This window comes from Pantoea sp. Taur, assembly GCF_009830025.1.
Lineage (GTDB): Bacteria > Pseudomonadota > Gammaproteobacteria > Enterobacterales > Enterobacteriaceae > Pantoea > Pantoea communis.
This window is the reverse complement of record NZ_SZZZ01000014.1, coordinates 1-115,343: the sequence shown is the minus strand read 5'-3', so window position 1 is coordinate 115,343 and position 115,343 is coordinate 1. Positions and strand designations below refer to the sequence as shown.

The 115,343-nt window shown below is 54.6% G+C and carries 111 protein-coding genes (1 of these 111 running past the window's edge); 43 read left to right on the top strand and 68 right to left on the bottom strand.

Going from position 1 to position 115,343, the window contains the following annotated elements:
• The 16 genes from rplB to fkpA all read right to left on the bottom strand — a co-directional run.
• A protein-coding gene (gene rplB, locus FD744_RS18230; protein ID WP_034830746.1) for a 50S ribosomal protein L2 crosses the window boundary here: on the bottom strand, positions 1-446 show its 5' portion. Its footprint begins 376 nt before the window's first position; the window shows 446 of its 822 coding nt (coding positions 1-446); the start codon lies at positions 444-446; the stop codon falls past the left edge of the window.
• Positions 447-463: 17 nt separating this feature from the next.
• A complete protein-coding gene (gene rplW / locus FD744_RS18225; protein ID WP_034830749.1) occupies positions 464-766 on the bottom strand; it encodes a 50S ribosomal protein L23 in 303 nt (100 codons plus the stop codon).
• Positions 763-1,368, bottom strand: coding sequence for a 50S ribosomal protein L4 (rplD, locus tag FD744_RS18220; RefSeq protein WP_034830751.1), 606 nt, complete (start codon positions 1,366-1,368; stop codon positions 763-765). Before rplD ends, rplW begins: the two co-directional genes overlap by 4 nt.
• Before the next feature lie 10 nt (positions 1,369-1,378).
• Positions 1,379-2,005: a 50S ribosomal protein L3 gene (gene rplC, locus FD744_RS18215; RefSeq protein WP_038644330.1), complete on the bottom strand. Its 627-nt coding sequence runs from the start codon at positions 2,003-2,005 to the stop codon at positions 1,379-1,381.
• 32 nt (positions 2,006-2,037) lie between these two features.
• Positions 2,038-2,349: a 30S ribosomal protein S10 gene (gene rpsJ, locus FD744_RS18210; RefSeq protein ID WP_006120582.1), complete on the bottom strand. Its 312-nt coding sequence runs from the start codon at positions 2,347-2,349 to the stop codon at positions 2,038-2,040.
• Positions 2,350-2,672: 323 nt separating this feature from the next.
• Positions 2,673-3,155, bottom strand: coding sequence for a bacterioferritin (gene bfr, locus FD744_RS18205; protein ID WP_034830757.1), 483 nt, complete (start codon positions 3,153-3,155; stop codon positions 2,673-2,675).
• Positions 3,156-3,259: 104 nt separating this feature from the next.
• Entirely contained in the window at positions 3,260-3,454 is a 195-nt protein-coding gene (gene bfd / locus FD744_RS18200) for a bacterioferritin-associated ferredoxin (protein WP_034830760.1), read from the bottom strand.
• Positions 3,455-3,632: 178 nt separating this feature from the next.
• Positions 3,633-4,817 (bottom strand): elongation factor Tu, encoded by a 1,185-nt coding sequence (gene tuf, locus FD744_RS18195; RefSeq protein ID WP_034830763.1) that lies wholly within the window; start codon positions 4,815-4,817, stop codon positions 3,633-3,635.
• A 69-nt stretch (positions 4,818-4,886) separates the two neighbouring features.
• A complete protein-coding gene (gene fusA / locus FD744_RS18190; RefSeq protein ID WP_160868918.1) occupies positions 4,887-7,001 on the bottom strand; it encodes an elongation factor G in 2,115 nt (704 codons plus the stop codon).
• Positions 7,002-7,094: 93 nt separating this feature from the next.
• Positions 7,095-7,565 (bottom strand): 30S ribosomal protein S7, encoded by a 471-nt coding sequence (gene rpsG, locus FD744_RS18185; RefSeq protein ID WP_007886246.1) that lies wholly within the window; start codon positions 7,563-7,565, stop codon positions 7,095-7,097.
• Between the two features lie 96 nt (positions 7,566-7,661).
• A complete protein-coding gene (gene rpsL, locus FD744_RS18180) occupies positions 7,662-8,036 on the bottom strand; it encodes a 30S ribosomal protein S12 (RefSeq protein ID WP_006120575.1) in 375 nt (124 codons plus the stop codon).
• 126 nt (positions 8,037-8,162) lie between these two features.
• The gene (tusB, locus tag FD744_RS18175) at positions 8,163-8,450 is read right to left on the bottom strand and encodes a sulfurtransferase complex subunit TusB (RefSeq protein WP_034830769.1); all 288 of its coding nucleotides are present in this window, start codon (positions 8,448-8,450) and stop codon (positions 8,163-8,165) included.
• Between the two features lie 9 nt (positions 8,451-8,459).
• The gene (gene tusC / locus FD744_RS18170; protein ID WP_034830771.1) at positions 8,460-8,819 is read right to left on the bottom strand and encodes a sulfurtransferase complex subunit TusC; all 360 of its coding nucleotides are present in this window, start codon (positions 8,817-8,819) and stop codon (positions 8,460-8,462) included.
• Positions 8,819-9,205 (bottom strand): sulfurtransferase complex subunit TusD, encoded by a 387-nt coding sequence (gene tusD, locus FD744_RS18165; protein ID WP_160868917.1) that lies wholly within the window; start codon positions 9,203-9,205, stop codon positions 8,819-8,821. Before tusD ends, tusC begins: the two co-directional genes overlap by 1 nt.
• The gene (locus FD744_RS18160) at positions 9,205-9,927 is read right to left on the bottom strand and encodes a transcriptional regulator (protein WP_034830776.1); all 723 of its coding nucleotides are present in this window, start codon (positions 9,925-9,927) and stop codon (positions 9,205-9,207) included. The genes tusD and FD744_RS18160 overlap by 1 nt, the downstream gene beginning before the upstream one ends.
• Before the next feature lie 268 nt (positions 9,928-10,195).
• Positions 10,196-11,026 (bottom strand): FKBP-type peptidyl-prolyl cis-trans isomerase, encoded by an 831-nt coding sequence (gene fkpA, locus FD744_RS18155; RefSeq protein WP_045833796.1) that lies wholly within the window; start codon positions 11,024-11,026, stop codon positions 10,196-10,198.
• A 279-nt stretch (positions 11,027-11,305) separates the two neighbouring features.
• On the opposite strand from fkpA, the gene FD744_RS18150 reads away from it, so the two are divergent.
• Positions 11,306-11,524 (top strand): SlyX family protein, encoded by a 219-nt coding sequence (locus tag FD744_RS18150; protein WP_034830802.1) that lies wholly within the window; start codon positions 11,306-11,308, stop codon positions 11,522-11,524.
• Positions 11,525-11,570: 46 nt separating this feature from the next.
• Here FD744_RS18150 and slyD read toward each other — a convergent pair whose 3' ends face one another.
• From slyD to kefG, 4 genes are all read right to left on the bottom strand, one after another.
• Positions 11,571-12,125, bottom strand: coding sequence for a peptidylprolyl isomerase (gene slyD / locus FD744_RS18145; RefSeq protein ID WP_034830781.1), 555 nt, complete (start codon positions 12,123-12,125; stop codon positions 11,571-11,573).
• A 193-nt stretch (positions 12,126-12,318) separates the two neighbouring features.
• A complete protein-coding gene (locus FD744_RS18140) occupies positions 12,319-12,513 on the bottom strand; it encodes a YheV family putative zinc ribbon protein (protein WP_034830784.1) in 195 nt (64 codons plus the stop codon).
• A gap of 46 nt (positions 12,514-12,559) precedes the next feature.
• Positions 12,560-14,362, bottom strand: coding sequence for a glutathione-regulated potassium-efflux system protein KefB (gene kefB / locus FD744_RS18135; protein ID WP_160868916.1), 1,803 nt, complete (start codon positions 14,360-14,362; stop codon positions 12,560-12,562).
• The gene (gene kefG / locus FD744_RS18130) at positions 14,362-14,913 is read right to left on the bottom strand and encodes a glutathione-regulated potassium-efflux system ancillary protein KefG (RefSeq protein WP_034830789.1); all 552 of its coding nucleotides are present in this window, start codon (positions 14,911-14,913) and stop codon (positions 14,362-14,364) included. The genes kefB and kefG overlap by 1 nt, the downstream gene beginning before the upstream one ends.
• Positions 14,914-15,028: 115 nt before the next feature.
• Between kefG and FD744_RS18125 the strand changes: the two genes are divergently transcribed.
• Positions 15,029-16,933 carry an ABC transporter ATP-binding protein gene (locus FD744_RS18125; protein WP_160868915.1) on the top strand — a complete coding sequence of 635 codons (1,905 nt, stop codon included), beginning with the start codon at positions 15,029-15,031 and terminating at the stop codon, positions 16,931-16,933.
• A gap of 226 nt (positions 16,934-17,159) precedes the next feature.
• Here FD744_RS18125 and tauD read toward each other — a convergent pair whose 3' ends face one another.
• From tauD to tauA, 4 genes are read right to left on the bottom strand one after another with little or no spacing between them, the layout of a single operon-like run.
• Positions 17,160-17,999, bottom strand: coding sequence for a taurine dioxygenase (tauD, locus tag FD744_RS18120; RefSeq protein ID WP_160868914.1), 840 nt, complete (start codon positions 17,997-17,999; stop codon positions 17,160-17,162).
• Positions 17,996-18,823: a taurine ABC transporter permease TauC gene (gene tauC / locus FD744_RS18115; protein ID WP_160868913.1), complete on the bottom strand. Its 828-nt coding sequence runs from the start codon at positions 18,821-18,823 to the stop codon at positions 17,996-17,998. The genes tauD and tauC overlap by 4 nt, the downstream gene beginning before the upstream one ends.
• Complete coding sequence (gene tauB / locus FD744_RS18110) at positions 18,820-19,587, bottom strand: taurine ABC transporter ATP-binding subunit (RefSeq protein ID WP_160868912.1); 768 nt, start codon at positions 19,585-19,587, stop codon at positions 18,820-18,822. The genes tauC and tauB overlap by 4 nt, the downstream gene beginning before the upstream one ends.
• Before the next feature lie 10 nt (positions 19,588-19,597).
• The gene (gene tauA / locus FD744_RS18105; protein WP_160868911.1) at positions 19,598-20,578 is read right to left on the bottom strand and encodes a taurine ABC transporter substrate-binding protein; all 981 of its coding nucleotides are present in this window, start codon (positions 20,576-20,578) and stop codon (positions 19,598-19,600) included.
• Between the two features lie 233 nt (positions 20,579-20,811).
• Here tauA and FD744_RS18100 point away from each other — a divergent pair, with 233 nt between their 5' ends.
• Positions 20,812-21,792: a LacI family DNA-binding transcriptional regulator gene (locus FD744_RS18100; protein ID WP_097119697.1), complete on the top strand. Its 981-nt coding sequence runs from the start codon at positions 20,812-20,814 to the stop codon at positions 21,790-21,792.
• A 1-nt stretch (position 21,793) separates the two neighbouring features.
• On the opposite strand, the gene FD744_RS18095 is transcribed toward FD744_RS18100, so the two are convergent.
• A complete protein-coding gene (locus FD744_RS18095) occupies positions 21,794-22,396 on the bottom strand; it encodes a LysE family translocator (RefSeq protein WP_034819569.1) in 603 nt (200 codons plus the stop codon).
• 60 nt (positions 22,397-22,456) lie between these two features.
• Here FD744_RS18095 and FD744_RS18090 point away from each other — a divergent pair, with 60 nt between their 5' ends.
• From FD744_RS18090 to FD744_RS18080, 3 genes are all read left to right on the top strand, one after another.
• Entirely contained in the window at positions 22,457-23,473 is a 1,017-nt protein-coding gene (locus tag FD744_RS18090; RefSeq protein ID WP_034819571.1) for a hydrolase, read from the top strand.
• Between the two features lie 2 nt (positions 23,474-23,475).
• Entirely contained in the window at positions 23,476-23,694 is a 219-nt protein-coding gene (locus FD744_RS18085) for a YheU family protein (protein WP_034820041.1), read from the top strand.
• A gap of 61 nt (positions 23,695-23,755) precedes the next feature.
• Positions 23,756-24,625, top strand: a complete 870-nt coding sequence (locus tag FD744_RS18080; RefSeq protein ID WP_034819573.1) for a phosphoribulokinase — start codon at positions 23,756-23,758, stop codon at positions 24,623-24,625.
• Positions 24,626-24,668: 43 nt separating this feature from the next.
• On the opposite strand, the gene FD744_RS18075 is transcribed toward FD744_RS18080, so the two are convergent.
• Positions 24,669-25,073: an OsmC family protein gene (locus FD744_RS18075; RefSeq protein ID WP_034819576.1), complete on the bottom strand. Its 405-nt coding sequence runs from the start codon at positions 25,071-25,073 to the stop codon at positions 24,669-24,671.
• A gap of 303 nt (positions 25,074-25,376) precedes the next feature.
• On the opposite strand from FD744_RS18075, the gene crp reads away from it, so the two are divergent.
• A complete protein-coding gene (gene crp, locus FD744_RS18070) occupies positions 25,377-26,009 on the top strand; it encodes a cAMP-activated global transcriptional regulator CRP (protein ID WP_000242758.1) in 633 nt (210 codons plus the stop codon).
• Between the two features lie 58 nt (positions 26,010-26,067).
• A complete protein-coding gene (locus tag FD744_RS18065; RefSeq protein WP_034819579.1) occupies positions 26,068-28,143 on the top strand; it encodes a YccS/YhfK family putative transporter in 2,076 nt (691 codons plus the stop codon).
• On the opposite strand, the gene FD744_RS18060 is transcribed toward FD744_RS18065, so the two are convergent.
• The 5 genes from FD744_RS18060 to ppiA form a co-directional block, all read right to left on the bottom strand.
• A complete protein-coding gene (locus tag FD744_RS18060) occupies positions 28,144-29,364 on the bottom strand; it encodes an aspartate aminotransferase family protein (RefSeq protein WP_160868910.1) in 1,221 nt (406 codons plus the stop codon).
• Positions 29,365-29,451: 87 nt separating this feature from the next.
• Complete coding sequence (locus FD744_RS18055) at positions 29,452-30,027, bottom strand: aminodeoxychorismate synthase component II (RefSeq protein WP_160868909.1); 576 nt, start codon at positions 30,025-30,027, stop codon at positions 29,452-29,454.
• Positions 30,028-30,068: 41 nt separating this feature from the next.
• Complete coding sequence (locus tag FD744_RS18050; RefSeq protein ID WP_058960598.1) at positions 30,069-30,662, bottom strand: putative adenosine monophosphate-protein transferase Fic; 594 nt, start codon at positions 30,660-30,662, stop codon at positions 30,069-30,071.
• A complete protein-coding gene (locus FD744_RS18045) occupies positions 30,652-30,816 on the bottom strand; it encodes a YhfG family protein (protein WP_072016960.1) in 165 nt (54 codons plus the stop codon). The genes FD744_RS18050 and FD744_RS18045 overlap by 11 nt, the downstream gene beginning before the upstream one ends.
• A gap of 98 nt (positions 30,817-30,914) precedes the next feature.
• On the bottom strand, positions 30,915-31,487 hold the full coding sequence (gene ppiA / locus FD744_RS18040) for a peptidylprolyl isomerase A (protein ID WP_034819591.1): 573 nt from the start codon (positions 31,485-31,487) through the stop codon (positions 30,915-30,917).
• 262 nt (positions 31,488-31,749) lie between these two features.
• Here ppiA and tsgA point away from each other — a divergent pair, with 262 nt between their 5' ends.
• Entirely contained in the window at positions 31,750-32,928 is a 1,179-nt protein-coding gene (gene tsgA / locus FD744_RS18035; protein WP_160868908.1) for an MFS transporter TsgA, read from the top strand.
• A gap of 90 nt (positions 32,929-33,018) precedes the next feature.
• On the opposite strand, the gene FD744_RS18030 is transcribed toward tsgA, so the two are convergent.
• Entirely contained in the window at positions 33,019-34,302 is a 1,284-nt protein-coding gene (locus tag FD744_RS18030) for a cytosine deaminase (RefSeq protein ID WP_160868907.1), read from the bottom strand.
• Positions 34,303-34,599: 297 nt separating this feature from the next.
• Here FD744_RS18030 and nirB point away from each other — a divergent pair, with 297 nt between their 5' ends.
• From nirB to cysG, 4 genes are read left to right on the top strand one after another with little or no spacing between them, the layout of a single operon-like run.
• Entirely contained in the window at positions 34,600-37,140 is a 2,541-nt protein-coding gene (gene nirB, locus FD744_RS18025) for a nitrite reductase large subunit NirB (RefSeq protein WP_160868906.1), read from the top strand.
• On the top strand, positions 37,137-37,463 hold the full coding sequence (nirD, locus tag FD744_RS18020) for a nitrite reductase small subunit NirD (protein WP_160868905.1): 327 nt from the start codon (positions 37,137-37,139) through the stop codon (positions 37,461-37,463). Before nirB ends, nirD begins: the two co-directional genes overlap by 4 nt.
• Before the next feature lie 30 nt (positions 37,464-37,493).
• Positions 37,494-38,297: a nitrite transporter NirC gene (nirC, locus tag FD744_RS18015; protein WP_160868904.1), complete on the top strand. Its 804-nt coding sequence runs from the start codon at positions 37,494-37,496 to the stop codon at positions 38,295-38,297.
• A gap of 43 nt (positions 38,298-38,340) precedes the next feature.
• Positions 38,341-39,705: a siroheme synthase CysG gene (gene cysG, locus FD744_RS18010; protein ID WP_160868903.1), complete on the top strand. Its 1,365-nt coding sequence runs from the start codon at positions 38,341-38,343 to the stop codon at positions 39,703-39,705.
• 58 nt (positions 39,706-39,763) lie between these two features.
• Here cysG and trpS read toward each other — a convergent pair whose 3' ends face one another.
• The 12 genes from trpS to pilM form a co-directional block, all read right to left on the bottom strand.
• Positions 39,764-40,768: a tryptophan--tRNA ligase gene (trpS, locus tag FD744_RS18005; RefSeq protein ID WP_034819607.1), complete on the bottom strand. Its 1,005-nt coding sequence runs from the start codon at positions 40,766-40,768 to the stop codon at positions 39,764-39,766.
• A 15-nt stretch (positions 40,769-40,783) separates the two neighbouring features.
• Positions 40,784-41,461: a phosphoglycolate phosphatase gene (locus tag FD744_RS18000; RefSeq protein WP_034819610.1), complete on the bottom strand. Its 678-nt coding sequence runs from the start codon at positions 41,459-41,461 to the stop codon at positions 40,784-40,786.
• On the bottom strand, positions 41,445-42,128 hold the full coding sequence (gene rpe, locus FD744_RS17995; RefSeq protein ID WP_034819612.1) for a ribulose-phosphate 3-epimerase: 684 nt from the start codon (positions 42,126-42,128) through the stop codon (positions 41,445-41,447). The genes FD744_RS18000 and rpe overlap by 17 nt, the downstream gene beginning before the upstream one ends.
• 65 nt (positions 42,129-42,193) lie before the next feature.
• Positions 42,194-43,006, bottom strand: coding sequence for an adenine-specific DNA-methyltransferase (dam, locus tag FD744_RS17990; protein WP_034819614.1), 813 nt, complete (start codon positions 43,004-43,006; stop codon positions 42,194-42,196).
• Positions 43,007-43,102: 96 nt separating this feature from the next.
• On the bottom strand, positions 43,103-44,143 hold the full coding sequence (locus tag FD744_RS17985) for an SPOR domain-containing protein (RefSeq protein ID WP_160868902.1): 1,041 nt from the start codon (positions 44,141-44,143) through the stop codon (positions 43,103-43,105).
• Between the two features lie 182 nt (positions 44,144-44,325).
• Complete coding sequence (gene aroB / locus FD744_RS17980) at positions 44,326-45,414, bottom strand: 3-dehydroquinate synthase (protein ID WP_160868901.1); 1,089 nt, start codon at positions 45,412-45,414, stop codon at positions 44,326-44,328.
• A gap of 39 nt (positions 45,415-45,453) precedes the next feature.
• Complete coding sequence (aroK, locus tag FD744_RS17975; RefSeq protein ID WP_034820046.1) at positions 45,454-45,975, bottom strand: shikimate kinase AroK; 522 nt, start codon at positions 45,973-45,975, stop codon at positions 45,454-45,456.
• Positions 45,976-46,456: 481 nt separating this feature from the next.
• Positions 46,457-47,716: a DNA uptake porin HofQ gene (gene hofQ / locus FD744_RS17970; RefSeq protein WP_160834628.1), complete on the bottom strand. Its 1,260-nt coding sequence runs from the start codon at positions 47,714-47,716 to the stop codon at positions 46,457-46,459.
• Positions 47,658-48,038 carry a HofP DNA utilization family protein gene (locus FD744_RS17965; RefSeq protein ID WP_097119709.1) on the bottom strand — a complete coding sequence of 127 codons (381 nt, stop codon included), beginning with the start codon at positions 48,036-48,038 and terminating at the stop codon, positions 47,658-47,660. Before FD744_RS17965 ends, hofQ begins: the two co-directional genes overlap by 59 nt.
• Positions 48,028-48,522: a hypothetical protein gene (locus FD744_RS17960; RefSeq protein ID WP_034819623.1), complete on the bottom strand. Its 495-nt coding sequence runs from the start codon at positions 48,520-48,522 to the stop codon at positions 48,028-48,030. Before FD744_RS17960 ends, FD744_RS17965 begins: the two co-directional genes overlap by 11 nt.
• Positions 48,515-49,060, bottom strand: coding sequence for a PilN domain-containing protein (locus FD744_RS17955; protein ID WP_237449412.1), 546 nt, complete (start codon positions 49,058-49,060; stop codon positions 48,515-48,517). The genes FD744_RS17960 and FD744_RS17955 overlap by 8 nt, the downstream gene beginning before the upstream one ends.
• On the bottom strand, positions 49,057-49,866 hold the full coding sequence (gene pilM / locus FD744_RS17950; RefSeq protein ID WP_160868900.1) for a pilus assembly protein PilM: 810 nt from the start codon (positions 49,864-49,866) through the stop codon (positions 49,057-49,059). The genes FD744_RS17955 and pilM overlap by 4 nt, the downstream gene beginning before the upstream one ends.
• 242 nt (positions 49,867-50,108) lie before the next feature.
• Between pilM and mrcA the strand changes: the two genes are divergently transcribed.
• A complete protein-coding gene (gene mrcA / locus FD744_RS17945) occupies positions 50,109-52,658 on the top strand; it encodes a peptidoglycan glycosyltransferase/peptidoglycan DD-transpeptidase MrcA (protein ID WP_034819629.1) in 2,550 nt (849 codons plus the stop codon).
• 49 nt (positions 52,659-52,707) lie between these two features.
• On the opposite strand, the gene nudE is transcribed toward mrcA, so the two are convergent.
• The gene (nudE, locus tag FD744_RS17940; protein WP_034819632.1) at positions 52,708-53,274 is read right to left on the bottom strand and encodes an ADP compounds hydrolase NudE; all 567 of its coding nucleotides are present in this window, start codon (positions 53,272-53,274) and stop codon (positions 52,708-52,710) included.
• Positions 53,275-53,671: 397 nt separating this feature from the next.
• Between nudE and FD744_RS17935 the strand changes: the two genes are divergently transcribed.
• From FD744_RS17935 to pckA, 5 genes are all read left to right on the top strand, one after another.
• Entirely contained in the window at positions 53,672-55,813 is a 2,142-nt protein-coding gene (locus FD744_RS17935; RefSeq protein WP_160868899.1) for an intracellular growth attenuator family protein, read from the top strand.
• 52 nt (positions 55,814-55,865) lie between these two features.
• Positions 55,866-56,534 (top strand): GMP/IMP nucleotidase, encoded by a 669-nt coding sequence (gene yrfG / locus FD744_RS17930; protein WP_038644273.1) that lies wholly within the window; start codon positions 55,866-55,868, stop codon positions 56,532-56,534.
• Between the two features lie 13 nt (positions 56,535-56,547).
• Complete coding sequence (gene hslR, locus FD744_RS17925; protein WP_160833813.1) at positions 56,548-56,949, top strand: ribosome-associated heat shock protein Hsp15; 402 nt, start codon at positions 56,548-56,550, stop codon at positions 56,947-56,949.
• A gap of 25 nt (positions 56,950-56,974) precedes the next feature.
• Positions 56,975-57,847 carry an Hsp33 family molecular chaperone HslO gene (gene hslO, locus FD744_RS17920; protein ID WP_160868898.1) on the top strand — a complete coding sequence of 291 codons (873 nt, stop codon included), beginning with the start codon at positions 56,975-56,977 and terminating at the stop codon, positions 57,845-57,847.
• A gap of 269 nt (positions 57,848-58,116) precedes the next feature.
• The gene (gene pckA, locus FD744_RS17915; protein ID WP_160868897.1) at positions 58,117-59,736 is read left to right on the top strand and encodes a phosphoenolpyruvate carboxykinase (ATP); all 1,620 of its coding nucleotides are present in this window, start codon (positions 58,117-58,119) and stop codon (positions 59,734-59,736) included.
• Positions 59,737-59,880: 144 nt separating this feature from the next.
• On the opposite strand, the gene envZ is transcribed toward pckA, so the two are convergent.
• Positions 59,881-61,239, bottom strand: a complete 1,359-nt coding sequence (gene envZ / locus FD744_RS17910; RefSeq protein ID WP_058960579.1) for a two-component system sensor histidine kinase EnvZ — start codon at positions 61,237-61,239, stop codon at positions 59,881-59,883.
• Positions 61,236-61,955, bottom strand: coding sequence for a two-component system response regulator OmpR (gene ompR / locus FD744_RS17905; protein ID WP_001157751.1), 720 nt, complete (start codon positions 61,953-61,955; stop codon positions 61,236-61,238). The genes envZ and ompR overlap by 4 nt, the downstream gene beginning before the upstream one ends.
• Before the next feature lie 514 nt (positions 61,956-62,469).
• Here ompR and yjbE point away from each other — a divergent pair.
• Positions 62,470-62,712: an exopolysaccharide production protein YjbE gene (gene yjbE, locus FD744_RS17900; RefSeq protein ID WP_160868896.1), complete on the top strand. Its 243-nt coding sequence runs from the start codon at positions 62,470-62,472 to the stop codon at positions 62,710-62,712.
• Between the two features lie 122 nt (positions 62,713-62,834).
• On the opposite strand, the gene greB is transcribed toward yjbE, so the two are convergent.
• Positions 62,835-63,323, bottom strand: coding sequence for a transcription elongation factor GreB (gene greB, locus FD744_RS17895; protein ID WP_097119380.1), 489 nt, complete (start codon positions 63,321-63,323; stop codon positions 62,835-62,837).
• Positions 63,324-63,527: 204 nt separating this feature from the next.
• Here greB and FD744_RS17890 point away from each other — a divergent pair, with 204 nt between their 5' ends.
• Entirely contained in the window at positions 63,528-65,858 is a 2,331-nt protein-coding gene (locus FD744_RS17890) for a Tex family protein (RefSeq protein ID WP_160868926.1), read from the top strand.
• Positions 65,859-65,985: 127 nt separating this feature from the next.
• A complete protein-coding gene (locus FD744_RS17885; protein ID WP_160868895.1) occupies positions 65,986-67,674 on the top strand; it encodes an alpha-amylase family glycosyl hydrolase in 1,689 nt (562 codons plus the stop codon).
• Here the strand turns inward: FD744_RS17885 and bioH are convergent.
• Complete coding sequence (gene bioH / locus FD744_RS17880; protein ID WP_160868894.1) at positions 67,655-68,428, bottom strand: pimeloyl-ACP methyl ester esterase BioH; 774 nt, start codon at positions 68,426-68,428, stop codon at positions 67,655-67,657. The genes FD744_RS17885 and bioH overlap by 20 nt on opposite strands.
• Positions 68,429-68,462: 34 nt before the next feature.
• Between bioH and gntX the strand changes: the two genes are divergently transcribed.
• Together gntX and nfuA are read left to right on the top strand one after the other, a co-directional pair.
• A complete protein-coding gene (gene gntX, locus FD744_RS17875; protein ID WP_034819674.1) occupies positions 68,463-69,140 on the top strand; it encodes a DNA utilization protein GntX in 678 nt (225 codons plus the stop codon).
• Between the two features lie 58 nt (positions 69,141-69,198).
• A complete protein-coding gene (gene nfuA / locus FD744_RS17870) occupies positions 69,199-69,774 on the top strand; it encodes a Fe-S biogenesis protein NfuA (RefSeq protein WP_034819678.1) in 576 nt (191 codons plus the stop codon).
• 37 nt (positions 69,775-69,811) lie between these two features.
• Here nfuA and malQ read toward each other — a convergent pair whose 3' ends face one another.
• The 5 genes from malQ to glpE form a co-directional block, all read right to left on the bottom strand.
• On the bottom strand, positions 69,812-71,857 hold the full coding sequence (malQ, locus tag FD744_RS17865) for a 4-alpha-glucanotransferase (protein ID WP_160868893.1): 2,046 nt from the start codon (positions 71,855-71,857) through the stop codon (positions 69,812-69,814).
• A gap of 91 nt (positions 71,858-71,948) precedes the next feature.
• Positions 71,949-74,354, bottom strand: a complete 2,406-nt coding sequence (malP, locus tag FD744_RS17860; RefSeq protein WP_160868892.1) for a maltodextrin phosphorylase — start codon at positions 74,352-74,354, stop codon at positions 71,949-71,951.
• 187 nt (positions 74,355-74,541) lie between these two features.
• Positions 74,542-75,300, bottom strand: a complete 759-nt coding sequence (locus tag FD744_RS17855) for a DeoR/GlpR family transcriptional regulator (RefSeq protein WP_034819687.1) — start codon at positions 75,298-75,300, stop codon at positions 74,542-74,544.
• 41 nt (positions 75,301-75,341) lie between these two features.
• Positions 75,342-76,166: a rhomboid family intramembrane serine protease GlpG gene (glpG, locus tag FD744_RS17850; RefSeq protein WP_034819691.1), complete on the bottom strand. Its 825-nt coding sequence runs from the start codon at positions 76,164-76,166 to the stop codon at positions 75,342-75,344.
• Positions 76,167-76,198: 32 nt separating this feature from the next.
• Positions 76,199-76,525, bottom strand: coding sequence for a thiosulfate sulfurtransferase GlpE (gene glpE / locus FD744_RS17845; RefSeq protein ID WP_034819693.1), 327 nt, complete (start codon positions 76,523-76,525; stop codon positions 76,199-76,201).
• Between the two features lie 228 nt (positions 76,526-76,753).
• Here glpE and glpD point away from each other — a divergent pair, with 228 nt between their 5' ends.
• Positions 76,754-78,262 (top strand): glycerol-3-phosphate dehydrogenase, encoded by a 1,509-nt coding sequence (gene glpD / locus FD744_RS17840; RefSeq protein ID WP_160868891.1) that lies wholly within the window; start codon positions 76,754-76,756, stop codon positions 78,260-78,262.
• A 99-nt stretch (positions 78,263-78,361) separates the two neighbouring features.
• Here the strand turns inward: glpD and iolE are convergent, their stop codons facing one another.
• The 3 genes from iolE to iolD all read right to left on the bottom strand — a co-directional run bounded on the left by iolE (position 78,362) and on the right by iolD (position 82,402).
• Complete coding sequence (iolE, locus tag FD744_RS17835) at positions 78,362-79,258, bottom strand: myo-inosose-2 dehydratase (RefSeq protein ID WP_034819699.1); 897 nt, start codon at positions 79,256-79,258, stop codon at positions 78,362-78,364.
• 46 nt (positions 79,259-79,304) lie between these two features.
• Positions 79,305-80,318, bottom strand: coding sequence for a Gfo/Idh/MocA family protein (locus tag FD744_RS17830; protein ID WP_038644253.1), 1,014 nt, complete (start codon positions 80,316-80,318; stop codon positions 79,305-79,307).
• Between the two features lie 149 nt (positions 80,319-80,467).
• Positions 80,468-82,402, bottom strand: coding sequence for a 3D-(3,5/4)-trihydroxycyclohexane-1,2-dione acylhydrolase (decyclizing) (gene iolD / locus FD744_RS17825; RefSeq protein ID WP_160868890.1), 1,935 nt, complete (start codon positions 82,400-82,402; stop codon positions 80,468-80,470).
• Positions 82,403-82,949: 547 nt separating this feature from the next.
• Here iolD and iolC point away from each other — a divergent pair.
• Positions 82,950-84,863 (top strand): 5-dehydro-2-deoxygluconokinase, encoded by a 1,914-nt coding sequence (gene iolC, locus FD744_RS17820; RefSeq protein WP_160868889.1) that lies wholly within the window; start codon positions 82,950-82,952, stop codon positions 84,861-84,863.
• 208 nt (positions 84,864-85,071) lie between these two features.
• Positions 85,072-85,917: a MurR/RpiR family transcriptional regulator gene (locus FD744_RS17815; RefSeq protein ID WP_034819711.1), complete on the top strand. Its 846-nt coding sequence runs from the start codon at positions 85,072-85,074 to the stop codon at positions 85,915-85,917.
• 159 nt (positions 85,918-86,076) lie between these two features.
• Here the strand turns inward: FD744_RS17815 and iolB are convergent, their stop codons facing one another.
• Entirely contained in the window at positions 86,077-86,895 is an 819-nt protein-coding gene (iolB, locus tag FD744_RS17810; RefSeq protein WP_038644251.1) for a 5-deoxy-glucuronate isomerase, read from the bottom strand.
• A 25-nt stretch (positions 86,896-86,920) separates the two neighbouring features.
• Entirely contained in the window at positions 86,921-88,426 is a 1,506-nt protein-coding gene (locus FD744_RS17805) for a CoA-acylating methylmalonate-semialdehyde dehydrogenase (protein ID WP_160868888.1), read from the bottom strand.
• A gap of 413 nt (positions 88,427-88,839) precedes the next feature.
• Here FD744_RS17805 and FD744_RS17800 point away from each other — a divergent pair, with 413 nt between their 5' ends.
• Complete coding sequence (locus tag FD744_RS17800) at positions 88,840-89,655, top strand: TIM barrel protein (protein ID WP_160868887.1); 816 nt, start codon at positions 88,840-88,842, stop codon at positions 89,653-89,655.
• Between the two features lie 420 nt (positions 89,656-90,075).
• Here the strand turns inward: FD744_RS17800 and FD744_RS17795 are convergent, their stop codons facing one another.
• Positions 90,076-91,299: an MFS transporter gene (locus FD744_RS17795; protein WP_160868886.1), complete on the bottom strand. Its 1,224-nt coding sequence runs from the start codon at positions 91,297-91,299 to the stop codon at positions 90,076-90,078.
• A gap of 228 nt (positions 91,300-91,527) precedes the next feature.
• Between FD744_RS17795 and FD744_RS17790 the strand changes: the two genes are divergently transcribed.
• The 4 genes from FD744_RS17790 (at position 91,528) to FD744_RS17775 (ending at position 95,977) form a co-directional block, all read left to right on the top strand.
• Complete coding sequence (locus FD744_RS17790; protein ID WP_160868885.1) at positions 91,528-92,238, top strand: ABC transporter ATP-binding protein; 711 nt, start codon at positions 91,528-91,530, stop codon at positions 92,236-92,238.
• Positions 92,216-93,187 carry an ABC transporter substrate-binding protein gene (locus tag FD744_RS17785; RefSeq protein ID WP_182056821.1) on the top strand — a complete coding sequence of 324 codons (972 nt, stop codon included), beginning with the start codon at positions 92,216-92,218 and terminating at the stop codon, positions 93,185-93,187. Before FD744_RS17790 ends, FD744_RS17785 begins: the two co-directional genes overlap by 23 nt.
• On the top strand, positions 93,188-94,840 hold the full coding sequence (locus FD744_RS17780; RefSeq protein WP_176505806.1) for an iron ABC transporter permease: 1,653 nt from the start codon (positions 93,188-93,190) through the stop codon (positions 94,838-94,840).
• Positions 94,841-94,930: 90 nt separating this feature from the next.
• Entirely contained in the window at positions 94,931-95,977 is a 1,047-nt protein-coding gene (locus tag FD744_RS17775) for an AI-2E family transporter (RefSeq protein WP_160868884.1), read from the top strand.
• Positions 95,978-96,091: 114 nt separating this feature from the next.
• On the opposite strand, the gene FD744_RS17770 is transcribed toward FD744_RS17775, so the two are convergent.
• Both FD744_RS17770 and FD744_RS17765 read right to left on the bottom strand, forming a co-directional pair.
• Positions 96,092-97,039 (bottom strand): ABC transporter substrate-binding protein, encoded by a 948-nt coding sequence (locus FD744_RS17770; protein WP_160868883.1) that lies wholly within the window; start codon positions 97,037-97,039, stop codon positions 96,092-96,094.
• Positions 97,040-97,048: 9 nt separating this feature from the next.
• The gene (locus FD744_RS17765; protein ID WP_160868882.1) at positions 97,049-97,813 is read right to left on the bottom strand and encodes a class II aldolase/adducin family protein; all 765 of its coding nucleotides are present in this window, start codon (positions 97,811-97,813) and stop codon (positions 97,049-97,051) included.
• A 238-nt stretch (positions 97,814-98,051) separates the two neighbouring features.
• Here FD744_RS17765 and FD744_RS17760 point away from each other — a divergent pair, with 238 nt between their 5' ends.
• Positions 98,052-99,656: an EAL domain-containing protein gene (locus FD744_RS17760; protein ID WP_160868925.1), complete on the top strand. Its 1,605-nt coding sequence runs from the start codon at positions 98,052-98,054 to the stop codon at positions 99,654-99,656.
• A complete protein-coding gene (locus FD744_RS17755; protein ID WP_160868881.1) occupies positions 99,631-100,590 on the top strand; it encodes a D-2-hydroxyacid dehydrogenase family protein in 960 nt (319 codons plus the stop codon). The genes FD744_RS17760 and FD744_RS17755 overlap by 26 nt, the downstream gene beginning before the upstream one ends.
• On the opposite strand, the gene FD744_RS17750 is transcribed toward FD744_RS17755, so the two are convergent.
• On the bottom strand, positions 100,582-101,049 hold the full coding sequence (locus FD744_RS17750) for a hypothetical protein (RefSeq protein ID WP_034819738.1): 468 nt from the start codon (positions 101,047-101,049) through the stop codon (positions 100,582-100,584). The two genes, FD744_RS17755 and FD744_RS17750, sit on opposite strands and share 9 nt — an antisense overlap.
• 573 nt (positions 101,050-101,622) lie before the next feature.
• On the opposite strand from FD744_RS17750, the gene proP reads away from it, so the two are divergent.
• The 3 genes from proP (at position 101,623) to FD744_RS17735 (ending at position 105,312) form a co-directional block, all read left to right on the top strand.
• The gene (gene proP, locus FD744_RS17745) at positions 101,623-103,128 is read left to right on the top strand and encodes a glycine betaine/L-proline transporter ProP (protein WP_034819744.1); all 1,506 of its coding nucleotides are present in this window, start codon (positions 101,623-101,625) and stop codon (positions 103,126-103,128) included.
• 117 nt (positions 103,129-103,245) lie between these two features.
• Positions 103,246-104,223, top strand: a complete 978-nt coding sequence (hemB, locus tag FD744_RS17740; protein WP_034819746.1) for a porphobilinogen synthase — start codon at positions 103,246-103,248, stop codon at positions 104,221-104,223.
• 114 nt (positions 104,224-104,337) lie between these two features.
• The gene (locus FD744_RS17735; protein ID WP_160868880.1) at positions 104,338-105,312 is read left to right on the top strand and encodes a diguanylate cyclase; all 975 of its coding nucleotides are present in this window, start codon (positions 104,338-104,340) and stop codon (positions 105,310-105,312) included.
• Between the two features lie 40 nt (positions 105,313-105,352).
• Here FD744_RS17735 and FD744_RS17730 read toward each other — a convergent pair whose 3' ends face one another.
• Positions 105,353-106,378: an alpha/beta fold hydrolase gene (locus FD744_RS17730; protein WP_160868879.1), complete on the bottom strand. Its 1,026-nt coding sequence runs from the start codon at positions 106,376-106,378 to the stop codon at positions 105,353-105,355.
• Positions 106,379-106,700: 322 nt separating this feature from the next.
• Here FD744_RS17730 and FD744_RS17725 point away from each other — a divergent pair, with 322 nt between their 5' ends.
• Positions 106,701-107,189, top strand: coding sequence for a helix-turn-helix domain-containing protein (locus FD744_RS17725; RefSeq protein WP_034819752.1), 489 nt, complete (start codon positions 106,701-106,703; stop codon positions 107,187-107,189).
• Between the two features lie 197 nt (positions 107,190-107,386).
• Here FD744_RS17725 and FD744_RS17720 read toward each other — a convergent pair whose 3' ends face one another.
• The gene (locus FD744_RS17720) at positions 107,387-108,388 is read right to left on the bottom strand and encodes a GlxA family transcriptional regulator (RefSeq protein WP_160868878.1); all 1,002 of its coding nucleotides are present in this window, start codon (positions 108,386-108,388) and stop codon (positions 107,387-107,389) included.
• Between the two features lie 88 nt (positions 108,389-108,476).
• Here FD744_RS17720 and FD744_RS17715 point away from each other — a divergent pair, with 88 nt between their 5' ends.
• Complete coding sequence (locus FD744_RS17715; protein WP_034819757.1) at positions 108,477-109,172, top strand: cysteine hydrolase family protein; 696 nt, start codon at positions 108,477-108,479, stop codon at positions 109,170-109,172.
• On the opposite strand, the gene FD744_RS17710 is transcribed toward FD744_RS17715, so the two are convergent.
• Entirely contained in the window at positions 109,173-109,520 is a 348-nt protein-coding gene (locus FD744_RS17710) for a hypothetical protein (RefSeq protein WP_058960701.1), read from the bottom strand.
• A gap of 281 nt (positions 109,521-109,801) precedes the next feature.
• Here FD744_RS17710 and FD744_RS17705 point away from each other — a divergent pair, with 281 nt between their 5' ends.
• A complete protein-coding gene (locus FD744_RS17705; RefSeq protein WP_160868877.1) occupies positions 109,802-110,794 on the top strand; it encodes a glycosyltransferase family 32 protein in 993 nt (330 codons plus the stop codon).
• A 66-nt stretch (positions 110,795-110,860) separates the two neighbouring features.
• On the opposite strand, the gene FD744_RS17700 is transcribed toward FD744_RS17705, so the two are convergent.
• Positions 110,861-112,045 carry an NAD(P)/FAD-dependent oxidoreductase gene (locus tag FD744_RS17700; RefSeq protein WP_160868876.1) on the bottom strand — a complete coding sequence of 395 codons (1,185 nt, stop codon included), beginning with the start codon at positions 112,043-112,045 and terminating at the stop codon, positions 110,861-110,863.
• Between the two features lie 243 nt (positions 112,046-112,288).
• On the opposite strand from FD744_RS17700, the gene pitA reads away from it, so the two are divergent.
• Positions 112,289-113,788: an inorganic phosphate transporter PitA gene (gene pitA / locus FD744_RS17695; protein WP_160868875.1), complete on the top strand. Its 1,500-nt coding sequence runs from the start codon at positions 112,289-112,291 to the stop codon at positions 113,786-113,788.
• 63 nt (positions 113,789-113,851) lie between these two features.
• Here the strand turns inward: pitA and uspB are convergent, their stop codons facing one another.
• On the bottom strand, positions 113,852-114,187 hold the full coding sequence (uspB, locus tag FD744_RS17690) for a universal stress protein UspB (RefSeq protein ID WP_034819764.1): 336 nt from the start codon (positions 114,185-114,187) through the stop codon (positions 113,852-113,854).
• A gap of 421 nt (positions 114,188-114,608) precedes the next feature.
• Between uspB and uspA the strand changes: the two genes are divergently transcribed.
• Together uspA and FD744_RS17680 are read left to right on the top strand one after the other, a co-directional pair.
• A complete protein-coding gene (gene uspA / locus FD744_RS17685) occupies positions 114,609-115,046 on the top strand; it encodes a universal stress protein UspA (protein WP_034819767.1) in 438 nt (145 codons plus the stop codon).
• Positions 115,047-115,157: 111 nt separating this feature from the next.
• On the top strand, positions 115,158-115,343 hold a 186-nt coding region (locus tag FD744_RS17680; protein WP_202403350.1), incomplete at its 3' end, for a transposase domain-containing protein.

The following is a 115,343-nucleotide window of genomic DNA, read 5'->3' as shown; positions in this document are numbered from 1 at the left end:
CCTGGTTTCATTTCTACGTTGTGAACGGTAGAACCCACCGGGATGTTACGCATTGGCAGGGTGTTACCTGCTTTAATCGCAGCATCAACGCCAGATTGAACCTGATCACCAGCTTTCAGGCCTTTAGGGGCCAGGATGTAACGGCGCTCGCCATCTTTGTACAGAACCAGTGCGATGTTCGCAGAACGGTTCGGATCGTACTCAAGACGCTCAACAACTGCTGGGATACCATCTTTGTTGCGTTTGAAGTCAACAATACGGTAAGCCTGCTTGTGACCACCACCGATATGACGGGTAGTGATACGACCATTGTTGTTACGACCACCGGATTTGCTGTTTTTTTCTAACAGCGGAGCAAAAGGTTTGCCCTTGTGCAGCTCTGGGTTCACCACTTTAACTACGTGACGACGACCCGGAGATGTCGGTTTACATTTAACAACTGCCATTGTCTTTCTCCTCCGACTTACTCAGCGCCGCCGACGAAGTCCAGATTCTGGCCTTCCTTCAGGGTGACGTAAGCTTTTTTCCAGTCGCTACGACGACCGATACGCTGTCCGTGACGCTTAACTTTACCCTTAACAACCAGGGTGTTTACGTCTTTAACTTCAACTTCGAACAGCTTCTCAACAGCAGCAACGATCTCTGCTTTGGTCGCGTCTTTAGCAACTTTGAGAACGATGGTATTGCTTTTTTCCATCGCAGTAGATGCTTTTTCAGATACGTGCGGTGCACGTACGACTTTCAGCAGACGTTCTTCACGGATCATGCCAGCATCTCCTCAACTTGCTTAACTGCTTCCGCAGTCATAACGACTTTGTCGAAGGCGATCAGGCTAACTGGGTCGATACCTGCTGCATCACGCACGTCAACCTTGTACAGGTTACGCGCAGCCAGGAACAGATTCTCATCCAGTTCACCGGTGATGATCAGCACGTCTTCCAGCGCCATGTCTTTCAGTTTCTGTGCCAGCAGCTTAGTTTTAGGCGCTTCTACAGAGAACGTCTCGACAACGATCAGACGGTCCTGACGTACCAGTTCGGACAGGATGCTTTTCAGCGCGCCGCGGTACATCTTCTTGTTAACTTTTTGACTGTGGTCCTGTGGACGCGCAGCGAAGGTCACGCCACCTGAACGCCAGATCGGGCTCTTTACAGAACCTGAACGCGCACGGCCGGTACCTTTCTGGCGCCAAGGCTTTTTGCCTGAACCAGTTACTTCAGCACGAGTTTTCTGCGCACGAGTACCCTGACGAGCACCAGCGGCATAAGCAACAACAACCTGGTGAACCAGCGCTTCGTTGAAATCACGACCGAAGGTAGTTTCGGAAACAGTCAGCGCGCTCTGCGCGTCTTTCAGTACTAATTCCATTGCTATCCCCTTACGCCTTCACAGCTGGTTTAACAATCAGGTCGCTGCCGGTTGCACCCGGGACAGCACCTTTGACCAGCAGCAGGTTGCGCTCAGCGTCAACACGTACCACTTCCAGGCTCTGAACGGTTACGCGCTCGTTACCCAGTTGACCAGCCATTTTCTTGCCTTTGAACACTTTGCCCGGAGTCTGGTTCTGACCGATAGAACCCGGAACGCGGTGAGACAAGGAGTTACCGTGTGTAGCGTCCTGGGTACGGAAGTTCCAGCGCTTAACGGTACCTGCGAAACCTTTACCTTTAGAGGTACCGGTAACGTCTACTTTTTTAACGTCAGCGAAAATTTCAACACTGATGCTCTGGCCTACTGAGTACTCTTCACCTTCGGTGCGGAATTCCCACAGACCACGGCCAGCTTCAACGCCAGCTTTAGCAAAATGACCTGCTTCCGGCTTGCTCACACGGTTTGCTTTTTTAGCACCGGTGGTCACCTGGATAGCCTGGTAACCGTCGTTTTCCAGGCCTTTGACCTGAGTAACGCGGTTTGCTTCAACTTCGATTACGGTTACTGGGATTGAAACGCCATCTTCAGTGAAGATGCGAGTCATGCCCACTTTTTTACCGACTAAACCAATCATTGTATCAACCTCTCAATCGCTCGATGACCTGATTAACCCAGGCTGATCTGCACGTCAACACCGGCAGCCAGATCCAGACGCATCAGTGCATCAACGGTTTTTTCAGTTGGCTCAACGATGTCTACCAGACGCTTGTGAGTACGGATCTCGTACTGATCGCGCGCGTCTTTGTTAACGTGCGGAGAGATCAGAACGGTGAAACGCTCTTTGCGAGTTGGCAGCGGGATCGGACCACGTACCTGCGCACCAGTGCGCTTGGCAGTCTCAACGATTTCCGCGGTTGATTGATCGATCAGGCGATGATCAAACGCTTTAAGACGGATACGGATTCTTTGGTTCGACATGAGACCAAGGCTCCAAACATTTTATAAACGAAAAGAATTACTACCCACACCCATTACGATTGATGGAGGAGTGTAATCGTTCAGCATATAACTCCCCAATCGGGAGTATTGTCAGGTGATACATAGCTTGCTATCACCTGCGATTCTGCTCGAATCGCGCCATACCAATATCGGCAGGCCCGCGCATTATACGCAAATCAGTTCAGGAAGCAACCCGTGATGCGTTTTTAACCACATCAATTGCGGACTAAATACGAAAAAGCCTGTATGGGGCTCGATATTTCCCCCTACAGGCTCTGTGACATTGCTACAACGAAAGGGTTTTAGTCTGTGCTTTCTTCTTTTAATTGCGCCTGCAGGTAATTCTGCAAACCGAGTTTTTGAATCAGGTCGAGTTCTGTTTCCAGCCAGTCAATGTGATGCTCTTCCTCACCCAGAATCTCAATCATCATGTCGCGGCTGACGTAATCATGCACCTTGTCGGCATAGGCAATCGCTTCACGTAAATCCTTCGCCCCTTCTAACTCCAGCGTCAGATCGGATTGCAACATTTCCGGGACATCTTCACCAATACGCAACCGGCCGAGATCCTGCAAATTTGGAATCCCTTCAAGGAAAAGAATGCGCTCGATGTATTTGTCCGCATGCTTCATTTCATCGATGGATTCGTGATACTCGACATCGTTGAGGCGAATAAGCCCCCAGTTTTTGAACATACGTGCATGAAGAAAGTACTGATTAATCGCAACCAGTTCATTCCCCAGCAGTTTATTGAGATGAGTTATGATTTTACTGTCGCCCTTCATTTTGCTTCCTCCGCTTCCAGGTAAATAGATCGTAGATGCGGATAAAAAGAAGTCAAAAAAACAGGACTGTTTTTGTGGTTATTGCCAGAGGCTGTCGAGTCGACCTAAGCGATTTCTTTGTACAGCGGTACCTTCTGCAGCTCATCATCCATAATCTCGCGCGCAAAACGGATGCACTTACCACACTGTTTTCCGATAGGAACCAGTTGTCGAAGATGTTGGATCGATTTGGGTTGATAGCGACGCACAACTTCGCGGAGGGTTTTGTCACTCACGGCATTACACAGACAGACGTACATTTACTGCGGACTCCAGTACAAATTCTGATCAAAGTGTAAATGAGAATGGTTTTTACTTCAAACGTAGCTTTTGTGTGGGATTGGCTTGAACGGTGAATTTCAGGCAAAAAAAAGAGCACCGAAGTGCTCTCTTTTCGTGCTGCGGTGGCTACCTAAGCAACCACCGACATTAACGCAATTAAGCGAGAACTTCAGCAACAACGCCCGCACCAACAGTACGGCCGCCTTCACGGATTGCGAAACGCAGACCCTGGTCCATCGCGATTGGGTGGATCAGCTCAACGGTCATTTTCACGTTGTCGCCTGGCATTACCATCTCAACGCCTTCTGGCAGCTCAACGTTACCAGTCACGTCAGTAGTACGGAAGTAGAACTGTGGACGGTAGCCTTTGAAGAACGGAGTATGACGGCCGCCTTCGTCTTTAGACAGTACGTATACTTCTGATACGAACTTGGTGTGTGGCTTGATGGTGCCTGGCTTAGCCAGTACCTGACCACGCTGGATGTCTTCACGCTTGATACCGCGCAGCAGAACACCACAGTTTTCACCCGCCTGACCCTGGTCCAGCAGCTTACGGAACATTTCAACGCCGGTACAGGTAGACTTAACAGTCGCCTTGATACCAACGATTTCAACTTCGTCGCCCACTTTAACGATACCGCGCTCAACACGACCGGTTACAACAGTACCACGGCCTGAGATTGAGAATACGTCTTCGATTGGCAGCAGGAACGGCAGGTCGATTGCACGTACTGGCTCTGGGATGTAGTTATCCAGGTGACCAGCCAGCTCAATGATCTTCTCTTCCCACTCAGCAACACCGTTCAGTGCCTGCAGAGCAGAACCGCGTACGATTGGAGTATCGTCGCCTGGGAAGTCGTAAGCTGACAGCAGATCGCGAACTTCCATCTCTACCAGTTCCAGCAGCTCTTCATCATCAACCATGTCGCACTTGTTCAGGAACACGATGATGTAAGGAACGCCAACCTGACGACCCAGCAGGATGTGCTCACGGGTCTGTGGCATTGGGCCATCAGTCGCAGCAACAACCAGGATCGCGCCGTCCATCTGCGCAGCACCGGTGATCATGTTTTTCACATAGTCGGCGTGGCCTGGGCAGTCAACGTGCGCGTAGTGGCGAGTCGGGGTTTCATATTCAACGTGTGAAGTGTTGATGGTGATACCACGTGCTTTCTCTTCTGGTGCGTTATCGATCTGATCGAACGCTTTAGCAGAGCCGCCGTAGGTTTTAGCCAGAACGGTGGTGATAGCTGCAGTCAGAGTGGTTTTACCATGGTCAACGTGACCGATGGTGCCAACGTTTACGTGCAGTTTGTTACGCTGAAATTGCTCTTTCGCCATGGCGATAATTCCTTACGTTGTGCCTTCATGAGTCATGAAGGCATCAGTTCACAATTTTTAAACCGTAGCTTATTTGCTACGAGCTTCAATAACGGCCTGAGCGACGTTGTTCGGCGCATCATCGTACTTCAGGAACTCCATGGAGTAAGAAGCACGGCCTTTGGTCAGAGAACGCAGCTGGGTTGCATATCCGAACATTTCAGACAGTGGAACTTCAGCATGGATCTGAACGCCAGTAGCGTTAGATTCCTGTCCTTTGAGCATACCACGACGACGGCTAAGGTCACCGATAACGTCACCGGTGTTCTCTTCCGGAGTCTCTACTTCAACCTTCATGATCGGCTCAAGCAGAACGGGCTGTGCTTTCTTAAAGCCATCTTTGAAGGCTAAAGAAGCGGCCAGTTTAAACGCCAGCTCAGAGGAGTCAACGTCATGGTAAGAACCGAAGTGCAGACGAACACCCAGATCTACTACCGGGTAACCGGCCAGTGGACCAGACTTCAGCTGCTCCTGGATACCTTTATCAACCGCAGGGATGTATTCAGTTGGAATCACACCACCCTTGATGTCGTTGACGAATTCGTAACCTTTAGGGTTAGAACCCGGCTCCAGTGGGTACATGTCGATAACAACATGACCGTACTGACCACGACCACCAGACTGCTTAGCGTGTTTACCTTCAACATCGGTAACTTTAGAACGAATCGCTTCGCGATAAGCAACCTGTGGTTTACCGACGTTCGCTTCAACGTTGAACTCACGCTTCATACGGTCAACGATGATGTCGAGGTGCAGCTCACCCATACCCGCGATGATGGTCTGATTAGATTCTTCGTCAGTCCATACACGGAATGATGGGTCTTCTTTCGCCAGACGACCCAGAGCCAGACCCATTTTTTCCTGGTCAGCTTTGGTTTTCGGCTCAACGGCGATAGAGATTACCGGCTCTGGGAATTCCATGCGCTCAAGAATGATGACGTTTTCTGGATCACACAGGGTGTCACCAGTGGTCACATCTTTCAGGCCGATCGCTGCTGCGATGTCGCCCGCACGAACTTCTTTGATCTCTTCACGTTTGTTTGCGTGCATCTGAACGATACGGCCCAGACGCTCACGGTTTGACTTAACCGGGTTGAACACGGTGTCACCGGTGTTAACAACACCAGAGTAAACGCGGAAGAAGGTCAGGTTACCCACAAACGGGTCGGTTGCGATTTTGAACGCCAGAGCAGCAAACGGCTCGTTGTCGTCAGAATGACGCTCAGCCGGCGTGTCTTTACCGTCGTCCAGCATACCGTTGATCGCGGTAACGTCAGTCGGTGCTGGCAGGTATTCAACAACCGCATCCAGCATCGCCTGAACACCTTTGTTCTTAAATGCAGAACCACAGGTTACCAGGATGATTTCGTTTTTCAGCACGCGCTTACGCAGAGAAGTTTTGATCTCTTCTTCAGTCAGCTCTTCACCGCCGAAGAATTTCTCCATCAGCTCATCAGAACCTTCAGCAGCGGCTTCAACCAGGTTGGCACGCCACTCTTCAGCCAGTTCCTGCATATCAGCTGGGATATCTTCGTAAACGAAGGTAACGCCCTGATCTTCATCGTTCCAGTTGATGGCTTTCATTTTCACCAGGTCAACAACACCGGTGAATTTCTCTTCTGCGCCGATAGCCAGCTGAAGCGGAACCGGGTTTGCACCCAGGCGCGTTTTCATCTGGTCAACAACTTTCAGGAAGTTAGCACCCATGCGGTCCATTTTGTTAACGAACGCGATGCGTGGAACTTTATATTTGTTAGCCTGGCGCCATACGGTTTCAGACTGTGGCTGAACACCACCAACCGCACAGTAAACCATTACTGCGCCATCAAGCACACGCATAGAACGCTCAACTTCGATGGTGAAGTCAACGTGTCCCGGGGTGTCAATGATGTTGACGTGGTGTGGCTCGAACTGCTTAGCCATACCTGACCAGTAACAGGTGGTTGCAGCGGAAGTGATGGTAATACCACGTTCCTGTTCCTGCTCCATCCAGTCCATGGTTGCGGCGCCGTCATGCACTTCACCGATCTTGTGGTTTACACCGGTGTAGAACAGAACACGTTCGGTAGTGGTAGTTTTACCGGCGTCGATGTGAGCACTGATACCGATGTTACGATAGCGCTCAATGGGTGTTTTACGAGCCATTTGATTCCTCTGATTCTGAGACGTTCTAAGTTAAAAAAGCCCAGCAGGTAAGCCACTGGGACGCCCGCTGGGTTAATAACAACTACGTGGCTGTTACCAGCGGTAGTGTGCGAACGCCTTGTTGGCTTCAGCCATACGGTGAACGTCTTCACGTTTCTTAACTGCAGTACCTTTGTTCTCTGCAGCGTCAGAAAGTTCGTTCGCCAGGCGAAGAGCCATTGATTTATCACCGCGTTTACGAGCAGCTTCAACGATCCAACGCATTGCCAGAGCATTACGACGAACCGGACGGACTTCAACTGGAACCTGGTAGGTTGAACCACCAACGCGACGTGACTTAACTTCTACAGTCGGACGTACGTTTTCGAGTGCAACTTCGAAAGCTTCCAGACCATCTTTACCTGCACGTTGAGCCAGGGTATCAAGTGCGGTATAGACGATAGATTCTGCAGTAGATTTTTTACCATCTACCATCAGGATGTTTACAAATTTAGCCAGCAATTCTGATCCGAACTTAGGATCTGGCAGGATTTTACGCTGACCAATGACGCGACGACGTGGCATGGAAATACTCCGTTGTTAATTCAGGATTGTCCAAAACTCTACGAGTTTATTTTGACATTAAAGTGAAAATGTTTGGCCTTACTTAACGGAGAACCATTAAGCCTTTGGCTTCTTCACGCCGTACTTGGAGCGTGACTGCTTACGGTCTTTAACACCTGAGCAGTCAAGCGCGCCGCGAACGGTGTGGTAACGCACACCTGGCAAGTCTTTAACACGACCGCCACGGATCAGGATCACTGAGTGTTCCTGGAGGTTATGACCTTCACCGCCGATGTAGGAGGTAACTTCAAAACCGTTAGTCAAACGCACACGGCAAACTTTACGCAGTGCTGAGTTTGGTTTTTTAGGGGTAGTGGTGTACACACGAGTACAAACACCACGTTTCTGCGGGCAAGCTTCCAGCGCAGGCACGTTGCTCTTTGCAACTTTGCGTACGCGTGGTTTGCGAACCAGCTGATTAACTGTTGCCATTAAATAGCTCCTGGGATTTAGCTTTTTGCTTCGTAAACACGTAATAAATCGCCTCGTATTACTACGAGGAGGCAGAATTTTAGGGCTGTGTCAAAAGGGTGTCAAGAAATAACCAGGTTTTCCTTGCTACCAGGCCACTTGTTGTTGGTGCTTCACCGTCATCGCAACGAAACCAGTATAGTCCAAACGTGCTACTTTGGTCGAAATTTGCTCAACCAACCCACGCGCGACCACATCTTCCTCAAGAACCCAAAGCGCGGCCGGAGAGGCTTGCAGCTTGATGAACATCTGGCTGCCCTCAAGCGCGGCCGTGACGCCATCCTGCATTAGCAGCAAGTCGTCGCCCTCCTGCATCAGCAGTAACAGGCTATCGATATCGCATTGCCAGGGTGATTGCAGCAGCGTGTAGAGCATGTTGGATTCTCAGAAACGAAGGATTCGATGATAAGTGGCGAGTTTCTGGCGCAGTGTCGCGGCATCCAGCACTTCAGCCGTCATCACGCGTTCAGCCGTCAGGCTTTGCCCGCGCGCATCAAGTGACTCTCGGCAGGCGAAACACTGGTCGATGTCGTAGAGATCGAGCACGCCGAACGTCGCGATATAGTTGCGAGCCAAAATCTGCTCAGGCTGCTGTGCGCGTTGCAGTTGCAGTACGCCATCGCCAATAAAGAACAGTCCAATGTCTTCGCTGAGCGCGCCAGTGGCCAGCACCGCATCCAGCCCTTCCCTGCCCGCGCTGCTGCCGTGGGGTGCCTGAGTGAAAAGAAATGCCACGCGATTCATCAGAATTGCACCAAACGATCGCAGGTCAGCGCAGCTTCTGCCAGCGCGCCTAAGCCACTCAGTTCAAAACCGGGTTGCAGATTACTGCCTGCCAGTTGCAAGCGCGTCGCTTCCTGCTCATCCGTCACGCCACGGCGCAATGCGGCAGCCACGCAAATATTTAGCGCGGCACCACTCTCTTCGCGCAGTTGCTGCCATGCGCGCACCACATCGACTTCATCGCTGGCAGGTGAAGTGAGCTGATTGGCATTCAGCACGCCTTCTCTATAAAAGAAAACACTTTCCAACTGGTGCCCTGCTTTGAGCAACGCACGAGCAAACAGCAATGCACTGCTGGCATTCTGCGTACCGTATGCCGGCCCCGTCACCAGTAAGGTATAACGCATTAGCGATCCTGCCCCTGGAAGTCTCCACTTTTGAACTGGCGGATGTAGAGGTAAACCGTGTGTTTGGAAATATTGAGACGATCGGCGACCTGGTTAATCGCATCCTTGATATCAAAAATTCCCTTCTCGTACAGGTTGAGCACAATCTGGCGATTCTTGGCGTTGTTCGACACATTGCGGTCGTTGCTCACTTCCTCAATGGTAAATTCCAGCGTTTGCATCACCAGGTCTTCGACTGAGCTGGCAAAGTTGACGTTGGAATCTACCTGCTGCATTTCCGGCGGCATAAAGGTCGACATAATCTGCGAGAACGGCACATCAAGGTTCATGTTAATACAAAGCAGGCCAATCACGCGTTGCTGACGATTGCGAATCGCGATGGTGACCGATTTCATCAGCACGCCGCTCTTAGCGCGCGTGAAGTATGCGCGGGACACATTGCTGTCGGCACCATGCATATCGTGCAGCATGCGCAGTGCCAAATCGGTAATCGGCGAGCCCACTTTACGGCCGGTATGTTCACCGTTGGCGATGCGCACGGCGGAGCATTTCAAATCTTCCAGCGAGTGCAGCACGATTTCGCAGTGCGAGCCGATCAGCATCGCGAGGCCATCAACGACGGCTTCGTAAGATTTGAGAATATCGTAATCGGCTTGCTCGAACGGACGTTGCTCCAGTAAATCGAAGTCAGTCAGTTCACCGGGATTGAATGGATTAGACATCGAAGACATTACCCTAAATGGCTGGAGCCTGTCTCGACAGCTTTGGGGCAGACTCATATTGTGATAGTTGTGCAGGCGCTAGTCTGGCAAATGTCGGGATGTTTAGCCAGAGCTTTACTCATTCCCCTAAACAATTTGGGTTGCTGCAAGACGGCATGTTGGTTCATGCCCTGAGCATGAGTGAGGATGGCGAGCACAGCCAGCGCAGCTCAAGTCTGGCGGACAAATAAAAACGCCGCCCGGAGGCGGCGTCAGAAGCGCAAGCAGATTACTGCGCTTTCTTATCAGCAGCGGCCGGAGCCTGTGCTTTCTCATCCGCTTTTGGCGCTGGCTTGATATCCAGCAGCTCAACATCAAATACCAGCGTTGAGTTGGCCGGAATGCCCGGAACGCCATTTTTGCCGTAAGCCAGGTTCGGTGGGATCACCAGCTTGATCTTGCCGCCTTTCTTCACGTGCTTCAGACCTTCGGTCCAGCCTGGGATCACGCCGTCGAGACGGAATGACAGTGGCTCGCCACGGGTGTAAGAGTTATCGAACTCGGTACCGTCGATCAGCGTACCTTTATAGTTCACGACGACGGTGTCGCTGTCTTTAGGTGCGTCACCGGTGCCTTCTTTCTCAACCTGATACAGCAAGCCAGATTCAGTTTTCTTCACGCCTTTTTCTTTGGCGAATTTATCAGCGTAAGCGGCACCCTTGTCAGAGTTCTCTTTCGCGTCTTTTTCCATCTTCGCCTGTGCAGCGCCTTTCACGCGGCCTTCGAAGGCTTGCAGTGTCTGCTCGATCTCTTGATCAGACAGTTTGCTCTTGCCACCGAATGCATCCTGAACACCTGCGATCAACTGATCTTTGTCCAGTTTGATGCCCAGTTTCTCTTGTTCCTTCAGAGAGTTGTCCATGTAGCGACCCAAAGAAGCACCCAGCGCATAAGCTGACTGCTGGTCTTCGTTTTTGAAGGCAGCATTTTTCGGTGCCTGCGGTGCTGCCTGAGCAGCGTCAGCCGGAGCCGCAGCGGTTTCAGCTGCCATTGCCAGCGGTGCATTCAGCGCAATGGCCATGGTGGTAGCTAACAATGTGACTTTAAACAGTGATTTCATCCTTTCTCCAAAACCGAAGCATCTAAACCTCGGGAATCATTGCGGACAGTGGCCCACACTATAACTTTACGTGGCAGCGGCGAACACTCCCACAACGTAATTACCCGCTTAACATCCGACCTTTTTTGCATCAGGAAGTTTCACCAGAGATGAAGGCATTAGCGCTGATTTCAACCGCAAAGCCCCATAAAGGTTAAAAATCGGGTGATTCTGCCGCTAAAGACCGTAGAATCACGCCCGATACGCGCCAGGCGCAGCACCGTGACAGGAGAAGAAATGATGCAGCATGAAGAGTGGGAACAACGTCTTGAGGCGCTGGAGAGCAAGCTGGCTTTTCAGGAGCACACCATCGATCAGCTCAATTTGACGGTGACTCAGCACGAACTGGAGATGAGCAGGATGCGCGAACAGGTACGTCTGCTGGTAGATAAAGTGAAAGCCGCCACGCCATCACCGATTGCCTCTCAGTCAGAAGAGACGCCGCCGCCACACTATTAAAACAAAAGGCCACCCGAAGGTGGCCTTTTGAAGTTCAACGCAGAACTTAGTGGCTGCAGCCGCAACCGCCAGTTCCACAACCGCCCTGGCCGTGATCGTGACCATGGTCGTGATCGTGGTCATGATGATGGCCATCTGCGCCGTGCACGTGGCCGTGTGCGATTTCTTCTTCCGTTGCTTCACGGATCGCTACCACTTCCACGTTGAAGTTCAGGTTCTGACCCGCCAGCATGTGGTTACCATCAACCACGACGTGCTCGTCTTCCACTTCGGTGATTTCAACCGGCACTGGACCCTGATCGGTTTCTGCCAGGAAGCGCATGCCAACCTGCAGTTCGTCCACGCCCATGAACACGTCTTTTGGTACACGCTGAACCAGGTTGTCATCGTACTGACCGTAAGCGTCGTTTGCTGGGATATGCACATCAAACTTATCGCCTACCGCATGGTTTTCCAGCGCTTTTTCCAGACCAGAAATCAGGGAACCATGACCGTGCAGATAGTCCAACGGTGCACTCACCGGTGACTCGTCAACCAACACACCGTCTTCGGTACGAACCTGATACGCCAGGCTCACCACCAGGTCTTTTGCTACTTTCATGATATCTCCTAACCGTTGAGAACTGAGATCCCGTCTCATTGGTCTATTTTGCGTGCAATAACCAACCAGAAAGGTTCAAGACTGAGGATGCCAACAAATGTGTTGCTGCATACTGCTCAGCGTTAATGGCGCCGATTGTAGCGGAATTCAATCCCGCTGTAAGTTTAAGCTTAAAAAAAGCTGCGCCATTCTGCTACTCAGGATGAAAAATGCCGATCACTTGCTCATTGCTGCGCACCTTATCGCGAACTTGTTTATCCGCTTCACGCATTTGATGGCCGCACTGCACGCACTCCACCACTTCGACATTGTTTTCACGCCATAACGCCAGCGTGTCTTTTTCCTGACATTGCGGACATACCGCACCAGCAATAAAACGTTTACGCATACTCTTTCCTGCCCGCTATTAAGCAACGGATATGTTAAGTGTAGTCCTACTCGTCATCCCAACCGTCGATCTGACGTTTTTCATGCTGCATTTCGCGCTGGAAGATGTCTTCTAACTCACGACGAGCTTCACGCACACGTGAGGCCTGCGCATTATCATCGTGGCTTGGCACCAGCTCACGTAGCATGCGCATATCGAGTCGGCGGAAATGCTGTTGCGCGCGTTGCGCCTGATGCGGATGCATGCCGAGTGAAATCAGCGTCTTGCGCCCCAACTCCAGCGCACTTGAGAAGGTTTCACGCGAGAACAACGTCACCCCCGCTTGCAATAATTCATGGGCTTCCACACGGCCACGCGCACGCGCCAGAATTTCCAGCTGCGGGAAGTGCTGCTGGCAAAGGTGAACGATGGACATCGAATCTTCCGGATCATTGCAGGTAATCACAATGGATTGTGCATTCTCCGCACCGGCAGCACGCAGTAACTCAAGCTCAGTGGCATCGCCGTAGTAAACCTTATAGCCATATTTGCGCATCAGGCTGACAGCCGAGATGTCACGCTCCAGCACCGTAATACGCTTATTGTTAGCCATCAGCAAGCGGCCCACCACCTGACCAAAACGACCAAAGCCAACCACAATGACCTGCGGCTGATCATCTTCGACAAACGGCTTCTCATTGTCATCATCGGGCTCATTGAACCGACGTGCGAGAATTTTATCCACCCCCTGCATCAACAGCGGTGTGGTCATCATCGACAGCGTCACCGTCACCAGCAACAGTGGTAATTGATCGCCGCTAAACAGTTTGGCCGACGAGGCCGCTGAAAACAGCACAAAAGCAAATTCACCGCCCTGGCTAAGCACCCCGGCAAACTGCAGGCGCTCGGAACTGCGTAAACCATAGATACGGCCCAGCACATAGAGCACCAGCGTCTTGACCGCCACGAGAATTACTACGCCAAGGATAATCTCCGCGATATGGGTATAGAGCACGCCCAAATTCAGCGCCATGCCGACGGAAATAAAGAACAGCCCGAGCAGCAACCCTTTGAAGGGTTCGATCGCCACTTCCAGCTCGTGCCGATATTCACTCTCGGCCAGCAGGATCCCGGCGATAAAGGTGCCGAGGGCCATCGACAGCCCTAACATATCCATAAACAGCGCCGAACCCAGCACCAGTAATAATGAAGCCGCCGTGAACACTTCACGCACACCGGAAGCGGCGATAAAGCGGAAAATCGGACGCAGCAGATAACGGCCACCCACCAGCATGACAGCAAACGCCAGCACCTTCATGCCCACTTTCAGCCAGTCAACATGGCCACCGTCGCCACCGGCCAGCAGCGGCACGAGGGCTAATGCGGGGATGACGGCCAGATCCTGGAACAGCAGCACCGAGAAGCCGAGCTGACCCGCTTCACTGCGATTCATGCCTTTATCGCGCATCAATTGCAGTGCCATAGCCGTCGAAGACATTGCCAGGCCAATCCCGCCGATCACCGCAGCCTGCCAGCTAAAGTTGGTTAGCCACAACAGCACACCAAGAATTGCCGCAGAAACCAATACTTGCGCAGCGCCCACGCCAAAGATTGAACGTCTTAGCGCCCAGAGTTTGGCGGGATTCAACTCCAGCCCGATGATGAACATCAGGAACACCACGCCGAGTTCGGAGAAGTGCAGAATCTCATCAACGTCGCTGATAAAGCCTAGCCCCCACGGTCCGATGGCAATGCCTGCCACCAGATAACCCAGCACGGCACCAATGCCAAGTCGTGCCGCAATCGGCACCACAACCACAGCGGCCACCAGATAAATCACTCCGGCAGTGAGTAACGTTTGACCTTCCATCACATCACTCCCTGCGGCAATGGTGACGAGAGCCAGTCACGGTAGGCGCGCGCATAATTGCGCATCACTTCCGGTGTCTGGCGGCGAGCCCAATAGATCACCATCGGCGTCATCCAGTGCATACGACACATCTGCGCCGTCAGCTCAAACGGACGCATGATGTCGCTCATCGGATAACGATTCAGGCCGTTATGGTGATACGCGGTTTCCGGTTCTCCGGTGGTCACCACGCTGCGCCAGTACTTGCCCTCCAGCGCATTCCCGTCCTGGCCGCTGGCAAACCCACGCGACAACACGCGATCCAGCCACTCTTTCAGCAAAGCCGGGCAGCTATAGGTATACAACGGATGCTGGAAAACGATGATTTGGTGTTCGCGCAACAGCTGCTGCTCGTAATGAATATCAATGAAAAAATCCGGATAGTGGGCGTATAAATCGTGCACCGTGACGTGGTCCAGTTCCATAGCCGACTGCAGCAAAACCCGATTAGCAATCGAATCCTGTGTTTCCGGATGGGCGTAAAGCAGCAAAATTTTGGGTGGCTGCGACATCGTTCCCCTCCAAAGCGTCGTCACCGCAACGGAATTCCGCTACCATGCTCGACGCAACTAACCATTATTGAATTATGTTGCCGATAAATTAACATATTCTGACGATACGGCGCTTATGATTGTCTTTTCCGCATTACAAATACGCCGCGGCACTAACGTGCTGCTGGACAACGCAACAGCCACCATTAATCCCGGCCAAAAAGTCGGTTTGGTGGGTAAGAACGGCTGTGGAAAATCCACGCTGCTGTCGCTACTGAAGGGCGAAATTAGCAGTGATGCAGGCAATTTCACTTTTCCAGGTAACTGGGCGCTGGCATGGGTGAACCAGGAAACCCCGGCCCTCACTAAAGCCGCGCTGGAATATGTTATCGACGGCGACCGCGAATATCGTCAGCTTGAATCCGAATTAGCTGATGCCAACGCCAGGGATGACGGCAACGCCATCGCTCTGCTGCATGGCAAGCTGGATGCGATTCAGGCGTGGAGCATACATGCTCGCGCCTCCAGCCTGCTGCACGGATTGGGCTTTAGCCAGGAACAATTAATGCGGCCGGTGAGTGATTTCTCCGGTGGCTGGCGCATGCGCCTTAACCTTGCGCAAGCGCTGGTGTGCCGATCCGATCTGCTGCTACTGGATGAGCCGACTAACCACCTCGATCTTGACGCTGTTATCTGGCTTGAGCGCTGGTTGAAAAGCTATGAAGGCACGCTGATCCTCATCTCGCATGACCGTGACTTCCTTGATCCGGTGGTGGATAAAATCATTCATATCGAACAGCAGACGATGTTCGAATACACCGGCAACTACAGTTCGTTCGAGCGCCAGCGCGTCGCCAAACTGGCGCAGCAGCAGGCGTTGTTCCAGAGCCAGCAGGAAAAAGTACAGCACCTGCAAAAGTACATCGATCGCTTCCGCGCCCAGGCCACTAAAGCCAAACAGGCGCAGAGCCGTATCAAGATGTTGGAGCGCATGGAGTTAATTGCCCCGGCTCACGTCGATAACCCGTTCAGCTTCAGCTTCCGCGCACCAGAGAGCCTGCCCAATCCATTACTGAAAATGGAGAAAGTCACGGCGGGTTATGGCGAACGCATCATTCTTGATGCCATCAAACTGAATCTGGTACCGGGTTCACGCATCGGTCTACTCGGCCGTAACGGTGCGGGTAAATCAACGCTGATCAAACTGCTGGCCGGTGAAATTGAAGCGCTGGATGGCGAAGTTGGCCTGGCAAAAGGCATCAAGCTTGGCTACTTCGCTCAGCATCAACTTGAATACCTGCGCGCCGATGAATCGCCATTGCAGCATCTGGCCCGCATTGCGCCACAAACGCTGGAACAACAGCTGCGTGATTATCTCGGCGGCTTCGGTTTCCAGGGTGATAAAGTCAGTGAAATCACTGAACGTTTCTCAGGCGGTGAAAAAGCGCGACTGGTGCTGGCACTGATCGTCTGGCAACGTCCAAATCTGCTGCTACTCGATGAACCGACCAACCACCTTGATCTCGACATGCGTCAGGCATTGACCGAAGCGCTGATTGATTTCGAAGGCGCGCTGGTGGTGGTTTCGCATGATCGTCATTTACTACGATCCACCACCGACGATCTCTATCTGGTGCATGACCGCAAAGTCGATGTGTTTGAAGGCGATCTCGATGATTACCAGCAGTGGCTGAGCGATCTGCAAAAGCAGCAAGCCCAGCAGGATGCTGCACCGAAGCAGGATAACGCCAACAGCGCCCAGTCTCGTAAAGATCAGAAACGCCGCGATGCTGAACTGCGCGCGCAAACCCAGCCGTTGCGTAAAGAGATCGAGAAGTTAGAGAAGCAGATGGCGAAGTGGCAGAGCCAGCTCAGCGAAGCGGAAGCGATGCTGTCAGACAGTGCAATTTACGATCAGAGCCGTAAAGCGGATCTGACCTCGGCGCTGCAACGTCAGGCCGAAAGCAAGTCCGCGCTAGAAGATGTTGAAATGGCCTGGCTGGATGCCCAGGAACAGCTGGAGCAGATGCTGGCGAGTTAGCGTTCAGCATCCATGCTGCCCCTGCAGGGTGAGTGCCTGCTGTAAGATCAGCAGGCAGGATTCGCATCTCTGGAAGGCCAGCATTCTTGTTCAGCTTCTGCTGTCAGGCAAGTATGTCTGGTGCGCATTTCGTGGATGCTCAGCGTCTGTTGTAAGTCCGGTATTCTTGTTCAACTTCTGCTGACAGGTCGGTATTTAGGCCGACCGGGTTTACTACCGCACTCTTTTAAAACGGAACATCCCCTAACACCGTCGCCCGATGCATTACTCGCCGCGCCGGATAGTAATCGGCATTCGCATAATGCTGCGTCACGCGGTTATCCCAGATCGCCACATCATTCTCCTGCCAGCGCCAACGCACCTGGAACTCCGGTTTCGCCGTGTGCCAGAACAGGAAATTCAGCAGCGCCTCACTCTCCTTCTCGCTCAATCCCAGTAACCGCGTAGTGAAACCTTCATTGACAAACAGTGCCTTGCGCCCGCTCACCGGATGGGTACGAATCACCGGATGCTGCACCGGCGGATGTTTGGCGACCGCCTGCTGCCAGCGCTGATGCTCTTCTTCCGTCTTGCGGTACTTATACTCCTGGAACGACTTTTTAAAATCATGCTCCGCCTGCAAGCCGCTCAGCAGTTGCTTAAACGGTTCGGACAACGCTTCATAGGCCGCAATGCCCGTTGACCACAACGTATCGCCACCGCTCTCCGGCAGCAGCTTAGACGCTAAAATCGCAATCGCCGGCGGCGTTTCAATAAAGGTCACATCGGTGTGCCAGTTATCGTTATCCGGGGGATTATCCTGATGGGTATCCAGCACGATAATTTCTTCCACCCCTTCCGCATGCGGATACACCGGATGAATATGCAGGTCGCCAAAGCGAATCGCCAGTGCACGATGCTGTTCCGGCGTGATCACCTGATTGCGCAGGAACAACACCTGATGGCGCAGCAGACCATGATAAAGCTGCTCAAACTGCGCGTCGCTTAACGGGCGGCTGAGATCGAGATCGCTAACCTGCGCACCGATATGCGGGCCCAGCGCGGTAAAAGTGATACGTTCGTTCATTGCTGTTCTCCATTCCAGGGCGTTAATCGGCGCTGCAAAGCGCGCAGACCCAGTTCTAAGCTAAAAGCGATCAAGGCAATTACGGCGATTCCGGCCAGCACCACATCGGTGGCAAGGAACTCGCCCGCCGACTGCACCATAAATCCCAGTCCGCGCGTGGCGGCAATCAGCTCGGCAGCCACCAGCGTTGACCAGCCGACGCCTAGGCCAATGCGTAAACCGGTAAGGATTTCAGGCAATGCGCCCGGTAGGATGACAAAGCGCAGCAGTTGCCAGCGCGTAGCACCTAGTGCCTGCGCAGCGCGAATCCGCACCTGCTGAGCGTTTTTCACCCCTGCCAGCGTCGACAGCGTCACCGGCGCGAAGATCGCCAGATAGATCAGTAAGATTTTCGAGGTTTCGCCGATGCCAAACCAAATCACCATCAGCGGCAAATAGGCCAATGGCGGCACCGGACGATAGAGTTCAATCAGCGGATCGAGCAGCCCCCGAATCGCCGGACTCAGACCCATTGCAATCCCCACCGGGATGCCAATCAACGCCGCGAAGAACAGTGCCACCAGCATGCGCGTCAGGCTGGCGCCCAGGTGCTGCCATAACGTGGCATCCATAAAGCCTTGCGGGCTGGCGATCAGCAGCAGCTTTTGCAGCACCTGCTGGGGTGGCGGCAGAAACAGCGGAGCCACCAAATTGAGCGCCGTCACGCCCCACCACACCAGCAGCAGCACGGCTACACTCAGCAAGCTTAGGGAAAACTGCGGTGAAAAAGGCCAGCGCAACGTGCGTCGGCGAGTCTGGGTTTTCTCATCAATCACCGCGCTCATACAAACGCCTCCCGCTGGGAAAAGACCTGGTTCAACACGTATTCACGGCGTTCGATAAAAGCCGGATCGGATTTGATACTACGGCACGGCTCGCCGGCGGCGAAACGCTGGCCAAAATCGAGTTTGATGCGCTCCACCACGCGACCTGGCCCCGGCGAAAGCAGCACCAGTTCGCTGGCAAGAAACACCGCTTCTTCAATATCGTGGGTAATCAGCAAAATCTGTTTGCCGGTATCACGCCACAGCGTCAGCAGCAGGGTTTGCATCTGTTCGCGTGTAAAGGCATCCAGCGCACCAAACGGCTCATCTAACAGCAGCAACTGAGGATCAGCCGCCAGCGCACGCGCAATCCCCACGCGCTGACGTTGCCCCCCAGAGAGCTGCCAGACAAAACGCTTTTCTGCCCCTTCCAGTCCGACTTTGCGGATTAAACGGCGAGCAATGGTGTGGCGTTCAGACTTGTCCATTCCCGCCAGCTGCAAGCCAAACGCCACGTTATCGATCACGTTACGCCACGGCAGTAGCCCTTCGTTCTGAAACACCACGCCGCGTTCTGCGCCCGGTCCATTTACCGCTTTGCCATCCAGCGTGATACTGCCTGACTCCAGCGGCAGGAATCCGGCGATCAAGTTCAGTAAGGTGGTTTTGCCACAGCCTGACGGTCCCAGCACCACCAGCAGGTCGCGTTGATCCAGCTGCAGGTTGATATCCTGCAGCGCGGGTTGTCCGGCGTAACGTGCATTCAGATTGGTGATGCTGAGCATACGGCCTCCGTTATTTCGCTAAAGGCGCGACAAAGCGCGTGGTGACAAAGCTGCTGTAATCGTTAGCGGCATCCGGCACTTTGCCCTGCTCTTTCAGGAAGTGCGCGGTATCAACAATGGCTTTGTTCACTGGCTTGCCCAGCTGTTCCACCTGCTGCTGTGCGGTCAGGTAGGTATTGCCTTGCACCAGAACCGGCACATCGCTTTCCGGTACGCCACTCAGGCGCGCCAGTTTGCTGAGATTGTCGGGCTGCTTGAGCCACTGTTCTGGATTCGCAATGTAGGCTTGCTGTGCCTCAATCGCACTGCGCGCGAAAGCGGTGACCACTTCAGGATGCTGCTGAGCGAAATCTTTGCGTACCACCCACACATCCAGCGTTGGCGATCCCCATTTGCCCACCTGAGAAGAGTCGGTTAACACCGTGCCATCCTTTTCCAGCTCGTTTACCGCCGGTGACCAGACGTACGCGCCGTCGATATCACCGCGTTTCCACGCTGCAATAATGGCTGGCGGTTGCAGATTCACTAACTGCACCTGCGATGACTTGATGCCCCAATGTTTGAGCGCTGACAGCAGGCTGTAATGGGTGGTGGAGATGAAGGGCACGGCGATGCGTTTGCCAATCAGATCCCTGGGACTGGTGATGGATTTTTTGACCACCAGCGCTTCGGAATTGCCAAGCTGTGATGCCAGTAAGAAAGCTTCGATGGGCAACTGCTGTGTTGCCGCCACTGCCAGCGGGCTGGACCCGATATTACCGATTTGCACATCACCGGAAGCCAATGCCCGCAGCACGCTGGCACCGCTATCAAACTTGCGCCAGTCGACCGTCGCGCCACTTTCTTTGGCGAAGGTGTTATCGGCCTGCGCCACTTTGGCCGGTTCCGCCGAGGTTTGATATGCCACGGTGACGTTGACCGCTTGTGCCTGGAATGCCATCAGGGCCAATGCTGCCGCCACTGCCGTTATCTTTTTTTTTACTGCCATCATCATTCACCCCAATGTTATGTCGTGATGGCAGTTTCTCCAGCGGCTGTAATTTCATAAAGGAATTAAAAATTATCCCTAATGAAAATCTGTTCTTAGATCAACATCGGGCAACGCTATGCGAAATGCGCAAATGCAAAGAAGGCGTAAAGACGGAAATATGTCACACGCTCACATAGCGACTGTGCTATTGATAGGCTTCTGATTTTTCACCTCTACTGGCGGTACTGAAATCCATGTCGATTGAGAAAGTTGCCCGTCTTGCTGGCGTGTCTAAAGCCACGGTTTCTCGGGTGTTGAACCAGCATCCCGGCGTGCGTACAGATACGCGAGAGAAAGTATTGGCGGCCATCAATCACTGTGACTATCAGCCCAACCTGCTGGCCCGCCAGCTGCGTACTGCCCAGAGCCATATGTTGCTGGTGTTAATTTCAGACATCACCAATCCTTTCTGTTCACGTGTGGTGCAAGGCATTGAAGCTGAAGCCGAAGCGCAGGGTTATCACATCCTGTTGTGCAATTCGGCCTCACAGTTGCCACGCGAAGCCGCTTATCTGGCGTTGTTAAGCGGTAAAGTGGTTGACGGTGTGATCACCATGGATGCCGCCGCCTGCTTGCAGCAGTTAAAAGGTTTGATTGGTGACGCACCCTGGGTGCAATGCGCCGAATACGATCCGGCCATTCCCGCCTCAAGTGTCACCATTGATAATAAAGAAGCGGCGTTTGAAACCGTGCGCTATCTGGCCAGCAAAGGTCGCAGACGTATCGCACTGGTGAATTGTGATATGCGCTATCTCTATTCCCATCAGCGTGAAAGTGGCTATCGCGAAGCGCTGGAGCAGCTGGAACTGAATTGGGGTGGCGTGGCTTACGCGGAAAACATTTCGTGTGAAGCGGGCAGTGCCGCACTGCGTGAACTGCTGGCACGACCGGAGCGACCAGACGCCGTGTTTGCAGTCTCAGATGTGCTGGCGGTTGGCGTGATTCACGCCGCGCTGGAGGCCGGATTGCGCATTCCGGAAGATCTCGCTGTCGTGGGGTTTGATGGTATTCCCTTCACCAGCAGCCTCAATCCACCGCTGACCACCATCGAACAACCGATGAATCGGCTGGGTGCACGCAGTGTTCAGCTGCTACTGAACCGCATCCGCCAGCCGCACAGTGACGTGGTGCGTGAGGTGTTACCCTGGAAGCGCGTTGAACGCGCCTCCAGCTAACTCAACGCCAGATCAGCAGTACACAGGCGGCAGTGAGCGCACCCATCGCCAGGTTGAAGATTTTCCACGCGCGCGGGCTGCGCAACAGACGGCCAATCAGCGAACCAAATCCCATCCAGATAACACCGGATACCACATTGACCAGCGCCATACCGATACTGATGGCGATCACCGAATGCAGATACGCATCGCCCGCCAGGCTAAAGCTGGCTACCGCGCCCAACGCCATCAGCCAGGCTTTTGGGTTGATCAACTGTAGCAGGCCACCCTGCCAGAACGGCATCTGCTTGACGTTGGCATCTTCAGTTTCCAGCTTCTCGTACTCCGCGGTGGCAATTTTCCACGCCAGCCACAGCAGGTAGAGGCTACCGGCAATCTTCAGCACCAGATGCAGAGAGGGATAAAGCAGGATCAAACCACCGATGCCAAATGCCACCATCAGCAACATGACTTGCATACCAATCATGATACCAATGAGCAGCGGGATGGTGCGCAGGAAGCCAAAATTAGCACCTGAGGCGGTAAGTAACATATTATTGGGCCCTGGCGTGATGGCAGCGACCCAAAGAAAACCCAACATTGATAAAAAAAGACTCAGTTCCATGTATATTCGGGTGCTCCTCACCCAGTAAAGCGGACAACCCATCGAAGCTATCAGCGAGTTATGCATCAGACAAGCCTTTACCCTAGCTATTTTGATCGCCTGAACGGCGAGCGATTTACACCGCTGCGCGGATTCAGTAACGCGCATCTGCAAACCCTGCTGCCGCGCATACTGCGTCGGCGCGTAACCCTGCGTCCGCACTGGCAGCGACTTGACCTGCCGGACGGTGATTTTGTCGATCTCGCGTGGAGCGAAGATCCAGCACAGGCGCGTCACAAGCCGCGCATGGTGATGTTCCATGGCCTGGAAGGCAGCTTCCGTAGCCCGTATGCTCATGGCCTGATGCAGGCGTGTCAGGCGCGTGGCTGGCTGGCGGTGGTGATGCACTTTCGTGGATGCAGCGGCGAGCCGAATCGTCTGGAGCGCATCTATCATTCCGGTGAAACCGAAGATGCGACCTTTTTCCTGCACTGGTTGCAACGCGAATGGGGCACGGTGCCGACTGCAGCAGTGGGCGTTTCACTCGGTGGCAATATGCTGGCCTATTTATTGGGCATGCAGGGAAATGATGTGCCTGTGGATGCCGCCGTCGCCATCTCGGCACCCTTTGCGCTCGAACCCTGCAGTGAAAAGCTCGATGCTGGCTTTTCTCGTTTCTATCAGCACTATTTACTGACCAAGCTGAAACAGAACGCTACGCGTAAACTGCTGGCCTGGCCCGGCACACTACCGGTGGAACTGAGCCAGCTGCGCGCATTTCGCCGCATTCGTGAGTTTGATGATGCGATTACCGCACGGGCGCACGGTTTTCTGGATGCCAACGACTATTATCAACGTGCCAGCGCTATGCCGCTGCTCACGGGCGTGCGCAAGCCGCTGCTGATCATCCATGCCAAAGACGATCCCTTTATGACCGATGCGGTCATCCCGCAGCCGGCGCAACTGTCGCCTTCCATTGAATATCAGCTGACACAACAAGGCGGGCACGTCGGCTTTGTTGGCGGTACGTTAATGAAGCCGAAAATGTGGCTGGAACAGCGTGTGCCTGACTGGCTTTCAACCTATCTGGATGTGTGATCGTGATTATTCCCTGGCAAGAACTTGAAGTCGCAACACTGGAAAACCTGATTGAAACTTTCGTGCTGCGCGAAGGCACCGACTATGGTGAGCAGGAGCGCAGCCTGGAACAGAAAGTCGCCGACGTGCGCCGCCAGCTGGAGCGCGGAGACGTTGTGCTGGTGTGGTCGGAACTGCATGAATCCGTCAACATTATGCCGAAAGGCGAGTTTCGCGGTTAATGCACCGCGCAGTAATTCGTGGTAACAATGCTCATCGCCCGACTTCACAGGGAGTTCTGTTATGTCAGCCAGGCATCCAATCATTGCCGTGACCGGTTCCAGCGGTGCCGGTACCACGACCACCAGCCTCGCCTTCCGTAAGATTTTCCAGCAGCTGAATCTGCATGCTGCGGAAGTGGAAGGTGACAGTTTTCACCGTTATACCCGTCCAGAAATGGATATGGCGATCCGTAAGGCACGCGATCTGGGCCGTCATATTAGCTACTTCGGTCCGGAAGCCAATGACTTCGGGCTGCTGGAACAGACGTTTAAGCATTATGGAAAAACCGGGCTGGGTGAGTCGCGCAAATATCTGCACACCTACGACGAAGCGGTGCCGTGGAATCAGGTGCCGGGCACCTTTACGCCCTGGCAGCCGCTGCCGGAAAACACTGACGTGCTGTTCTATGAAGGATTACACGGTGGCGTGGTAACACAGCAGCACAACGTCGCCGAGCATGTCGATTTGCTGGTCGGCGTGGTGCCGATTGTCAATCTGGAGTGGATTCAAAAGCTGGTGCGCGACACCAGCGAGCGCGGCCATTCCCGTGAAGCGGTGATGGATTCAGTGGTGCGTTCAATGGAGGATTATATCAACTTCATCACGCCGCAGTTCTCGCGCACCCACATCAACTTCCAGCGTGTACCTACGGTGGATACGTCCAACCCATTTGCCGCACGTGAAATTCCGTCACTCGATGAAAGCTTTGTGGTGATTCACTTCCGTGGACTGGAAGGCATTGCTTACCCTTACCTGCTGGCGATGATCCAGGGCTCGTTCATTTCGCATATGAACACGCTGGTGGTGCCGGGCGGCAAAATGGGGCTGGCAATGGAGTTAATTATGACGCCACTGGTGCAGCGGCTGATTGAAGGTAAACGGATTGAATAATCCAGAAATTCTGTAGCGGCGGCCGTTTGGCCGCCCACTTATGTTATCGCTCAATCACTTCGTAACTGTGCGTCATTTTCACACTATTGCCGAGCATGATCGCCACCGAGCAATACTTCTCCGCCGACAGATCGACGGCCCGCGCCACCGCTTTATCGCTTAGCGCTGTGCCGCTAACGATAAAATGCAGGTTGATTTGCGTAAAAATACGTGGCGCTTCTTCACGGCGCTCGGACGTAAGTTTCACCTCGCAGTCAGCCACATCATTTCGGCCTTTTTGCAGGATCGATACCACGTCAATCGCGCTACAGCCGCCTGCTGCCATCAAAACCATCTCCATCGGGCTTGGCGCTTTGTCACCCGAGTTACCGTCCATTAATACCTGATGGCCTGATGAGGATTCTCCGAGAAAGGTCAGCCCTTCCACCCATTTCACTCGTGCCTGCATTATTCTTTCTCCTGAAGTGGCGGTTTTGCCGCCAGAGTACGCTTTCACTTGATAAACAGCAATCCAGACTCTTCCGCCTGTTGCTGAAGCGAGACAACAGAAGACAGCTTGCAAAAGCTGTGCTACAAACAGTGCTGAAAATATTTTCGTCATCACAGACGAAGGCGGGAAGAATCAAAAGCGTAGCTTAAGAATCACCCGGAAATAATTTTCCTTTACTGGAAACGCTCGACGATTACACCGCCTGACAGGGAAAACTGCCCCCTGTGTTTTGGGCACGATTACAACAGAGGATAATAGCGAATGGTTCTCGGCAAACCGCAAACAGACCCTACACTCGAATGGTTCCTGTCCCATTGCCATATTCACAAATATCCGTCCAAAAGCACGCTCATCCATCAGGGTGAGAAAGCGGAAACGCTGTACTACATCGTGAAAGGTTCCGTTGCGGTTCTGATCAAAGATGAAGAAGGCAAAGAGATGATCCTCTCCTATCTCAATCAGGGAGACTTCATCGGCGAACTCGGCCTGTTTGAAGAAGGCCAGGAACGTAGTGCCTGGGTACGTGCTAAGACTGCCTGCGAAGTGGCTGAAATTTCCTACAAAAAATTCCGTCAGCTGATTCAGGTAAACCCGGATATTTTAATGCGACTTTCGTCGCAAATGGCGCGTCGTCTGCAAGTCACTTCCGAGAAAGTGGGCAACCTTGCCTTCCTCGATGTGACGGGCCGTATCGCGCAAACACTGCTTAATCTGGCGAAACAACCCGATGCGATGACGCACCCCGACGGGATGCAAATCAAAATCACCCGTCAGGAGATTGGTCAGATCGTGGGTTGCTCACGCGAAACCGTGGGTCGTATCCTGAAAATGCTGGAAGATCAGAACCTGATCTCCGCACACGGTAAAACCATCGTCGTCTACGGCACCCGCTAATTTCTTATCACCCACGGCGTGATGGCAACATCGCGCCGTTTTTGTTTGCGATGAGCTGATGTGGCGCCGAATCATCTATCATCCTGAGGTCAACTACGCACTGCGGCAAACGCTGGTGCTGTGCCTGCCTGTGGCACTAGGCTGGCTGTTTGGCGATCTGCAAAAAGGCCTGCTGTTCTCCTTAGTCCCTGCCTGCTGCAACATGGCGGGTCTCGATACACCGCATAAGCGCTTCTTTAAACGCCTGATTGTTGGCGGCTCCCTGTTTGCTACCGCCAGTTTCCTGATCCAATTTCTCACCAGTGACGCCATTCCGTTACCGCTGATCCTGTTCGTGCTGCCGCTGCTGATTGGCGTGACCGGCGAAATCAGCCCGCTGCACGGTCGCTTGTTGCCCGCCACACTGATTGCCGCCATCTTTAGCCTCAGCCTGGTAGGACGCATGCCCATGTGGGTGCCGCCGCTGCTGTATATCGGCGGCACGTTATGGTACGGCCTGTTTAACTGGTTCTGGTTTTGGCTGTGGAAAGAGCAGCCGATGCGCGAAACGCTCAGCCTGCTGTATCGCGAGCTGGCGGATTACTGCGATGCCAAGTACACCTTGCTGACGCAGCTCACCGATCCCGAGAAAGCGCTGCCGCCGCTGCTGGCGCGTCAGCAAAAAGCCGTTGATCTGATCACCACCTGCTATCAGCAAATGCACATGCTCTCTGCCAGCCGTGATAACAGCCACAAACGCCTGACGCGGGCTTTCCAGGTGGCGCTTGATTTGCAGGAGCACATCTCGGTGAGCCTGCACCAGCCGGAAGAAGTGCAAAAGCTGGTCGAGCAGAGTCACGCCGAAGCGGTGATCCGCTGGAATGCCAAAACCATCTCTGCGCGTCTGCGCCTGTTGGCCGATGCCATTCTCTATCATCAATTGCCCGATCGCTTCCACATGGAAAAGCAGCTCGGCGCGCTGGAAAAAATTGCGCGCCAGCATCCCGACAATCCGGTGGGCAACTTCTGCTATTACCATTTCAGCCGCATCGCGCGTGTGCTGCGCACGCAAAAGCCGTTATACACCCGAGACCTGATGGCCGATCGCCAGCGCCGTTTGCCGTTGTTCCCGGCGCTGCGCAGCTATCTTTCGCTCAAGTCCGCTGCATTGCGCACCGCGGCTCGTATTTCGGTGATGCTGATGTTCGGAAGTGCGCTGGCGCTGTTCTTTAATATTCCCAAGCCTTACTGGATTCTGATGACCATCATGTTTGTCAGCCAGAATGGCTACAGCGCCACACGAGTGCGTATCCAGCACCGTGCGCTGGGGACCTTTGCCGGATTGCTGATCGCCGCAGGATCGCTACGGCTCGAAGTGCCCGAATCGATCACCCTGCTGTTTATGCTGGCCATCACCCTCGCCAGCTATCTGGTCACGCGCAAGTATTACGGCTGGTCGATGATTGGCTTCACCGTGACGGCGGTGTATTCGCTCCAGCTGTTGTCACTGAATGGGGCGCAGTTCCTGCTGCCGCGCATGATGGATACCCTGATGGGTTGCCTGATCGCCTTTGCCGGTATGATCTGGCTGTGGCCACAGTGGCAGAGCGGATTACTGCGCAGCAACGCGCATGATGCGCTGGAGGCTTATCAGGAAGCCTTGCGGATGTTGCTGGGGCCGGAGCAATCTCCTGAAAAGCTGGCTTACCAGCGCATGAAGGTCAATCAGGCGCACAATGCACTGTTCAACTCACTGAATCAGGCATCGAGCGAACCGGGCTTCAACGCGCAGTACCTGAAAGATATGCGCATGTGGGTCACCCACAGCCAGTTCATTGTGGAGCATATTAACGCGATGACGATCCTGGCGCGTGAGCACACCATGCTGACGCCGAAACTGGCGGAACGCTATCTGCAATCCTGTGAAATTGCGCTGCAGCGCTGTCAGCAGCGACTGGCGTATGACGGGCCAGGCAATGACAGCAATATTCTGGAAGCGCCGGAGAATATGAATGAAGGGCCGGTAACGATTGTCGAGCAGCATGTGAAGCGCATCCTGCAACACCTGAATGTGATGCACACCATCTCTTCACTGGCCTGGAGCCAGCGACCGCATCACGGCCGCTGGCTGAAAGTTTTACGTCCGAAAGGATGATTACGCCGCCAGCACTTTCTCTATCGCTTTGGCGAAACGCGCCATGCCTTCTTCGATATCGGTCGGTTCGATCACCAGCGACGGCACGAAACGAATCACATCGGTGCCGGCGGTCAGGATCATCAATCCTTCTGCGGCTGACGCGCTGAGAATGTCACGCGCCTTGCTGGCGTGCTGTGGTTTCAGCGCTGCGCCAATCAGCAAACCTTTGCCGCGAATCTCACTGAAAAGATCATATTTGCTGTCAATCGCCTGCAGTGCCTCAACGAACTGCTGACGACGGGCTTCCACGCCACCCAGCACTTCTGGGGTGTTGATGATGTCCAGAGCCGTTTCAGCGATCGCACAGGCCAGCGGGTTGCCGCCATAAGTGGTGCCGTGCACGCCCGGCGCCATCACTGAGGCGATTTCATTGGTGGTCAGCATCGCACTCACCGGGAATCCGCCGCCCAACGCTTTGGCAGTGGTGATGATGTCTGGCTTGATGCCGTAATGTTCGTAGCTGAACAGCTTACCGCTACGACCCATGCCGCTCTGCACTTCATCCAGCACCAGCAGCGCTTTATGCTCATCACACAGTGCACGCAGGCCTTGCATGAACTCTTGAGTTGCCGCCACCACGCCGCCTTCGCCCTGAATCGGTTCAACGACAATCGCGCAGGTGTGATCATCAATCACCGCTTTTACCGCATCCAAATCGTTAAACGGTACATGGACGATATCCGCTGGTTTTGGACCAAAGCCGTCGGAGTATTTAGGCTGCCCGCCAACGGAAACGGTAAACAAGGTACGACCGTGGAACGCGTTGTGGAAGGCAATGATTTTGCTTTTGAACGGGCTGTGTTTTTTGCAGGCGTAATAGCGTGCCAGCTTGAAGGCAGCTTCGTTAGCTTCCGCGCCGGAGTTGCCAAAGAAAACGCGATCGGCAAAGGTCGCGGCAATCAGTTTGCTCGCCAGACGCAGCGCCGGTTCGTTGGTAAACACGTTGCTGGTGTGCCACAGGGTTTCGCCCTGCGTTTTCAGCGTTTCCACCAGCGCCGGATGGCAATGGCCTAAAGCAGTCACCGCGATGCCGCCGGAGAAGTCGATATACTCTTTGCCCTGCTGATCCCAGACTCGGCTGCCTTTACCTTTCACCGGCACAAACTGCGCTGGTGCATAAACAGGCAAAATCACGTTATCGAACGTTTCCCGGGTTACCGTTAGTTTTTCCGCTGCCATTGCCGACCTCATTGGGTTATTTATTGAGCTGAAGTGAAATTATAATCACAAAATATGCATAAAAAATCACACGAAGGCAAACATAAGTTACGCGTTGAGGAAATTAGCCAATAGCTGATGGCCCTGCTCGCTGAGGATGCTCTCAGGATGGAACTGCACCCCTTCTAAGGGCAGCGTACGGTGGCGGAAGCCCATGATCTCATCGGGCTCGCCATCACGCAGGCTCCAGGCCGTGACTTCGAATTCTGCGGGCAGCGTATCGCGCGCCACAATCAGTGAATGATAGCGCGTGACGGTGAGCGGATTATTAAGGTTGCGAAATACGCCTTGATGGGTGTGCTGGATAACAGAGGTTTTGCCGTGCATCACCTGAAGAGCCCGCACCACCTGCGCGCCATAGGCTTGCGCAATTGCCTGATGCCCGAGGCAAACACCGAGAATCGGTAAGCGACCGGCAAAATGGCGGATGGCATCCAGAGACACACCGGACTGATCCGGCGTGCAGGGACCGGGTGAAATCACCAGATGCGTCAGCGGCAACGCATCCATCTCCGCCAGCGTGATGGCATCGTTACGCACCACGCGCACTTCTGCGCCCAGCTCACAGAAGTACTGGTAAAGATTCCAGGTGAAGGAGTCGTAGTTATCAATTAACAGCAGCATAGTGCCCTCAGGCCAGTCAAACCGCCGCTATTCTACGCATTTTACCGTGCGGGACTCACCACTTTCGCAAACTGTGTCGTCAGCGGTGCCAGATCGCCCGACACACCAGCAAACAGCGCGGTACGCCACGTTTCTCGTTCCAGCTTATCCCACGTCAACAGGTAACCGGCGTGCAGCGCCAGCTGTTCAAAGAAAATGCGCTGCGTGCGGCCATTGCCCGCGCGGAACGGGTGCAATACGAAGATCTCACAGTAATAATGCGCCAGCCGCGCGACAAACTCATCCTGCGTCAGGTTTGTCAGCTGTTGCTCATCTTCCAGCGCGCTCATCAGCGCATTGCCCTCTTTCTCGATGTATTCGCAATGGCAATAGGGTGTCTCATCACGCCAGATATCGATGCTGCGTAACTCACCTGCCCAACTGTAGAGATCCTGAAACAGCGTGCGATGAATATGGCATAACCAGGGCATACCGGTGCTGCGCGGGCCGAGTTCCAGTGTCGCCAGGCGTGCAGCGCTAAACGCCAGCTCCGCTTTACGCAACTGCGCTTCATCATGAATATCGAGACGATTTTTCAACACCGTGTCGTTGTGCCAGACATAAGGGTCGCGCACGGCCAGACTGTTATCCGCCATATTGCCTCCTTAGTGACTCAAGTCGCTCTTCATGCTGCTCAGCGCTGATATCGCTGAGTACGTAGCCGGCAAGACGGCAACTGGCCTGATAACTGGCCATGCGGCGCTGTTGCCACAGGGTGGCTTTCTGTTTTTCGGTGAGTTGGCTGGTCATTGCGCCTCCGACAAGCAATTTGCCCTAAGTATAAGAGCTAATTTTAGCTTTGCCGGAGAGCAGCAGAACGCGCCGACGAGTGCCGGCGCGTTAATTCATTAAGGCAGGACTTTCGCAGACAGGATAACAATCGGTTTTGACGGCACATTTTGGTACGGGCCGACATCTTTGGTTGGCACCTGAGCAATCTTATCGATCACATCCTGGCCTTTCACAACTTTACCAAATACCGCATAACCGAAGTCACGTTGACCGTGATCGAGGAAGGCGTTATCCGCGACGTTGAGGAAGAACTGGCTGGTCGCACTATCTTTATCTGCAGTACGCGCCATAGAGATGGTGCCACGCAGGTTACGCAAACCGTTGTCGGCTTCGTTCTTGATCGGTGCCACGGTCTGCTTCTGCTGCATATCCGTGGTGAAACCGCCGCCCTGGATCATAAAACCCGGGATCACACGGTGGAAGATAGTGTTGTTGTAGAAACCGTTGTTGACGTAGTCGACAAAGTTTTTCACCGAAACCGGGGCTTTCTGGTTGTTCAGTTCGAGTTCGATATTGCCCGCAGAGGTGGTGAGCAGCACATGGGTATCCCCTTTGGCTGCCAGAGCGGTAGCGGATACAGAAGAGAGCGCTAACAGGGCGACTGCCGCTGTCAAAGTACGTTTAAACATGAAAGATTCCTTACCATGGAGTGCAAGCTCAAAAACGAGATCGATTGTAAAGAGCAAGTTATACAAGAGCCAGCGTTTTACCGATATTTACGCTGATGTTGCGATTGTCATACTTTTTGAGGTGCGCAATCATTTGCGTGACGAAAATCACACTATTAATGAAATATTTCGCGCTCGTTACACTCGTTGTTTATTAAGATCACAGTTGCATTTACAATTCATGACACTTTTTGCCAATCCCGGCGCATCACAGGTTCAGAACATGACAAACCGTAATCGCATTGGCCTTACCTGGATCAGCTTTTTCTCCTACGCGCTCACCGGCGCGCTGGTGATCGTTACCGGTATGGTACTGGATAATATTGCCCAATACTTCCAGTTGCCCATCTCAGAAATGAGCAACACTTTCACCTTCCTGAATGCCGGTATCCTGGTCGCGGTATTCCTTAACGCCTGGCTGATGGTGATTGTGCCGTTGAAACGCCAGCTGATTTTTGGCTTTGTGCTGATGATCCTCGCGGTGGCAGGCCTGATGACCAGCCATAACCTGACCGTCTTCTCGCTGTGCATGTTTGTGCTCGGTGTGGTCAGCGGTATCACCATGTCGATCGGTACCTTCCTGATTACCCATCTGTACGATGGTCGCCAGCGTGGCTCGCGCCTGCTGTTCACCGACTCCTTCTTCAGCATGGCCGGTACCATTTTCCCGATCATCGCTGGCGTACTGCTGGCGCGCATGCTGCCGTGGTACTGGGTATACGCCTGCATCGGGGTGATTTACATCGCGATCTTTGTCCTGACGATGATGGTGGAATTCCCGGAACTGAAAAGCGAAGCAGCCGTGCAAGGCGGCGAGAAAGAGAAATGGGGCATCGGCGTGTTGTTCCTGTCGATCGCGGCGCTGTGCTACATCCTCGGTCAATTGGGCTTTATCTCCTGGGTGCCAGAGTACGCCACCAAATCGATGGGCATGGATATTGCGGCGGCTGGTCAGCTCGTCGGTAACTTCTGGACCGCGTACATGGTCGGCATGTGGGTGTTCAGCTTCCTGCTGCGCTTCTTCGATCTGCAGCGCATCCTGATGGTATTGGCGGCTCTGGCGACCGGGTTAATGTACTGGTTTGTCACCACCAACGACGCCAGCATGCTGCACTGGATCATCATGATTCTCGGCTTCAGCTCCAGCGCTATCTACACCACCATCATTACGCTGGGCTCGCTGCAAACCAAAGTCTCTTCGCCGAAGCTGGTGAACTTTATCCTCACCTGCGGCACCGTCGGCACCATGCTGACCTTTGTGGTTACCGGCCCAATTGTGGCGAAAGGCGGCGCACATGCAGCACTCTCTACCGCTAATGGCTTGTATGCCGTGGTGTTTGTGATGTGCGTGCTGCTGGGCTTTGTGACCAAACATCGCCAGCACGGCCATATTACGCACTAATCGGTGACGTGCAGGGGTGAACGTTCACCTCTGTTGCCTGGTGCAGTAGCAAGAGAGTGCGCAGTGTTGCGCACTCTTTTTATGCAGCGACTATCGTAGGAATGTCACCGCTTCCGCCTCACCCAAATAGATTTCACTGCTCGCGGGCTGCGTTGCCGCCACCACGCTTCCCTGCCGTATCGAATAGCGCACAGGCACTTGTCTGCGCACCGCATCAAAGCCACTTTCAGCCGGCAGAATAATCAGACTGGCATGGTCACCTACCGCCAGACCGTAATCCTTCAATTGCATCGTCTTCGCGCTGTTAGTGGTGATCAGGCTCAGGCCATTGTCGATCTGTTCGTAGCCCATCAACTGACAGACATGTAATCCCATATGCAGCACCTGCAGCATGCTGGCGGTGCCGAGCGGATACCAGGGATCAAACACATCATCATGGCCAAAGCAGACGTTAATATCGGCTTCCAGCAACTCCTTCACCCGTGTGATACCACGGCGTTTGGGATAGCTGTCAAAACGCCCCTGCAGGTGAATGTTCACCAGTGGGTTAGCGACAAAATTAATCTTTGAAAGCTTCAGCAAGCGGAATAAGCGCGAGGTGTAGGCGTTGTTGTAGGAGTGCATCGCCGTGGTGTGGCTGGCGGTAACACGTTCGCCATTGCCATCACGATGTGCCAGTGCCGCCACGGTTTCGACAAAGCGCGATTGCTCATCATCGATCTCATCACAGTGCACATCCACCATGCGGTCATAACGGTTGGCGAGCGCGAAGGTTTTGTGCAGCGATTCCACGCCGTACTCACGCGTAAATTCGAAATGTGGGATGGCACCGACCACATCAGCACCGAGGCGCAGCGCCTCTTCCAGCAGGGCTTCGCCGTTGGGATAGGAGAGAATCCCCTCCTGCGGAAACGCCACGATTTGGATATCGATCCATGGCGCCATTTCCGCTTTCACTTCCAGCATGGCTTTCAGCGCAGTGAGTGTGGGATCAGAAACATCGACGTGGGTGCGCACATGCTGAATGCCGTTGGCAATTTGCCACTTCAGCGTCTGCTGTGCACGCTGTTTGACATCTTCGTGACTGAGCAGCGCTTTGCGTTCGGCCCAGCGTTCAATACCTTCAAACAGCGTGCCGGATTGGTTCCAGGCGGGCTGCCCGGCGGTTTGCGTGGTGTCGAGATGGATGTGCGGTTCGATAAATGGGGCACTTGCCAGCCCTCCTTCGGCATCCAGCGCATCATCCTGCTGCGTGATTTGCGGTGGCTGGGGGCGTAATGCCGTTATTTTGCCGCCGTTGATTTCCATCTGCCACAGACCCTGCTGGCCGGCCAGACGCAGGTTGTTGATCCACTTTAGTGTGCGATTCGCCATGCCTTCCTCCCGTTTTAAGCCACAGGTTAAGCTAGCATGAAAATCTTTCCGTCTGTGCCATAGGTTTTTAGTCTGCCAAAATGACCATGCAAAAAAGCCCTCAGCTCAGTTTGTAGCAGCGACACTGATGGCAACCGATGCTGCACAATATCCAATCAAATAAGCCACTTATCATTTTCTTTCAAAATCAATTACATACCTCTAAATAGGTATATGGCCGTGCGCTTGATGTGCATCAATAAGCGGCTGATATTGCGCGCTATCGTAAGCGCAGATACCGCAATTTTTGAGGCAAGCATGAGCAAGCACAGTGTCGTGATTATTGGCAACGGCATGGTCGGCCACCGCTTTATAGAAGAACTGATCGATAAAGCCGAGCCCGGCCAATTCGCCATTACCGTCTTTTGTGAAGAACCGCGCGTCGCCTATGACCGTGTCCACCTTTCCGCCTACTTCTCCCATCACACCGCTGAAGAGCTGTCACTGGTTCGCCCCGGCTATTACGAAAAACATCAGGTCAACCTGCTGATCGGTGAACGGGCGATTACCATCAACCGCGATGAAAAACTGATTCACTCCAATACCGGTCGCGCGGTGCATTACGACACGCTGATTTTTGCCACCGGCTCTTATCCGTGGATACCGCCGATAAGAGGCGCCGAAGGCAGTGACTGCTTTGTCTATCGCACCATCGAAGATCTCAACGCCATAGAAGCCTGTGCCCGCCGCAGCCAACGCGGTGCCGTGATTGGCGGCGGTCTGCTAGGTCTCGAAGCGGCAGGCGCACTGAAAAACCTCGGCATCGAAACCCATGTCATTGAGTTCGCGCCCGGATTAATGGCGGAACAGCTGGATGCGCAAGGTGGCGAGCAACTGCGTCGTAAGATCGAACAAATGGGTGTGCGCGTGCACACCGGCAAAAATACCCAGCAAATTGTGCACCACGCTAAAGGCGGTAAGACGCTGGAATTCGCCGATGGCAGCGCGTTGGATGTCGATTTCATCGTGTTCTCCACTGGCATTCGTCCGCAAGACAAGCTGGCAAAACAGTGTGGGCTGGAAATCGGCCAGCGTGGCGGCATCGCCATCAACGACCGCTGCCAGACGCGCGATCCGGCAATTTATGCCGTCGGCGAATGCGCAGCCTGGCAGAACCGGCTGTTCGGCTTAGTCGCGCCGGGCTACAAAATGGCACAGGTCGCCAGCGATGCGTTGCTGGGACGCGACAGTGCCTTTTCCGGTGCCGATATGAGCGCCAAACTTAAGTTGCTGGGCGTGGATGTCGGTGGTATCGGCGATGCGCATGGCCGCACGCCGGGCGCGCGCAGCTATATGTGGCTCGACGAACAGAAACACATTTACAAACGCCTGATCGTCAGTGAAGACAATCGCACGCTGCTCGGCGCGGTATTGGTCGGTGACACCAGTGATTACGGCAATCTGCTGCAGCTGGCACTCAACAACATCGCACTGCCCGACAATCCCGAAGGTTTGATTCTGCCCGCAGGCAGCGGCGAGAAACCGGTATTGGGAGTCGATTCCCTGCCGGATAGCGCGCAAATCTGCTCCTGCTTCGATGTCAGCAAAGGCGATATCGTCAACGCGGTGCAAGGCGGTTGCCATACCGTGGCGATGCTGAAAAGCGAAACCCGTGCCGGCACCGGCTGCGGCGGCTGCATTCCGCTGATCACTCAGGTGCTCAACGCGGAACTGAGCCGTCAGGGTATCGAAGTCAACAATCACCTGTGCGAGCACTTCCCCTATTCACGCCAGGAGCTGTATCACCTGATTCGTGTCGAAGAGATCACCTCCTTCGATGCGCTGCTGGCGAAATACGGCCAGGGTTATGGCTGTGAAGTGTGTAAACCCACCGTCGGTTCGCTGCTGGCCTCGTGCTGGAACGATTATGTGCTCAAACCACAACTCGCGCCGCTACAAGACAGCAACGATCTGTTCCTCGGCAATATTCAGAAAGATGGCACCTACTCGGTGATCCCACGCTCGCCCGGCGGTGAAATCACGCCAGAAGGGTTGATGGCGATCGGTGCGGTGGCGCGCCAGTACAACCTTTACACCAAGATCACTGGCTCGCAGCGTATCGGCCTGTTCGGTGCTCAGCGCGACGATCTGCCCGCCATCTGGTCGCAGCTGATTGATGCCGGATTTGAGACCGGACAGGCGTATGCCAAAGCGTTGCGCATGGCAAAAACCTGCGTGGGCAGCACCTGGTGTCGCTATGGCGTCGGCGATAGCCTCGGTTTCGGTATCGAGCTCGAGAACCGCTACAAAGGCATTCGTACACCGCACAAAATGAAGTTTGGCGTCTCGGGCTGCACGCGCGAATGTGCGGAGGCGCAGGGCAAAGATGTCGGCATTATCGCGACGGAAAAAGGCTGGAATCTGTATGTGTGCGGCAATGGTGGCATGAAGCCACGCCACGCCGATTTGCTGGCCGCGGACCTGGATCGCGATACCCTGCTGACTTATCTCGACCGCTTTATGATGTTCTATATTCGCACCGGTGACCGCCTGCAACGTACCTCGTTGTGGCTGGAAAGCATGGAAGGCGGTATCAACTATCTGCGCAGCGTGATTATCGATGACAAACTCAGCCTGAATACGCAACTGGAAGCTGAACTGGCGCGACTGCGGGCTGAAGTCGAGTGTGAATGGGCTGCGACGGTGAACGATCCCCGGCAGCACATCCACTTCAGCACCTTCATCAACAGCGATCAGCGCGATCCGCTGGTGCAGCACGTCGCTCAGCGCGATCAGCACCGTCCGGCAAGCCCTGCCGAGCGTATTGCCATCACCCAGATTGAGGAGATAGACGCATGAGCCAGTGGCATTCCGTATGTGAACTCGAACAAATCCTGCCGGCCACCGGCGTCTGTGCGCTGGTGAAAGGTCAACAGATTGCCATCTTCCGTCCGCACGATGATGAGCAACTCTATGCACTGAGTAACATCGATCCCTTCTCCGCCGCCAGCGTGCTGTCACGGGGTTTGATTGCCGAACATCAGCACACACTGTGGGTCGCCAGCCCACTGAAAAAACAGCGCTTCCGTTTGAGCGACGGCGTCTGCCTGGAAGATGCCACCCGTTCCGTGGCGAGCTATTCGGTGCGCGTCACGGCGGGCCAGGTCGAAGTGTGTGCCTGACAGAATTCCTTCACTTTATGAGACGTCACTATGTTTACTGACACCCTGAACACCTGCGCCAACAACGCAGCACGCATTGTGCGTACGGCGCAACACAGCCCACTGGCCTTCTGGATCAGCTCGGCGATGGCAGGCGCTTACGTCGGCCTCGCTATCATCCTGATTTTCACTCTCGGCAATCTGGCCGATCCAGCCTGGCGGCCGCTAATAATGGGCGCGACCTTTGGTATCGCCCTGACGCTAGTGATCATTGCGGGGTCGGAGCTGTTTACCGGCCATACCATGTTCCTCACCGTCGGCGTTAAAGCCGGGACCATCAGACAGGGCCAGATGTGGTGCGTACTGCCGCAAACCTGGCTGGGTAACCTGATTGGCTCGGTGTTTGTCGCCCTGCTCTACTACTACGCAGCCGGTGCAATGCTGCCCAATTCAGGCGCACTGATTCACAGCGCGGCGCTGGCGAAAACCACGCAGCCCGCCATGGCGCTGTTCTTTAAGGGTGCGCTGTGTAACTGGCTGGTGTGCCTGGCGATCTGGATGGCGGTGCGCACCGAAGGCACGGCAAAATTCATTGCCATCTGGTGGTGCCTGCTGGCCTTTATCGCCTCCGGCTATGAACACTCTGTCGCGAATATGACGGTCTTTGCACTGTCGTGGTTTGGTCAGCATAATGCCGACCTGACCTTGAGCGGCATCGGTCATAACCTGCTGTGGGTGACGCTGGGTAACATGTTCTCTGGCATGGTATTGATGGGCCTTGGATACTGGTACGCCACGCCACAGGCTCAGCGGCCGCAAGTGGCGCCACAAGCCACTGCGCTCAAATCGGTTTAACGTTTCTAAGCCCGCACATTGCGGGCTTTTTTGAGGATGAGCGATGGACTATTTTCCGCTGTTTTGCCGTCTGCGAGGCAAGCGTTGTTTATTGGTCGGCGGCGGCGATGTCGCCGAGCGCAAAGCGCGCCTGCTGCTGGATGCCGGTGCCGATCTGCACGTTGGCGCAGTGCAATTCTCTCCTGCGTTTCAGCAGTGGGCTGAACAGGGAAAGTTGCACCTATTGCCCGGCACATTTGAAGAGCAGTGGCTGGAGGGCTGCTGGCTGGTCATTGCCGCCACCGACGATGACGCTGTGAATCAGCAAGTGGGCGATGCTGCCGAACTGCGCCGCATCTTCTGCAATCTGGTGGATGCGCCGCAGGAAGCCAGCGCTATCATGCCGTCGATTGTCGATCGCTCCCCGCTGATGATTGCGGTGTCATCCGGTGGCCGCGCTCCGGTGCTGGCGCGCCTGATGCGGGAGAAGCTGGAAGCGATGCTGCCGCAGCATCTGGGCCAACTGGCTTCACTCGCTGGCACACTGCGCAGCCGGGTGAAGAAAACCTTCGCCAGCATGGGACAGCGCCGGGCATTTTGGGAGCGCTTCTTTGCCAGCGATCGTCTGGCGCAAACGCTGGCGAATGGTGACAAGCCACGCGCCGATCATATCGTTGATACGCTGTTCGATGCGCCGCTCTCCCAACAAGGTGAAGTGGTGCTGGTGGGCGCGGGTCCAGGCGATGCCGGATTATTAACGCTGAAAGGTTTGCAGTGTATCCAGCAGGCCGATGTGGTGGTGTATGACCGTCTGGTGTCCGAACCCATTCTCAACCTGGTGCGCCGCGATGCTGAACGCATCTTCGTCGGTAAACAGGCCGGACATCACTGCGTGCCGCAGTCGCAAATCAACCAGTTACTGTTAGAGCAGGCTCAGAGCGGCAAGCGCGTGGTACGGCTGAAAGGCGGCGATCCCTTTATTTTCGGTCGCGGTGGTGAGGAATTAGAAGTACTGGCACAGCACAACATTCCGTTTAGCGTGGTGCCAGGTATTACCGCCGCCTCCGGTTGTGCCGCCTACAGCGGCATTCCGCTGACGCATCGCGACCATGCGCAGAGCGTGCGCTTTGTCACCGGTCATCTGCAACAACAGGGCGAAATTGAGTGGAGTAAGCTGGCGGCAGAGCAGCAAACGCTGGTGTTCTATATGGGGCTGAATCAGGCACCCGAGATCCAGCGCCAGCTGTTGCAGCATGGCATGGATGCGGCGATGCCGGTCGCCATCGTGCAGAACGGCACCACGCCAGAACAACAGGTGGAAACCGCGACGTTAGCCGAACTCAGCACGCTGGCGCAGCAGTTTGCCAGCCCGGCGCTGATTATCGTCGGGCGCGTGGTCAGCCTGCGCCGCCAGTTGCGCTGGTTTTAAACATAAAAAAACGGCGAGTCGTCACAACTCGCCGTTCATAGGTCAGGCAGCTAGCTGATTAAGGCTGAGCCACAAAACCCACCGCTTCATAAACTTTCTTCAGCGTTTCCTGCGCCTGCGCACGGGCCTTGGTTGCGCCATCACGCATCACCTGATTCAGGAAAGCTTCGTCATTACGGAAACGATGATAGCGCTCCTGCAGCTCAGTCAGCATGCCGGAAACCGCTTCCGCCACTTCGCCTTTCAGGTGGCCATACATCTTGCCTTCGAATTCCTGCTCCAGCTGCGGAATCGACTTACCGGTGACACCAGAAAGAATATCCAGCAGGTTAGAGACACCGGCTTTTTCTTTCACGTCGTAACGCACCACTGGCGGCTCGGCGGAATCGGTGACCGCGCGCTTGATCTTCTTCACCACCGCTTTGGTGTCTTCCAGCAGGCCAATCACGTTGTTACGGTTGTCATCCGACTTCGACATCTTCTTGGTCGGTTCCAGCAGCGACATCACGCGTGCGCCTGATTTCGGAATAAACGGCTCAGGGATTTTGAACACATCGCCATACAGCGCATTGAAACGACCGGCGATATCGCGGCTCAGTTCCAGATGCTGCTTCTGATCTTCGCCCACCGGTACCTGGTTGGTCTGATACAGCAGAATATCGGCCGCCATCAGAACCGGGTAATCGAACAAACCCGCGGTGATGTTTTCAGAATAACGCGCGGACTTATCCTTAAACTGCGTCATACGGCTCAGCTCGCCAAAGTAGGCATAGCAGTTCAGTACCCAGCTCAGCTGCGCGTGCTCAGGCACATGTGACTGTACAAAAATGGTGCTTTTTGCTGGATCAATACCGCAGGCAAGGTACAGCGCCAGGGTATCCAGCGTGGCTTTGCGTAGCGCAGCCGGATCCTGACGAACGGTGATGGCGTGCAGATCGACGATGCAGTAAATGCAGTGGAAATCATCCTGCATCTGCACCCACTGACGCAGCGCACCCATATAGTTGCCAATGGTCAGTTCACCGGAAGGCTGGGCGCCGCTGAAAACGATGGGTTTGCTCATGTTATATCCTGATAATTACAGCCCGAGAGCGGGCAAAAGTTCGCTAAAAGTATCGAGAGTGAGATCGGGTTGGCTGGCGGCAATCGGCTCGCCATAGTTGTAGCCAAATGTCATACCGACATTAGGTACACCCGCAGCCTGAGCTGCGTGAATATCATTACGAGAATCACCAACAAACAGTAATTCTTTTTGCAGTACGCCAAAGTGACCCAAAACAAGGAAGATCGCTGCCGGATGGGGCTTTTTCACTACCACATCATCACCGCCAATAATCAGCGTGAAGAAATCGGCAATGCCCAGCGATTGCAGCAAAGGCGCGACAAACGGCGTCGGCTTGTTGGTGACGATGGCCATCGGCAAGCCTTTGGCGTGCAGCGCCGCCAGCGTCTCTTTCACCTGCGGAAACAGCGTGCTGCCCGCTTCCACCGTTTCGGCGTAGTACTTATCGAACAACGAGCGCGCGTCGCGCTGCTCCTCGGCGTGCGGTTCACGGCCTAGTGCCCAGGTCAGCGCACGTGTCATCATCACATCTGCGCCATTGCCAATCCAGGTGGAGGCCAGCGCAACGCCGGGCGGCGGCAACTGCAAGTCGCCTAAAGCATGATCAATGGCCTGTGACAGACCCGGTGCGCTATCGACCAGCGTGCCATCGAGATCAAACGCCAGCGCGCGGATATCAGTGAAATGAGCCATTAACTTTCTCCAGTTCGCCGCGCATTTCGTCGATCACTTTTTTGTAATCGGGGTGACCAAAGATCGCTGAACCGGCCACAAACATATCCGCACCTGCCGCCGCGATCTGACCGATGTTATCGATCTTCACACCACCGTCCACTTCCAGACGGATATCGTAACCGCTTTGATCAATGAGACGACGCGCCTGACGCAATTTGTCCAGCGTGCCGGGAATGAAGGATTGACCGCCGAAGCCAGGGTTCACTGACATCAGCAGAATGATGTCGAGTTTATCCATCACGTAGTCGAGGTAATCGAGCGGCGTCGCCGGATTGAACACCAGTCCCGCTTTACAACCGTGCTCTTTGATCAGTTGCAGTGTGCGGTCAACGTGCTCACTGGCTTCAGGATGGAAGGTAATGTAAGTCGCGCCCGCTTTAGCGAACTCTGGAATCAGTGCATCCACCGGCTTCACCATCAGATGCACATCAATCGGTGCCGTAATGCCATAGTCGCGCAGCGCTTTCAGCACCATTGGCCCCATGGTCAGATTAGGCACATAGTGGTTATCCATCACGTCGAAATGCACCACATCCCCGCCTGCTGCCAGCGCTTTGGCGGTATCTTCGCCCAGGCGAGCAAAGTCAGCAGCAAGAATTGAAGGGGCCAGCAAAAATTGTTTCATCCGATTCTCCCAATTTTGTGCGCCAGCCAGAGCTGGCGTAATGCGTTGGTCGCGGACGAAACAGGCTAGCGGAAAAGCGCCAGCAGTTCGTCAACCTGAGTGCGACCACTTATGCTTCGGCTGATGGAACGCCGGGCTTTGACTACGTGTAAAACCGCATTCTGATACCACTCACGCGTAAGCAGCGTGTCGTGGTTGGAAATCAGCACCGGTATGCTGTTTTCATGTGCCAGCTTATTTGCCAGCTCGGCCAGATGCTGCTGCTCGCGCAGGCTAAAGCTATTGGTGTGGTACGCGGTAAAGTTCGCCGTCGCCGACAAGGGCGCATACGGCGGATCGCAATAAACCACTGAGCCAGCAGGGGCGTTGTTCAGAGTAACATCGTACGATTCACAGACAAAGGTCGCTTTTTGCGCCCGTTCGGCAAACCACAACAGCTCCGCTTCCGGGAAGTAAGGTTTGCGATAACGACCAAAAGGCACATTGAACTCACCGCGCAGATTGTAACGGCACAAACCGTTATAGCCATGCCGATTGAGATAGAGAAACAGTAATGCACGCTGATATTCATCTTTGCTGGCGTTAAAGGCCAGACGTTGCGCGTAATAGGTCTCTGCGATATTACCTTCAGGCGTGAACAGCTGCCGCGCGTCTTCAATAAACTCAACCGTGCGGTTTTTAACGATGTTATAGAGATTGATCAGGTCACCGTTGATGTCCGCCAGGTGATAGCGATCATAATCGGTGTTGAGGAACACGGAACCGGCACCCACAAAAGGTTCGACTAAACAGTCACCTTGTGGCAAATGACGACGGATATCGTCAAGCAGCGGGTATTTCCCTCCGGCCCATTTAAGGAAAGCGCGATTTTTCTTCATGCTGTCGTGGTTATTACATCTTAATTATGGGCTGTGGTGGAACCGACAGCAGCTTTGCGCTTTAAACGGGGCCGCATGATCGCAGCCCCACATCAATTACTGACTTTCTTTCTTCACCTGACTCAACGGTTTTACCCACGGATTTGCCGCACGAACTTCAGCAGGCAGTGATGCCACTGCGCGCTTGGCATCGGCTGGCGTAGCGTAAGCACCGCTGACCAACACATACCAGGGCTGACCGTTACGCGTGGTTTTATACACGTGATAACCGCTCAGATTTTGTTTCTTCGCCCAGGCATTCAGGCTCTCTTCTTTCGACGCACCGCTCAACTGCAGCGTGTAGCTGCCACCGGTTGGCAGTGACTTACTGGCACCGCTGCTGGCAATCACAGGTGCATTGTGAGCGGCGGTGGTATGTGTTTTATTCTCTTTTGCTCCGGCGACTGGTTTCGACGTGGCCGGCGCTTTATGCGCGGTGTTGCTGTGCGTTTCACGTGAACCGTTGCTATTAGCACGCGCAGGTGTTTCAGAGCGCATCGCCGGAGGCGTTATCGCTTTACCGTTACCGCTCACCGTAGCAGGCGCAGTGGGCAGTGAACTGTTGCCTTGCGCACCCTGTGCGGCGTTATCAACCTGACCTTGCTGGTTGCTCAACGCACTGTTGAGATCGCCCGGCAGCGTCACACGTTGCTGATTGGCTGGCGTATCGACAGGCGCAGCCTGTGTCGGTGTTGAAGACACCGCTGGCATAGAAATCGAGTTGGAATCGCTGCTTGCTGGCGAGGATGATGCAGCTGACGTCTGTGGTGCGTTTCCTTCCGCTGAAGGCGTGGCGTTTTGCTGGCCGCTCATGGACGTCGAGCCGGAAAGGTCGATGTTCTTTTCACCGCCGGTTGCCGTTGGCGCCGCATTGCCATTATTAGCAGTGGTCGCTGGTTTCTTTTCATCTGGACCGGTCAATGCCGAACCGATGCCCAGTACTACCAACAGCAGAACCAGGATGCCGATCCCCATCATCATATGCTGACGAGAAACAGGTACCTTCACTTTCGGCGCAGAAGACGTTTTGCGTGGCCGCGTAGGACGGCGGTCACTGGCATCAGGTTTTAACTCGTCTTCCGGTTTGAACTCATCCATCTAGCCTCCTCCGTAAAACAGCACGCTTCCCACGCACCGCATCACCACTCACTGCTTTATCCGTGAAACTTCAAGCTGAAACGACGTTAGCTGCATCCTATCATCCAGACATCTCACTGATGTCAGCGCCTGGAACGCATGCGATGGCCACCTTGCTGCAGCTCAACTTATTCCGGATATCTTCAGTATTTTATACAATCGTTAATCGCAGCCAGCACCATATCATGTGCCACACCTGCGCGCACTTCAGAGCGGCCAATTGCGAGAGGCAGCACCAAACGCATTTCACCCGCCAGCACTTTCTTATCGCGCATCATGTGCGGAAGATACTCTTCTGCTTTCATGCTTTCCGGGCCGTGCACCGGTAAACCGGCACGCAGAAATAGCGCGATAATGCGATCGGTATCCGCTGCAGAAAACTGTCCCAGACGTTCAGCGGTTCGCGCAGCCATCACCATGCCTGCCGCAATCGCTTCGCCATGCAACCAGTTGCCATAGCCCATGTGTGCTTCAATCGCATGACCAAAAGTATGGCCCAGATTGAGCAGTGCGCGTTGACCGTTTTCACGCTCATCGGCGGCAACCACTTCAGCTTTGAGTTCACAGCAGCGACGGATGCAGTAGGCCAGGGCTTGCTGATCCAATGCCAGCAGCGCATCAAGATTCTGCTCGAGCCACTGGAAGAATTCCCCGTCGAGGATAATGCCGTATTTGATCACTTCTGCCAGACCAGACGCCAATTCGCGCGCCGGCAGCGTAGCCAGGCAATCGGTATCGACCACCACTGAGGCTGGTTGGTAGAAGGCACCAATCATGTTTTTGCCCAGCGGATGGTTGACGGCTGTTTTACCGCCGACCGAAGAGTCGACCTGAGACAGCAGCGTTGTCGGTACCTGGATAAAGCGCACACCGCGTTGATAGCTCGCAGCAGCAAACCCAGTGAGATCACCAATCACACCGCCGCCGAGCGCAATTAACGTGGTATCACGTCCATGCGGTTTCTGCAGCAGCGCGGTGAAGACATCGTCCATCACAGCGAGCGTCTTGTACTTTTCACCATCAGGTAAAATCACCTGATCCACCTTCACGCCCGCCTGCGAAAGCAGTGCTGACAGCTTGTCGAGGTAGATCGGGGCAAGCGTCTCATTGGTCACCAGCATGGCGTTATCGCCTGCTTTTAGCGGCCAAAAAGAAGCCGGATCGTTAAACAGTCCGGCAGCGATGGTGATGGGGTAACTACGATCCCCGAGTGAGACAGTGATCTTCTCCATGATGACCGATACCTATTGCTGAGCCGTCAGGGCGCTGGATTAATTTTTTTCCAGCATGTTGATGATCTGATTGGCGACAACTTTTGCACTTTGATCGTCAGTGCGAATAGTGACGTCAGCGATCTCTTCATAAAGTGGATTACGTTCGCCAGCTAAAGCTTCCAGTACTTCGCGCGGTGGCTCTTCAACCTGTAACAACGGACGTTTTTTATCACGCTGTGTACGAGCAAGTTGCTTCTCGATAGTCGTTTCAAGATAAACGACCACGCCGCGGGCGGAGAGACGATTGCGGGTTTCACGGGATTTGACAGAACCACCACCGGTCGCCAGGACAATGCCTTGTTTCTCGGTGAGTTCATTAATGATCTTCTCTTCGCGATCGCGGAAACCGTCTTCGCCTTCCACATCAAATACCCAGCCTACATCCGCTCCGGTACGTCGCTCAATTTCCTGATCGGAATCGAAAAATTCCATATTGAGTTGCTGAGCTAACTGACGACCAATAGTGCTTTTGCCGGCACCCATCGGCCCAACCAGAAAGATATTGCGTTTCTCTGCCATTTTATCGGTATTACTAAGAATTCGTTGATGATACCCCGCGTTCAGCATAGTGCTGGCGGGACAGGAACTGAGACCTCATGAGCATTAACAAGAGTCAGACGGAAAATTATCTCAACACTCATGGCCGTTTGGCAACCGAATAAATTGCCCCCGGCGACCTTGTAACAGGACCGGTCTGTGGTTCGCGAGACGGTAACGCCCCTCCTGTTTCCTTCACACTTCAAGCAGCATGCGCGTTGGCTGTGTCTTTTCATCCCTGAAACTTACAGAAATAAGCTTAGAAATGAACGCTTTCACCACCGCGCTTTAACTCAATTTATTTAAGGAAAATATATTCTGACGCCAGTATCGCTTGTGACTGACGCCCATCGGAAGGTTATCCTGCCGCGTTCCGCTACACCGTTTTAAAAATCGCTAAACCTTGTAAGCTAATTCCTGCCCTGCGTCAACGCAGATGGCAAATCAGAGTGAATTTTCCGCTTTATCCGGCTGTAAGCGCTGCTTCCCTGACCAGTCTGGGGGTAATGAAGATCACCAACTCCTTCTTTTTATGTTCTTTGGTTTGCTGACGGAACAGCGTTCCCAATAGGGGCAGTTCACCCAACCAAGGTACCCGCTGCTCGGTCTGCATGCGCTGTTGTTGAAAAATCCCGCCCAGCGCCAACGTTTCGCCATCACGCAGCGTCACCTGGGTTTCAATTTCCTGCTTATCAATACTCAGCACGCTGCTTTCACCCACGTTCAGGCTGCGCCCCGGCATGTTCTGGCTTAAGCGCAGTTTTAACTGAATCCGTCCATTCCCCAGCACCATGGGCGTCACTTCCATCCCTAACACTGCCTCTTTAAATTCAATCGCCGTTGCACCACTGCTGCCCGACTTCACCTCGTAAGGAATTTCGGTTCCCTGTTTAATGGAAGCGGTTTGCTGATGAGAGGTAAAAAGCCGCGGACTGGCGATGATTTCAATTTGGTTCTCCTGCTCAAGCGCGCTGAGTTCCAGATTTAGCAATCCGCCACTGACCTGACCCAGCGTAACGCCCGCACGCAAAGCAGGATTATTCACCGCCAATGGGATCTCCAGCTGTGGATGATGCAAGGCTGCCGTCACACTTTGGGCAGGTGCGGTGTGCCAGTTCACCCCCAGCTCACGCAGATGTTCTTCATTGATAGTGATGATGTGGGCAGACAACTCGACCTGTTCGAGTGGCATATCCAGCGCGCGCAACCAGCGCGAGGCGTCACGCAACGCGGCGGCGGTGTCACGCAATAACAAGCTGTTGGTGCGGCTATCGACCGTGACACTGCCGCGTGAAGTGAGGAGTGAACGCTCCGCTTGCAGACTACGATAGACATCGCTGGCATTGGCGTAATGCAGCGTGACGGACTGCTGTTCGAGAGGAAGTTGCTGTTGCCGCTCCTCATGCTCTGTTTTCGCCTGTTGTGTCTGCATCTGTTGCCAGCTTTCGGGATAAACCAGCAGCACGCCCTCTTCCTGCACTACGGTGAGTTTTGCCAGCCGGGTCACCAGCGCCAGTGCGCGTTCCCATCCTACATTTTCCAGACGCAGTGATAAGCGCCCTTCAACGCCAGGTGCAATCAGCAGGTTGGTTTGTTGATAATCTGCCAGCGCCTGCAAAATACGTTCAACGGGGGCATCATCAAACACCAGGCTTAAGCGTTCTTCATTTGCCTGCAGGGGCAGGCTCAAACTCAGGCACAGCAGTAGTGTCATCCATTTCATAATATCCTCCTTTTATAGACCAGATGATTTGCTGCGGTGGGCAGCTTTGCGCGACATGCAAGGTCATGCTATTCGCGGTTAATGCTGCCACCTGCCAGCTTGAGCGCGGTAACCGAGCCGAAGGGCCAAGCCGATGATTTTTTCCTTCTGGTGAGCGTAGCCAGGCAACATAGCGCGTGGGAGTACCGATAATGCCCTGCAACCGCCAGCCATCAGGTTCAGCTACCTGCATCCGACATTGCACCTCGGGCAGCGGCTGAAAGGGATCGCGTGCCAGCGTAAAGCCGCTCCACAGCACTAACAGCCATGCACTATGGCGCATCTCCATCCTCCAGCCACAGCTGTGTGTTCAGCGCTCCCTGCTCTTCTTTGAGTTCAAAGCGCTGCGGTACAGGCAGGCGAGTCAATGACAGCTCAGAAAACAGCGGAACAAATTGCGTCCAGCCGAGTCGCAGCTGTAACTGCTGCGGCTGATTATCCGGTAGCCAGCTTTCCAGTTGATCGCCGCGCGCGGTGATCAAGGCTTCAAGCGTAACTTGCTCAGTGACGCCACTCATGGGTTGCTGTAACCGTGCGATTTCCTGTTCGAGTACGTTGATGGCAGGTCGTGCAGCCAATAGCTGCTGACGCTGCATCACCTGTTGTGACATCACCGCCTGCTGGCGTAATTGGGCAGCATGAACCTGTTGCTGCGGGCGAAGCAAAATCCACCACGCCATAAGCATCAGCAGCAGGGACATGCCTAACAGGCAGGCAATCCGCCACATCAGGGCTAAAGCGAGCCAGCGCTGTAATGCATCATTCACCAATGTTCTCCTGCATCCGCGCGCGCAAGACAAATCGATAGTGCCCAGCGGTTTGGCGCTGCACGCTGGCCGGTTTAACCGCGGCAAACAGCGGCTGCCGCATCAATTGATGACGAAAATCCTGGATCGCCATCATGCTCTGCGCCTGCCCCTCGAACAGCAAGACGCCCTGGCGCCGCTCCACCCGCTTGAGCCAAAGCGTGTCCTGCATCAACATTGGCAAGCGCAGCCAGAACTGTTGCCAGCGCTGATGCTCATCCTTTTTACGCTGCCGTATCAGCTGCGCTTTTAATAGCTCATCGCGTTGCTGCAGCAGCAGTTGCTGTCGCGTCAACTGGCGTTGCAACGCTTCATGCTGTTGGCTGATCACCGCCAACGTCCTGTGCATCTGGCCCTGTGTCTGGCTTCCGCGCCACCATAACGACAGCACCATCATTACAGTCGCCAGCAGGACGCATCCCAGCAGGGAAAAACTTTGCTGGCGGCGGCGCTGCTGCAACCGGACGCGCCAGGGTAATAAATTGACGGCCAGCATCATGCATCCTCCGGGCGCAGCGCCAGACCCAGCGCAATGGCAAATTCCCCTTCGTGCGCGGGCAATGGCGGCTGCCGGTAATGCAGTAATGAAAGCGGTTGACAGTGCGCCACGCTGGGTTCAGCCAGGCTGTAGGTCGAGGTGCAAAAGATGGAGGATGCCTGAGGGAAGGTTTCACGCAGTTTCGCCAGCGTTAGAGGCTCTGTGGCCGCGCCTGATGTGCCCGGCTCACCGGCTAACGTCCATAGCCAGTGATCGCTAAGCGGATGGATTAAAAGTTGGTCACGATGCAGCGGCATGCGCATGGCGATTTGGGTCAACGCCAGGCTGCTCAGTTCAAAGACATCGGGTCGCAGGCCAGCCTCCTTTAACGGCGCCAGCCACTGCGCAATCACTTCACGCCGAGCCGCCGTAATGCACAGCTGCGTTGCATTGCGTGCCGAGCGGTAGTCAATCGACAGCGTGGCGGGTTCAACCGGAAACAAGCGTGGTGCCGAGGATGCCACATAACGGCTCATTGCCGGCTCACTGAGCGAGGTTTCTGGCAGCGGCAATGTTCGCTGCAACACCAGTTGCGGGGGCAAGCCAACTCGCAGTGAATAGCGTTTCGGCAGATGGCGCTGCCAGCGCGTCAACATCTCCTGTAACAGTGGGGTAGTTTGCAACACGCCGTTGCGTAACGTATCGTGCGGCAGCGGTTGCTGCCACCAATGGCGTAACTGCCAGCCATGACGTCGGCGTTCAATGCCCAGGGCGCAGAGTTGCCCGTTTTGGATGTCCAATCCAATTTGCCAGCGCTGAAAAGCCATATGCGCGATCTCCTTATCTTTTAAGGTAAAAAAAGAGAGACCCTCAATCTTTCGAGTGGCGGCAAGGCAGAAAACGAGCTATTACTCAGGCGCTTACCGAAGTCAGCGTCTAAGGTGAGCTCGCGCAGCCGACGTAGCTGCCGCTCGAAGTATGACGGGTATATCAAAGCGTCAGGCTTGCCTTTATACTACCGCGCGATTGTTTATAAACTGCCCAAACGACAACAGATGGGAATTCTCAGGTGAAGTTCGTAAAGTATTTATTGATTCTTACAGTGTGTTGCATTCTGCTGGGAGCAGGCACGGTTTATGGTTTGTACAAATACATAGAGCCGCAGCTGCCTGATGTGAACACGCTGAAAGACGTGCGTTTGCAAACCCCAATGCAGGTTTACAGCGCGGATGGCGAACTGATCGCCCAGTACGGTGAGAAGCGCCGCGTGCCGCTCACCTTGCAACAGATGCCGCCTGAGCTGATCAAAGCGTTCATTGCAACCGAAGACAGCCGTTTCTATGAGCACCATGGTGTCGACCCGGTGGGCATTTTCCGTGCTGCCAGCGTCGCGCTGGTGTCCGGCCATGCTTCGCAGGGTGCCAGTACCATTACCCAGCAGCTGGCACGTAACTTCTTCCTTAGCCCTGAACGCACGCTGATGCGTAAGATCAAGGAAGCGTTCCTGGCGATTCGCATTGAACAACTGCTGAGCAAGGATGAAATCCTTGAGCTCTACCTCAACAAAATTTATCTGGGTTACCGCGCCTATGGTGTCGGAGCGGCTGCACAGGTCTATTTCGGTAAGCCGGTTGATCAGCTTTCGTTGAGTGAGATGGCGATGATTGCCGGTCTGCCGAAAGCACCGTCAACCTTTAACCCGCTTTACTCTCATGCGCGCGCGCTGGCGCGTCGTAATGTGGTACTGGCGCGTATGCTTGACCAGAATTACATCACGCAGCAGCAATATGATGCCGCGCGCAACACGCCGCTGGTCGCAACCTATCATGGTCCCGAAATTGCCTTCTCCGCACCTTATCTGAGCGAAATGGTGCGCCAGGAGATGGTGAAACGCTACGGTGACGCCGCCTACGATGATGGCTACAAGGTTTACACCACCGTCACGCGTCATCTGCAGGAGGCCGCACAGCAAGCTGTGCGCAATAACGTGATGGCGTATGACATGCGTCATGGTTATCGCGGCCCGACTAACGTGCTGTGGAAAGTGGGCGAAGCAAGCTGGGATAAGAGCCGCATTCAAAACGCGCTGAAAGATCTGCCGACCTACGGTCCACTGAATGCCGCCGTGGTGACCACTGCCACGGCCGATGAAGCCACCGCGATGATGAAAGACGGCAGCAGCGTCTCTCTGAGTATGGCGGGCGTTCGCTGGGCGCGTCCTTACAAATCCGACACGCTACAAGGCCCGACGCCGCGCAGCGTGACGCAGGTACTGCAGGCAGGCCAGCAGATTTGGGTGCGTAAAGTCGATAACGACTGGTGGTTAGGTCAGGTGCCGCTGGTCAACTCGGCCCTCGTCTCGCTCAATCCAGAAGACGGTGCGGTACGCGCGCTGGTCGGTGGTTTCGACTTCAACCAGAGTATGTTCAACCGCGCGACACAGGCACTGCGTCAGGTCGGTTCAAACATCAAACCGTTCTTGTATACCGCCGCGATGGACCGTGGACTGACGCTGGCTTCCATTCTGAACGATGTGCCTATTTCACGTTGGGATGCGGGTGCCGGAGCCGACTGGCGCCCCAAAAACTCACCGCCGACCTATGCGGGGCCTATCCGCTTGCGTCAGGGCCTGGGTGAGTCGAAAAACGTGGTGATGGTACGTGCGATGCGTGCGATGGGTGTGGATTACGCCGCAGAGTATCTGCAGCGCTTCGGCTTCCCAGCACAGAACATCATCCATACCGAATCACTGGCACTGGGTGCGGCTTCGTTTACCCCAATGCAGGTGGTGCGCGGTTATGCCGTGATGGCTAACGGCGGCTTCCTTGTCGATCCTTACTTCATTACCAAAATTGAGAATGAACAAGGCGGCGTGGTGTTCGAAGAGAAACCGAAGATTGCCTGCCCACAGTGCAATCTGCCGGTGATCTACGGTGATACCAAAAAATCGCTGGCGTTGAGCGAAGAGAGCGTGGAAAACGTCGCGACCTCCGATCAATCGCAGAATCAGGCGGTGCCACAGCCGGAGCTGGAGCAAGTGCCTGCTCAGCCGCAACCCGCAGGTGACCAGCAATACGCACCGCATGTGATTAATACACCGCTGTCGTTCCTGATCAAAAGCGCACTGAACTCCAACGTGTTCGGTGAGCCAGGCTGGATGGGGACAGGCTGGCGTGCGGGTCGTGACCTGAAGCGTAACGATATCGGCGGAAAAACCGGTACCACCAACAGTTCAAAGGATGCGTGGTTCTCGGGTTACGGCCCTGGTGTCGTGACCTCAGTGTGGATTGGTTTCGATGATTCACGCGCGCTGGGCCGCTCGACCATGTCAGGCGCGATTCCTGACCAGATTTCTGGCTATGAAGGCGGCGCGAAGAGTGCTCAGCCTGCCTGGGATGAGTACATGAAATCTGCGCTGGATGGCGTGCCGGTACAGCCGCTGACACCGCCAGATGGCGTTGTCACTGTGACGATCGATCGCGGTACGGGCAAGCTGGCCAACGGTGGCGGCAATACCCGTCAGGAGTACTTCATCAATGGCACTCAGCCAACGGAGTATTCAGTGCATGATGTGGGCACCACACTCATGGACAACGGCCAAAGCCACGAACTGTTCTGATAAAAAAGCCGGCGTATTCGCCGGCTTTTTTATTGCGTATTTGTCGTATTCAGTAGGTCAATCGACCCTGCTTCACCAGCCACTCACGCACCAGGAACAGCGCACTGACATTCCGGGCTTCACGGAAGTCAGGCTCTTCCAGCAACGCCAGTAGGTTATTAAGCGGCCAGCGGTGTACAATCAGCGGTTCAGGTTCATCCCCTTCCAGCTTCTCTTCATAAAGCACTTCTGCCACCACAATGTTCATTTTGCTGGAGAAGTAAGACGGCGCCATAGTGAGTTTACCCAGCGCTTCGAGTTTTCGGGCACCAAAGCCGGCTTCTTCTTTTAACTCACGGTCTGCGGCTTCAAACACGCTTTCGCCTGGGTCAATTAACCCCTTAGGAAAACCCAACTCATAGCTTTCCAACCCTACGGCATATTCCTGAATCAGGATCACATCATCACCCAGAATCGGCACAATCATCACCGCTTCCCGGTTGGAAGGTTTCATACGCTCATAGACACGGCGTGCACCGTTACTGAAAGCGAGATCAACCGCTTCAATAGTAAACAAGCGGGAGCGGGCCACCGCTTCCACGTTGAGGATGTCAGGTTTTTTCATTGGAGTTTTCATATCAGCCTCAAACTTAGCACAGCCTTGTGAATCGCGATGACGCCAGCATACCGAAGCCCGCAGCAATGTGCGACACGCAGCGCAGGGAAAGCATCGTGACACACATTTGCTTACGTCTGCTAACAACTTATTGTTATCTATACACTTAAATTTTCACAATAAGTCAATGGGGTTTTGTTAAATTCAGAAAATACCGATATTTAATTGAGTGCCCTGTGGTTAACATCCCATTAAGGAATAATCTAATAAATTATAATTCAATGATTTTGCGCGTTATTTTATCTGAGTTTTTTCTTGTAAGAATGACTTCTGCTCGCCAAAATTGACTGGTAATAATGGTTCCATCGGGAGCACATCGTAAACGTGAAGGCAGTTTTTTGGCTGGATTGAGCAAAGCATGAGCACTTTTATCATCATTCTGGCTGTCATGCTGGCCTGCTCTCTGATAGCAGGAATAGGTTATTGGTACGCTATGCGGCATCGTCCGCCGTTGGCGAAACCGCTGCCGTTTATAAGTCCCCCCTGCCGCAAACTCACTGATGAAGAACGTCACGCCGTTGAAGCGTACATTGCGTCCCTGGCGAAACAGCAAAAACAGAGTGCTGCCCGCTCCTCAAAGAAGTCGCGTGAGACCGAATCCCTGACGCTCACGGCGCAGAGCAACAATGTTTATCCCGTCACACGTTCCATCACTCGCTATGGCCTTTCAACGGATGATGCGCATCAATGGCGCTACTACCTCGATGAAGTGGAAGTACATCTGCCACCGCTGTGGGAGCAGTACATTGCGGAAGAGAATTATGTTGAGCTGATCCGCACTCAAACGCTGCCGCTGGTGATCTCACTCAACGGTCACTCGTTAGTAAACTATGCCGTAGAACAACCCGCCTTGCCGCCGCTGGTGCGCTCAATGTCGACCAACGCCTCTATTCGTAAAGAGGAGAGCGAAAATGTCGAGTTGCTGCAAGTGCGTAAAGAATCGCCGGAAGAGTACCGTCTATCGCGGCCGGATGGCACGCGCGAGGCCATTGTTATCTGCTTTGCCTTCCTGATGTTCTTCCTCAGCCTGGTGCTGCCCGGAAGCCTGATGCTGTGGATTGCCCTGTCAGCCTGCGTAATGATTGCGGTTAGCTTGTGGTTCCTTTACCGCTTCCCGGGTGAAAAAGGGCTGCGCGATGTGCACTGCTTGCGCGGAGCACCGAAACGCTGGGGCCTGTTTGGTGAATCCAATCAAGAGCAGAGCAATATCTCGCTGGGCATTATCGATTTAATTTATCCCGCCCACTGGCAACCCTATGTGGCGCACGATTTGGGCCAGGTGACGGATGTCGATATCTATCTGAATCGGCAAGTGGTGCGCCAGGGGCGTTTCCTCTCCCTGCACGATGAGGTTCGCAACTTCCCGGTTCAGCGCTGGCGCAAAAATCTGGTGCTGGCATGTGGTTCGCTGGTGGTGCTGGTGATGCTGTTTACCTGGATTCCGCTCAGTATGCCAATCAAGCTCAGCCTCGCATGGGTAAAAGGCACCGAAAGCATTGAAGTGAATAGCGTGGATAAACTCAACGCCCTGCCGCTGCACATCGGTGACAACCTGAAGGTGAGCGGAACCGGCATGTGTTCCGTACCGGGCAACTATCAAAGCAATCGCAGCTATGCGTATATGCCGTTCGATTGCTCAGCCATTTACTGGAATAACGCAGCACCTCTGCCGCAGCCGCAGTCGGATATCATCGATAAAGCTGCCGCTCTGCTTGATACCACCACACGTCAGCTGCATCCGGAAACCAACACTGATCCGAAACTCAATCCACAGCTCGCCTCCGCGATACAGAAATCGGGCATGATTCTGCTGGATGATTTCTCTGATTTAGTGCTGAAAACACAGGATCTGTGCAGCCAGCAGCAGGATTGCGTCCGGCTGAAAAATGCCCTGGTGAATCTGGGCAATGCTAAGGATTGGGATTCACTGATCCACCGCGCAGATTCCGGCAAGCTTAACGGCATGAACGTGCTGTTACGCCCGGTCAGTGCGGAAGCGCTGGAGAACCTGGTGAATACCGCGACCTCGACCTTCTTCTCGCGTGAAACCCGTCGTGCAGCAGAAAATCTGAATAGCCCACCACCGGGCGGCTTCCTGATAGTGAGTGATGAGGGTCGTCAGATGGTGAATCAGCCACAGCCTTCCGTGTCGCTGTTTGATCTTGATGCACCATCGCAATGGCGCGAATTGCAACGCATGTCCGCCATGCTGTTGCACACGCCGTTTGCTGCCAACGGCATCATTACCAGCATCACCACTGACGCTAACGGCACACGCCACATTGCGTTGCACAATGAACCGGATGCGATGGCGCAATGGCGATACCTCGGTACCGCATTATTGATGCTGGTGCTGATCCTCTGCGGCGTCACCAATGGGCTACTGGCCCTGCGACGTGTGCATCGTAATCGCCTGCGCATGGTGGAAATTCAGCAGTATTACGACAAGTGCTTCAATCACAATCTGAGCACTATGCAGAGCGTGCGCTCACTGTTCTGAGCCCTTCCCTTCTGTGCTACCCTGTCGCCCTATTTTTTTAGGGCGAGAGAGTATGACGATGACGCTAAACTGGTCCGGGATTGATACCGTGCTGCTGGATATGGATGGCACGCTGCTCGATCTCGCCTTCGACCGCCATTTCTGGTTGGAACACGTTCCGGAAACCCTGAGCCGCGAGCGTGATATCACGCTGGCCGAGGCACATCAGCTGATTCAGCAAAAGTATCAAGCCGTGGTGCATACGCTAAACTGGTATTGTCTTGATTACTGGTCGCAAGAACTGGCCTTAGATATCCGGGCCATGACATGGGAAAAACGTCACCGTGCCGCCATGCGCGAGGATACGTTGCCGCTACTCCAGGCACTACGTGCTGCGGGTAAACGCACCATTTTGCTGACCAATGCGCATCCGTACAACCTCGAGGTAAAGCTGGAGCAAACCGGTTTGGCTCCCCACCTTGATTTATTACTTTCTACCCATACCTTTGGGTATCCGAAAGAGGATCCACGTCTCTGGCAGGCCGTTCAGCAGCAAACTGCATTCGATAGCGAGCGCACGCTGTTCATAGATGACAGCGAAGCGATCCTCGATGCGGCGGCACGCTGGGGCATTCGCTGGTGTTTAGGCGTCAGCAATCCGGATTCCGGTCGGCCCGATCAATCTTTCCAGCGTCATGCTGCAGTGCGAGACTATCGCCAGTTGTGTGAAACGCTGCGTTAAAGCAGGAGCCGCAATGAAAGAAAAAACCAGCGAAGGTGTCCGCCTCGATAAATGGCTGTGGGCTGCACGTTTTTATAAAACGCGCGCGCTGGCTCGCGAAATGATCGAAGGCGGTAAAGTGCATTACAACGGCCAGCGTAGCAAGCCGAGTAAAACCGTGGAATTGCATGCCGAGTTAACGCTGCGTCAGGGCAACGATGAGCGAACGGTAGTGATCACCGCGATTGGCGATCAACGTCGCCCTGCTACTGAGGCGCAAGAGATGTATGCGGAGACCGCCGCCAGCATTGAGAAGCGTGAAAAAACGGCGCTGGCGCGCAAAATGAATGCCCTGACCATGCCGCACCCCGATCGCCGCCCGGATAAAAAAGAGCGCCGCGATCTGATGAAATTTAAATTGTCGGGCGATGAATAACCGTCGCCCCAACGAGAGAAACACTATGTCTGTTCAAGATCAACTGCACCGTTACCTGTTCGAAAATGTCGCCGTTCGCGGCGAGCTGGTCAACGTATCCGAAACCTGGCGTGAGATTGTCAAAAACCACGACTACGCCGAACCAGTGAAAAACCTGCTGGGTGAATTGCTGGTCGCGACCAGCTTGTTGACCGCAACGCTGAAATTCGATGGCGACATCACTGTTCAGCTGCAGGGCGATGGTCCACTGACGCTGGCGGTGATCAACGGCAATAACAATCAGGAATTGCGTGGCGTTGCACGCGTGAAGGAAGATGCCGTCATCGCGCCGGGCAGCAGCCTAAAAGAGATGGTGGGTAACGGTTATCTGGTGATTACCATTTCACCAGAAAAGGGTGAGCGTTATCAGGGTGTTGTTGGTCTGGAAGCCGATACGCTGGCTGGCTGCCTGGAAGATTACTTCATGCGTTCTGAGCAGTTGCCAACTCGCTTGTTTATTCGTACCAGCGACAAAGGCGCCGCCGGTATTCTGCTGCAGGTGCTGCCTGCGCAAGAGCCAAGCCAGGATGATTTCAATCATCTGGCGACCCTGACCGAAACTGTGAAGAGCGAAGAGCTGATTGAGCTGCCTGCGACGGATGTGCTGTGGCGCCTGTATCATCAGGAAGAGGCCACGGTGTTTGATCCGACCCCGGTCAGTTTCAAATGCACCTGTTCACGCGAGCGCTGTGGCGAAGTACTGAACACACTGCCGGTTGAAGAAGTGGACGAAATCCTTGCAGAGGATGGCAAGATCGATATGCACTGCGACTATTGCGGTTCGCATTATGTTTACGATGCCGTAGACATTGCTGCGATTCGTAATTCACCTACAAATAACAGCGATCAATTGCACTAATTCCCCTACGGGCGGCATCGCCGCCCGCATTTCTGTCAGGAATTAACCCATCAACTTCCGCGTAATTTAACTAACTTACACTGACTTTAGTTTCTTAACTGGCAGAATTCACTGCTTGTCACGTTCCAGCTCGCATTTTTAACTCTCTTCACTTTTACGCCCTGCTCAGACGTGTACACTGCGCGCGATCTGCCCTGTCCGGCCATGCACGACAGGACGCAGACACCCTCATAAAAATGCTATGAAGCATCGATCTAAGGAGCAGCCACATGCGCGTTCACGGCCTGACATCGCAAGACCTTGCCGCTTTGGGCATTAGCGGCACCACAGAAGTGGTGTACAACCCTGACTTTGATACGCTGTTTCAGGAAGAAACCCGCCCGGAACTTGAAGGTTATGCGCGAGGCACCCTGACGCAGAGCGGCGCCATTGCCGTGGATACCGGTATCTTTACCGGACGTTCGCCAAAAGATAAGTACATCGTGCGCGATGACACCACGCGTGACACCTTGTGGTGGAATGATGTCGGCAACGGTAAAAATGACAACCAGCCGCTGTCGCAGGAAACCTGGCAGGCGCTGAAAGATCGCTGCACCGCACAACTTTCTGGCAAACGTCTGTTTGTCATCGACGCTTTCTGCGGTGCGAATCCGGATACCCGCCTCAGCGTACGTTTTGTGATGGAAGTCGCCTGGCAGGCGCATTTCGTCAAAAACATGTTTATCCGCCCTGATGAAGCCGAGCAGGCCTCCTTTAAGCCGGATTTCGTGGTGATGAACGCCGCGCAGTGCACCAACCCGGACTGGCAGGCTCAGGGTTTACACTCTGAGAACTTTGTCGCCTTTAACCTCACCGAACGCATGCAGCTGATTGGCGGCACCTGGTACGGCGGCGAGATGAAGAAAGGCCTGTTCGCCATCATGAACTACCTGCTGCCGCTGAAAGGCATCGCGTCAATGCACTGCTCGGCGAATGTGGGTAAAGCGGGTGACGTTGCGGTGTTTTTCGGCCTGTCTGGCACCGGTAAAACCACGCTGTCCACCGATCCCGATCGCCAGCTGATTGGCGATGACGAACACGGTTGGGACGATGATGGTGTCTTCAACTTCGAAGGTGGCTGCTACGCCAAAACCATCAATCTGTCGGAGAAAGCTGAGCCGGAGATCTATCGTGCTATCCGCCGCGATGCACTACTGGAGAACGTGGTGGTGCGAGCGGATGGCAGCGTTGATTTTGCCGATGCCAGCAAAACAGAAAATACGCGCGTTTCCTATCCCATTGAGCACATTGAAAACATCGTGCAGCCGGTCTCCAAAGCGGGCCATGCGCAGCGCGTGATTTTCCTGACCGCTGATGCCTTTGGTGTACTGCCGCCGGTTTCGCGCTTAACGCCAGAACAGACCCAGTACCACTTCCTGTCGGGCTTTACCGCCAAGCTGGCCGGTACCGAGCGCGGTGTCACTCAGCCCACCCCGACGTTCTCAGCTTGCTTCGGCGCGGCCTTCCTGACGCTGCATCCAACGCAATATTCCGATGTGCTGGTGAAGCGCATGGAAGCAGCGGGAGCTAAAGCGTACCTGGTTAACACCGGCTGGAACGGCAGCGGTAAACGTATTTCACTGAAAGATACCCGCGCCATCATCAATGCGATTCTGGCGGGTGAGCTGGACGACGTAGCGATGGAAACACTACCGGTATTTAACCTGCAGATGCCTGCGACCCTGGAAAAAGTCGATGATGCGATTCTGGATCCACGTCGCAGCTGGCCGGATGAAGCCGCGTGGCATGAGGCCGCGCAGGGTCTGGCGCAGCGTTTTGTCACCAACTTTGAGAAGTATACCGATAACGATGCCGGCAAAGCGCTGGTTCAGGCTGGCCCGCAGTTGTGAAGTGAATGAGCCGCCAAATGGCGGCTCATTGATACTCAGTCTTAAGCGGCGTGATTTTTCAACTGTGGTGCTGAGGGCTACGCAGCCAGTCGCGGATGCCTGCAGGCGAAACAGTCATCGCTCCACATTTATCTGAGCGAAGCGTTAACTGTGATGCGTGCTGACTAACGCCGTACCGTTATTCTCCGGTATCGGCAACCACGCGCGAATGCGCAATCCGCCATGTTCGCTCTCACCGATCTCCAGCGAGCCTTCATGCGCGTCGATAATACGCTGCACAATCGCCAACCCCAAGCCGGTGCCGCTGGTGCTGCGTGCGCTATCGCCACGTACAAAAGGCTGGAACAGATGCTGAAGCTGATCGGGCTTAATACCCGGACCATCATCTTCCACCTGGAACCAGGCGCGATTCAGTTCCTGACCGCTGCTGACTTTGATCCAGCCGTTACCATAACGCGCGGCATTCACCACCAGATTCGCCACGGCACGCTTAATTGACAGCGGATTGATATCCAGCATCAACTCTTCCGGCATCACCGCATTCTCAATCTCACGCTCATAGCCGCTTTCCGCCGCCACCACTTCGCCTAACACGCTGTTGAGATCGGCGCGTTCGGTCTGCATCTCCTGCCCGGTGCGCAGATAGTCGATGAACTGCTCGATGATGGCGTTGCACTCTTCGATATCTTTATTGATCGACTCGGCCAGATAGCCATCCTGTTCACTCATCATCTCGGTGGCGAGACGAATGCGTGTTAAAGGGGTGCGCAAATCATGACTGACACCCGCCATCAGCAGCGTACGGTCATCGGCAAGCTGTTTGACGCCCGCCGCCATCTGGTTAAAAGCTCGTGTTACGGAACGCACTTCCGATGCGCCATACTCACGCAGCGGAGGAGGAATGATGCCTTTACCGACCTGAAGCGCTGCATGCTCCAGGTCGACCAGGGGTCGGTTCTGAATGCGGATAAACAGCCAGGCACCGCCGATCGCCAGCAACATAATCGCCAGGGTGTAGCGGAACAGTGGCGAGAAATCGCCCTGATGGATTTCAGTCAACGGCACACGCACCCAGATGTCTGGCGACAACCAGGTTTTCAGCCAGACCACGGGGGAATTCTTGTTAACCTCGACACGGACATCGGTCGGGCCACCCAGCTGTTGCGCCATCTGCTCGCTAAGGAATTCGTAATGCTGTGCCCAGCGCAGACCACTCTCTTCCGCCGCCGCGTTGGTGTACAACGAAATACCCAGTTCACGATAAATTTCACGCCGGAAGGCAGGTGGCACTTCCAGTTGCGTGCCATCTTCCAGCTGCAGTCGATCGGTCATCAACATACGCACTTCGTAAGCGAGGACTTTATTGAACTGCTGCAAACTTGGAAGAATGGCGAAATTCAACACCACCAGATAGGTCGTTACCAGGCTGACGAACAGCAAGGTAACGATCAATAACAGGGTGCGGGCAAACGAACTGCGAGGAGAGAAGCGCAATCGCCTCATGCTTTACTGCCGTCCGGAACGAAGACGTAGCCAAGACCCCAAACGGTCTGGATGTAGCGTGGATGCGCCGGATCTTCTTCTACCATGCGGCGCAGACGGGAAATCTGCACGTCGATAGAACGTTCCATCGCACTATATTCACGGCCACGCGCCAGGTTCATCAGCTTATCGCGTGATAACGGTTCGCGCGGATGGCTCACCAGTGCTTTCAGCACTGCAAACTCACCGCTGGTCAGCGGCATTGGCTCATCTTCACGGAACATTTCACGCGTGCCGAGGTTCAGTTTGAACTTACCGAAGGCGATAACCGCTTCTTCCTGTGAAGGCGCACCTGGCAATTCATTGGCCTGACGGCGCAGCACGGCACGAATACGGGCCAGCAGTTCACGTGGGTTAAACGGCTTTGGAATGTAGTCATCAGCACCGATTTCCAGTCCGACAATACGATCCACTTCTTCGCCTTTTGCCGTCACCATAATGATCGGCATCGGGTTGCTCTGGCTGCGCAAACGGCGGCAAATGGACAAGCCATCTTCGCCTGGCAACATCAGATCCAGCACCATTAAATGGAATGATTCACGAGTTAGCAGACGATCCATCTGCTCGGCGTTGGCGACACTGCGCACCTGAAAGCCCTGCTCGGTGAGATAGCGTTCGAGCAGTGCGCGCAAACGCATATCATCATCGACGACCAGAATTTTGTAGTTCTCTTGCATTGTTCAACTCCCAAAGGCGCCATTGCCTGAGTCAATATTGTGTAAAAAAGATGCCTGCATGTGACAGTTATTAATGGTTTATATTCTAGCCGAAATTGTTACAAAGCATATTAAACAGCAGCTTATATTTAATTTAAGCCCTGAAATGCGCGTTGTCTCCCGCTTTTTATCGGGGCTTTCCAGCCGCTTAGCGCTAATCCGAAAATTTACGCGGTTTTCTTTTCGAAAATGGATCACCGGGCCGAAGACCGCTCGTTATCACAGCATTTGGGGCCATTTGGCTTAAGTCGACAGGCCAGAATCATTCGATGGGCGACCATTCGCAGCATAATATCTGGCTCTTTTCGTTTTCAGTGCTCATCTGCTCTCGGAACAATACGCATCTCGCGCCAGATAAGGCCAGTGTTAAATAAAGTCTGATTAATCAGACACTAATAAGCACTTTCTTCCCACACAACGATCTCAGAAACTGCAAGGGTTCCTGCTGATATTGCGCATCTTTGGAGAGAGAAAAATGAAAAAATCTGCGGTCTTGCTGAGTGTACTGGTGCTGGTCAGCCTTTCTCAGGCTCATGCGGCCACCAGCGCGGGTGAAGCGGCGGGAGCCCAGGCCTCCACTACCGCCAAAGGCAATTCAGACGCGATTGGTGTGGGTGCCGTGGGTGCACTGTTAGGGGTGGCACTGGCAACCATGGGCGGCGGTGACAAAGGCACCAGCAGCACATCGACCACCACCGCGACCACGCCAGGCAAATAATCCAAATCTTTCAGGCGCGGCAATGCTGCGGCGCTTCCCCTTTTACGCCAGCCCATTTCGCCACCGGAGAATAAGTTGCACCCAAGGCTTTTTTACCCAAGCCATTATTCTCCGCCTCTTTTTTACTCTGGGTTCTTCACATACTCGATGCAGTTAACAAACCAGACTTTCTGTCCTTCCGGCGTATTCACCACGACTTCGTCATCCACCTCTTTCTTGATCAGCGCACGGGCCATCGGTGAATCAATGGAGATGTAATCCTTAACCGCATCGCCATAGATTTCATCCGGCCCCACAATGCGGAATCGCTTTGCATCACCCTGTTCATTTTCCACCTCAACCCAGGCACCAAAGAACACCTTTCCTTCCTGTTGCGGCGCATAATCGACAATTTTCAGATCGGCGAGGCATTTGCGCAGATAGCGCACACGGCGGTCTATCTGCCGCAACAGGCGCTTGTTGTAGGTGTAATCGGCGTTTTCTGAACGATCACCAAGGCTAGCCGCCCAGGAGACAATTTTTGTGATTTCCGGACGCTTCTCGTTCCACAAATGGTCGTGTTCGGCACGTAATTTGTTATAGCCTTCGCGGGTAATCAGTTGGGTTTTCATGACGTCTACTCGTGATAACAAGGTATCGTTACTGCAAAGAGGCCAACAATAAGCGACTGCTTTGCTCTCAGCAAGGTGTGCACAGCGATGTGCGCGCTGCATTCAGAAAAAGACGGATTCACCTGTCCCCGGCTGGCAATTTGCCGCCCCAATCCGTATAACTGTCCCCTGTTTTCCAACCCTGTGTAAGCATTGTTAATGATGATGAAAGATTCACTGAGCCAGATTATCGCAAGTGAGCTGAAGGCTCGCGCCGACCAGGTTGACGCCGCTGTAAGCTTGCTGGATGAAGGGAACACCGTGCCGTTTATCGCACGTTATCGTAAGGAAGTGACCGGTGGGCTGGATGATACCCAGTTGCGTCAGCTGGAGAGCCGCCTTGGCTATCTGCGTGAGCTGGAAGATCGCCGCCAGTCAATTCTGAAATCCATCGACGAGCAGGGCAAACTCACCCCAGAACTCGCCACGGCCATCAATGGCACGCTGAACAAAACTGAACTGGAAGATCTGTATCTGCCTTATAAGCAGAAACGTCGCACGCGTGGGCAGATCGCCATCGAAGCGGGCCTGGAGCCACTGGCTGAAACGCTATGGAGCGATCCTTCTCAGGAACCCGAGTCATTGGCTGCAAGCTATGTGAATGCGGATAAAGGCGTCGCCGATGTGCGCGCAGCGCTGGATGGCGCACGTTATATCCTGATGGAACGTTTTGCCGAAGACGCCACGCTGCTGGCAAAAGTGCGTGATTATCTGTGGAAAAACGCGCATCTGGTAGCGCGTGTGGTGGAAGGTAAAGAGGAAGAAGGCGCGAAATTCCGCGACTACTTCGATCACCACGAACCTCTCAGTACCGTTCCTTCTCACCGTGCGCTAGCGATGTTCCGTGGTCGCAATGAAGGCGTGCTGCAACTCTCTCTGAACGCCGATCCACAATTCGAAGAAGCGCCGCGCGAAAGCCACGGTGAAACGCTGATCGCCGATCACCTGCAACTGCGTCTGAACAATGCTCCGGCAGACAGCTGGCGTAAAGCGGTGGTGAGCTGGACCTGGCGCATCAAAGTGCTGCTGCATCTCGAAACCGAACTGATGGGCACCATTCGCGAACGCGCAGAAGATGAAGCGATTAACGTATTCGCCCGCAACCTGCACGATTTGTTGATGGCGGCTCCGGCAGGCATGCGCGCCACCATGGGCCTCGATCCGGGCCTGCGTACCGGCGTGAAAGTCGCCGTGGTGGATGCCACCGGCAAACTGGTGGCACATGACACCATCTATCCGCACACCGGGCAGGTGGCGAAAGCCGCATCGGTTGTGGCAGCACTGTGCATCCAACACCAGGTGGAGTTGGTGGCGATTGGTAACGGTACCGCTTCACGTGAAACCGAGCGTTTCTTCCTCGACGTGCAGAAGCAGTTCTCGCAGATCAACGCGCAGAAAGTGATTGTCAGTGAGGCTGGTGCATCGGTCTACTCCGCATCGGAACTGGCCGCGCTGGAATTCCCGGATCTGGATGTTTCCATTCGCGGCGCCGTCTCCATAGCGCGTCGCTTACAGGATCCGCTGGCCGAGCTGGTGAAAATCGATCCGAAATCCATCGGTGTCGGCCAGTATCAGCATGATGTGAGCCAAAGCCAACTGGCGAAGAAGCTGGATGCGGTGGTGGAAGACTGCGTAAACGCCGTCGGCGTGGATCTGAATACCGCTTCAGTCGCCTTGCTGACGCGCGTGGCAGGCTTAACCCGCATGATGGCGCAGAACATTGTCACCTGGCGTGATGAGAACGGCCGCTTCCAGAATCGCCAGCAGTTGCTGAAAGTCAGCCGTCTTGGGCCAAAAGCTTACGAGCAGTGCGCCGGCTTCCTGCGCATCAATCACGGCGATAACCCGCTGGATGCCTCCACCGTGCACCCGGAAGCTTACCCGCTGGTCGAACGTATTCTGGCCGCGACTGAACAGGCGCTGAGCGAGCTGATGGGCAATCCGGGTGGGTTGCGTGATCTCAACGCGCGCGACTTCACCGACGAGCGTTTTGGTCTGCCAACCGTCAACGACATCATGAAAGAGCTGGAAAAACCGGGGCGCGATCCGCGTCCGGAGTTCAAAACCGCACAGTTTGCCGAAGGCGTGGAAACGCTGAACGACCTGCTCCCGGGCATGATTCTGGAAGGCGCGGTCACCAACGTCACCAACTTTGGTGCTTTCGTGGATATCGGCGTGCATCAGGATGGTCTGGTGCACATCTCTTCACTGTCAGACAAGTTCGTCGAAGATCCCCATCAGGTGGTGAAAGCGGGCGATATCGTCAAAGTGAAGGTGATGGAAGTGGATATGCAGCGTAAGCGCATCGCCCTCACCATGCGTCTTGACGAACAGCCCGGCGAGAGCAATGCGCGCGGCGGCAATAATCGCAGCAGCGGCAAAGAGAATGCACGTCCCGCCGCTAACAGCAAAGGACGCGGTAAACCTGCCAATGCACCTGCAGGTAACAGCGCGATGGGTGATGCGCTGGCAGCAGCATTTGGCAAAAAACGCTAACGCCCAGCCCTGAATAACGCGCGGAGACAGCTTCGCTCCGCGCGTACACATTTGATAAATCCCCTCATCCGTCTACGCTGAAAAAATCCGTGTGAAAAAATGACCTTCCGCGTGGCCCAACGATCTGATGGACATAATCAACGCCCTACTTGATGAGATTTACGCAGGCCGCTTCCCCGTCGCCGCACGTGAGCGTCTGCTTTCCCACATTCGTGCAGCGCGAGATACCGCTAAACTGCCACGCAAAGCCCACTGGGATGAAAAGGATGTGGTGCTGATTAGCTACGCGGATCAGTTCCGTGAATCCGATCAGCCCACGCTCGCCAGCTTCTCGCTCTTCTATCAGCAGCATCTGCAATCCACTTTTAGCCTGGTGCATCTGCTGCCGTTCTTTCCCTACTCTTCCGACGATGGCTTCTCCGTGATTGATTATCACCAGGTGAATCCTCTCTGTGGCGAGTGGCAGCATATCGCAGCGCTGCACAGTGAAACCCGGCTGATGTTCGATTTCGTCTGCAACCATATGTCGGCGCACAGCCAATGGTTTCGCCACTTTCTGGCGCAGGATCCCGGCTGGGACGACTTCTTTATTAGCATGCCACCGGCCACCGATCTCAGCGCCGTGACGCGTCCCCGCACCTCGCCGTTGCTCACGCCCTTTGAGATGGCTGATGGTGAGACATGCTTTATCTGGACCACATTTAGCGCCGATCAAATCGACCTTAACTTTGCCAATCCTGAAGTGCTGATTCGCATGGTCGACGTATTGCTGGATTACCTGGACAAAGGCGCCGATTACGTTCGCCTTGATGCAGTGGGATATATGTGGAAGACGCCGGGTACAAATTGTATTCACCTGCCCAAGACCCACCTGCTGGTGAAGCTGTTTCGCGCCATCGCTAACGAAGTCGCACCGGGCACGGTGATCGTCACGGAAACCAATGTGCCGCACAAGGACAACATCAGCTATTTTGGTAACGGGCACGACGAAGCGCAGATGGTGTATCAGTTTTCACTGCCGCCGCTGGTGCTCCATGCCATTCATTCAGGGTCCGCACGCGCGCTGCGTCAATGGGCCAGCACGCTGGGCACCGGTAACGGCACCACCACGTTCTTCAACTTCCTTGCCTCGCACGATGGCATTGGCCTCAATCCTGCGCGCGGTATTTTGTCTGAAGTGGAGATCGTAGCACTGGTGCGAGATTTGGCGCTGGAAGGGGCGCTGGTGTCTTATAAAAACAATCCCGATGGCACCACCAGCCCTTACGAAATTAACGTCACCTATTTCGATGCTCTCAACCAGCAGAATGATGACGATGACACGCGTCTGCGCCGATTCCTGCTGGCACACGCCATTCTGCTCGCCTTTCCGGGCGTGCCGGCGATCTATATCCAAAGTATTCTGGGATCGCGCAACGACAATGAAGGCGTGCGCGCGGCAGGACACAACCGCGCCATCAATCGCCAGAAATACAGTTTGCGTGAAATGGAACAGTGGATCAGCGGCGATGACCCATTGCGTCAGCAGGTGTATGAACGACTCAGCGCATTGATCCAGCTGCGCACCCGCCAGAGTGCGTTCCACCCGGATAATGCGATGACGCTACTGGAGAGTGAAAATACCGTGCTGATGTTGCGACGACATGCGCCAGGCAGTGATGACGGGCTCTTGTGCGTGTTTAATCTCAGCAGCCGGGAAGTCACCACGCATCTGCCACAGACGCGACATTTTCAGGATGTGATCAGCGGCGAGAAGATCGACGGCAGCCAGCCGATGACACTGGCTGCGTGGCAATTTATGTGGCTGCGTGGATAAACTGCTGCACTTGCTGACAAAACGCATCAGGATGAGAGATAAAGGGAGCGTGGGCGGCCTTCTCCATCACAACCGATGGCGACGCCGGCCAGCGCGCATCGAGCTCCGCCGCAATGCGACGCGGCACCAGGCCGTCGAGTGCTCCATAGATACGCATAAACGGCAGCGCAAGATTATCCAGCGCCGTACGCAGATCGTCCTGTCGCAAAATCTCCAACCCACCCTCCAGCACCGCGACCGAAGGCATTGGCTGCGATAGCACCACGTCTTTGAGCTGACGTGCATCCTGGCGCGCGTTTTCCGTACCCATGGTTTGCAAGGCCAGGAAACGTTCTACGGTGCGCTGGAAATCATTGCTCAGCTGCTGCTGGAAGCTCTCCAGCGTCTCAGGCTTGATGCCCGGCCAATCCTCGTGCGCGGTAAAACAGGGCGACGACGCCACACTAATCAGCGCGGTGACACGTTCAGGCTGCGTCAGTGCAATCTGGCTGGCAACCAGTCCCCCCAGCGACCAACCGAGCAACACTGCACGCTCAGGAAGTTGTGGAAGCAGTTGTTGAGCCATGTCGGCTAAGGTCAGTGCACCAAATCCCTGGCTGCGGCCAAAGCCAGGCAGATCCACCAGGTGCAGACGAAAATGCGGGCTGAGTCGTGGAACAATGTTCTGCCACACTTCGGCATTCAATCCCCAGCCGTGCAGCAGCACAAGATCGCGATCGCCTGTGCCTGTGGTGTGCCAGTAAAGCGAACTCATCGGTTACACTCCCGAAAAGTGAAAAGAGGCCGCTATGCTATCAATCCCTGCCCTGTGTTGGCTATGCCGCCTGCCATTACAGATTGCCAGACACGGGCTATGCAGCCGCTGTGTGCAACAAATCCCGGCGCTGCCCGCGATCTGCCCCTGCTGTGCACTGCCGGCCAGCGGCACCCGATTGTGCGGCCGCTGTCTGCGTCGTCCACCGCCGTGGCACAGCCTGACTTGCGTGAGTGATTACCTGCCGCCGCTGAGCGATTGGGTCATCCAGCTGAAATTTTCTCGGGCAACCGCACTCAGAGTGATGCTGGCACGACTCCTTTTGTTAAAATTGTTAAATAGTCGCCGCGATAACCTTACGCCGCGCATCGATTTGGTGTTGAGTGTGCCGTTACATCGGCGTCGTGCCTGGCAGCGTGGCTATAATCAGGCTGAGCTGCTGGCAAAGCCGCTGGCACACTGGCTAGGTTGTGAATATCGTGCGGGGGTGCGCCGCAGACGGCGGGGGTTGGTCCAGCATGCGTTGCGCGCTTCTGCGCGGAAAAAGAATCTGCGCGGGGCCTTTTCCCTTGAAATGCCGGTGCGCGGACGCCATATCCTGCTCATCGACGATGTGGTTACCACCGGAAGCACGGTGGCAGAAATCAGCCGCATTTTGCTGGCGCAAGGCGCGGCCAGCGTGCATATTGGCTGCCTGTGCCGTACCTTGTAGAGCGTCGGCGTTGGGCGTATTATAACCAAGTAATTTAGTCAACTATTGAGCAATCGCCATGATCGTTATTACTGATGCTGCGCAAGAGCACTTCTCAAAATTGCTGTCAAAACAAGAAGATGGCACACAAATTCGCGTATTCGTCATTAATCCGGGTACGCCAACCGCGGAATGCGGTGTTTCTTACTGCCCACCCGATGCAGTAGAAGCCACTGATACTGAAATGAAGTTCGAAAAGCTGTCAGCCTATGTTGATGAGTTGAGCGCGCCTTATCTGGAAGATGCTGAGATCGATTTTGTCACCGATAACCTCGGTTCCCAGCTGACGCTGAAAGCGCCAAACGCCAAGATGCGTAAAGTGTCTGATGATGCGCCAATGGTTGAGCGCGTGGAGTATCTGCTGCAAGCGCAGATCAACCCACAGCTGGCGGGTCACGGTGGTCGTGTATCCCTGATGGAAATCACCGATGACGGTTACGCGATTCTGCAGTTTGGCGGCGGCTGTAACGGCTGTTCAATGATCGACGTCACGCTGAAAGATGGCATCGAGAAAGAGTTGCTGGCGGCCTTCCCTGAGCTGAAAGGTGTGCGTGACCTCACTGAACACCAGCGCGGCGAGCACTCTTACTATTGATTTTCTTGCGGCAGCGCTCCGGCGCTGCCGCAGATTTCTACCTCGCTTTGCGTCCGTCATTCACCGCTGTCAGAACTTGCTTCACGGCTTTGTCGGCAAACATCTCTTCCAGCGTGACACATAACTTGCGCCGCCAGTTGGGATACTCATCCACTGTGCCAGGCACGTTGACCGGCATTGTCATGCCGAGCCAATCTTCCGGCTGCAATCCCAGTAATGCGCTCTCCGTGCGGGCCAGGTAACGGTGCATCGCCACATTGATCGCCGGCGTCAGCGGTTGCTTCAACGCAGGTAGACGACTGCGAGCTGGCATGGCCCCCGCCAGCTGTAAAGCATCCAGCAATGCCTGCTTTTGTGCCGTGCGCTGCTGTTGCAGGGAGTGCAGCACACTATCGCGGTACATGCCGAGCTTTTCACCTAAAGCCAAATCTTCCGCCTGCCAGAATCCGCTCAACGTGGGCAAATCATGAGTACTGGCACTGGCAATCGACTGTCGAGGATAAGCCGAAGGCTGGCGGTAGCGGCCATCGCGCTCCTGTTCGAAGAACAGCACTTTCCACGAGAAAATGCCGTGGCTGCGCATCATGCGAACGATGATCGGCGGCACAATGCCCAGATCCTCGCCGATCACCATGCAGCGATGGCGCTGACTTTCCAGCGCCAGAATCGCCATCAAATCGTCCACTGGATATGACACATAGGCGCCTTTATCCGCTGTCTCACCATACGGAATCCACCACAGCCGCAATAACGCCATCACGTGATCGATACGCAACGCGCCGCAATCACGCATATTGGCGCGCAATAAATCGATAAAAGGCTGATAGCCGCGCGCGCGCATCTCGTGCGGATCAAGCGGCGGCAACGCCCAGTTTTGCCCCAATGGCCCCAGGCGATCCGGCGGTGCCCCCACCGAAGCCCCCAGCTTATACAACTGCGGGTCCTGCCAGGTTTCTGCGCTGTGCTGCGCCACACCGACCGCCAAATCCCGGTACAATCCCACCGTCATGCCGAGCTGCTGGCTACGCTGCCAGCAGGCGGCAAATTGCTGCTGCGCCAGCCACTGCAACCAACACCAGAATTGAATCTCGTCCTCATGTGCAGCACACCATTGCTGAACTTCTGGCTGATGGGCATTGCGCCAGGTTTCCGGCCATGACGCCCAACCCCACTCCTTCTCCTGCTGAGCGCTGCGTTCTGCCAGAATGCCGTCAAACGCCGCCTGATAGCGCAGATGATCGCCGCCCTCGGCGACAAATTGCAGGAATTCCTGCTCAGGCTGATAATGCTGCCAGGACAGGCGTAGCGCGGTGATTTTCAACTCAGCCACCGCTCGATAATCGACATAGTCAGTGGCGCGCGCGGCTTGCAGAGCCTTGCGCGTTTTGGCGAGTTTCCACCAGCGCTGTGCTTCAGCGCTTTGAGCGAATGCCGCCACCTGATTAACGTCGATATACAGCATATTCAGCCAGCGACGCGAGGTGGGGCTATAAGGGCTGGCGTGGTCAGGCTGCGCAGGATAAAGCGCGTGTAGCGGGTTGAGGCCAACAAAATCGCCTCCGTGAGCGGCGATCTGCTCCAGCATTTGCGCAAGATCGCCAAAATCACCGATCCCCCAATTGCGATCGGATCGCAGCGTATAAAGCTGCACCAGCGCTCCCCAGCGTTTGTCGCCTTGCGCTAGCGGTTCGGATAAATAGCAGCGACGTGGCGCGATAATAATGCGCGAGTGCCACTGCTGACGTCCTTGCCGCAAGGTCAAACGGTGATAACCCTGCGCCAGACGCGGCGGCAACGCGAAGGCTTCCCCCGCCTGTAGCGTGCCACTGTAAGTTTTGCCCCGTTCGGTCTCAAACTGCCAGCTAAACTCGCCTTTGCCCTGCGGGCAACACTGACGCGGACGGCGCGGAGTGAAAACCAGCACCGGTGGCAGTGGTGGCGTTTTACCTTCCGGCGTATTCATCACCGCCAGCAGTGCACGTTTGGTGTCGTCGCTAATGCGCACCCGCTCACCGTTCGCATTGGTAAAATCTACCGCAATACCCGCTTCCTGCGCGGCCTGATCCAGTTTGCTGAACGTCATCACGTCTCCTTGGGTGCAGTGCGCATCAATACGTATCCGACGAAAACCTTATCGAAACCATGTCGAGCGGCCATCAATAGCGAGCTGGAAATCAGCGCGCGGCCTGCCAGATGCGTTGCTGGTAATCGCGAATCGAACGATCGGAACTGAATCGCCCGGTGCGCGCGGTGTTGAGAATCGCCGCTTTAGTCCAGGCTTCCGGGTTCTTCCACAAGGCTTCAACCTGTTGCTGCGCGTCGAGATAAGCGTCGAAATCGGCCAGCACCAGCCAGGGATCGCCACCTTTGGTCAGGCTGGTGAGCAGCATATCGAATGCCTGCTTATCACCTTCGCTGAACTTGCCCTTCTCCAGATCTTTCAACAATCCATCCAGATACTTATTCTGCTTGCGCAGTTTTTTCGGGCTGTAACCGTTGGCTTTGAGCGCCTTAACCTCATCCACCGTATTGCCGAAGATAAAGATGTTCTTCTCGCCCACCGCTTCGGCGATTTCGACGTTCGCACCATCCAGCGTGCCAATGGTCAGCGCGCCGTTCAGCGCCAGCTTCATATTCCCGGTGCCGGACGCTTCATAACCGGCGGTCGAGATTTGCTCCGAGAGATCGGCTGCCGGAATCATCAACTCGGCGGCGGTAATGCGATAGTCAGGGATAAACACGACTTTTAACCGATCGCCGACTTTCGGGTCGTTATTGATCACTTCAGCCACTTTGTTGATGGCGTAGATGATGTTCTTGGCAAGGTAGTAGCCCGGCGCGGCCTTGGCACCGAACAGGAATACGCGCGGCACAAAGTCGGGATTATCAGGATTGTCCCGCAGCTGACGATAGCAGTGCAGCATATGCAGCAGGCTGAGGTGCTGACGTTTGTACTCGTGTAGCCGCTTAATCTGCACATCGAACAGCGCATCAGGATTCACATCAATGCCGGTCACGCGTTTGATGTATACAGTCAGGCGCAGCTTGTTCTGCTGCTTGATGGTGCGGAACTGCTGACGGAAAGCTTTTTTACGCGCATAGGGCGCCAGCCACTCCAGCGCATCCAGATCGTTGGCCCACTCCACCTGCAACGTTTCATCAATCAGGTTCGACAGCAGCGGATTGCACTGCTTCAACCAGCGGCGCGGCGTGATGCCATTGGTCACATTATGGAATTTGTTTGGCCACAGAAGGTGGTATTCCGGGAACAGATCCTTCACCACCAGCTCAGAGTGCAGCGCAGCCACGCCATTCACGGCGAAACAGCTCACCACACACAGGTTCGCCATACGCACCTGTCCATCAGCCACCACCGCCAGCTTTTGCCATGTCGCGCTATCGCCGGGCCACTGCTTCTTGACGATTTTTTTCAGACGCTGGTTAATTTCGCGGATGATCAGCATATGGCGCGGCAGCAGATCGCGCACCAGCGACTCATCCCAACGCTCCAGCGCTTCCGGCATCAAGGTGTGATTGGTATAGGCGAAAACGCGGCTGGTGATGTGCCAGGCTTCATCCCAACTCAACTGATGCTCATCCAGCAGGATACGCAGCATCTCCGGGATGGCGATAGTGGGATGCGTGTCGTTGAGCTGGATGACTTCAAAATCGGGCAAGGTGTGGATCGAGCGCCCGGCAAGATGGTGGCGGCGCAGAATATCGCCCACCGCACAGGCGCACTGGAAATATTGCTGCATCAGGCGCAGGCGTTTACCTTCTGCGTGATTATCATTGGGATACAGCACCTTGGTGAGTTTGTCAGCATCAATGCCGGGCTGTTCGGCCTGCAGGAACTTGCCATCATTGAACAGGGTGAGATCGAACGGATGCACGCTGGTGGCTTGCCACAAACGTAACGGCAGCGTCACACCATTACGGTAGCCGACCACCGGCAAATCCCAGGCTTCACCTTTAAGATGAAATTTAGGTCGCCACTGTAGCGAGCCATCGCTGTTTTTCTTCACTTTGCCGCCGATGCCAACCTGCACATCCTGCGCGGCGTTATGGCGAAACCACGGATAACTGTTGCGCTGCCAGTCGTCCGGCGCCTCTTTTTGCTGGCCATCGTCAAAGGTCTGGCGGAACAAACCGTACTGATAATTAAGGCCATGTCCCATCGCGGCCTGCCCGACAGTGGCCATCGAGTCCATGTAACACGCGGCCAGGCGCCCCAATCCACCGTTTCCGAGCGCCGGATCCACCTCTTCCTCCAGCAACTCACTGAGTTCTACCTGATGCGCTGCCAGCGCTTCCTTCACCTCGTCGTACCAACCCAGATTCAGCAAGTTGTTGCCGGTCAGGCGGCCGATAAGAAACTCCATCGACAGATAGTTCACATGGCGTTGGCCTGCGCGCGGTGTGGCGGGCGGCTGCGTGGCGAGCATCTCGGTCAGCACACGGCTTAATGCCTGCCACCACTGATGCGGTGTCATTTGCTGGGCGGAGGTGAGTCCAAGGTGCTGCCATTGGCGGGTAAGTGCGGCGTCGAAACGTGTTTTATTAAATTTTTGCTGCGACATATCAATCCCTTCGAGTCCGTTAACGGTAAAGACGGGCGAGCGCATAACCAGAAAGGATAAGTAAAGCCGGGGGCGAAGAAAAAAGCGACAGAGAAATGCGGATGGAGGGAAAAAAAGTGGATTTACGCGTGGCGCGCAACCAGATGCCATCCTGCGGGCGGCACAGCAACCGCCCCGACAGGATGGATTAGCAGAGTTCGAGATGGACTTCGTGTTGCTCAATCACCTTCAGCACGCTGGCGGGCGGCGTCTGATCGGTATACATGTAGTCAATCAGGCTCATATTCCCCAGGTTCACCATTGCATTACGGCCAAATTTCGAATGGTCCACCACCAACATCACGCAGCGTGAGTTTTCGATTATCGCGCGTTTGGTGCGGACTTCGTGGTAATCGAACTCCAGCAGTGAGCCATCCATATCGATGCCGCTGATGCCGAGAATGCCGTAATCGAGGCGAAACTGGGAGATGAAATCCAGCGTCGCTTCACCCATGATGCCGCCATCCCGCGTACGCACTTCGCCGCCAGCGATGATGACGCGGAAATCCGGCTTCGCCATCAGCAAAATCGCCACATTGAGGTTGTTGGTCACCACGCGCAGATTGTTGTGATTCAGCAACGCATGCGCCACCGCTTCCGGCGTAGTGCCGATATCGATAAACAACGTGGCACCATCCGGGATCTGGCTCGCCACACGCTCGGCGATGCGCGCTTTTTCCGCTGACCACATCATTTTGCGGTCCTGCCATGCGGTGTTTTCAGAGCTGGAAGGCAGCGCCGCGCCGCCGTGATGGCGCTGGATTTTATTCTGATCGGCTAGATCGTTCAGGTCACGCCGAATGGTTTGCGGGCTCACCTCAAAGTGATCCACCAGCTCTTCCGTACTGACATATCCCTGGCGTCGCACCAAATCGATAATGGCGTCATGACGTTGCGTCTGCTTCACATCTCTCTCCTCGGCTCAGAGCCGTTTTCTTTTTATACCTGCTACCGACGAGCCACATTGCGCGTATCGACAAACGCCATGGCCAGGCCGACCAGCAAGCCGGTGACATGTGCAGCGTTAGCAATCGACAGCCCAAAAGCGCCGTACCAGCCAATAATCAGCCATACAATAGCGAAGCCCATCAGACCACGCTCCAGATAAATGCCACTTTCGGGATCGCGCTCGCCACGCAGCCAGCAATAACCCATCAGCGCATACACCACGCCCGATAGTCCGCCGAACAGCACACCGCTGAATTTGGCCTGCATCCAGCCGCTCAACAGCGCGGAAATGAGCATAATCACAAACAGCTTACCGCTGCCAATACGCTTTTCCACTGCGCCACCGAGATACCACCACCACATCAGATTGAACAGGATGTGCAGCAGTGAGAAGTGCAACAACGCATGGCTAAACCAGCGCCACACCTGGAAATACTGTGAGGAGTCAGCAGGCCACGCCAGCCAATCCAGCGCCACATCATCACCGACAATCTGCATCATGATGAACACCGCCACGCAGGCGATCATGATCGTCATGGTGAGCGGGCCTGCGCGTTCACGAATATTCGCCCAGATGTTGCTGCGTTCATAGCGCAAGCCACTTTCGGTACTGCCTGTGTGCCAGCTGGCGGCCTGATAGCGCGGATGATTAGGGTCGCGTACGAACTGGGCAAGTTCGTTTTCAACCATCTCCAGTCTGCCTTCATCATCCAGCATAATGACATAGTGGCTTTCGCGCTCAATTCGCAGCGTGACGCCGCGCGTTGCCATGTAATCCACAAACGCCTGCGCCATACGTGGGTTGTTGAACTGTGTGATGCGCATCGTGCGGGTTCTCCTTCCTTTGTGTGATCGTCTCAGACGCTACCAGTATCTACCTGCGAGGGGAACACGGCGCGCCAGGCGTCAAAACCGCCATCGATGCTATACGCGGCATTGAATCCCTGCCCTAACAGGAACTGTGCTGCACCTTTGCTGCTGTTGCCGTGATAGCACATCACCAGCACCGGCAGCTCATGATTCGCCTGCGCGATAAAGTCCGCCAGATTGTCGTTCGACAGATGTAACGAGCCTGTCGCGTGGCCCATGGCATAGCTTTGTGGGTCGCGAATGTCCACCAGCTGCGCGCCTTGTGCCAGGTGCTCGTTAGCCTGCTGAACCGAAATACATTCGAAGTTTTCCATGGTGTCTCTCATAAGGTCGTCACAATTAGCGCCTAGTTTAACCTGAGAATCCGTCGCGATAACCTGACAAAAGTTATGGCTATGGATTTTTTTTCCTGCAGGAATGTTAGCTATATCACGCAAAAATGTTTTTATTGAGTTAAGCGCTGGCATCAATGTTGGTTTCCGATTATTATTACGCTCGAAAACGAACATTTTAGAACTATTCCGAACATCGGAGGAGATGACGTGGAAACCAAAGACCTGATCGTGATCGGCGGCGGCATTAACGGAGCCGGCATTGCAGTGGACGCTGCAGGACGCGGACTGTCAGTGCTGATGCTGGAGGCGCGGGATTTGGCCTGTGCAACCTCCTCCAACAGCTCTAAATTAATCCACGGTGGCCTGCGCTACCTGGAACATTACGAATTCCGTCTGGTGGGCGAAGCGCTGGCTGAACGTGAAGTGCTGCTGAAAATGGCACCGCACATTGCCTTCCCAATGCGCTTCCGCTTGCCACATCGCCCGCATCTGCGTCCGGCGTGGATGATCCGTCTTGGCCTGTTTATGTACGACCGCCTGGGTAAACGCACCACCTTACCGGGCAGTAAAGGCCTGCGTTTTGGCGCGGAATCGGCCCTTAAGCCTGAGATCACGCGCGGATTCGAATATTCTGACTGCTGGGTGGATGATGCGCGCATGGTCGTGCTCAACGCGCAGGAAGTGGTGAAACAGGGTGGCGAAGTGCGCACCCGCACCCGCGTCAACCGTGCATGGCGCGAAGGCGGTCTCTGGATGGTGGAAGCGGAAGATATCGATACCGGCAAAATTTTCACCTGGCGCGCTAAAGGCCTGGTCAACGCCGCTGGTCCATGGGTGAAGCAACTGTTCGACGATGGTCTGAAACTGAAATCACCTTATGGCATTCGTCTGATCAAAGGCAGCCACATTGTGGTGCCGCGCGTACACCGTGAAAAGCAGGCTTATATCCTGCAGAACGAAGATAACCGTATCGTGTTTGTGATTCCGTGGATGGACGAGTTCTCTATCATCGGTACGACGGATGTGGAGTACAAAGGCGATCCGAAAGAGGTGAAGATCGATGACAACGAAATCAGCTATCTGCTGAAAGTGTTTAACGGACACTTCAAACAGCAGCTGAGCAAAGATGACATCGTCTGGACTTATTCTGGTGTGCGTCCGCTGTGTGATGACGAATCGGATTCACCGCAGGCCATCACCCGTGATTACACGCTGGATGTGCATGACGACAATGGCCAGGCGCCGCTGCTGTCGGTGTTTGGCGGTAAGCTGACCACCTATCGTAAGCTGGCAGAGCACGCACTGGAGAAACTGGCGAAGTACTATCCCAACGCCGGCCCAGCCTGGACTAAATCAGCAGTACTGCCGGGCGGTGATTTCTCTGGCACCCGTGAAGATTACGCCGCAGGCTTACGTCGTCGTTATCCGTTTATCAGCGAAGGCATGGCGCGCCACTTTGCCCGTACCTACGGTAGCCGCACCGAAGAACTGCTGGCAGGCGCAAGCAGTCTGGCGGATCTGGGCGAGAACTTCGGTCACGAGTTTTATGAAGCTGAATTGCGCTACCTGGTGAAAAACGAGTGGGTGCGCGAACTGGATGACGCAATCTGGCGTCGTACCAAACAAGGTATGTGGCTGACAGAAGCCGAGCAGGCACGCATTCGTGAGTGGCTGGCGGTCAACGGTCAGAAACCGGCGCTGTCGCTGGCTTCATAATCCAGGCCAAATAGAAAGGCCGTTATCCTGCAAGGGATAACGGCCTTTTTTATTGTGTCTGACGGTCAAAAGAGCGCGATAAATCGCGCATCATTGAACTTATAAGCCGGTATTCTCGCGAATATATTTACGCGCTTTCACCGCATATTCGAACGGATTGGCCAGCGCCGGATCCTGTTCCGCTTCCACCACCATCCAGCCTTTGTAGCCGTAATCGTCGAGGATTTTGAACACCGGTTTGAAATCAATCACGCCGTCGCCCGGCACGGTGAAGGTGCCTTTCTTCACGCCATCGAGGAACGACAGTGATTTTTCACGCACTTCCGCCACCACGCTGTCACGCACATCTTTCAGGTGCACGTGGAAAATACGTGGCAGATATTTGGTCAGCACATCCAGCATCGCTTGCTGTGAGCCTTCGGAGTAGTAGATGTGGCCAGTGTCATACAGCAGGCCGACATTCTGATTGGTCGATTCCATAAAGCGATCGATTTCCGCTGGAGTCTGAATGCCGGTCCCCATGTGATGGTGAAGCGTTACGCGCATGCCCTTCTTCGCCGCGATCTCAGCCAACTCGTTGTAGCCTTCCGCTGTCAGACGCCACTCTTCGTCAGTGAAGATCGGCTTCTGCTCCAGCACTGCCAGCGTGGTGCCCTGAATGCTTTTACTCTGCTCAGAGCAGCCAATCACGCGCGCGCCCATGGCGTGCAGGAAGTTCATGTGCTGGGTGAACTCGTCGATGGTTTTCGCCTTGTCGCCGTTGGCGAAGAAGGTGCTGAACCAGGCATTGCAGATCTGAATACCGCGAATTTCCAGCATCGGTTTCAGCACTGCCGGATCTTTCGGATATTTGCTGCCGACCTCACTGCCGGTAAAGCCTGCCAGCGCCATTTCACTCACGGTTTGCTGGAAGGTGTTTTCGCTGCCCAGCTCTGGCATGTCATCGTTGGTCCAGCCGATTGGCGCAATCGCCAGTTTTACATTGTCTTTGTTCATTTCAATTCCCTGATTCTGAGAGAGAAGTGTTAGCGCACAGGCTCAGTTATTTGGCGTAAAAGTCTGGACGCGCTGGCATGGTCACCGGCTCGATAGCGCCGCTGTTCTGGGCTTTATGGCAGGCATCCGCCGCAACGGAGGCAGCAAAACCATCCCAGGCGGAAGGCCCGGTCAACTTGCCCGCCGTGGCGTCATTGATGAAAGCTTGCAGCTCAACGTCGTAAGCCTCGATAAAACGGTCTTTCCAGTCAGTGAGCAGCGCATTGCCGAGACGCGCGTTTTTACGCATCTGAATAGATGAAGGCTCAGGCAGTTTGGCAATGCCCTCTTCGCCCACCACTTCACACTGAATGTCGTAGCCGTATGCGCAGTTCACGAAGATCTCGACATCAATACGAATGCCCTTCTGGGTTTCGAACAGCACGATTTGCGGATCTTTCAATTTGGCATGGCTCTTCGAGGTGGAACGCGGGAACACCACCTGCACCGATTTATAATCGTCTTCGGTCAACCAGCGCAGCACGTCCAGCTCGTGAATCAGGGTGTTGGTGATTGCCATATCGGTGGTGTAATTTTCGCCCACGCTCTGGTTGCGGTGCGCGCAGTGCAGCATCAGCGGCTCGCCGATTTCACCGTCAGTGATCACTTTCTTCAACGCGCGATAGCCTGAATCGTACGGACGCATAAAGCCCACCTGCACCAGGCGTTTACCGTGTTTGATTTCGGCATCAACGATGCGACGGCAGCCTTCGGCGCTCATCGCCAGCGGCTTCTCGCAGAACACGGGCTTGCCAGCAGCAATGGCGGCAAGGGTGAATTCTTCGTGGGTCGGATCCCATGATGTCACCAGAATGGCATCCACCTCCGGCGAGTTAATCACCTGATGACCATCCTGATACACCTCAGCTTCGATATTCAGACGCTGCAGCGCCGCGCGGGCCCCTTCCACGTTGATATCTGAAACCGCCACCACTTTCGCGCCCTGCAACACATTGTTGCAGCGACGAATGTGATCCTGACCAATTGCACCGGTACCAATTACACCGAGTTTGAGCGTCATAATTACACCTGTAGAGTCGGATAAGTATGCCCTTCATATTTCAAGATGCAGGTGCGTTGGCTGCTCTCGTTGGCCGCCTTCCTGACTCTCGAATTATTTGGGGGACATAGGGTTAAACAAGGCCGGCGAACGCCGGCCTAAAAAGGGTGTTAGTACTTACGTGCTTGTTCGATATGCACGTTAAGTTTGTCGGCCACTTCCTGCGTGCGTTCAGACGTTGAAGTCTGAGCCACACCAACGTGCCACCAGCTGAAATATTTGTGAATCATGGTTTTTGGCAGCACTTTGATGTCGAACAGCACTGAAACGGTCTGTTTCTGCGCGTCAATCAGTGCAGCTTCCAACTGTTCCAGCGTGGTAATGCGATAGGTTTTGCAACCGTAACCGCCCGCAATCGCCGCGAAATCGACCGGAATAAAGCCGCCATCCAGCTTGCCGCCTTCCGGGTTGCGGAAACGGAACTCGGTGGTGAAGCTGTCCATGCCGTGTTCCATCTGTAGGTTGTTAATACAGCCGTTGGTCATGTTATCCAGCAGCACCACGTTGATTTTCGCGCCTTCCTGAATCGAGGTGACCAGCTCGGAGTGCAACATCATGAACGAGCCATCTCCCACCATCACATAGACTTCACGCTGCGGCTGGGCCAGCTTCACGCCCAACGCGGCATTGACTTCGTAGCCCATACAGGAATAACCGTATTCAACGTGGTACGAGTTGTAATCTTTGGTGCGCCACATGCGTTGCAGGTCGCCCGGCAGACTGCCCGCTGCCGCGACAATCACTGCATCCTTTGGGAGCTGCTCGTTTAAGGTGCCCAGCACGCTGCTCTGCGTCAGCACTGACTGCGTCAGGCGCTCAAACTCAGTAAACAGCGCTTCACGGTCAATGTGATCGGCGATTTCGGGAATAAAATCGTCGGTGCTATAAGTGGCGGCATACACACGCTGCGTCTCTTTCAGTAGCTTGCTTTGTGCCTGCTCAACCTGACCGCCCCAGTGGTTTTCAAAGCCTTTCAGGCCGCTTTCCAGTGCAGTCAAACCTTCACGTGCATCCGCTAACAGCTGCACTGCATCCAGCTTGTAGCTGTCGAAGTTGCTGACGTTGATGTTGAGGTAGTTCACCTCTGGATTCTGGAAAATCCATTTCGAGGCGGTGGTGAAATCGGTGTAGCGCGTACCGATACCAATCACCAGATCGGCTTCTTTCGCCAGCAGATTGGCCGCCAGACAGCCCGTTTCGCCAACGCCACCGACATTCAGCGGATGATCCGAGACGATGGTGCCTTTACCGGCCTGAGTTTCCGCAAACGGAATGTTAAAACGCTCGGCGAACTTCAGCAGCGCCGCGCCCGCGTCGGAGTATTTCAGACCGCCGCCGACAATGATCAATGGCTTGTGTTTACGCGCAATCAGCGACAGCGCATCTTCCAACTGAGCAGCTGTCGGCAGACGGCGATCCAGACGATGCACACGTTTCTGGAAGAAATATTCCGGGAAGTCCCAGGCCTCACCCTGCACGTCTTGCGGCAGCGCGATGGTCACGGCACCGGTTTCCGCCGGATCGGTCAGCACACGCAAGGCATTAATACAGGCAGTCATCAGCTGTTCAGGACGGCTAACGCGGTCCCAGTATTTGCTCACCGCTCGGAAGGCATCGTTGGTACTGATGCTGAGATCGTGGCTCTGCTCGATCTGCTGCAAAACGGGATCGGGCTGACGCGTGGCGAACACATCGCCCGGCAGCAGCAGTAAAGGAATGCGGTTCGCGGTCGCCGTGGCAGCTGCGGTGATCATGTTCGCCGCGCCCGGTCCCACTGAAGAGGTACAGGCAATAATCTGACGACGCAGCGACTGCTTGGCGAAACCAATCGCCGCATGCGCCATGCCCTGTTCATTACGACCCTGATGCACCACCAGATCGCCGCTGTCCTGCTCCAGCGCTTGCCCCAGTCCCAGCACGTTACCGTGGCCAAAAATGGCAAAAATGCCTTTCACAAATTTGGTTTCAACGCCGTCAACGTTCAGATACTGGTTATCAAGAAATTTCACCAGCGCCTGTGCCGTGGTAAGTCTGATTGTGCCCATATGCTTCTTCCTTTACATGCTGGTACCTGACGTGAGGTACAACGCGGTTCGGGTTTTCGCTGCCGTGACGGCACCCGCGGATAAGTGAAACGTGTGGCGATTATAAACAAATATTTTTTTCATTAAACGTAATTACAGAAGAAACATTTCATTTTGCGATGGAGATCAAATTCAGCGATGAAACGTTGCCAGCGAAGGCCGTTGCAGGGGAAAAAGTGAAATGACAAAATAGCATTTTAACAAGATAGCGAAATTTCATTTCACTTCAGTAGCTTCCTTTATTCACAGCCATTTTCCTGCGAACTGGCTCACAAGCCATAGCATCAGTGAAACCGATGCTAAACAGCATGCCGTGATAGCGCATCGTGCAGAGTTTTACCTCGGTCACAAAATCGCGATGGATGTTTCATTTCATATTGTATTTGGAATTTTTATTCCTCATACTGCCACCATAGCCAATCAGGCACCTTGAGAACCCGGAAGCATAGCGCTTGATGTTGGGCGTTTTCGCCCCAGTGTCTGCTTATCACAGAAGGAAACCACAGGTATGAGTACACAACAGAAGCGGCTTGATGTGATTTGTATCGGACGCATCGCCGTCGACCTCTACGGTCAGCAAATCGGATCACGTCTGGAAGATATGACCAGCTTTAATAAATATCTGGGCGGTTCTTCCGGTAACGTGGCCTATGGAACAGCCATTCAGGGCCTGAAATCAGCCATGCTGGCGCGCGTAGGGGATGAACATAACGGCCGCTTTCTGCGAGAAGCATTGCAGCGCGTGGGTTGTAACACCGATGGGCTGATCACCGATAAAAACCGCCTGACCGGCCTGGTGATCCTCGGTATTAAAGATGAAGATACCTTCCCACTAATCTTCTACCGCGACAATTGTGCCGATATGGGCCTGGTGCCGGATGACATTAAAGAGGAATTCATCACCTCTTCTCGCGCTGTCGCGGTCACCGGTACGCATCTTTCACATCCGCAAACCCGCGCTGCAGTACTGAAAGCGTTGGATATCGCCAAGCGAAATGGTCTGCGCACCGCACTGGATATCGATTATCGTCCGGTGCTGTGGGGGCTGACGTCACTGGGCGATGGCGAAACGCGTTTCGTTGAATCCGGTGAAGTCACGAAACAGCTACAGGAAGTGCTGCACTATTTCGATTTGGTGGTAGGAACGGAAGAAGAGTTCCACATTGCCGGCGGCAGTACGGATACGCTGACAGCACTGAAAAATGTGCGCCAGGCAAGTAAAGCCACGCTGGTCTGTAAACGTGGACCGCTGGGGTGCGTGGTGTTTGAAGGTGATATCCCGGACAGCTGGGAGCAGACGAAATTGCAAACCGGCGTTCGCGTTGAAGTCCTGAACGTGCTGGGTGCAGGCGATGCCTTTATGTCTGGCCTGCTGCGCGGCTGGCTGAATGATGAAAGCTGGGAACAGGCTTGCCGCTACGCCAACGCCTGTGGTGCGCTGGTAGTCTCACGCCATGGTTGCGCGCCAGCGATGCCAACCAAAGAAGAGCTGGACGATTTCCTCGGTCGCGACAAAGACGTAAAACGCCCGGATCTGGATGCGCGTCTCAACCATCTGCACCGCGTCACCACGCGTAAACAGCAGTGGCCAGAACTCAACGTGTTCGCGTTCGACCATCGCAAACAGCTGGCCGATATGGCCCGTGAAGCAGGCGTCAGTGAAGATAAGATCCCACAGTTGAAACTGCTGCTGTTGCAGGCGGCGCAGGAAGCGGCCAACGAAGCAGGCTTAAATGAGAAGAGTGGGATTCTGGCGGATACCACCTACGGCCAGAAAGCACTGAACGCGATTACCGGCAAAAACTGGTGGATTGGCCGACCTATCGAACTACCAAGCTCGCGTCCCCTGCGTCTGGAGCACGGTAACATCGGCTCGCAACTGGTCGACTGGCCAGCAGAGCACGTGGTGAAATGCCTGGTGTTCTACCATCCGCACGACAGCGCCGAGCTGCGTAAAGAGCAGGATGAACTGGTACTCGATGTGTGGAACGGCTGTAACAAGAGCGGGCATGAGCTGCTGCTGGAACTGATTCTGCCGGAGAGCAATCCGGACCGTAATGAATCGTACTATTACGACATGCTGAGCCACTTCTATAGCCTGGGCATTCAGCCGGACTGGTGGAAACTGCCACCGCTGTCGGCAGAGAGCTGGCAGGCTATCAGCGGGTTGATCGAACAGAACGATCCCCACTGCCGCGGCATTCTGCTGCTCGGCCTTGATGCGCCGGAAGAGACGCTGAAAGCCGGTTTCGCCGCTGCAGCGCAGGCACCGTGGGTCAAAGGCTTCGCCGTCGGCCGAACCATCTTCGGTCAACCGTCACGTCAGTGGCTCAACGGCGAGCTGGATGACAAAGCGCTGATTGAAACGGTGAAAGGCAACTATCTGCGACTGATTGGTTACTGGCGCGCCGCGCGTGGCTGATTGGCGTTAAAGCAGTACCAAAGCGGCTCATAAGGGCCGCTTTTTTTATGGGCATCAGCACTGCCGCTAATCACTTCTTTTTGTGAGGCATTTCATAAACCGATGAAATAAGCGTCACGATAGCGTCAAACAAATGAAATTTTCCATCCATCTGGTACTATAGCGCTCATTATCCAGCCATATTTTCATTTTTTGACGGGCCGAAGTCATGACCAACAATCCAACCCAATTAACCTTGTTACAGGACGATATCCGTCGTCGCTATGAGACGCTGAGTAAACGCCTGAAGCAGGTGGCTCGTTATATTCTTGATAACAGCAACAGCATTGCATTCGATACCGTGGCTTCCATCGCGCAACAGGCCGATGTGCCGCCCTCCACGCTGATCCGCTTCGCCAACGCCTTTGGTTTCAGCGGTTTCAACGAAATGAAACAGGTTTTCCGTCAGCACCTGATGGAAGAAACCGTGAACTACACCGAGCGTGCTCGCCTGTTCCGCCAGACTGCCACTGATGACAGCGCCAGCTCGCCTGAAAGCCCGGTAGAAATCCTCAACGTCTTTACTATGGTGAACAGCCAGGCATTGCAGCAGTTAGCGATGCAGGTCAATCCGGACCAGCTGAATAAAGCGGTCAAGATGCTGGATGAAGCGGAGAATATCTACATCATTGGCCTGCGTCGCTCCTTCAGCGTTGCGTCCTATCTGGTGTATGCGCTGCGCCATCTGGAGCGTCGTGCGTTTCTGATCGACGGTCTCGGCGGCATGTTCACCGAGCAGTTGAGCATGGTGAATCCCAAAGATGTGGTGATTGCCATTAGCTACTCGCCATATGCGCGTGAAGCGGTTGAGCTGGTTGAGTTGGGTGCCAAGCGCGGCGCACATCTGATTGCTATTACCGACAGCCAGGTAAGCCCACTGGCCGCCTTCAGCGATGTGTGCTTTGTGGTGCGCGAAGCGCAGGTGGATGGCTTCCGTTCGCAGGTTGCCTCCCTCTGCCTGGCACAGACGCTGGCGGTTTCATTAGCGCTCAATAATACCGGCACCGGCGAATAACTTCGCCAGACGTTGTACATCAAAAAGGGCAGCCATTTGGCTGCCCTTTTTACATTTGTCATTCATATCTTGCGGTGTGCTGCCAGGTGCACATCTCTGTGCACCCAACGACAAGCGTATCGCTAGTCGGTAGCGTCGCCATTATGGCGACCTGCGACTTTATTTGCTGCGCGGGTACTTATCGCTGTTCACCCAGGCGTGGTCTTTCTCCCAGGTAAACTTCCACAAACGCACCGGACCGGCCATCACGTTCAGATAGTAGTTGTCGTAACCCGCAATGGTGGCCACCGGATGGTAGCCACGCGGGACGGTCACCACATCGCGGTTATACGGCGCCATGCACTCGTCAAGTGAACGGTCGTCGGTATACACGCGCTGCATCGCGAAGCCTGGCTCTGGATCGAAACGGTGATAGTAGGTCTCTTCCAGATAGGTCTCATCCGGACTGGTTTTCTGGTCGTGCTTATGGCTGGGGTACGAACTGGTCGCACCCTCGTCGGTATACACTTCCACCACCAGCAGGCTGTCGGCTTCTTTATTATCCGGCAAAATGTTGTGCACCAGACGCTGGTTGCGTCCTTTACCACGCTGCTCCACCCCCACATCTTCCGGTGCAATCAGGCGTGCAGGCAGATTGCCTTTGCTCGGTGCATTACACACCGCCAGCTCCAGATCGCTATCGGCGTAGACTTCTACTTCATCATCGTGCGGCACATACACCGAGTACGGTGGAATACGCTCGAACGGTGACAGGCGCTTACCCAGGTTCGGGAACTCCGCGTTGCGGGTTTTTACCGAGGCAAAACCCGCCACCAACACCAAACACAGTTCTTTATCGCCGCTGCTGAGCTTTAGGCTCTGGCCCTTCTTCAGCAGGTAGGCATCAAAGCCGACGTACTCCCAGCCCGCACTTTCTGGCGTGACGTGCTGGATACGACCATTACTGTCTGGCTGCTGCGCTTTCGAAATCAAAGACATCATCGATCTCCTAAGTTAAGCGAGATTAGCCCAGCGTTGGCATGCTGAACTCTGAAACAGTCTGCTGACCGCTCGGCCAGCGCACGGTGGCGGTTTTCATGCGGGTGTAGAAACGCACGCCGTCTGGACCGTGCACGTTCAGCGCACCAAACACCGAACGCTTCCAGCCACCGAAGCTGTGGAACGCCATTGGCACTGGCACGGGCACGTTAACGCCTACCATGCCCGCTTCCACGTTCTGCACAAACTCACGCGCAGTGTGGCCGTTACTGGTGAAGATGGCGCTGCCGTTACCGAATTCATGGCTGTTGACCAGCTTCAGTGCACTGTCAAAATCAGTAGAACGCATGATGCTCAATACCGGCCCGAAGATCTCTTCGCGCCAGATCACCATGTCCGGGGTAACGTTATCAAACAGGGTGCCGCCCACGTAATAACCCTCTTCATGGCCTGCGACTTTTACGCCACGACCATCCACCACCAGTTTTGCGCCCTCGGCTTCACCTTTGTCGATGTAGCCCAGGACTTTCTTCTGATGCGCGGCAGAAACCACCGGGCCCATTTCGTTCTCTTCAGCACCTTTTTGGATACCGGGGCCGATGCGCAGCGCTTTGATCAGCGGTGTCAGACGCGCAATCAGTTTGTCAGCAGTATCATTGCCCACTGCAACAACCACAGGCAGCGCCATGCAACGCTCACCGGCAGAACCAAACGCGCCGCCCATGATGGCATTCACAGTGGCATCCAGATCGGCATCTGGCATCACGATGGCGTGGTTTTTCGCCGCACCAAACGCCTGCACACGTTTGCCGTGGGCGCTGGCGGTTTTGTAGATATGCTCGGCCACGCCGGAAGAACCGACGAAGCTCACTGCCGCAATACGCGGATCTTTGTACAGCTGCTCAGCATCTTCGTTAGAGGAGTGCACCACGTTGAACACGCCATCCGGCAGTCCCGCTTCTTTCAGCAGTTCAGCCATACGCACAGAGGCTGATGGATCCAGCGCCGGTGGCTTCAGGATAAAGGTGTTACCGCACGCCAGGGCGATTGGGAACATCCACAGTGGCACCATCGCCGGGAAGTTGAAGGGCGTAATACCCGCGACCACGCCAACCGGCTGCATCAGCGAGTAGCAATCCACGCCGGTGCCGACGCTTGGTGAGTTTTCACCTTTGATCAGATGCGGGATTCCACAGGCAAACTCGATCACTTCGATACCGCGCGTCAGCTCACCCAACGCATCCGACCACACTTTACCGTGCTCAGACACGATCAGCGCAGCCAGTTCGTCACGGTGTTTTTCCATCAGTGCTTTGAAGTTGAACATCACACGGGCACGACGCAGCGGCGCTGTTTTCGACCATTCAGGGAACGCGGCATGGGCGATTTCGATCGCTTTTTCCACTTCAGCAGCGGTGCTCTGCGTGAGTTCACGCGCGACCTTGCCGGTGGCTGGATCGTATACCGGGATGGTTTCATTGCTGGCGCTGTGGGTAATCTTGCCGCCGATAAAGTTTCCTACGATAGTCATGTCGTTGCCTCTTTGATGTGAAGTTCCCTGCAGGCAGTCGGTTATCACTGCAACGCCACCTGACCAGGCAATACGAAAAGCGTGCTATGAAGCTATTACAATGAAATAAATTTTTCAAATACTTCTTTTTGGAAAATTTCCTTTTAGCGGCATGGATCGCATTTTTCCCGCCTTCCCTGCAGCAAGGCCGCAAACCTCGCTCGATCGGCGCCCTGCCTCTCTTGCCGACACGCAATCATAACCCTCTGTGACCACACAATTTCCACTGAGATCACGCCAGCATGATGTTACGCGAAACGAAATATGAAATTTTTGCGAGGAAGATCCAATATCTGATATTTCATAATTCACTAACAATGAAATAAATGTTTTCTTTGCAGCATCTGAACCGTATCCTATTACAGGAGCCACACATGGCCATCGATCCAACCCGTTTCTGTATCAACCGTAAAATTGCGCCCGCGCTCTCACTTGAAGCCTTTTTCCAGTTAGTTCAGCGACTGGGTTTGAGCAAAGTGGAACTGCGTAACGATATGCCGGGCGGCAAGGTCACCGATGGTCTGAGCGCATCGCAGCTGCGATCGCTGGCGGATAAGTATCACATCGAGATCGAGACCATTAACGCGCTCTATCCGTTTAACCGCCCTGATGACGCGCTGTTGAGCAAAGCCGAAGCGATGTTGCAAGAAGCGAAAGCCATTGGAGCCAAAGCGCTGGTGATGTGCCCATTGAACGAGGGTATTGCCATCGCACCAGAGAAAACGCTGGAGGCGTTGCAGATCCTGGCACCGCGCTTCGCTGAATACAGTATTCAGGGGCTGGTTGAGCCGCTGGGCTTCCCGGTGAGTTCACTGCGCTCTGCGGTGCAGACGCAAAAGCTGATTAAGCAGGCGGGCGTGCCGTTTAAATTGCTGCTGGATACCTTCCATCATCACCTTTACGAGAACGCCGAGCAGGAGTTCCCGCAGGAAATTGAGGTGAACCAGATTGGCTTAGTGCATCTCTCAGGCGTGGAAGATACCCGCCCAACGGCGGCACTGACGGATGAAGAGCGCATTATGCTGAGCGACCGCGATGTGCTGAACAGCGTGGCGCAAGTGAAGCGTCTGGAGATGCTGGGCTATAAGGGCATTTACGCCTTTGAGCCATTCTCCTCGGAGCTGGAGAAGTGGGGCGCGAAAGCGATTGAGCGCGAAATTCGCCAGAGTATTGAGTTGCTGCAAGCCTGATTTATAACGGCGGCCGAGGGTGTGTGCCGCCGTTTCCCCTACCCTTATCTGTGTCCATAACAAGACACACTTTGTTAGTGTTGGCCTCGGTCGGAGGCCCTTTTTTCCATCCTCGTCATATTTTACGTCATAGCTGCGTTGGCCGCGTTTGTGCGCCCCAGTCACTTACGGACGTAAGCTCCTGAGGACTTACAAACTTGCCGCCTTGCTCTGACGTAAACTATTTAGAGGATGCCTGAGCGATTTAACAACGTTTGCTCTCACCCTAATTACTGACGGACGTAAGCTTCTGGGGACTTACAAACTTGCCGCCTTGCTCTGACGTAAACTATTTAGATGATGCCTGAACGATTGAAGACCCTGTTTAGATGCGCCTGAGCGATTGGGATGAATGATGTGAGGGTGCTTTATTCATAGAAGTCAGGCATTTTCTTTGATTTCCACAGCCGCTTCTTGTGGCAGCCGCTTCATCATGCGTAGCGTGCAGAACAGCGCCAGACATACCAGCAGCGCGGTGAGCAGATAGACCAGCGACACCCCGGCGTAACTCATGATAAAACCCGCAATCGGTCCGGTGATACCTAGCGACAAATCCATAAACGCCGTGTAGGTCGCCAGCGCGCTGCCCTGGTTCTGCTGGGGCACCACTTTCACCGCCACCACACCAATCGCCGGGAACACCAGCGAGAAACCTGCACCGGTCAGAAACGCCCCCATTTTCGCCATCCACGGGTCGAACGATCCGGCCACCAGAAACAGTCCGACCGCTTCAACGGCAAAACAGATGCTGGCGACGCGCAAGCCACCGAGCTTATTAATCGCGTTGGGGAACAGCAGACGCGTACCGACAAAGGCGGCGCTGAACATCGTTAAGGCAAAGGCAGCACCATCCCAGCCCTTATCCTGATAGAACAGGGTGATAAAGGTAGCGATCACGCCAAAACCTGCTGATCCCATCGCCAGAATCAGGCCGAAGCCGTAGATTTTGCCCAGCACATCGCGGAACGGCAGCGGTTTGGCTTTGCTGCCTTTCACTGGCGCACGCGGCAGCGCCAGCGCAATCGCCAGCACGCAGATGGCGATAATAATGCCTGAAAGCAGCAGTAAACCGCCGCTGCGGAAAATCACCACACCGAGCGGCGCACCGATCGCCATCGCGCCGTAGGTGACAATACCGTTCCAGGAAATCACTCGGCCAATGTGCAGTGACCCAACGCGCGCCACGCCCCACAGCGATGTGCCGGTGCCAGAGAAGCTTTGCCCTACGCCCAATATCACGCGCCCCAGACACAACAAAATCAGGCTGAGGACGCCCTGCCCTTCCGTCAGCGCCGAAAGCAGGATACAGATGCCGCTAATCAGGCAACCCACCAGCCCCAGCACCACGACCTTCTTCGGCCCCCACATATCAGCATAGCGCCCCGCATGCGGACGGCTCAGCAGCGTGGCGATGTACTGCAGGCTGATCACCAATCCCGCCCAAAAGGCGCTGTAGCCCAATCCGTCATGGACAAAGCCCGGCAGCACCGCCAACGGCAGGCCAATCGTGAGATAGCTGGCGAAGTTGAACTTCACAATGGAGAGGATCAGAAGATTCAGGCGAAGTCGGCCGTGTTCAGGGGCCGCGGCAGGCTGGTCAGGCATGAGTGATTGCGCTCGTGGGTGACTAAATATTTGTATAGAAGGCTAACTATACGCCTTTTCCTGCCGACTGCATCCGGTGATCGCCCTAATTTGTGGTCATCATTTCGTCATATCGCCCACTTACACTCGCGCCCATCAAATCCCAAAGAGGATACACAATCTGATGCTGCTCCTGATTTGCTGTCAGGCGCGCGTGCCACAGTGCCACTCCTTTGCCGGAGGTGGCCAGTGACGCATGCCGTGCCTATCGAACTGAAAAATCTCAGATGGTCAGTGAACAATCTGACGATTCTGCACGATCTCTCCCTGACGATTCCCGCAGGCGAAATCATTGCGCTGCTCGGCCCGAGCGGCTGTGGCAAAAGCACGCTGCTGAAACTACTGGCGGGCCTGCTGCAACCCACGGCAGGCGAGTTGTGGATTGGCGATCGCTGCGCTGCCTCTGCACATCATTGCGATGCGCCGGAAATGCGCAACCTCGGCATGGTTTTCCAGGATTACGCTCTGTGGCCGCATATGACCGTGGCACAAAACGTGGCGTTTCCGCTGCGCATGCGCGGGGTCAAGAAAGCTAATGCACGTGAACAGGCCGATGCGGCGCTGGCGCAGGTCGGCCTGGCTGATTTTGGCGATCGCAAACCGGCGTTGCTCTCTGGCGGACAGCAGCAGCGTGTCGCCCTCGCCCGTGCTTTGGTCGCTAAACCGGCGATTTTGTTGTTCGACGAACCGCTCTCCAATCTTGACCGCGACCTGCGTGAAACCCTGGTGCATACCATGGCCGAGCTGCTGCGCAGTGCGGGCATTACCGCTGTTTATGTCACGCATGACCGCGAGGAAGCCAACACACTCGCCGACCGCATTATTCACCTGGCACAGGGCCAGATTGTTTCCGTTACTCACCTCTCAGGGGACCGCAATGCCATCTCTCAAGTCAGTTAAAACAGGAGCCATCAGCGCGATGATTTTGACCTCCGCTATGATGATCAACGATGCCCAGGCACTGACGGTGTACACCGCCGGTCCGGGTTCGCTATCAAAAAGTCTGGCCACCGGATTCGAAAAGCAAACCGGTATTAAAGTGAATATCTTCCAGGCCACCACCGGCAAAGTGATGGCGCGTCTGGAAGCCGAACAGGCTAATCCGCAAGCCGATGTGCTGATCTCCGCCTCATGGGATACCGCTGAAGATCTGCAACATCGTGGATGGCTGTTGCCGTACGAAAGCGCCAATGCCGCCAAAGTGCCGGATCAGTTTAAAACGGCCAACTACGTGGCACAGGGCATTTCCGCGCTCGGCATCGTGTGGAACACCAAGAGCGGCACGCCAGAGCCAAAAACCTGGCAGGATCTGACTGCGCCGGCGTTTAAAGACAAAGTCACCACCCCCGATCCGGCACTCTCTGGTGCTTCACTCGATCTGCTGATTGGCCTGCAAAACAGCGAAGGTGAAAAAGCCTGGCAGCTGTTTGACCAGTTAAAAGCCAACGGCATGGTGATGAGCGGCCCGAATGCCCAGGCGGTGACGCCAGTATTGCAGGGTGCGAAAGCGGCGGTGTTTGGTGCAGTGGATTACGTCACCTATAATAACATTGCGCAGGGTGAAAGCGTCAAAGTGATCTTCCCTGAGAATGGCACCGTGGTGGCGCCGCGTCCGATGATGATTCTGAAGAGCAGCCAGCATGCTGATGATGCGAAAAAATTCGTTGATTATGTGCTGTCGGATGAAGGCCAGGAGCAGGTCGCGAAGGCCTGGCTGATGCCGGCGCGTACCGATATCAAAGCGCAGCGTCCGCTGTTCACCGAGATCAAACTGCTGCCCGCCAATAGCGATGGCAGCAGCGAGCGCTCGGCGGTGCTGAAGCGCTTTGGCGCTCTGTTCGGACAGTAAATGATGTCGCGTGCCCTGAATGGATTGATTCTGCTGGCGCTGATGCTGCTGGTAGCACTGCCGCTGCTGTTTATCGTGCTGCAGGCGCTGTTTCCGCAGCTTGGCGAGGGGAACTGGAGTGGGGCGTTCAGCGCATTACCGGCGCTGTTTGAAGACCCACAGCTGGTACCAATGTGGCTGGGCACGCTGAAAATCGGCGGCGGCGTGGCGCTGTGCAGTTTGCTGCTGGGCTTACCGCTCGGCGCACTGCGCGGCCTGTTCCGTCTGCCGGGGGCGGCAATGTGGGATCTGCTGTTTCTGATCCCCTTCCTCACCCCGCCCTATATCGTGGCGCTGTCATGGACGCTGGCGCTGCAACGCAACGGCTATCTGCAACAACTCACTGGCTTCAACCTTGATAGCCTGCTGTTTAGCAGCACTGGCATGACGCTGGTGATGACGCTGAATATCTTCCCGGTGGTCTACTTTGCGGTATCGCGTTCATTGATGGCGAGCGGACAGCGTCTCGCCTGGGTGGCTCGCGTGCACGGCGCATCAGCCTGGCGCGCTTTTGCCCAGATCACATTGCCGCTGACACTGCCAGCGTTAGCCGGTGGCGTGCTGCTGGCATTCACGCTGGCGATTGAAGAGTACGGCGTGCCTGCGGCGCTCGGCACTCAGGCGCATCTGACGTTGATGACGGTCGGTATCGAAACCAAACTGGCGGACTGGCCAATCGATTTACCGGGCGCGGCATCGCTCTCGTTGATGCTGAGCCTGGTGGCGCTCACCGCCTGGTTCCTGCAACGCAAACTGACCGGCAGCAGCGATGTCACGGCCGTTAACGGCAAACCGGTGGTGCAGGAGCTTGCCGAGGGCGGGCGCTGGCTGCCGCTGATGTTGCTGCCATTTATCCTCACCGTTTTACTCGCCGTGGTACTGCCGCTGGGCGCAATGACGCTGAGTGGATTACTGAATACCCTTTCCGGCGGCCTGCATCTGGATAACCTGACGCTGCGCCACTTCGGCGCGCTGTTCAGTCAGCAAGGGGATGCGTTAGCGGCCTTCTCCACCAGCATTGGGCTGGCGCTGGGCGCAGCACTGCTTACTGGGCTGCTCGGTTTCCTGATTGCCTGGCGCGTGTCAGAAGGAAAAACGCGCCTGCTGGCGATGATGGATGGCCTGGCGCTGCTGCCTGCTGCCATGCCCGGCGTGGTGGTCGGCGTCGGTTTGATTCTGCTGTGGAACCGCGGCTTCTGGCCGGTTTCCCCTTACAACACAATGTTTATTCTGCTGCTTTCCTACAGCTGCCTGCTGCTGCCGTGGCCGGTACGCTATGTCAGCAGTGCACTGCGCCAACTGGCGCCCACGCTGGAACCGGCGGCGCGCGTGCACGGCGCGTCACGCTTACAGGCGCTGCGCCTGATCGTCCTGCCGCTGGTCGCACCGAGTCTGCTGGCCGCGATGATGATGGTGTTTGCCGTGGCATCGCGCGAACTGGTGACCTCGCTGCTGCTGGCACCCGCCGGGACGCAAACCGTGGCGATTTTTATCTGGCGTCAGTTCGAGCAAGGTTCCGTGGGTCAAGGGATGGCGATGGCCACCGTGACACTGCTTGCCAGCCTCACCCTGATGCTGGGCGCCACTGCGCTAATGCAACGTCAGGGAAAATAACACACTGACGTTTCGCTTATTCCTAAATAAACAATCACTTACTTTCATTCAACTACACTCTCCTGAGCCATTGATGACTCAGGAGAGTAAATGAACAACCTGCCCCAGGAAAAAATTGGCCAGAACATGCTGGTCAAAATGGCGATGCTGGTGATTATTCTGGCGGGCATCCGTGCTGCGTCAGAAATTCTGGTGCCCTTCCTGCTCGCCAGCTTTCTGGCGATTGTGCTGAATCCACTGGTCACCCTGCTGATGCGTCGAGGCGTGCCACGTGGTCTGGCGATCACTGCGGTGATCAGCGTGATATTTATCGTCATCCTGTTGTTGGTTGGCGTGATGGCCAGTTCGGCCAGTGACTTCAGCGACACCTATCCGCAAATCCGTAGCATGCTGGAACAAAAACTCGGCGTGGTGCAGCACTTTGCCGCTCGCTTTCATATCAATGTCTCCACGGAAGCCTTAGCCGCTCGGCTCGACCCGAATGTGATGATGGATATGGCCACCACGCTGCTGAAACAGTTTTCCGGCGCCATGACCAACGTGCTGCTGCTGATCCTCACCGTGGTGTTTATGCTGTTCGAAGTGCGCCATCTGCCCTACAAAATGCGCAACGCGATGATCAATCCGCAAATCCGCATTGCGGGGTTACACCGCGCATTCAAAGGCGTGACCCACTATCTGGCGCTAAAAACCCTGGTCAGCGTCATCACCGGGCTCGCGGTATGGCTGGTGCTGGAATTGATCGGCGTGAAATTCGCGCTGTTCTGGGGCGTGGTGGCGTTTATCCTCAACTTCGTGCCCAATATCGGCCCCATCATCGCCGGCATCCCGCCGTTTATTCAGGCTCTGGTGTTAAATGGCGTCTACGATGCGCTGTTCGTGGTCGCGCTGTTCAGTGCGATTCATATGGTGTTTGGCAATATGCTGGAGCCAAAGCTGATGGGGCGCGGATTGGGGCTCTCGACGCTGGTGGTGTTTCTGTCGCTGATATTCTGGGGCTGGCTGTTGGGGCCGGTGGGCATGCTGCTGTCAGTACCACTGACCAGCGTCACTAAGATATTGATGGAGACCACGCCGGGTGGCAGCCGACTGGCGATTATGTTAGGCAATGGCCGACCGGGATCGCGTCCGCGTTAATAGCCAGGGGTTTGCGCCGCTACAGCATGTGCACATCAGCGTCGCGGCGAGAGGCTTCGCGCAGGTTGATGTGCACATAAGTGTAACGGCGCGATTATCGCGCCGGATTGGCGATTATTCTGTAAACACGCTGTTATCGGTAATCGCCTGCACATCGACTTTGTTCGGCAAAATCTTCAGCTCGCTAAACAAATTTGACACCTTCTGCACTTTCGCCACATCTTCTGCCGTTACACCCCGAACGCCGTGTGAAATGCGCGGCGTAATCTTCTGCGCATTTTCCGGCGAGAGACGTGTTAACTGGGCATAGACTGCGTTGTACTGCTGCGGGTGCTCCAGTGCCCATTCGCGGGCTTTGGCTAAACGATGGGTGAAATCGACAATCGCCGCCCGCTTAGCGGGATCGTCCAGCGAACTCTGCGTGGCAGTGACAAACGACAGTGCCGTGGTTAACCCTTTGCCATCGCGCAGCAGGCGTGCACCGTGCTGTTCAGCAATCCCCAGATAGGGATCAAACGTGGCCCAGGCGGCAATCTGCCCGGAATTAAACGCTGCACTGGCATCGGTTGGCAAAACAAACCGCACCGGCACCGTATCGCGTTTGACCTGCGCTTCTTCCAGCGCCTCATACAACAGATGCTGCGAAATGCTGCCGCGCGCCGATGACACCACCACTTCTTTTCCGGCCAGATCTTTTACGCTGTGGATTGGCGAATCCGCCGGAACGATCAATCCGTTCGAACCGGCATCGCCGACGTTGGTGGCGATGATCTTCAACGGCACGCCACCGGACGCCGCCATCAATACCGGCAAATCTCCGGCGTAGGAGGTATCGACCGCACCCGCACGCTGTGCTTCAAACAGCGGTGCCGCCCCCTGGAAATTCGCCCAGCGATATTGATAGGGCGCATCTTTCATGACATCGGCGGCCTCAATCAGCGAACGCAAATTGCGCGCCTGATCGCCCAGCACCAGAGTGACTTTGCTCAAATCAGGCGCCGCCTGACTACTAAACGCCGCGCACAGCAACAGCGTCGAAACTACCGGTTTCAGCCATTTCATAAGGGATTCTCAGAGTGCGTTGCGGTTGAGCTGGCGGATGTAGGCATCCCAGTGCAGCTGATATTTGTGGTTACGGATGCTGTTGTCGAAGGCTTGCGCCGCTTTCTCGGATACCTCATCAGGCAGGATGATCAAATCCGCACCGCCCGACTGAGCCGCTAGCTGCGCCTGGCAAGCACGCTCCAGGTAGTAAAGGTTATAGAACGCTTCTTCAATACTGCCGCCGCTGGTCAGCAGGCCGTGATTGCGCAGAATTAGCGCATTAAGATCGCCGAGATCGGCCACAATGCGTTGCTGCTCATCAAGATCCAGCGCAATGCCTTCGTAATCGTGATAGCCAAGGCGATGATGGAAGCGCGTGCTGTGCTGCGAAATCATCAGCAAACCGTTGCGCTGCGCAGAGACACCAATGCCCGCCGCCGTATGCGTATGCAGCACGGCATGCGCATCCGGACGTGCACGGTGAATTGCGCTGTGAATCACAAATCCCGCGTGGTTAATCCCCAGCCCCGTCGGGTCATCAATGATGTTTCCGTCGATATCAATTTTCACCAGCGTCTCCGCCGAGATTTCATCGAAGGTTTGACCGAAAGCGTTAATCAGAAAATGGGGCTGATCGCCCGGCACACGCAGAGAAAAGTGGGTGTAGATATGGTCAGTCCAGCGCAGCCTGGCCGCCAGGTGATAGGCCTGTGCCAGCTTCACACGCGCCTGCCATTCGCCTTCGCTAATGCGTTGGCGCAGGGAAGCCACATCCAGGGTTTCAGTGCTCATTTTCGCTCCTCATTTCAGGTCAATATGCTTTCCCATCATCGTGGCACAGCGCTTTTCCCGCTGGGAAATGCCAATAACGGCAAAACATTGTCAATTAACGCAAAGCGACGCCGATATTTGACCTGAGTCAGCCCAGAGCAAAATCAAAACGCTAATATGCACGGCCCCTGGAAGTGTTATGCTGCTGACGCCGCAGCTTAGCCCTCATCTGCTGCTTAAAATGACCGAGGAAAGTCAGGTGCCACCGCAAAGAAAAAATCGCGATTTTGGCTGGCTGTTAATTGTCTGTGCCGGGTTATTACCACTGGTGCTGGGCATCCTTTGTACGGCCATTGAAGCGCGGCACACGGTGAGCCAGCAGCAGATCTCCACCGCTAACTCCTTACTCACTCAAGCCGAAAAAATGAGTGATAACGCCTGGGATATGATCACCCAGCTACGCCAGTACCATTATCAGCCTTGTGCGAAAATCGAGGATCAACTGCAGCGCGCTGGCACCCTCAACGCCTATTTCCGTTCCGTCGGTCTGCTGAGTGGCGAGAACATCAGCTGCTCATCGGCGTTTGGTTTGGTGCATGGCACCCTGACCCAGATGATGATGCAACCACCGCCGATCACGGGTAAAGCCTGGTGGAGCCTCTCCATTCGTGGCACTTACGGCGTGCCCAATCGGCCCGCCGTGGTGTTTGTGCGTCAACTGCCAGATAGCACCGGCTTCTGGGCGGTGATTGATGGTCAGTATCTGATGGACTTTATGCACGCGATTGGCGAATCGCGTGGCTATCAGATGAGCATGCGCTTTAGCGGCGGTGCACCCATTACCAGCGGCCCGGCCGATATTGAACCCGAACTGTATCTGAAAAGTGAGCCTTATCAGGCCGAATCCAGCCGCTACCCCATTAGCGTGAATGTCACCGTGCCTGCCTCCGAGTTGCTGAAAGCCTGGCGTCAGGCGCTGTTTATCTTCCTGCCGATGGCGGCGATTTTTTCTATCCTGCTGATGGTATTGACCGCCAACTGGCTGCGCCGCCGCATTTCGTGGGCCGATGAAATCCGCCGCGCGATGCGTAGCCGTCAATTCTCGGTCCATTACCAGCCGGTTTACAGCACGGAAATCGAGCGCTGCAAAGGCGCGGAAGCCCTGTTGCGCTGGCAATTGCCGAATGGTGAGATGATCCGTCCGGATATCTTTATCAGCCACGCCGAATCTGAAGGGATCATTGTGCAGCTGACCCAGCATTTGCTGGATCTGATGGCGGAAGATATTCAGGGCTGGCAGGTTGAGCCCGGTTTCCATATTGGCCTGAACGTGGCAGCAGAACACTTGCAACATGCCGATTTCGTGCAGGACATTCAGCGCTTTGCCCGCCGCATTAAAGACAAGCAGATGGTGGTGACGCTGGAGCTCACTGAACGCAGCCTGATTGATGACGGCGAACTGGTGGCGCGTAAACTCCGCTACCTGCAGTCACACGGCATGAAAGTGGCGATTGATGACTTTGGTACCGGCCACTGCTCACTCTCTTATCTGCTGACCTTCCCGCTGGATTACCTGAAAATCGATCGCGGCTTTATTAACGCCATTGAAGGTCTGGAGGTAGAAACGCCGGTGCTGGATGCCATCATAAATCTGTGCCACAAACTCAAGCTGGATGTGCTCGGTGAAGGGGTGGAAACCTCGTTACAATATGACTACCTGCGGCAGCGTGGCGTGGTGCTAATTCAGGGCTACTATTATGCCCGTCCGATGGATAATGACCGGCTTCGCGCCTGGCTCAATGAGCAAGGGCGTCAGCCACTTCTCGTTGAGGAATCCCATGAGCCTGAATTGCGTCATTCTTGATGATTACCAAAACGTTGCCCTGTCGCTGGCCGATTGGGCATCGCTGCAACCAACCGTACACACCACCGCACTGACCCGGCATTTTGACAATGAAGATGAGCGGGTGCGCCATATCGAACACGCCGATATCCTCGTTGTTATGCGCGAGCGCACACCGCTCACGGCCGAACTGATTGGTCGCTTGCCTAACCTGAAACTGGTGGTCACCTCCGGCATGCGTAATGCCTCGATTGATCTGCACGCCTGTGCCGAGCGCTATATCGCCGTGTGCGGCACCGCCAGCAGCAGCGCTGCACCGATGGAGCTCACCTGGGGTTTGCTGATTGGGCTGGCACGCCACATCAGGTTAGAAAATCAGGCAATGCGCAATAACGGGCCGTGGCAGCAAACGCTGGGGCTCGGTTTGCAGGGCAAAACGTTGGGCTTAGTAGGGCTGGGTAAAATCGGTGGCGAGATGGCCAAAGTGGCGCAGGCCTTTGGGATGCGCGTTTGCGCATGGAGTCAAAACCTCACCGACTCACGCGCGACCGAATGTGGCGCAGAACGGATGCCTTCGCTGCACGCCTTGATGCAAGCGAGCGATTTTGTCTCGGTGCACCTGGTGCTCAGCGAGCGCTCGCGCCACGTGATTGACCACGCTGCACTGGCGCAGATGAAGCCAGGCGCGCTGTTGATCAACACCTCACGCGCCGCACTTGTCGACCAGCAAGCGATGATTGCCGCGCTGCAATCCGGTCAATTGGCTGGGGCCGGAATCGATGTGTTCGAACAGGAACCGCTACCTGCTGACCACCCGTTGCGCCATCTGCCCAATGTGCTGGCCACGCCGCACCTTGGCTATGTCGCCGACAGCAATTACCGCACCTACTTCACGCAGGCAGTGGAAGATATTCAGGGATGGATAAGCGGCGCACCACTGCGATCGCTACTCTGAGCGACGGCGTTTTTCGGCGATACGCAGCGCCACTTCCAGTGTGTCATCCGCCAGCGTGACTGGCGGGCGCTGGCCATTCAGGCGCTGGTTAATACGTTCTAAGGTCGGCGTCAGCTGTCCCACCAACTGCTGATACTCATCAAGCTGGGTAATGGGTTGATTACGCGCGATGCTGGTTTGCGTCAGGCGTTGCAGCTGCCGCAAACTCTCGGCCGCCTGGCTGGTGAGCAATCCCGCCTGCCGCCAGGTTTTCAGGCGTTTCAGCAGTTCATCAGGTTGTTGGGCCAGTAATGCCAATTGGGCATCGGCACGTTCACCGCAGTCGATCCAACCAATCGGTGCCACAGGATCGGTGAACGTTCGCCGTGCATCAGGCGCATAATTGATAAGATTCCTTTCTACACTGTCAATTTGCGACAGCCAGGGATTCTCAAACAATCGGGCGTTTTTTCTCGACATGAACACTCCACCTGAGCCAGGCGGCAGAGTATTACCGAATGATGACAGGCTGGCAAGCAAAGCTTACCGCTTCGCTTAATGATAAGAATTTCTTATTTATTTGCGCAACAATCAGGTATAGCAATCAAGCCGCCACTTGTCAGAACAATGGATTAATCAATCAGCGATGCGCAGTTGATATCGCTGATAATCATCAAAATTTTCTCCGCGTTGTTTCAGAAAAAAAATAAATGACACCCTTTGCCACCCTTTTGATGCATTCCTGGCTGAAACGCACGCATTACGCGGCCTGACGCGCGATAACCAGGATTTTATAAGCTGCGTTTTCCCCATCATTCCGCCAGAGTTTTAGCCAAAAAATAGCCAGTTGCTGGCTGAAACATGACAAATATCACACAAAATCGGTATACTCTGTCGCGGGACGTAATCATTTCGCCCCTAATTATTACCGTTGCTACGCCGGATAAAGTCCTCTTTCACGGCTATGCTTAAATCTTCTCAACGCCGTGGACTGGCCACAAAATGTAGTCTGCAGCGTTGAGGAATTTTCGAATTCCAATACAGGGTTACATCATGAAACTACGTAGGAAGCGTGTAAAACCTATCGGACTGGATGACGTCACGATTATCGATGACGCCCGTTTACGTAAAGCCATTACCGCCGCGTCTCTGGGCAACGCGATGGAGTGGTTTGATTTCGGTGTTTATGGCTTTGTCGCGTATGCGCTGGGTAAAGTGTTCTTCCCGGATGCGTCGCCAAGCGTGCAGATGATTGCTGCACTGGGTACCTTCTCTGTTCCCTTCCTGATTCGTCCATTAGGCGGTCTGTTCTTTGGTATGCTCGGCGACAAATACGGTCGTCAGAAAATCCTCTCAATCACCATTGTCATCATGTCGATCAGTACCTTCTGTATCGGCCTGATCCCCTCTTATGCCACCATCGGCATCTGGGCACCGATTCTGCTGCTGCTGGCGAAAATGGCGCAGGGCTTCTCAGTGGGCGGTGAATATACCGGTGCCTCGATCTTTGTCGCAGAATATTCGCCGGACCGTAAGCGTGGCTTTATGGGCAGCTGGCTCGACTTCGGCTCCATAGCCGGCTTTGTGCTGGGTGCGGGCGTCGTGGTGCTGATTTCCACCGTCATCGGTGAAGCGAAATTCCTTGAGTGGGGCTGGCGTCTGCCGTTCTTCCTCGCGCTACCGTTAGGGATCATCGGTCTGTATCTGCGTCACGCACTGGAAGAGACACCGGCGTTCCAGCAGCACGTTGATAAGCTGGAACAAGGCGATCGTGAAGGTCTGCGTGACGGCCCGAAAGTATCCTTCAAAGAGATCGCCACCAAGCACTGGAAAAGTCTGCTGGCCTGTATCGGTCTGGTGATTGCCACCAACGTGACCTACTACATGTTGCTGACCTACATGCCGAGCTACCTGTCGCATAACCTGCACTACTCGGAAGATCACGGCGTGCTGATCATTATCGCCATCATGATGGGTATGCTGTTTGTGCAGCCGGTGATGGGTATGCTGAGTGACCGCTTTGGCCGTCGCCCGTTTATCATCATCGGCAGTATCGCGCTGTTCGCCTTCTCGATTCCGGCCTTTATGCTGATTAACAGCGGCGTGCTGGGGCTGATTTTTGCGGGTCTGCTGCTGCTGGCGGTGATCCTTAACGCCTTTACCGGCGTGATGGCTTCGTCGCTGCCGGCGATGTTCCCAACGCACATTCGTTACAGTGCGCTGGCCAGTGCCTTCAATATCTCGGTACTGATTGCCGGTTTAACCCCGACCTTCGCCGCGTGGTTGGTTGAAACAACCAACAATCTGTATATGCCGGCTTATTATCTGATGGTGGTCGCGGTGATTGGTTTGATCACGGGTATCTATATGAAAGAGACCGCCAACAAGCCGCTGCGCGGTGCCACACCGGCGGCGTCGGATATTGAAGAAGCGCGTGAAATCCTGCAGGAGCATCACGACAACATTGAGCAGAAAATCGAAGATATTGATGAAGAGATCGCTAAGCTCGAGGCGAAACGTAAAAACCTGGTGCAGCAGCACCCGGACATCAACGAGTAATCTTCCCCACTCCCGCCGCCCGGCGGGAGTTTTCGTTTCCGCACACAATCCTTCATCCCCGCTGGCGAAAAGGGGTAAACTGTTGTCACTTTTTTCACCAGCAAAAGTTGTACGAACATGTCTGAATTCAATCTTCTCCAACGTCCAAGAAGACTGCGCAAAAGCGCATCAATGCGTGAAATGTTCCAGGAATCCCACCTTCGTCTGAGCGATCTGGCCCTGCCAATCTTCGTTGAAGAAGGCGTGGACGATTACGTGCCGATTAACGCCATGCCGGGTGTGATGCGTATTCCTGAGAAACGTCTCGCCTATGAGATTGAGCGTATTGCCAAAGCCGGTATTCGCTCTGTGATGACCTTCGGTATCTCGCATCACACGGATGCAACCGGCAGCGATGCATGGAATGAGAACGGCCTGGTGGCGCGTATGTCGCGTATCTGCAAAGACACCGTGCCAGAAATGATCGTGATGTCCGATACCTGCTTCTGTGAATACACCAGCCACGGCCACTGTGGCGTGCTGTGCGATCACGGCGTGGATAACGACCAGACATTAATTAACCTCGGCAAACAAGCCGTGGTCGCCGCGCAAGCCGGTGCGGATTTTATCGCCCCTTCAGCGGCAATGGATGGCCAGGTGAAAGCCATTCGTCAGGCACTGGATGCCGCAGGCTTCACCGATACGGCCATCATGTCTTACTCCACCAAGTTCGCCTCTTCATTCTACGGTCCGTTCCGGGAAGCAGCAGGAACGGCATTAAAAGGCGATCGTAAAACTTATCAGATGAATCCGATGAACCGCCGTGAAGCGATTCGCGAGTCCCTGATTGATGAAGCCGAAGGGGCCGATTCACTGATGGTGAAACCGGCTGGCGCCTACCTCGATATTCTGCGTGATATCCGCGAACGCACTACTCTGCCGCTGGCTGCGTACCAGGTGAGTGGTGAATACGCGATGATCAAATTCGCCGCGCAGGCGGGTGCCATCGACGAACGTAATGTGGTTCTGGAAAGCCTTGGTGCGATTAAACGTGCCGGTGCTGACCTGATTTTCAGCTATTTTGCCCTTGATCTTGCCGAGCAAAAAGTGCTCTGATAATCGTTACGCTTAGCAATGGATATCGCAACCGTTGCTAAGCGCTTTATGCCGTTATGGCAGCAAAACACCAGTGAAGTTGTACCCGAATAATTTAAAAGAAAGAGTAACGCGATGAAAGCACCTGCACTGCCTGCGGACGAGTCACGTCGTCTGGCCCAGTTACGTGCGCTCAACATTCTGCACACGCCTGCAGAAGAGCGTTTTGATCGTTTAACCCGCCTTGCTCGTCGTTTGTTCGGCGTGCCGGTTGCGCTGGTTAGCCTGCTGGAGGAGGACCATCAGTGGTTCAAATCTATCGCTGGCCAAAGCGCGGCGACCGCACCCCGTAATACTTCGTTCTGTGGCCACGCGGTCCTGCAAGACGATGTGATGGTGGTCGAAAACGCCCTTGAAGATGAGCGTTTCCACGATAATCCATTAGTGAAAACCTCAGAGAATCCCGTGCGCTTTTACGCGGGTTGTCCGCTGCGTACGCCAGCGGGTGCCAAAGTGGGCACGCTCTGTATCGTCGACCACCATGCGCGCGAATTTAATGCGGATGACATGAATACGCTGCGCGATTTGGCCGCGATGGCCGAAGCAGAGTTGGTGGCGTTCCAGACAGCGACCTCGGATGAACTGACGCAAATCACCAACCGTCGCGGATTGATGACGCTGGGACAGCTCGCGCTGAATGAGTGCGAAGTCAGGCAACTCCCGGCCAGTCTGACCTTCCTCGACCTCGACCGTTTTAAAGCTATCAATGATACGCTCGGCCACCGCGAGGGGGATCGTGCATTGATGGATTTTGCGGATGCGATGAAAGTGAGTTTCCGCCACGCTGATATCTTTGCCCGCCTGGGCGGTGATGAGTTTGTGGTGCTGTTTAACGGCTTACAGCAGGCCGATGCCGAGGGCGTTTTGGCGCGCTTTGATCGTTTCCTGCAAAAGCAAACTCAGGATCTCGACCGCCGCTACGCACTGCACTTCTCATCAGGCATTGTGGAGTTTGATCCCGACCATCCGCTGTCGCTGGAACAGCTGCTGGAAGGCAGCGATGCGCGTATGTACGAAGCCAAAAACGGCAAAAAAAAGCAGGCACAGTAATGCCAGGGCGTGCATAAGCACGCCCATTTGCCACCGCATCTTACCGTGGACGCGCAAGATCGCTAATCAGCGTCTGATTAAACTTCTGCGGCTCTTCCATCTGCGGCGCATGTCCCATACCTGGGAACTCAATTAAATGTGCCTCCGGAATCATCTTTGTCACCTGTTTGCCCAACACATTGTAATGACCTAACTGCGCTTTGACCGCAGCGGGAGCAATATCGCTGCCAATCGCGGTGGTATCGGCGGTTCCGATCATCAGCGTTGTCGGCACTTTCAGGTCTTTGAATTCGTAATAGACCGGCTGGGTGAAAATCATGTCGTAAATGAGCGCAGAGTTCCACGCCACCTTCTTGTGGCCTGGCCCGCTGTTGAGACCTGCCAGCATATCCACCCACTTGTCGTACTCCGGCTTCCACTGACCGCTGTAGTAAGTCGTCTGCTCATACTTTTTAATGCCCGCCGCACTGAGCTTCAGTTCGCGCTGATACCACTGATCCACCGAGCGCCACGGTGCGCCTTTGGTTTTCCAATCCTCCAGGCCAATCGGGTTCACCAGCACCAGCTTCTGTGTCTGCTGTGGATACATCAGCGCATAGCGCGTCGCCAGCATGCCACCGGTTGAATGCCCGATAATCACCGCCTTAGCAACGCCAAGATGCGCTAACAGTTGATGGGTATTCAGCGCCAGTTGCTGGAAGCTGTATTGGTAATTGGCGGGTTTCGTCGAGCTGCAAAAGCCAATCTGGTCCGGCGCAATCACCCGATATCCCTGCTGGCTAAGCGCTTTGATGGTGTCTTCCCAGGTTGCACCACAAAAATTCTTACCGTGCAGTAATACCACCGTTTGACCATTAGCCTGCTGCGCGGGTTTGACATCCATGTACCCCATGCTCAGCGGTTGCTGCTGTGAGGAGAAATTAAAGTGTTCAAGTGGGTAGGGATACTGAAAACCTTCCAACTGCTCGCCATACACATTGGCCGCTAACGCGGAGGTGGTGGGTAGCGCAGCCATCGCCGTCAAAATCACGGCAAGTGACTGTTTTAGCGGGAAACGAAAAGCCATGCGCACTGCTCCTGAGCTATGAAAAAACCATCAGTCTGGCACGTTAATCGCCAGTGCGTATTGATGAGGTGTGCCAGCGCCACGTTTTCTCATACTGTTAAGCTCGGCAAAGTGATGGAAAATTTGAGTTAAAAATAACGGGCGTGATTACGCTAAATATTCAACATCGATTCAACAAAAGCGGCCTTAATTTCACTAAAAGCAAGACCAGCCTTGATGACAAATAATAAAACAGCCAATTCCTTATAAAACTTTACGTTAATCGGATGAATGGAAAGATTAATTATTTTACACTGTGCCCAGTTAATGGAGGATCAAAAAGATGCCGCAAAAATACAACGAAGGGGTTATTGATTCGGTGACCAAATGGATTATGGACAATCTGGATCAGCGCTTAAGCATTGATGATATCGCCGTGAAATCGGGTTATTCTAAATGGTATTTGCAGAAATTATTTGCCCGCTATCATAATGAAACGCTGGCACGGTATATCCGTAAAAAGAAACTGGCATGCTGTGTCAGCGAGCTGAAATACAGCAACGCACCGATCATCAGTCTGGCCGTAAAATACCATTTTGAAAGCCAGCAATCGTTCACTCGCTCCTTTAAGCAAGTGATGGGTTGCACCCCACTCTACTGCCGTAAGCGTCAGCTGGGGAGCGAAGCCGAGCAGCAATTGAAAGAGAGCACTGATCCATGCGTGGTTTGCCGTAAGCATGGATTTAACAGCAGTGAGAAAATGAAAGAAGTGAGAACGCCAGCGCTGCGCTCAGGTCAATTTCCCTCACGTATTGATTGTGTGATGCGTTAATAAGTCGCGTCACTATTTTTCTTTGCAGGATTTGCTTAACAACGGATGGTTCGCCATCCGTTGTTAAGAATAGCCCTCATTGACCACGCTGAAATATTCTTCTCATCAGATAGCCTGTCAAAATTGATCCGGGAATAATTTTATCCGCCCTGTTTTCAATGTATTCTTATCAATAGGTTGATTTACAAACCATTAATTCATACCCGACCACGAAATGTTTTCCGATATTGTAACGGAGACGTATTCAAATTCTTTTTAAAATGTCGCCTTAACATTAATGGCGAAGAGAATCCGGCTTTTTCTGCGATCAGCTCAACCGGCTGGTCGGTTTTTTCCAAAAATCGCTGCGCCAATGCCAGGCGCTGATTCACTAACCAATCACTGAAACAGCTGCCGGTGGTTTGGTTAAAACGGCGCGTAAAACTGCGGCGACTCATCAACGCTCTCTCCGCCAACTGATCCAGCGTGAGGGCCTGCTGCAAATTTTCGGTGGCCCAACTGAGCGCCGACATAAATCGATCGTTGCCCGCCGAGTGATAGACCGGCTGCTCAATATATTGCGCCTGGCCGCCCTGCCGATGCGGCGGTACCACCAGCATGCGCGCCACATTGTTGGCCACATCCACTCCACACTGTTCACGCACCAGATGCAGGCAGCAATCGATACTCGCTGCAGTGCCCGCCGAGGTCACAATCTGCCCTTCGTCGATATACAACACGTCACGGTCAATCGTCACATCGGGGTAAAGCCGTTCAAAATCACTCATCCAACGCCAGTGTGTCGTGGCGCGCTGCTGATGCAGCAAGCCAGCGGCTCCGAGCACAAAGGCGCCAAGACACAAGCCAACAATCTGAGCCCCACGCTGGGCAGCCTGCTGTAACGCCTGCAACAACGCGGGCGGTGGCGCAACGGCAGGATCGCTCCAGCTGGGCACCACCACCATATCCGCTTCGGCCAGCATAGCCAGTTCATGCTCCGCGACAATCGAAAAACCGCTGTTGGTGCGAAGCGGACCGGCGTGGGTGGCACAGATCATTAATTGGTAGCAAGCTCGGCCATCTTCGCGTTCCGCCTTCTCAAACACCGCACAGGGAACGGAAAGATGAAACGGGATGATGTCGTCAAACACCACAATACCGACCTTAATGGGCGCATCCAGGTGCGCCATTTTTGGCGCAAAGTGAACGTTATTTGTCATGCGCAGTACTCCTTCACTTTCGGCACAATCGCCATACTGCTGTGCATCGGAAGTCACCCTGACTTCCCAATCAAAGAGATGATTAGTGATGAAAAACCTTTTTGCTTCAGGCACCTTAGCATTAGCGATGGCAATTTCAGGCAGCGCTATTGCCGAAGAACACAAAGCTGAAAATGCACCGACCATTCGTACCATGAGCGGTGCCACCGCCACCACCCAGCTGACGGCCAATCAAACCGCGGTCATCGTGATTGATATTCAGAACGAATACTTCGCTGGCGGCAAAATGCCCATTCCAGACGGTATGAAAGCACTGCAAAACAGCAAGCGCCTGGTTGAGTTTGCACACAAGCATGGCATGCCGGTGTTCTTCGTCCGCCATGAAGGCGCGGCAGATGGCCCGCTGTTCGCCAAAGGCAGCCGCTTCGCTGAATTCCATAAGGATTTGCAGCCGGGCAAAAATGATCGTGTCATTACCAAAGCCACACCGAGTTCTTTCGTGGGAACCGATTTGAAACAACAACTCGACAGTCTGGGCATCAAGCAGTTAATTGTCACCGGTCTAATGACCCATATGTGCGTGTCGTCCACCGCACGTGATGCCGTACCGCTTGGCTACTCGGTCATTATCCCGGAAGATGCCACCGCCACGCGCGATCTGGCGACCTGGGATAACAAGGTAGTCGATCACAAGGTGCTGCAGCAGAGCGCATTGACAGGCGTTGCTGATGTGTTTGCCGAGATCAAAACCACCGACGCGGTATTAGCGCTGCCCGTGCATTAATCACTGCACTGCTTTACCCGGTAATAACTTTTCAGACATCACCTTGCGGCAGGACAGACTCTCCTGCCGCGCCTGCTGTTGCTGCTCCGCTGACAAATCCTGCCACACGCTTTGCAGATGTTCTGCCAGACCTGACTGGAAATGAATTTTCTGCAGCGCATAGTCCGAGTTGCTGCCTTCAATAATCTGTTGCATCGCCTGGGGTGAGTTGTCGCGCCCATCATGGGTCAAGGTGCAGAACATGGCGATGTAATAGCCTTTGTCTTCATCGCTATAGTGCGGCATCAGCCACCAGACAGCCGCGCTGATGACGATAAGCACGGGCAGAAGGAATTTAAGTTTGAACATGGAATCATGGGCCTGTTGGAAAAAACGCGGCGATCTTAACAGATTCATCGGTTAACAGCCCTTAAACACCCACGGCAACGGTACGGCAAGTGAACGCCGCCTGCGTATTCTCTTAAAGTAACGTTTTCAGAGTTTATTTATTGAGCAGTTCGGCGCTGTTTGTTAATTTTGAGCCACTTTTCGCGCCATTGCGCTTCATCGTGCCCGCTGTCACAGGGCCAGTTTTTCGCCCTAAAGCGGCAGAAGCTGGGATAGCGGCCGACAGGGTTACAGGAATGATCATGTCCAACCATAAACTTAAAATGCATTTGATTTCGCTGGCGTTGCTGGCGGAAAAAAAGCTGACCACACGCAAACGCCTTCCCGCCTATCACGCCGCAGCCGAACAGGATATTAACCTGCAGAGTCGTGCTAATCCGCCTGCGCCCATTCCGCGTCAGGTTTGGATGTACTGGGAAAGTGAAAAGCTCCCGGCTGAAGTCCAGATTTTTGTCGATAAGATTGCCCGTGAAAACCCTGGCTATGCGTTGACGGTAATCAACAATCTCAATCTGCATGAATATTTACCAGACCTGAAGTTTGTCCACGCGGGGATGCGGGCTTCGCACAAAAGCGATGTGATTCGCCTGGAGCTGCTGCATCGTTATGGCGGAATCTGGATGGACGCCACCATTATCCTCAATCGCAGCCTCGATGAGCTGTTAGCGGTGAATGCGGATGAGCGTTATGACCTGGTGGCTTTTTACCGCGAGGAATCCACCCGCGATCGCGCTTATCCGGTTATGGAATCCTGGTTTCTCGCCGCGCCGAAAAACAATGCCTTTATCGGCCGCTGGCTGCACTGCTTCCGTCCGATTGTGGAGTTAGGCTCTGAAGCCTTCTTCCAGCAATTATTGGCGCTGCCGAACTACGACACAATTCTGCAGGGCATCAAAACGCCGGATTATCTGGTGGTGTATATCGCTCAGCAGCAGGCGCTGCGGGAAGAGAATCACTACAACTTCTACTTACGCAAAGCGGAAGCCGGTGCGTTATTGTATCAAACGCTGAGCGGCTGGCGTCCGGTGAAACTGAGCCGCATGCTGATGGTGGACGCTTTACCGGAGGTGTTGCCACCGGTGTATAAGCTCACCAGCTTTGACCGCAAATATATCGCGACGCATCTAAAGTACGGCGTGGTCAACAGCGATAGCCTGCTGGGGCAAGTATTGCTGCACGACCAGCCGAAAAACCTGACACCTGCAGTGACGCCGTTACGCAGAGCCAGGCATTAGCGCTGCAACCTCAGCATAAAGCTGAACCTCGTACACTGGCGTCGCCTTTGATGGCGACGTGATAACTCACAGCGCCTGCGCACACGCCCAGGCTGAACTCCACGCCCACTGGAAGTTGTATCCGCCGAGCCAGCCGGTGACATCCACCACTTCACCAATAAAGTACAAACCGGGCACATCGCGCGCTTCCATGGTTTTGGAGGAGAGTTGCGTGGTATCGACGCCGCCCATCGTCACTTCGGCAGTGCGATAACCTTCGGTGCCATTCGGCTGCACACGCCACTGATGCAACGTGATGACCAACTCGGTCTGCTGCTTGCTGTTGAGCTGCTTCAGCGTCACATCCGGGATCTGCTTCAGCTCCTGCAACACTTCCACCAGACGCTTCGGCAGGATTTTCGCCAGGCTGTTTTTCAGGCTGAGATTCGGATGCGCCTCGCGCTGCACGTTGATGAATTCTTCCAGCGAGGTTTCCGGCGACAGATTAATGGTGACAAACTCACCCGGCTGCCAGTAGCTGGAGATTTGCAATATCGCCGGACCCGACAAACCGCGATGGGTAAACAGCATCGCTTCTTTAAACAGCGTGCCATCCTGCGCGGTGATGGTGGTGGGCAATGACACACCCGATAAGGTATGCAGCTGCTCAAGCAGTGGCTTATGCAGCGTAAACGGCACCAGGGCTGCGCGCGTCGGGAACACTTTCAAACCAAACTGCTCGGCCACTTTGTACCCGAATGGTGTCGCGCCCAGACCCGGCATCGATAAGCCACCGCTGGCGATCACCAATTTCTCAGCCTGCACCTCGGAGCCATTCAGTTGCAGCCTGTAGCCGTTTTCATCGCGCGTCACGCTCAGCACTTCACTGCGCAAGCGCAACGTCACCTGCCCGTCTTCGCACTCTTTTAACAGCAAATCCACGATCTGCTGCGCAGAATCATCGCAGAACAACTGGCCGAGGGTTTTCTCGTGATACGCAATCTTGTGGCGATTCACCAGATCGATGAAGTCCCACTGGGTGTAACGCGCCAATGCCGACTTACTGAAATGCGGGTTGTGCGAGAGATAGGCGGCCGGTTCGGTGTACATATTGGTGAAGTTACAGCGGCCACCACCGGACATCAGGATTTTACGTCCCGCTTTTTTGCCGTTATCCAGCAACAGCACCCGACGACCCAACTGCCCTGCCTGCGCCGCACAGAACATGCCGGCAGCGCCTGCACCTATTACGATAACGTCAAACTTGTCCACAGTGCTTAATCCACATAATTGAAAGGCGGTGATTGTAGAGATCTGCGGCATTTCGCGCCAGCGTCAAAAAAATGCCGTAAATGTGTCATATTGTAACTCGCTTATTTTTCAGTCTTTTTACCTTGTCCGATGGGGTTTGTGGCAATTTTAAGACAAAAAAGGACTATATTTTCCTTTCACATCATGCGGGTTGTCGCCGATAATGCGCCGCGTTCATGTCCTCCAAAAAATGGCGTAACGTTTATGCTACATCTGTTCGCTGGTCTTGACCTCAGTACCGGCCTGTTTTTGGTTATCGCTCTGCTGTTCGTATTGTTCTATGAGGCAATCAACGGTTTCCACGACACTGCTAACGCAGTCGCTACCGTCATCTATACCCGCGCGATGCGGGCGCAATTGGCGGTTGTGATGGCGGGTGTTTTCAACTTCTTAGGCGTTTTGCTGGGCGGCTTGAGCGTGGCTTATGCCATCGTGCATATGCTGCCAACTGATTTACTGCTGAATGTGGGTTCCGCTCACGGCCTCGCCATGGTGTTCTCCATGCTGCTGGCGGCCATCATCTGGAACCTCGGCACCTGGTATCTGGGTTTGCCGGCATCCAGTTCTCACACCTTGATCGGCGCGATTATCGGCATTGGTCTCACCAATGCGCTGATGACCGGCACCTCGGTCGTTGACGCACTCAACCTGCCGAAAGTCATCAATATTTTCCTGTCTCTGATTCTGTCGCCGATTGTCGGTCTGGTGATTGCCGGTGCGCTGATCTTTATTCTGCGTCGTTACTGGAGCAACACACCTAAGCGCGCGCGTATCCATATGACACCCGCTGACCGTGAAAAAATCGATGGCAAGAAGAAGCCACCGTTCTGGACGCGTACTGCGTTGATCGTCTCGGCCATTGGCGTGAGTTACTCCCACGGCGCTAACGATGGTCAGAAGGGCATTGGCCTGATTATGCTCGTGCTGATTGGTGTGGCACCCGCTGGCTTCGTGGTCAACATGAACGCTTCGGGTTATGACATCACCCGGACTCGCGATGCGGTCAATCACCTGGAACAGTATTACCAGCAACATAGCGATTCACTCACGCATATCATCCAGATGGCACCGCCTGCGGTTCCCTCCCCGGAAGAAGCGGTGGGCGGCCCGCATGAGTTCCATTGCGATAGCAGCCGTGCGCTGCAAGCCATTGACCGTGCGCAAGTGCTGCTGACTAATCTGAACAGCTACGATCAACTCACTGTTGATCAGCGTAGCCAGATGCGTCGCCTGCTGATGTGCGTCTCAGACACGGCCGATAAAGCCGCGAAGCTGCCAGAGACCACCCCGGACGATAAGCGCTTCCTTAACAAGTTGAAGGGCGATCTGCTGGGCACCGTCGAGTACGCGCCGATCTGGATCATCATGGCGGTGGCGTTAGCGCTGGGCATTGGCACCATGATTGGCTGGCGTCGCGTGGCGACCACCATCGGTGAGAAAATCGGTAAGAAAGGCATGACTTATGCGCAAGGCATGTCAGCGCAGGTCACTGCGGCTGTGTCGATTGGTATCGCGAGCTATACCGGAATGCCGGTTTCGACCACGCATATTCTGTCATCATCCGTTGCCGGTACCATGCTGGTGGATGGCGGTGGATTACAGAGCCGTACGATCAAAAACATCGCCATGGCGTGGGTGTTCACCCTGCCGGTCTGTATTGTGCTGTCAGGTTCGCTCTACTGGATCGCGCTGAAAATTATCTAAGCCTTTAACGGCAAACAAGAGGGCGACTGTTCAACACAGGTCGCCCTTTTTTATTGCCGCTATTTAATGCCAGATCGCCAGGCCAACCAGACTCACCACCACCAAAAAACAGAGCCCGCTGGTCAGGACAAACTGCCTGCGTACGCGCTCGCAGCGGCGAATAAATTCGTCGTCGTGATGATCGCGATAGCGTTTATCCCAGATATAACGCACCAGTCGCACCTGCTTGCTCGGTTGACCATGAGACGTGAAGAAACCTGCCCCATCCACATATTGATACAGCAGCGGATCGCAACCGCGCAGCACAGCCAATAGCGAGCGCAAAGAAGAGAAGTAGCGCGCCATATTCACCAGACAAACCACACACAGAGCCCAAAAAAGCGCGATAGTGCTGATCATGTTCCCCTCCCAGCTGGAGCCGCAATGACGTCGAAGGCAGCGGGGAAATGCTGTAGACGCCCCACGGGAAATTAACCAGCCACAGATGAATCGAATTGCATTGTTGTTATGCGAACCCGAGCGCGTTACCCAGACGGCAGTGGCACTCATTTTCAGTGTAGGAGATCTGTTCAATTTTTTTCCAGCGATGATTTTCGTTCACCGCGAGTGAAAATTGCGATAGCGCTTGATCTTCCTCACAAGCGAGCCGTGGATTGCAGCATTTGTTAACAACTCTGGCTATACTCAGGTCATAACAACAGAACGCCTGCAGGGCATAAATTGTGGTTGGTGGCGCTTCATCGCTGTTTCGCGCAGAGGATTTCGCTCGCCGAGCGGCGGGAATTCAGGTAGCCCCAGAATCTTGAGAAGGAGTTTTATCATGGCTTATAAACACATCCTGATTGCAGTAGACCTTTCCCCGGAAAGCCAGTTGCTGGTTGATAAAGCCGTTTCACTGGCCCGTCCTTATGATGCAAAAATCTCGCTGATCCACGTTGATGTGAATTACTCAGACCTTTATACCGGGCTGATTGACGTCAATCTGGGCGACATGCAGAAACGCATTTCTGAGGAGACGCACACCGCGCTGAAAGAACTTTCTACCAACGCCGGTTATCCGATCAGTGAAACCCTGAGCGGCAGCGGCGATCTCGGCCAGGTGCTGGTGGATGCGATTAAGAAATACGATGTGGATTTGGTGGTCTGTGGCCACCATCAGGATTTCTGGAGCAAGCTGATGTCATCAGCGCGCCAGCTGATCAACACCGTGCATATCGATATGCTGATTGTGCCGCTGCGTGACGAAGAAGACGAATAAAAACAGGGCCAGTAATGGCCTAATGCCGATCAGTTAAGACAAAAATGATCGGTTGAACGATCCGGCAGTTCTGCAAGAATCCGTAATCTCTCAGGGATTACGGATTTTTTTATGCTTCTCAGTCAGGCTCTCGATATCGTTCATAAGTTTACGCCTCAGGAATTCTCGAGGCTTTCCGATCTCCTTTCTCCTGAACTCATTGACGAGTGTCTCGCTGATACCGGGACAGTGACGTTACGAAAGCGCCGTTTATCGATGGAAATGATGGTCTGGGCTGTAACCGGCATGGCACTTTTT

What these genes read in the sequence shown, in the direction of transcription:
- rplW (WP_034830749.1), bottom strand. Translation starts at nt 766, where the DNA reads ATGATCCGTGAAGAACGTCTGCTGAAAGTCGTACGTGCACCGCACGTA.
- rplD (WP_034830751.1), bottom strand. Translation starts at nt 1,368, where the DNA reads ATGGAATTAGTACTGAAAGACGCGCAGAGCGCGCTGACTGTTTCCGAA.
- rplC (WP_038644330.1), bottom strand. Translation starts at nt 2,005, where the DNA reads ATGATTGGTTTAGTCGGTAAAAAAGTGGGCATGACTCGCATCTTCACT.
- rpsJ (WP_006120582.1), bottom strand. Translation starts at nt 2,349, where the DNA reads ATGTCGAACCAAAGAATCCGTATCCGTCTTAAAGCGTTTGATCATCGC.
- bfr (WP_034830757.1), bottom strand. Translation starts at nt 3,155, where the DNA reads ATGAAGGGCGACAGTAAAATCATAACTCATCTCAATAAACTGCTGGGG.
- bfd (WP_034830760.1), bottom strand. Translation starts at nt 3,454, where the DNA reads ATGTACGTCTGTCTGTGTAATGCCGTGAGTGACAAAACCCTCCGCGAA.
- tuf (WP_034830763.1), bottom strand. Translation starts at nt 4,817, where the DNA reads ATGGCGAAAGAGCAATTTCAGCGTAACAAACTGCACGTAAACGTTGGC.
- fusA (WP_160868918.1), bottom strand. Translation starts at nt 7,001, where the DNA reads ATGGCTCGTAAAACACCCATTGAGCGCTATCGTAACATCGGTATCAGT.
- rpsG (WP_007886246.1), bottom strand. Translation starts at nt 7,565, where the DNA reads ATGCCACGTCGTCGCGTCATTGGTCAGCGTAAAATCCTGCCAGATCCT.
- rpsL (WP_006120575.1), bottom strand. Translation starts at nt 8,036, where the DNA reads ATGGCAACAGTTAATCAGCTGGTTCGCAAACCACGCGTACGCAAAGTT.
- tusB (WP_034830769.1), bottom strand. Translation starts at nt 8,450, where the DNA reads ATGCTCTACACGCTGCTGCAATCACCCTGGCAATGCGATATCGATAGC.
- tusC (WP_034830771.1), bottom strand. Translation starts at nt 8,819, where the DNA reads ATGAATCGCGTGGCATTTCTTTTCACTCAGGCACCCCACGGCAGCAGC.
- tusD (WP_160868917.1), bottom strand. Translation starts at nt 9,205, where the DNA reads ATGCGTTATACCTTACTGGTGACGGGGCCGGCATACGGTACGCAGAAT.
- FD744_RS18160 (WP_034830776.1), bottom strand. Translation starts at nt 9,927, where the DNA reads ATGTCTAATCCATTCAATCCCGGTGAACTGACTGACTTCGATTTACTG.
- fkpA (WP_045833796.1), bottom strand. Translation starts at nt 11,026, where the DNA reads ATGAAATCACTGTTTAAAGTCACATTGTTAGCTACCACCATGGCCATT.
- FD744_RS18150 (WP_034830802.1), top strand. Translation starts at nt 11,306, where the DNA reads ATGCAGCATGAAGAGTGGGAACAACGTCTTGAGGCGCTGGAGAGCAAG.
- slyD (WP_034830781.1), bottom strand. Translation starts at nt 12,125, where the DNA reads ATGAAAGTAGCAAAAGACCTGGTGGTGAGCCTGGCGTATCAGGTTCGT.
- FD744_RS18140 (WP_034830784.1), bottom strand. Translation starts at nt 12,513, where the DNA reads ATGCGTAAACGTTTTATTGCTGGTGCGGTATGTCCGCAATGTCAGGAA.
- kefB (WP_160868916.1), bottom strand. Translation starts at nt 14,362, where the DNA reads ATGGAAGGTCAAACGTTACTCACTGCCGGAGTGATTTATCTGGTGGCC.
- kefG (WP_034830789.1), bottom strand. Translation starts at nt 14,913, where the DNA reads ATGTCGCAGCCACCCAAAATTTTGCTGCTTTACGCCCATCCGGAAACA.
- FD744_RS18125 (WP_160868915.1), top strand. Translation starts at nt 15,029, where the DNA reads ATGATTGTCTTTTCCGCATTACAAATACGCCGCGGCACTAACGTGCTG.
- tauD (WP_160868914.1), bottom strand. Translation starts at nt 17,999, where the DNA reads ATGAACGAACGTATCACTTTTACCGCGCTGGGCCCGCATATCGGTGCG.
- tauC (WP_160868913.1), bottom strand. Translation starts at nt 18,823, where the DNA reads ATGAGCGCGGTGATTGATGAGAAAACCCAGACTCGCCGACGCACGTTG.
- tauB (WP_160868912.1), bottom strand. Translation starts at nt 19,587, where the DNA reads ATGCTCAGCATCACCAATCTGAATGCACGTTACGCCGGACAACCCGCG.
- tauA (WP_160868911.1), bottom strand. Translation starts at nt 20,578, where the DNA reads ATGATGGCAGTAAAAAAAAAGATAACGGCAGTGGCGGCAGCATTGGCC.
- FD744_RS18100 (WP_097119697.1), top strand. Translation starts at nt 20,812, where the DNA reads ATGTCGATTGAGAAAGTTGCCCGTCTTGCTGGCGTGTCTAAAGCCACG.
- FD744_RS18095 (WP_034819569.1), bottom strand. Translation starts at nt 22,396, where the DNA reads ATGGAACTGAGTCTTTTTTTATCAATGTTGGGTTTTCTTTGGGTCGCT.
- FD744_RS18090 (WP_034819571.1), top strand. Translation starts at nt 22,457, where the DNA reads ATGCATCAGACAAGCCTTTACCCTAGCTATTTTGATCGCCTGAACGGC.
- FD744_RS18080 (WP_034819573.1), top strand. Translation starts at nt 23,756, where the DNA reads ATGTCAGCCAGGCATCCAATCATTGCCGTGACCGGTTCCAGCGGTGCC.
- FD744_RS18075 (WP_034819576.1), bottom strand. Translation starts at nt 25,073, where the DNA reads ATGCAGGCACGAGTGAAATGGGTGGAAGGGCTGACCTTTCTCGGAGAA.
- crp (WP_000242758.1), top strand. Translation starts at nt 25,377, where the DNA reads ATGGTTCTCGGCAAACCGCAAACAGACCCTACACTCGAATGGTTCCTG.
- FD744_RS18065 (WP_034819579.1), top strand. Translation starts at nt 26,068, where the DNA reads ATGTGGCGCCGAATCATCTATCATCCTGAGGTCAACTACGCACTGCGG.
- FD744_RS18060 (WP_160868910.1), bottom strand. Translation starts at nt 29,364, where the DNA reads ATGGCAGCGGAAAAACTAACGGTAACCCGGGAAACGTTCGATAACGTG.
- FD744_RS18055 (WP_160868909.1), bottom strand. Translation starts at nt 30,027, where the DNA reads ATGCTGCTGTTAATTGATAACTACGACTCCTTCACCTGGAATCTTTAC.
- FD744_RS18050 (WP_058960598.1), bottom strand. Translation starts at nt 30,662, where the DNA reads ATGGCGGATAACAGTCTGGCCGTGCGCGACCCTTATGTCTGGCACAAC.
- FD744_RS18045 (WP_072016960.1), bottom strand. Translation starts at nt 30,816, where the DNA reads ATGACCAGCCAACTCACCGAAAAACAGAAAGCCACCCTGTGGCAACAG.
- ppiA (WP_034819591.1), bottom strand. Translation starts at nt 31,487, where the DNA reads ATGTTTAAACGTACTTTGACAGCGGCAGTCGCCCTGTTAGCGCTCTCT.
- tsgA (WP_160868908.1), top strand. Translation starts at nt 31,750, where the DNA reads ATGACAAACCGTAATCGCATTGGCCTTACCTGGATCAGCTTTTTCTCC.
- FD744_RS18030 (WP_160868907.1), bottom strand. Translation starts at nt 34,302, where the DNA reads ATGGCGAATCGCACACTAAAGTGGATCAACAACCTGCGTCTGGCCGGC.
- nirB (WP_160868906.1), top strand. Translation starts at nt 34,600, where the DNA reads ATGAGCAAGCACAGTGTCGTGATTATTGGCAACGGCATGGTCGGCCAC.
- nirD (WP_160868905.1), top strand. Translation starts at nt 37,137, where the DNA reads ATGAGCCAGTGGCATTCCGTATGTGAACTCGAACAAATCCTGCCGGCC.
- nirC (WP_160868904.1), top strand. Translation starts at nt 37,494, where the DNA reads ATGTTTACTGACACCCTGAACACCTGCGCCAACAACGCAGCACGCATT.
- cysG (WP_160868903.1), top strand. Translation starts at nt 38,341, where the DNA reads ATGGACTATTTTCCGCTGTTTTGCCGTCTGCGAGGCAAGCGTTGTTTA.
- trpS (WP_034819607.1), bottom strand. Translation starts at nt 40,768, where the DNA reads ATGAGCAAACCCATCGTTTTCAGCGGCGCCCAGCCTTCCGGTGAACTG.
- FD744_RS18000 (WP_034819610.1), bottom strand. Translation starts at nt 41,461, where the DNA reads ATGGCTCATTTCACTGATATCCGCGCGCTGGCGTTTGATCTCGATGGC.
- rpe (WP_034819612.1), bottom strand. Translation starts at nt 42,128, where the DNA reads ATGAAACAATTTTTGCTGGCCCCTTCAATTCTTGCTGCTGACTTTGCT.
- dam (WP_034819614.1), bottom strand. Translation starts at nt 43,006, where the DNA reads ATGAAGAAAAATCGCGCTTTCCTTAAATGGGCCGGAGGGAAATACCCG.
- FD744_RS17985 (WP_160868902.1), bottom strand. Translation starts at nt 44,143, where the DNA reads ATGGATGAGTTCAAACCGGAAGACGAGTTAAAACCTGATGCCAGTGAC.
- aroB (WP_160868901.1), bottom strand. Translation starts at nt 45,414, where the DNA reads ATGGAGAAGATCACTGTCTCACTCGGGGATCGTAGTTACCCCATCACC.
- aroK (WP_034820046.1), bottom strand. Translation starts at nt 45,975, where the DNA reads ATGGCAGAGAAACGCAATATCTTTCTGGTTGGGCCGATGGGTGCCGGC.
- hofQ (WP_160834628.1), bottom strand. Translation starts at nt 47,716, where the DNA reads ATGAAATGGATGACACTACTGCTGTGCCTGAGTTTGAGCCTGCCCCTG.
- FD744_RS17965 (WP_097119709.1), bottom strand. Translation starts at nt 48,038, where the DNA reads ATGCGCCATAGTGCATGGCTGTTAGTGCTGTGGAGCGGCTTTACGCTG.
- FD744_RS17955 (WP_237449412.1), bottom strand. Translation starts at nt 49,060, where the DNA reads ATGATGCTGGCCGTCAATTTATTACCCTGGCGCGTCCGGTTGCAGCAG.
- pilM (WP_160868900.1), bottom strand. Translation starts at nt 49,866, where the DNA reads ATGGCTTTTCAGCGCTGGCAAATTGGATTGGACATCCAAAACGGGCAA.
- nudE (WP_034819632.1), bottom strand. Translation starts at nt 53,274, where the DNA reads ATGAAAACTCCAATGAAAAAACCTGACATCCTCAACGTGGAAGCGGTG.
- FD744_RS17935 (WP_160868899.1), top strand. Translation starts at nt 53,672, where the DNA reads ATGAGCACTTTTATCATCATTCTGGCTGTCATGCTGGCCTGCTCTCTG.
- yrfG (WP_038644273.1), top strand. Translation starts at nt 55,866, where the DNA reads ATGACGATGACGCTAAACTGGTCCGGGATTGATACCGTGCTGCTGGAT.
- hslR (WP_160833813.1), top strand. Translation starts at nt 56,548, where the DNA reads ATGAAAGAAAAAACCAGCGAAGGTGTCCGCCTCGATAAATGGCTGTGG.
- hslO (WP_160868898.1), top strand. Translation starts at nt 56,975, where the DNA reads ATGTCTGTTCAAGATCAACTGCACCGTTACCTGTTCGAAAATGTCGCC.
- pckA (WP_160868897.1), top strand. Translation starts at nt 58,117, where the DNA reads ATGCGCGTTCACGGCCTGACATCGCAAGACCTTGCCGCTTTGGGCATT.
- envZ (WP_058960579.1), bottom strand. Translation starts at nt 61,239, where the DNA reads ATGAGGCGATTGCGCTTCTCTCCTCGCAGTTCGTTTGCCCGCACCCTG.
- ompR (WP_001157751.1), bottom strand. Translation starts at nt 61,955, where the DNA reads ATGCAAGAGAACTACAAAATTCTGGTCGTCGATGATGATATGCGTTTG.
- yjbE (WP_160868896.1), top strand. Translation starts at nt 62,470, where the DNA reads ATGAAAAAATCTGCGGTCTTGCTGAGTGTACTGGTGCTGGTCAGCCTT.
- greB (WP_097119380.1), bottom strand. Translation starts at nt 63,323, where the DNA reads ATGAAAACCCAACTGATTACCCGCGAAGGCTATAACAAATTACGTGCC.
- FD744_RS17890 (WP_160868926.1), top strand. Translation starts at nt 63,528, where the DNA reads ATGAAAGATTCACTGAGCCAGATTATCGCAAGTGAGCTGAAGGCTCGC.
- FD744_RS17885 (WP_160868895.1), top strand. Translation starts at nt 65,986, where the DNA reads ATGGACATAATCAACGCCCTACTTGATGAGATTTACGCAGGCCGCTTC.
- bioH (WP_160868894.1), bottom strand. Translation starts at nt 68,428, where the DNA reads ATGAGTTCGCTTTACTGGCACACCACAGGCACAGGCGATCGCGATCTT.
- gntX (WP_034819674.1), top strand. Translation starts at nt 68,463, where the DNA reads ATGCTATCAATCCCTGCCCTGTGTTGGCTATGCCGCCTGCCATTACAG.
- nfuA (WP_034819678.1), top strand. Translation starts at nt 69,199, where the DNA reads ATGATCGTTATTACTGATGCTGCGCAAGAGCACTTCTCAAAATTGCTG.
- malQ (WP_160868893.1), bottom strand. Translation starts at nt 71,857, where the DNA reads ATGACGTTCAGCAAACTGGATCAGGCCGCGCAGGAAGCGGGTATTGCG.
- malP (WP_160868892.1), bottom strand. Translation starts at nt 74,354, where the DNA reads ATGTCGCAGCAAAAATTTAATAAAACACGTTTCGACGCCGCACTTACC.
- glpG (WP_034819691.1), bottom strand. Translation starts at nt 76,166, where the DNA reads ATGCGCATCACACAGTTCAACAACCCACGTATGGCGCAGGCGTTTGTG.
- glpE (WP_034819693.1), bottom strand. Translation starts at nt 76,525, where the DNA reads ATGGAAAACTTCGAATGTATTTCGGTTCAGCAGGCTAACGAGCACCTG.
- iolE (WP_034819699.1), bottom strand. Translation starts at nt 79,258, where the DNA reads ATGAACAAAGACAATGTAAAACTGGCGATTGCGCCAATCGGCTGGACC.
- FD744_RS17830 (WP_038644253.1), bottom strand. Translation starts at nt 80,318, where the DNA reads ATGACGCTCAAACTCGGTGTAATTGGTACCGGTGCAATTGGTCAGGAT.
- iolD (WP_160868890.1), bottom strand. Translation starts at nt 82,402, where the DNA reads ATGGGCACAATCAGACTTACCACGGCACAGGCGCTGGTGAAATTTCTT.
- iolC (WP_160868889.1), top strand. Translation starts at nt 82,950, where the DNA reads ATGAGTACACAACAGAAGCGGCTTGATGTGATTTGTATCGGACGCATC.
- FD744_RS17815 (WP_034819711.1), top strand. Translation starts at nt 85,072, where the DNA reads ATGACCAACAATCCAACCCAATTAACCTTGTTACAGGACGATATCCGT.
- iolB (WP_038644251.1), bottom strand. Translation starts at nt 86,895, where the DNA reads ATGTCTTTGATTTCGAAAGCGCAGCAGCCAGACAGTAATGGTCGTATC.
- FD744_RS17805 (WP_160868888.1), bottom strand. Translation starts at nt 88,426, where the DNA reads ATGACTATCGTAGGAAACTTTATCGGCGGCAAGATTACCCACAGCGCC.
- FD744_RS17800 (WP_160868887.1), top strand. Translation starts at nt 88,840, where the DNA reads ATGGCCATCGATCCAACCCGTTTCTGTATCAACCGTAAAATTGCGCCC.
- FD744_RS17795 (WP_160868886.1), bottom strand. Translation starts at nt 91,299, where the DNA reads ATGCCTGACCAGCCTGCCGCGGCCCCTGAACACGGCCGACTTCGCCTG.
- FD744_RS17785 (WP_182056821.1), top strand. Translation starts at nt 92,216, where the DNA reads ATGCCATCTCTCAAGTCAGTTAAAACAGGAGCCATCAGCGCGATGATT.
- FD744_RS17780 (WP_176505806.1), top strand. Translation starts at nt 93,188, where the DNA reads ATGATGTCGCGTGCCCTGAATGGATTGATTCTGCTGGCGCTGATGCTG.
- FD744_RS17775 (WP_160868884.1), top strand. Translation starts at nt 94,931, where the DNA reads ATGAACAACCTGCCCCAGGAAAAAATTGGCCAGAACATGCTGGTCAAA.
- FD744_RS17770 (WP_160868883.1), bottom strand. Translation starts at nt 97,039, where the DNA reads ATGAAATGGCTGAAACCGGTAGTTTCGACGCTGTTGCTGTGCGCGGCG.
- FD744_RS17765 (WP_160868882.1), bottom strand. Translation starts at nt 97,813, where the DNA reads ATGAGCACTGAAACCCTGGATGTGGCTTCCCTGCGCCAACGCATTAGC.
- FD744_RS17755 (WP_160868881.1), top strand. Translation starts at nt 99,631, where the DNA reads ATGAGCCTGAATTGCGTCATTCTTGATGATTACCAAAACGTTGCCCTG.
- FD744_RS17750 (WP_034819738.1), bottom strand. Translation starts at nt 101,049, where the DNA reads ATGTCGAGAAAAAACGCCCGATTGTTTGAGAATCCCTGGCTGTCGCAA.
- proP (WP_034819744.1), top strand. Translation starts at nt 101,623, where the DNA reads ATGAAACTACGTAGGAAGCGTGTAAAACCTATCGGACTGGATGACGTC.
- hemB (WP_034819746.1), top strand. Translation starts at nt 103,246, where the DNA reads ATGTCTGAATTCAATCTTCTCCAACGTCCAAGAAGACTGCGCAAAAGC.
- FD744_RS17735 (WP_160868880.1), top strand. Translation starts at nt 104,338, where the DNA reads ATGAAAGCACCTGCACTGCCTGCGGACGAGTCACGTCGTCTGGCCCAG.
- FD744_RS17730 (WP_160868879.1), bottom strand. Translation starts at nt 106,378, where the DNA reads ATGGCTTTTCGTTTCCCGCTAAAACAGTCACTTGCCGTGATTTTGACG.
- FD744_RS17725 (WP_034819752.1), top strand. Translation starts at nt 106,701, where the DNA reads ATGCCGCAAAAATACAACGAAGGGGTTATTGATTCGGTGACCAAATGG.
- FD744_RS17720 (WP_160868878.1), bottom strand. Translation starts at nt 108,388, where the DNA reads ATGACAAATAACGTTCACTTTGCGCCAAAAATGGCGCACCTGGATGCG.
- FD744_RS17715 (WP_034819757.1), top strand. Translation starts at nt 108,477, where the DNA reads ATGAAAAACCTTTTTGCTTCAGGCACCTTAGCATTAGCGATGGCAATT.
- FD744_RS17710 (WP_058960701.1), bottom strand. Translation starts at nt 109,520, where the DNA reads ATGTTCAAACTTAAATTCCTTCTGCCCGTGCTTATCGTCATCAGCGCG.
- FD744_RS17705 (WP_160868877.1), top strand. Translation starts at nt 109,802, where the DNA reads ATGTCCAACCATAAACTTAAAATGCATTTGATTTCGCTGGCGTTGCTG.
- pitA (WP_160868875.1), top strand. Translation starts at nt 112,289, where the DNA reads ATGCTACATCTGTTCGCTGGTCTTGACCTCAGTACCGGCCTGTTTTTG.
- uspB (WP_034819764.1), bottom strand. Translation starts at nt 114,187, where the DNA reads ATGATCAGCACTATCGCGCTTTTTTGGGCTCTGTGTGTGGTTTGTCTG.
- uspA (WP_034819767.1), top strand. Translation starts at nt 114,609, where the DNA reads ATGGCTTATAAACACATCCTGATTGCAGTAGACCTTTCCCCGGAAAGC.